Origin of the sequence: Virgibacillus aidingensis, assembly GCF_010994035.1 — a bacterium.
Taxonomy (GTDB): domain Bacteria; phylum Bacillota; class Bacilli; order Bacillales; family Amphibacillaceae; genus Virgibacillus_N.
The window spans coordinates 1-98931 of record NZ_WIXN01000013.1 but is presented as its reverse complement, the minus strand read 5'-3'; the positions used below and the strand labels follow the sequence as shown (position 1 = coordinate 98931).

General features: G+C 40.1%; 101 protein-coding genes, 2 pseudogenes and 1 other annotated feature. Of the genes and pseudogenes, 29 read left to right on the top strand and 74 right to left on the bottom strand.

What is annotated here, in order from left to right; all coding sequences use genetic code 11:
- Together GHD25_RS19815 and GHD25_RS12455 are read left to right on the top strand one after the other, a co-directional pair.
- Positions 1-194, top strand: a pseudogene (locus tag GHD25_RS19815) (hypothetical protein); the annotation flags it as partial.
- 188 nt (positions 195-382) lie between these two features.
- Complete coding sequence (locus GHD25_RS12455) at positions 383-616, top strand: hypothetical protein (protein WP_164217313.1); 234 nt, start codon at positions 383-385, stop codon at positions 614-616.
- A gap of 135 nt (positions 617-751) precedes the next feature.
- On the opposite strand, the gene GHD25_RS12450 is transcribed toward GHD25_RS12455, so the two are convergent.
- From GHD25_RS12450 to GHD25_RS12440, 3 genes are all read right to left on the bottom strand, one after another.
- Positions 752-1132, bottom strand: coding sequence for a hypothetical protein (locus tag GHD25_RS12450; RefSeq protein WP_164217311.1), 381 nt, complete (start codon positions 1130-1132; stop codon positions 752-754).
- Positions 1133-1557: 425 nt separating this feature from the next.
- On the bottom strand, positions 1558-2829 hold the full coding sequence (locus GHD25_RS12445) for an IS110 family RNA-guided transposase (protein WP_164217309.1): 1272 nt from the start codon (positions 2827-2829) through the stop codon (positions 1558-1560).
- A 605-nt stretch (positions 2830-3434) separates the two neighbouring features.
- Entirely contained in the window at positions 3435-3665 is a 231-nt protein-coding gene (locus tag GHD25_RS12440; protein WP_164217307.1) for a DUF4872 domain-containing protein, read from the bottom strand.
- A 108-nt stretch (positions 3666-3773) separates the two neighbouring features.
- On the opposite strand from GHD25_RS12440, the gene GHD25_RS12435 reads away from it, so the two are divergent.
- The 7 genes from GHD25_RS12435 to GHD25_RS12410 all read left to right on the top strand — a co-directional run bounded on the left by GHD25_RS12435 (position 3774) and on the right by GHD25_RS12410 (position 8883).
- A complete protein-coding gene (locus GHD25_RS12435; RefSeq protein WP_346426790.1) occupies positions 3774-4352 on the top strand; it encodes a TetR/AcrR family transcriptional regulator in 579 nt (192 codons plus the stop codon).
- A gap of 81 nt (positions 4353-4433) precedes the next feature.
- Positions 4434-5378, top strand: a complete 945-nt coding sequence (locus tag GHD25_RS12430) for an ATP-binding cassette domain-containing protein (protein ID WP_164217305.1) — start codon at positions 4434-4436, stop codon at positions 5376-5378.
- Positions 5375-6151 carry an ABC transporter permease gene (locus GHD25_RS12425; RefSeq protein WP_164217303.1) on the top strand — a complete coding sequence of 259 codons (777 nt, stop codon included), beginning with the start codon at positions 5375-5377 and terminating at the stop codon, positions 6149-6151. Before GHD25_RS12430 ends, GHD25_RS12425 begins: the two co-directional genes overlap by 4 nt.
- Positions 6152-6279: 128 nt before the next feature.
- Positions 6280-6411, top strand: a complete 132-nt coding sequence (locus tag GHD25_RS20340; RefSeq protein WP_346426789.1) for a hypothetical protein — start codon at positions 6280-6282, stop codon at positions 6409-6411.
- A gap of 46 nt (positions 6412-6457) precedes the next feature.
- Positions 6458-6808 carry a dihydrofolate reductase family protein gene (locus tag GHD25_RS12420; protein WP_462943700.1) on the top strand — a complete coding sequence of 117 codons (351 nt, stop codon included), beginning with the start codon at positions 6458-6460 and terminating at the stop codon, positions 6806-6808.
- A gap of 132 nt (positions 6809-6940) precedes the next feature.
- On the top strand, positions 6941-8218 hold the full coding sequence (locus GHD25_RS12415; RefSeq protein ID WP_164217302.1) for a condensation domain-containing protein: 1278 nt from the start codon (positions 6941-6943) through the stop codon (positions 8216-8218).
- Positions 8215-8883 (top strand): DUF6320 domain-containing protein, encoded by a 669-nt coding sequence (locus tag GHD25_RS12410; RefSeq protein ID WP_164217300.1) that lies wholly within the window; start codon positions 8215-8217, stop codon positions 8881-8883. The genes GHD25_RS12415 and GHD25_RS12410 overlap by 4 nt, the downstream gene beginning before the upstream one ends.
- 95 nt (positions 8884-8978) lie before the next feature.
- Here GHD25_RS12410 and GHD25_RS12405 read toward each other — a convergent pair whose 3' ends face one another.
- The gene (locus GHD25_RS12405) at positions 8979-9563 is read right to left on the bottom strand and encodes a nuclease-related domain-containing protein (protein ID WP_164217298.1); all 585 of its coding nucleotides are present in this window, start codon (positions 9561-9563) and stop codon (positions 8979-8981) included.
- Positions 9564-10247: 684 nt separating this feature from the next.
- Positions 10248-11519, bottom strand: a complete 1272-nt coding sequence (gene tyrS / locus GHD25_RS12400; protein ID WP_164217356.1) for a tyrosine--tRNA ligase — start codon at positions 11517-11519, stop codon at positions 10248-10250.
- Between the two features lie 62 nt (positions 11520-11581).
- Positions 11582-11806 (bottom strand) — a binding site (T-box leader).
- 137 nt (positions 11807-11943) lie between these two features.
- Here tyrS and GHD25_RS12395 point away from each other — a divergent pair.
- Positions 11944-14910, top strand: coding sequence for a transglycosylase domain-containing protein (locus GHD25_RS12395; RefSeq protein WP_164217296.1), 2967 nt, complete (start codon positions 11944-11946; stop codon positions 14908-14910).
- A gap of 761 nt (positions 14911-15671) precedes the next feature.
- Here the strand turns inward: GHD25_RS12395 and GHD25_RS12390 are convergent.
- Together GHD25_RS12390 and GHD25_RS12385 are read right to left on the bottom strand one after the other, a co-directional pair.
- Positions 15672-15965, bottom strand: a complete 294-nt coding sequence (locus GHD25_RS12390) for a hypothetical protein (protein WP_164217294.1) — start codon at positions 15963-15965, stop codon at positions 15672-15674.
- Positions 15966-16053: 88 nt separating this feature from the next.
- Entirely contained in the window at positions 16054-16572 is a 519-nt protein-coding gene (locus GHD25_RS12385) for a hypothetical protein (RefSeq protein ID WP_164217292.1), read from the bottom strand.
- A gap of 191 nt (positions 16573-16763) precedes the next feature.
- Here GHD25_RS12385 and GHD25_RS12380 point away from each other — a divergent pair, with 191 nt between their 5' ends.
- The 3 genes from GHD25_RS12380 to GHD25_RS12370 are packed head-to-tail and all read left to right on the top strand — an operon-like array spanning position 16764 to position 19222.
- Positions 16764-17417 (top strand): GNAT family N-acetyltransferase, encoded by a 654-nt coding sequence (locus tag GHD25_RS12380; RefSeq protein WP_164217290.1) that lies wholly within the window; start codon positions 16764-16766, stop codon positions 17415-17417.
- Complete coding sequence (locus tag GHD25_RS12375; RefSeq protein WP_164217288.1) at positions 17418-18068, top strand: acetoin utilization AcuB family protein; 651 nt, start codon at positions 17418-17420, stop codon at positions 18066-18068.
- Complete coding sequence (locus GHD25_RS12370) at positions 18065-19222, top strand: acetoin utilization protein AcuC (protein ID WP_164217286.1); 1158 nt, start codon at positions 18065-18067, stop codon at positions 19220-19222. The genes GHD25_RS12375 and GHD25_RS12370 overlap by 4 nt, the downstream gene beginning before the upstream one ends.
- A gap of 174 nt (positions 19223-19396) precedes the next feature.
- Here the strand turns inward: GHD25_RS12370 and motS are convergent, their stop codons facing one another.
- The 11 genes from motS to GHD25_RS12315 all read right to left on the bottom strand — a co-directional run bounded on the left by motS (position 19397) and on the right by GHD25_RS12315 (position 31553).
- Positions 19397-20185, bottom strand: coding sequence for a flagellar motor protein MotS (motS, locus tag GHD25_RS12365; protein ID WP_164217284.1), 789 nt, complete (start codon positions 20183-20185; stop codon positions 19397-19399).
- Entirely contained in the window at positions 20166-20999 is an 834-nt protein-coding gene (gene motP, locus GHD25_RS12360; protein WP_164217282.1) for a flagellar motor protein MotP, read from the bottom strand. The genes motS and motP overlap by 20 nt, the downstream gene beginning before the upstream one ends.
- A gap of 124 nt (positions 21000-21123) precedes the next feature.
- Positions 21124-22119, bottom strand: a complete 996-nt coding sequence (ccpA, locus tag GHD25_RS12355; RefSeq protein WP_164217279.1) for a catabolite control protein A — start codon at positions 22117-22119, stop codon at positions 21124-21126.
- A 189-nt stretch (positions 22120-22308) separates the two neighbouring features.
- Positions 22309-23394, bottom strand: a complete 1086-nt coding sequence (locus tag GHD25_RS12350; RefSeq protein ID WP_164217277.1) for a bifunctional 3-deoxy-7-phosphoheptulonate synthase/chorismate mutase — start codon at positions 23392-23394, stop codon at positions 22309-22311.
- A 484-nt stretch (positions 23395-23878) separates the two neighbouring features.
- Positions 23879-24310, bottom strand: coding sequence for a YtxH domain-containing protein (locus GHD25_RS12345; RefSeq protein ID WP_164217275.1), 432 nt, complete (start codon positions 24308-24310; stop codon positions 23879-23881).
- A gap of 19 nt (positions 24311-24329) precedes the next feature.
- On the bottom strand, positions 24330-24734 hold the full coding sequence (locus GHD25_RS12340) for a DUF948 domain-containing protein (protein WP_164217273.1): 405 nt from the start codon (positions 24732-24734) through the stop codon (positions 24330-24332).
- A 507-nt stretch (positions 24735-25241) separates the two neighbouring features.
- Complete coding sequence (gene murC, locus GHD25_RS12335) at positions 25242-26540, bottom strand: UDP-N-acetylmuramate--L-alanine ligase (RefSeq protein WP_164217271.1); 1299 nt, start codon at positions 26538-26540, stop codon at positions 25242-25244.
- A 684-nt stretch (positions 26541-27224) separates the two neighbouring features.
- On the bottom strand, positions 27225-29561 hold the full coding sequence (locus GHD25_RS12330) for a DNA translocase FtsK (protein ID WP_164217355.1): 2337 nt from the start codon (positions 29559-29561) through the stop codon (positions 27225-27227).
- A gap of 214 nt (positions 29562-29775) precedes the next feature.
- The gene (gene ytpR / locus GHD25_RS12325; protein WP_164217269.1) at positions 29776-30378 is read right to left on the bottom strand and encodes a YtpR family tRNA-binding protein; all 603 of its coding nucleotides are present in this window, start codon (positions 30376-30378) and stop codon (positions 29776-29778) included.
- 14 nt (positions 30379-30392) lie between these two features.
- Complete coding sequence (locus GHD25_RS12320; RefSeq protein WP_164217267.1) at positions 30393-31199, bottom strand: DUF1444 domain-containing protein; 807 nt, start codon at positions 31197-31199, stop codon at positions 30393-30395.
- A gap of 36 nt (positions 31200-31235) precedes the next feature.
- On the bottom strand, positions 31236-31553 hold the full coding sequence (locus GHD25_RS12315; protein ID WP_164217265.1) for a thioredoxin family protein: 318 nt from the start codon (positions 31551-31553) through the stop codon (positions 31236-31238).
- A gap of 197 nt (positions 31554-31750) precedes the next feature.
- On the opposite strand from GHD25_RS12315, the gene GHD25_RS12310 reads away from it, so the two are divergent.
- Complete coding sequence (locus GHD25_RS12310) at positions 31751-32191, top strand: YtoQ family protein (protein WP_164217263.1); 441 nt, start codon at positions 31751-31753, stop codon at positions 32189-32191.
- A gap of 20 nt (positions 32192-32211) precedes the next feature.
- On the opposite strand, the gene GHD25_RS12305 is transcribed toward GHD25_RS12310, so the two are convergent.
- Together GHD25_RS12305 and GHD25_RS12300 are read right to left on the bottom strand one after the other, a co-directional pair.
- On the bottom strand, positions 32212-32727 hold the full coding sequence (locus GHD25_RS12305) for a DUF84 family protein (protein WP_164217261.1): 516 nt from the start codon (positions 32725-32727) through the stop codon (positions 32212-32214).
- Between the two features lie 25 nt (positions 32728-32752).
- A complete protein-coding gene (locus GHD25_RS12300; protein WP_164217259.1) occupies positions 32753-33817 on the bottom strand; it encodes a M42 family metallopeptidase in 1065 nt (354 codons plus the stop codon).
- A gap of 164 nt (positions 33818-33981) precedes the next feature.
- Here GHD25_RS12300 and GHD25_RS12295 point away from each other — a divergent pair, with 164 nt between their 5' ends.
- On the top strand, positions 33982-34296 hold the full coding sequence (locus GHD25_RS12295) for a PepSY domain-containing protein (RefSeq protein WP_164217257.1): 315 nt from the start codon (positions 33982-33984) through the stop codon (positions 34294-34296).
- Positions 34297-34462: 166 nt separating this feature from the next.
- Here the strand turns inward: GHD25_RS12295 and GHD25_RS12290 are convergent, their stop codons facing one another.
- The 3 genes from GHD25_RS12290 to GHD25_RS12280 all read right to left on the bottom strand — a co-directional run bounded on the left by GHD25_RS12290 (position 34463) and on the right by GHD25_RS12280 (position 37116).
- Positions 34463-34672 carry a DUF4177 domain-containing protein gene (locus tag GHD25_RS12290; RefSeq protein ID WP_164217255.1) on the bottom strand — a complete coding sequence of 70 codons (210 nt, stop codon included), beginning with the start codon at positions 34670-34672 and terminating at the stop codon, positions 34463-34465.
- Positions 34673-34810: 138 nt separating this feature from the next.
- Complete coding sequence (locus GHD25_RS12285; RefSeq protein ID WP_164217253.1) at positions 34811-35983, bottom strand: hydroxymethylglutaryl-CoA synthase; 1173 nt, start codon at positions 35981-35983, stop codon at positions 34811-34813.
- Between the two features lie 269 nt (positions 35984-36252).
- Positions 36253-37116: a YtnP family quorum-quenching lactonase gene (locus GHD25_RS12280; RefSeq protein WP_164217251.1), complete on the bottom strand. Its 864-nt coding sequence runs from the start codon at positions 37114-37116 to the stop codon at positions 36253-36255.
- 263 nt (positions 37117-37379) lie between these two features.
- On the opposite strand from GHD25_RS12280, the gene GHD25_RS12275 reads away from it, so the two are divergent.
- From GHD25_RS12275 to GHD25_RS12265, 3 genes are all read left to right on the top strand, one after another.
- A complete protein-coding gene (locus tag GHD25_RS12275) occupies positions 37380-38360 on the top strand; it encodes a bile acid:sodium symporter family protein (protein ID WP_164217249.1) in 981 nt (326 codons plus the stop codon).
- A 318-nt stretch (positions 38361-38678) separates the two neighbouring features.
- Positions 38679-39836: a YeiH family protein gene (locus GHD25_RS12270; protein ID WP_164217247.1), complete on the top strand. Its 1158-nt coding sequence runs from the start codon at positions 38679-38681 to the stop codon at positions 39834-39836.
- 78 nt (positions 39837-39914) lie between these two features.
- On the top strand, positions 39915-41090 hold the full coding sequence (locus GHD25_RS12265) for a M20 family metallopeptidase (protein ID WP_276207827.1): 1176 nt from the start codon (positions 39915-39917) through the stop codon (positions 41088-41090).
- 256 nt (positions 41091-41346) lie between these two features.
- Here the strand turns inward: GHD25_RS12265 and trmB are convergent, their stop codons facing one another.
- Positions 41347-41982, bottom strand: coding sequence for a tRNA (guanosine(46)-N7)-methyltransferase TrmB (gene trmB / locus GHD25_RS12260; RefSeq protein WP_164217245.1), 636 nt, complete (start codon positions 41980-41982; stop codon positions 41347-41349).
- A 76-nt stretch (positions 41983-42058) separates the two neighbouring features.
- Between trmB and GHD25_RS12255 the strand changes: the two genes are divergently transcribed.
- Positions 42059-42346 (top strand): YtzH-like family protein, encoded by a 288-nt coding sequence (locus GHD25_RS12255; protein ID WP_164217243.1) that lies wholly within the window; start codon positions 42059-42061, stop codon positions 42344-42346.
- Positions 42347-42376: 30 nt separating this feature from the next.
- Here GHD25_RS12255 and GHD25_RS12250 read toward each other — a convergent pair whose 3' ends face one another.
- From GHD25_RS12250 to GHD25_RS12225, 6 genes are all read right to left on the bottom strand, one after another.
- Positions 42377-43195 carry a phosphotransferase family protein gene (locus GHD25_RS12250; protein WP_164217241.1) on the bottom strand — a complete coding sequence of 273 codons (819 nt, stop codon included), beginning with the start codon at positions 43193-43195 and terminating at the stop codon, positions 42377-42379.
- A 231-nt stretch (positions 43196-43426) separates the two neighbouring features.
- Positions 43427-44365: a diacylglycerol/lipid kinase family protein gene (locus GHD25_RS12245; RefSeq protein WP_164217239.1), complete on the bottom strand. Its 939-nt coding sequence runs from the start codon at positions 44363-44365 to the stop codon at positions 43427-43429.
- A gap of 119 nt (positions 44366-44484) precedes the next feature.
- Positions 44485-45408, bottom strand: a complete 924-nt coding sequence (locus GHD25_RS12240; RefSeq protein WP_346426787.1) for an NERD domain-containing protein — start codon at positions 45406-45408, stop codon at positions 44485-44487.
- Positions 45383-45961: an RNA 2',3'-cyclic phosphodiesterase gene (gene thpR, locus GHD25_RS12235; protein ID WP_164217237.1), complete on the bottom strand. Its 579-nt coding sequence runs from the start codon at positions 45959-45961 to the stop codon at positions 45383-45385. The genes GHD25_RS12240 and thpR overlap by 26 nt, the downstream gene beginning before the upstream one ends.
- Before the next feature lie 15 nt (positions 45962-45976).
- Positions 45977-46693, bottom strand: a complete 717-nt coding sequence (locus GHD25_RS12230; protein WP_164217235.1) for a pseudouridine synthase — start codon at positions 46691-46693, stop codon at positions 45977-45979.
- A 12-nt stretch (positions 46694-46705) separates the two neighbouring features.
- Positions 46706-48325 carry a putative polysaccharide biosynthesis protein gene (locus GHD25_RS12225; protein WP_164217233.1) on the bottom strand — a complete coding sequence of 540 codons (1620 nt, stop codon included), beginning with the start codon at positions 48323-48325 and terminating at the stop codon, positions 46706-46708.
- Positions 48326-49679: 1354 nt separating this feature from the next.
- Between GHD25_RS12225 and GHD25_RS12220 the strand changes: the two genes are divergently transcribed.
- Both GHD25_RS12220 and GHD25_RS12215 read left to right on the top strand, forming a co-directional pair.
- On the top strand, positions 49680-50942 hold the full coding sequence (locus GHD25_RS12220) for a BaiN/RdsA family NAD(P)/FAD-dependent oxidoreductase (protein ID WP_164217231.1): 1263 nt from the start codon (positions 49680-49682) through the stop codon (positions 50940-50942).
- Positions 50927-51295: a hypothetical protein gene (locus GHD25_RS12215; protein ID WP_164217129.1), complete on the top strand. Its 369-nt coding sequence runs from the start codon at positions 50927-50929 to the stop codon at positions 51293-51295. The genes GHD25_RS12220 and GHD25_RS12215 overlap by 16 nt, the downstream gene beginning before the upstream one ends.
- 59 nt (positions 51296-51354) lie before the next feature.
- Here GHD25_RS12215 and GHD25_RS12210 read toward each other — a convergent pair whose 3' ends face one another.
- From GHD25_RS12210 to GHD25_RS12190, 5 genes are all read right to left on the bottom strand, one after another.
- Positions 51355-51696, bottom strand: coding sequence for a helix-turn-helix domain-containing protein (locus tag GHD25_RS12210; RefSeq protein ID WP_164217229.1), 342 nt, complete (start codon positions 51694-51696; stop codon positions 51355-51357).
- Positions 51697-52122: 426 nt separating this feature from the next.
- Positions 52123-53589 (bottom strand): D-alanyl-D-alanine carboxypeptidase/D-alanyl-D-alanine endopeptidase, encoded by a 1467-nt coding sequence (gene dacB / locus GHD25_RS12205; RefSeq protein ID WP_462943709.1) that lies wholly within the window; start codon positions 53587-53589, stop codon positions 52123-52125.
- Between the two features lie 102 nt (positions 53590-53691).
- Entirely contained in the window at positions 53692-54630 is a 939-nt protein-coding gene (locus tag GHD25_RS12200) for an MBL fold metallo-hydrolase (RefSeq protein WP_164217227.1), read from the bottom strand.
- A gap of 7 nt (positions 54631-54637) precedes the next feature.
- Positions 54638-55825, bottom strand: a complete 1188-nt coding sequence (locus tag GHD25_RS12195; protein WP_164217225.1) for a CaiB/BaiF CoA transferase family protein — start codon at positions 55823-55825, stop codon at positions 54638-54640.
- Positions 55826-56073: 248 nt separating this feature from the next.
- Positions 56074-57663 (bottom strand): long-chain-fatty-acid--CoA ligase, encoded by a 1590-nt coding sequence (locus GHD25_RS12190; RefSeq protein WP_164217223.1) that lies wholly within the window; start codon positions 57661-57663, stop codon positions 56074-56076.
- Between the two features lie 185 nt (positions 57664-57848).
- On the opposite strand from GHD25_RS12190, the gene GHD25_RS12185 reads away from it, so the two are divergent.
- Together GHD25_RS12185 and GHD25_RS12180 are read left to right on the top strand one after the other, a co-directional pair.
- A complete protein-coding gene (locus tag GHD25_RS12185) occupies positions 57849-59099 on the top strand; it encodes a DNA polymerase IV (protein ID WP_164217221.1) in 1251 nt (416 codons plus the stop codon).
- A 196-nt stretch (positions 59100-59295) separates the two neighbouring features.
- Positions 59296-59970 carry a peptidylprolyl isomerase gene (locus GHD25_RS12180; protein ID WP_164217219.1) on the top strand — a complete coding sequence of 225 codons (675 nt, stop codon included), beginning with the start codon at positions 59296-59298 and terminating at the stop codon, positions 59968-59970.
- 115 nt (positions 59971-60085) lie between these two features.
- Here the strand turns inward: GHD25_RS12180 and GHD25_RS12175 are convergent, their stop codons facing one another.
- From GHD25_RS12175 to GHD25_RS12120, 12 genes are all read right to left on the bottom strand, one after another.
- Positions 60086-60385: a TIGR04104 family putative zinc finger protein gene (locus tag GHD25_RS12175; RefSeq protein ID WP_164217217.1), complete on the bottom strand. Its 300-nt coding sequence runs from the start codon at positions 60383-60385 to the stop codon at positions 60086-60088.
- A gap of 23 nt (positions 60386-60408) precedes the next feature.
- Positions 60409-61365, bottom strand: coding sequence for an LLM class oxidoreductase (locus GHD25_RS12170; RefSeq protein WP_164217215.1), 957 nt, complete (start codon positions 61363-61365; stop codon positions 60409-60411).
- A 180-nt stretch (positions 61366-61545) separates the two neighbouring features.
- Entirely contained in the window at positions 61546-62319 is a 774-nt protein-coding gene (locus GHD25_RS12165; protein WP_164217213.1) for a class I SAM-dependent methyltransferase, read from the bottom strand.
- Positions 62320-62436: 117 nt separating this feature from the next.
- Positions 62437-63204 (bottom strand): class I SAM-dependent methyltransferase, encoded by a 768-nt coding sequence (locus tag GHD25_RS12160; RefSeq protein ID WP_164217211.1) that lies wholly within the window; start codon positions 63202-63204, stop codon positions 62437-62439.
- A gap of 39 nt (positions 63205-63243) precedes the next feature.
- Complete coding sequence (locus tag GHD25_RS12155) at positions 63244-64146, bottom strand: DNA-3-methyladenine glycosylase family protein (RefSeq protein ID WP_164217209.1); 903 nt, start codon at positions 64144-64146, stop codon at positions 63244-63246.
- A gap of 405 nt (positions 64147-64551) precedes the next feature.
- Complete coding sequence (locus GHD25_RS12150; RefSeq protein WP_164217207.1) at positions 64552-65463, bottom strand: ABC transporter substrate-binding protein; 912 nt, start codon at positions 65461-65463, stop codon at positions 64552-64554.
- A gap of 26 nt (positions 65464-65489) precedes the next feature.
- Positions 65490-66236, bottom strand: a complete 747-nt coding sequence (locus GHD25_RS12145) for an ABC transporter permease (RefSeq protein ID WP_164217205.1) — start codon at positions 66234-66236, stop codon at positions 65490-65492.
- An 8-nt stretch (positions 66237-66244) separates the two neighbouring features.
- Positions 66245-67216 (bottom strand): ABC transporter ATP-binding protein, encoded by a 972-nt coding sequence (locus GHD25_RS12140; protein WP_164217203.1) that lies wholly within the window; start codon positions 67214-67216, stop codon positions 66245-66247.
- A 23-nt stretch (positions 67217-67239) separates the two neighbouring features.
- Complete coding sequence (locus tag GHD25_RS12135) at positions 67240-67890, bottom strand: ABC transporter permease (RefSeq protein WP_205601356.1); 651 nt, start codon at positions 67888-67890, stop codon at positions 67240-67242.
- 50 nt (positions 67891-67940) lie between these two features.
- Positions 67941-69386 (bottom strand): FAD-binding oxidoreductase, encoded by a 1446-nt coding sequence (locus GHD25_RS12130; protein ID WP_164217201.1) that lies wholly within the window; start codon positions 69384-69386, stop codon positions 67941-67943.
- Between the two features lie 38 nt (positions 69387-69424).
- Positions 69425-70858, bottom strand: coding sequence for an FGGY-family carbohydrate kinase (locus GHD25_RS12125; RefSeq protein WP_164217199.1), 1434 nt, complete (start codon positions 70856-70858; stop codon positions 69425-69427).
- 23 nt (positions 70859-70881) lie between these two features.
- Positions 70882-71658: an SDR family NAD(P)-dependent oxidoreductase gene (locus tag GHD25_RS12120; protein ID WP_164217197.1), complete on the bottom strand. Its 777-nt coding sequence runs from the start codon at positions 71656-71658 to the stop codon at positions 70882-70884.
- A 277-nt stretch (positions 71659-71935) separates the two neighbouring features.
- Here GHD25_RS12120 and GHD25_RS12115 point away from each other — a divergent pair, with 277 nt between their 5' ends.
- Positions 71936-72505 carry a glycerol-3-phosphate responsive antiterminator gene (locus GHD25_RS12115; protein ID WP_164217195.1) on the top strand — a complete coding sequence of 190 codons (570 nt, stop codon included), beginning with the start codon at positions 71936-71938 and terminating at the stop codon, positions 72503-72505.
- A 182-nt stretch (positions 72506-72687) separates the two neighbouring features.
- Here GHD25_RS12115 and GHD25_RS12110 read toward each other — a convergent pair whose 3' ends face one another.
- The 12 genes from GHD25_RS12110 to yhfZ form a co-directional block, all read right to left on the bottom strand.
- Complete coding sequence (locus tag GHD25_RS12110; protein WP_164217193.1) at positions 72688-72930, bottom strand: hypothetical protein; 243 nt, start codon at positions 72928-72930, stop codon at positions 72688-72690.
- Between the two features lie 173 nt (positions 72931-73103).
- Positions 73104-73490, bottom strand: coding sequence for an ectoine synthase (locus tag GHD25_RS12105; protein WP_164217191.1), 387 nt, complete (start codon positions 73488-73490; stop codon positions 73104-73106).
- 51 nt (positions 73491-73541) lie between these two features.
- Positions 73542-74789, bottom strand: coding sequence for a diaminobutyrate--2-oxoglutarate transaminase (ectB, locus tag GHD25_RS12100; protein ID WP_164217345.1), 1248 nt, complete (start codon positions 74787-74789; stop codon positions 73542-73544).
- A 46-nt stretch (positions 74790-74835) separates the two neighbouring features.
- Positions 74836-75357 (bottom strand): diaminobutyrate acetyltransferase, encoded by a 522-nt coding sequence (ectA, locus tag GHD25_RS12095; protein ID WP_164217189.1) that lies wholly within the window; start codon positions 75355-75357, stop codon positions 74836-74838.
- A gap of 385 nt (positions 75358-75742) precedes the next feature.
- Positions 75743-76945 carry a phosphopentomutase gene (locus GHD25_RS12090; RefSeq protein WP_164217187.1) on the bottom strand — a complete coding sequence of 401 codons (1203 nt, stop codon included), beginning with the start codon at positions 76943-76945 and terminating at the stop codon, positions 75743-75745.
- A 3-nt stretch (positions 76946-76948) separates the two neighbouring features.
- Positions 76949-78109, bottom strand: a complete 1161-nt coding sequence (locus tag GHD25_RS12085) for an alanine racemase (protein WP_164217185.1) — start codon at positions 78107-78109, stop codon at positions 76949-76951.
- Positions 78110-78124: 15 nt separating this feature from the next.
- Positions 78125-79270, bottom strand: a complete 1146-nt coding sequence (locus GHD25_RS12080; RefSeq protein ID WP_164217183.1) for an aminotransferase class V-fold PLP-dependent enzyme — start codon at positions 79268-79270, stop codon at positions 78125-78127.
- The gene (locus GHD25_RS12075; protein WP_164217181.1) at positions 79257-80186 is read right to left on the bottom strand and encodes a phosphotriesterase family protein; all 930 of its coding nucleotides are present in this window, start codon (positions 80184-80186) and stop codon (positions 79257-79259) included. Before GHD25_RS12075 ends, GHD25_RS12080 begins: the two co-directional genes overlap by 14 nt.
- Before the next feature lie 19 nt (positions 80187-80205).
- Complete coding sequence (locus GHD25_RS12070; protein ID WP_164217179.1) at positions 80206-81498, bottom strand: YhfT family protein; 1293 nt, start codon at positions 81496-81498, stop codon at positions 80206-80208.
- 21 nt (positions 81499-81519) lie between these two features.
- A complete protein-coding gene (locus tag GHD25_RS12065) occupies positions 81520-81876 on the bottom strand; it encodes a DUF2620 domain-containing protein (RefSeq protein ID WP_164217177.1) in 357 nt (118 codons plus the stop codon).
- Entirely contained in the window at positions 81876-82253 is a 378-nt protein-coding gene (locus GHD25_RS12060; RefSeq protein ID WP_164217176.1) for a PRD domain-containing protein, read from the bottom strand. The genes GHD25_RS12065 and GHD25_RS12060 overlap by 1 nt, the downstream gene beginning before the upstream one ends.
- Positions 82254-82386: 133 nt before the next feature.
- Positions 82387-83319: a GntR family transcriptional regulator YhfZ gene (gene yhfZ / locus GHD25_RS12055; RefSeq protein ID WP_164217174.1), complete on the bottom strand. Its 933-nt coding sequence runs from the start codon at positions 83317-83319 to the stop codon at positions 82387-82389.
- A 161-nt stretch (positions 83320-83480) separates the two neighbouring features.
- Here yhfZ and GHD25_RS12050 point away from each other — a divergent pair, with 161 nt between their 5' ends.
- Positions 83481-84767, top strand: a complete 1287-nt coding sequence (locus GHD25_RS12050) for a serine hydrolase (protein WP_164217172.1) — start codon at positions 83481-83483, stop codon at positions 84765-84767.
- A gap of 165 nt (positions 84768-84932) precedes the next feature.
- On the opposite strand, the gene yidC is transcribed toward GHD25_RS12050, so the two are convergent.
- Together yidC and GHD25_RS12040 are read right to left on the bottom strand one after the other, a co-directional pair.
- Entirely contained in the window at positions 84933-85739 is an 807-nt protein-coding gene (gene yidC, locus GHD25_RS12045; RefSeq protein WP_164217170.1) for a membrane protein insertase YidC, read from the bottom strand.
- Complete coding sequence (locus GHD25_RS12040) at positions 85694-86065, bottom strand: hypothetical protein (protein WP_164217168.1); 372 nt, start codon at positions 86063-86065, stop codon at positions 85694-85696. The genes yidC and GHD25_RS12040 overlap by 46 nt, the downstream gene beginning before the upstream one ends.
- 343 nt (positions 86066-86408) lie before the next feature.
- Between GHD25_RS12040 and GHD25_RS12035 the strand changes: the two genes are divergently transcribed.
- Positions 86409-86855, top strand: coding sequence for an Hsp20/alpha crystallin family protein (locus GHD25_RS12035; RefSeq protein ID WP_164217166.1), 447 nt, complete (start codon positions 86409-86411; stop codon positions 86853-86855).
- Positions 86856-86903: 48 nt separating this feature from the next.
- Here GHD25_RS12035 and GHD25_RS12030 read toward each other — a convergent pair whose 3' ends face one another.
- From GHD25_RS12030 to GHD25_RS11980, 11 genes are all read right to left on the bottom strand, one after another.
- The gene (locus GHD25_RS12030) at positions 86904-87617 is read right to left on the bottom strand and encodes a class I SAM-dependent methyltransferase (RefSeq protein WP_164217164.1); all 714 of its coding nucleotides are present in this window, start codon (positions 87615-87617) and stop codon (positions 86904-86906) included.
- Positions 87618-87764: 147 nt separating this feature from the next.
- Positions 87765-90296, bottom strand: a complete 2532-nt coding sequence (locus GHD25_RS12025; protein WP_164217162.1) for an FIMAH domain-containing protein — start codon at positions 90294-90296, stop codon at positions 87765-87767.
- Positions 90297-91253: 957 nt separating this feature from the next.
- Positions 91254-91865: an FMN-binding negative transcriptional regulator gene (locus GHD25_RS12020; protein WP_164217160.1), complete on the bottom strand. Its 612-nt coding sequence runs from the start codon at positions 91863-91865 to the stop codon at positions 91254-91256.
- Positions 91866-91921: 56 nt separating this feature from the next.
- Positions 91922-92419, bottom strand: a complete 498-nt coding sequence (locus GHD25_RS12015; protein ID WP_164217158.1) for a GNAT family N-acetyltransferase — start codon at positions 92417-92419, stop codon at positions 91922-91924.
- Between the two features lie 13 nt (positions 92420-92432).
- Positions 92433-92636, bottom strand: a complete 204-nt coding sequence (locus GHD25_RS12010) for a hypothetical protein (RefSeq protein WP_164217156.1) — start codon at positions 92634-92636, stop codon at positions 92433-92435.
- A 126-nt stretch (positions 92637-92762) separates the two neighbouring features.
- Positions 92763-93185, bottom strand: coding sequence for a FosM family fosfomycin resistance protein (gene fosM / locus GHD25_RS12005; protein WP_164217154.1), 423 nt, complete (start codon positions 93183-93185; stop codon positions 92763-92765).
- 65 nt (positions 93186-93250) lie between these two features.
- The gene (locus tag GHD25_RS12000; RefSeq protein WP_164217152.1) at positions 93251-94561 is read right to left on the bottom strand and encodes an acyl-CoA thioester hydrolase/BAAT C-terminal domain-containing protein; all 1311 of its coding nucleotides are present in this window, start codon (positions 94559-94561) and stop codon (positions 93251-93253) included.
- A 231-nt stretch (positions 94562-94792) separates the two neighbouring features.
- Complete coding sequence (locus GHD25_RS11995) at positions 94793-95137, bottom strand: hypothetical protein (RefSeq protein WP_164217150.1); 345 nt, start codon at positions 95135-95137, stop codon at positions 94793-94795.
- Positions 95138-95259: 122 nt separating this feature from the next.
- Complete coding sequence (locus GHD25_RS11990; protein WP_164217148.1) at positions 95260-95772, bottom strand: GrpB family protein; 513 nt, start codon at positions 95770-95772, stop codon at positions 95260-95262.
- Positions 95773-95782: 10 nt separating this feature from the next.
- Positions 95783-95962, bottom strand: coding sequence for a hypothetical protein (locus GHD25_RS11985; RefSeq protein ID WP_164217146.1), 180 nt, complete (start codon positions 95960-95962; stop codon positions 95783-95785).
- A 216-nt stretch (positions 95963-96178) separates the two neighbouring features.
- Entirely contained in the window at positions 96179-96424 is a 246-nt protein-coding gene (locus GHD25_RS11980; protein WP_164217144.1) for a YppG family protein, read from the bottom strand.
- A 270-nt stretch (positions 96425-96694) separates the two neighbouring features.
- Here GHD25_RS11980 and GHD25_RS11975 point away from each other — a divergent pair, with 270 nt between their 5' ends.
- The 3 genes and pseudogenes from GHD25_RS11975 (at position 96695) to GHD25_RS11965 (ending at position 97683) form a co-directional block, all read left to right on the top strand.
- Positions 96695-96802, top strand: coding sequence for a YjcZ family sporulation protein (locus tag GHD25_RS11975; RefSeq protein WP_164217142.1), 108 nt, complete (start codon positions 96695-96697; stop codon positions 96800-96802).
- Positions 96803-96984: 182 nt separating this feature from the next.
- Positions 96985-97062: pseudogene (locus tag GHD25_RS20185) on the top strand (YjcZ family sporulation protein); the annotation flags it as partial.
- Between the two features lie 189 nt (positions 97063-97251).
- Complete coding sequence (locus tag GHD25_RS11965; protein WP_164217138.1) at positions 97252-97683, top strand: DUF2512 family protein; 432 nt, start codon at positions 97252-97254, stop codon at positions 97681-97683.
- A gap of 48 nt (positions 97684-97731) precedes the next feature.
- On the opposite strand, the gene GHD25_RS11960 is transcribed toward GHD25_RS11965, so the two are convergent.
- Together GHD25_RS11960 and GHD25_RS11955 are read right to left on the bottom strand one after the other, a co-directional pair.
- Positions 97732-98406: a DUF1129 family protein gene (locus GHD25_RS11960; RefSeq protein WP_164217135.1), complete on the bottom strand. Its 675-nt coding sequence runs from the start codon at positions 98404-98406 to the stop codon at positions 97732-97734.
- Positions 98406-98732 (bottom strand): PadR family transcriptional regulator, encoded by a 327-nt coding sequence (locus tag GHD25_RS11955; RefSeq protein ID WP_164217133.1) that lies wholly within the window; start codon positions 98730-98732, stop codon positions 98406-98408. Before GHD25_RS11955 ends, GHD25_RS11960 begins: the two co-directional genes overlap by 1 nt.
- Between the last annotated feature and the right edge of the window lie 199 nt (positions 98733-98931).

Below are 98931 nucleotides of genomic sequence, written 5' to 3'. Positions count from 1 at the left end.
TCGTGGAGAAACGAATAAAGGACATCTTAACGTCTGATGAATTGGAGCAGGTTCATAAACTTAATAAATCAATAATGGGGGCTACTTCAAAGAAAGAAATACAAGATTATAAAGGTGAGATTGATCAGATAATAGAAAAAGCAAAGAATCGTTATTTTCGTGAAAAAGAAATCGAAGCAAAGGTTCAAAAATAAAATAACAAAGTGGATAGTTATGTCGAAAAAGAATATCATTTTTTGATCAACATATTGGTCTAACAATTTTAGGGTATTCGGATTATCGTGTGGAAAATGATGTTTCCATTACCCCCTACTTGTTTCACTAACACTTCCGAGATAGTATAATAAGATTAAAGTTATTTAATTCGAAGGGGAGTTTCACTTTGAATAATACAAATCCTATAAAAAAGAAATGGCTTGTATTGATTGCTGCACTGATTATATTATCCTTATCTCTACAAGACTTTGATGTTTCGCAATTGGAAAAATTAACCTTTAAAGATGTTATGCCGATAATCGTTCTTACAGCTATTATTTTTTTATTTAAAACAAGTATACTTTCTGTTATTTTTATCAGCATACAAAAAGGAGTGAAGAGATTAACCAAAAAGGACTAGCAGATTCTTTTTATTTTTCCAGCCAGTTAATTCCACAAATAAGCTTCCACACGAAAATTTGAATACCCCAATTTTAAACTTAATAGTGGAAAAGGTTTAGGGGAATCTATACGGTTATACCGACTCCCCTGCAACTTACGTCCACATGTTTTCCAAATTGTGCGTAAACCAGGTGAGGAAAGTGTGATCTTCCTCAATATTTAAAAGGGCTTCAAACATTTGTGTATTGTGAAATTCATGCTTGCATAATGCTCGAAGAAAGTCTTTCATGTCTAGTTTAATTTGATTATCTAGCGTATCACTTTCTATATCGTAATGATCCCATATATATCTTTTAACTTTTTCTGCAATCAATTCATCTTCGTCATCAATTTCAAATATTACTTTCTTTCCATTGACTACAATCTTTTTCATAACGGATTCAGGATTATAGATCCCATCTGTGATTTCTTTGGTTTCTTGCCTTATTCCCCAGTTCTCCGCTAATTCACGCCAATGAAAACCCCTAAATTCCATCTTGCAACCTCCCTCTATATAGTTAGTTTTTCTACGAAATGCTCTTGTTTTCTTAGAATTACTCCAAATTTCAATAGTTTACTTAGGAATAATGTGTTATTTACTGGTGTAATAAGGTTTTCATTACATTTATTTACTTATAAATGTCCATCCTATCGACCAAAGTGGTTATATTTGGTAAATATTCTGTATAACCGTGCGTATCATCTCCACGCAGCTTATGGTCGCTCACCCTCCCATGTATCACGGGATTTATGTCCATACATTCCTTCGTCCTGCGTATCCACAAGGTGGAGGTCGGATAAGCTCCCTTGCTGGGTCAATGCCCGAATGGAATAAATAAGCCCCGACTCTGCACTATTGGTATTTGTCGTATTCAGAAATCAAGTACATTTTAATAGAATTGCTAAATTGTTTTAAATGGTTTAAGCAGCCTGCAATGCTTCTAATTCAGGTAATCCCTGTAATAATTTACTTCCATCAAATTCACATTGTTTTTGACCAATGATAAAGAAAACACGTAATAGCTTTCCACATAATGCGATTAATGATTGTTGCTTTTTTAACGGCCTATTTGGCCTTGTTGTGTAATACTCATGCAATGCTTTATGACAAACTAATGGACGAACGGCCAGATAAAGTGACTTTCTTAATCGTTTTCTTCCACGCTTGTCAATCCTTGTTTGCCCTTTATATTTGCCGGAGCTATGCTCCCTGAGCGATAATCCAGCCATATTCACAAGTTGCTTGGGATGACTATATTTATTGATATCCCCAACTTCTGCGAAAAAGGTTGCCACTGTAGTAACCCCAACGCCTTTGATATCAATCATTTCCTTTGCACCAGGAATTTCTTGAACCAAATCTTCTAATTCTTGATCAAGCTCTTCCAGCTGCTGTTGATAAAGTTCAAATTGATCCAAAAGACTGTGTAATTCCTTCTTGGCAAAACGCAAGCCTATTTCAATCCCAATACTTTTATTGGCTGCCTCTACAAGTCGTGTAGCCCTTTTGATGCCAACACCACTTTTGACAAATTGTTTCCATTTCACAAGCACTTCCTCCGAAGTCATTGCCTTAATATCGGATGGGAATGGAAACAAACGCAATGTGCTTATGGCTGCCTTTCCTTTCCAGTCCTTAAATACATCCAAAAATTCCGGAAAGTAGCGCTGTATATTGTTTTGGATACGCCCCTCGATGATAATCAGCTGTTTGGATAATTGATCTCTTAATTTGACGCCTTCTCTCAATTCGGCATAAATGCCTTCTAAGAGATTTGGAACGGAGTATCGACCATCCTTCACAAGCTGTGCAATCACGCGGGCATCTTTCGTATCGTTTTTTGTTGGTGAATTATCATCAAGCTCTTTACTCTTTTTGACGTGCATTGGATTAACTAAAACAAAGTCATAGTCCTTGGCTATCAAAAAGTAAGCGAGGCTTAACCAGTAGTGCCCAGTGGGTTCAACACCGAAAATGACATGCGTTTTATCGTTTTCCTGTTGATGCTTTTTTGCCCAATCAAGCAACTTTTCAAATCCATGTATGCGATTTTCAAAGAACAATCTTTTTCCAAATTCAATGCCTCGATCATCTTGTGCTCGGGCTACGTGTTTGTCCTTAGCTATGTCGATACCTACAATCAATGTTGATGGTGAAATTTGCGAGATTTTCTTGTTTTGGGTATAATTCATTTTGAGTCCTCTCCTTGGTATTTTTTAAATTCGAGATCAACGCGCGTTGATACTCTGTACTATACCAAGAGGGCTCTTTTCTTTGCAAACCCCAAATTAGTTTATAAACAGGAATGCTCCCTTCACAAATAAGTAAAGCTAAATATCAATATTACAACATTTTTCCAATAGAACTTCATCCGAATACCTTCTATTTACAGTGACCATATAAAACTCGCATAAGCGAAATAGTTAATTACAACTCATAATATAACACAAGTAATTTTTTTATTTTGGAATAATTACTATATAACTCCAGTTATACAAATGGATGAGTAAAGAAAGAGGAAAATTCCCTTTTAAATCCTTCGGGTGTTAGAAAGACTTTCACTTCGTAACAGGGCGGGAATTTCGTTTTAACATATACCTACATTTCCTCCCCCGTAATGAATGTGTAGCAATAATACCAAAAACAATAAGGGTAATCGGAAAATAGTGGAAAAGGACTCAAAAGTACCCTCCACTATAACCTTAGTCAGTGTTGAAAAAGTCTGTCTATAGGTTTCCTCTTCAAAGATGAATCAGCAGTTCCATTGCTGCCTGTTTTTCTTGTTGGGAGATTTGCATCAATAAGTGGGAGGCTTCAATAACTTTTCAGTCTCATTTTTTCCTGCCTGATCAATTGAAATGGAAACTTCCCTCCGTAATAATGCAACCTCCGTGTAAATCCGATACACCTTTTCAACCCTTGTATCGTCAACGATATCTAAACATTCCAATAAAAAATCCTTGTATAAATTTCGCAACAACGAACCTTTTGTTCCTGCTCGTTCCATCAGCAGAGTTGTCAAAGTCATTACATCCCGCAATAAAATAAATTGCCCCTTGCTAATATACAGTAATCATAGTACAATAAATTTGTAACCAAAAAACTATAAAGGTTTTTTTAGTTTTTGGATTGCGAGGTGGCTACAATAAAAAATCGGATTATTGAAGGATTTGTAAAGGAAATGGAAATTAAAGGGATGAAATTTACAATGGATGATCTTGTCCGTCGTATCGGGATTAGTAAACGTACATTGTATGAGAATTTTTCATCTAAGGCAGAAATTTTAGAGGTATTGATTGACGAGACATTTGCTGAAGTAGATGATAAAACACAAAGGATTTTACAAGATACGGAATTATCCACCCCACAGAAAATAAAAGGAGTAATCACTGCTGTACCAAGTCATAGGGTTCTTTACGATAAAAATATTTTTGAGCAAATAAAACGTTTCTATCCTGATCAGTGGGAAAAGTTTGCAGAAATATTTGATAATGATTGGGAGGAACTTCGTGTTTTAATTCACCAGGGAATTCAGGAAGGGATCATTGCCAATTTAGATGAGAAGCTAATCGTAAAAATGACGATGGAAGCGGTCCAATCTGTTCATGACCAGGAATTCTATATAAAAAACAATATCTCGTTGACCGATGCTGTTTCTCAAATAGCTGATATTATTCTATTTGGAATCCTTTCAACTGAAAAAAACAGAGGTTGAATTATTAGCCTCTTTTTTTATGTAAACTAGAAAAACCAAAATAGTTTATTGTGTTTATGTTTTAAAAAGGAGTGTGTACTTTTGGACGAAACAGTTATTACAGTTGAAAATGTAAAGAAGAGATATAAAGATCATGATGTGTTAAAAGGGATAAACTTCAGGGTGAAACGAGGATCCGTATTTGCTTTACTTGGTTCAAATGGGGCTGGTAAGACAACAACCGTTAGAATCCTTGCCACATTACTCAAACCTGACAGTGGAAAAGTGCAAATTTCTAATTTTGACATTGTTGATCAAGCAGATGATGTACGTGGAGAAATCAGCCTAACAGGCCAATATGCAGCAGTAGATGAGCTTATGACAGGGAGGGAAAATCTGCGTTTGATTGGAAAGCTGTATCATCTTCTGGATGAGAACTCAAAAGCTGATGAGTTGCTTGAACGTTTCCAACTTACTGATGCTGCAAATCGGCGCGTGGCAACTTATTCAGGTGGCATGCGCAGGAGGCTTGATATAGCGATGGGCCTTGTCGGCAACCCATCTATTATATTTCTGGATGAACCTACTACTGGTTTGGATCCTCAGAGTCGGATAGCGATGTGGAAATTTATCAAGGAACTAACATTGACAGGGGTTACAGTGTTTCTGACTACGCAATATTTGGAGGAAGCCGAACAGTTAGCAGATCAAATTGCGATTCTTGATGAAGGGAAAATTGTCGCAGAAGGAACAGCCGAAGAATTGAAAAAGCTTTTGCCACATGAATTTATCGAATTAGGATTTAATAACGAAGACGAACTGCATCAAGCTCATAGAGTTCTTGAAGATTACTATACAAAAATAAGCGAGAAAGATATGATTCTTGCAATAGCTATCGATGGTGATGTGAAAGAACTTACACATATTTTAAACACTCTCGAAAGGTCAGATATTTCTGCTGCTTCTTTTGAACAAAGGTTGTCATCACTGGAAGACGTCTTTCTCACTATTATTGATAAAAATAAAGAAAAGGAGGAATCCCAATGAAGCTCGCTTCAAAAGTGAAATATAAGTGGAGTGACACTGTCGTGATGAGCAAGCGCTCCTTGGTTCATACTTCACGAAATTTTGATGCGTTTATAACTACACTCGTACTTCCAATCATCATGATGCTTTTATTCGTTTATGTATTTGGCGGAGCAATCGATACAGGATCGGTGGAATATATAAACTATGTGGTGCCTGGTATTACCCTGCTGTGCATCGGTTATACGGCTTCGACTACTGCGGTTAGTGTAAATAATGATATGACCAAAGGGATTATTGATCGCTTCCGTTCCATGCCTATAGCTAAATCATCGGTTTTGACGGGGCATGTGTTTGCATCTGTAGTGCGTAATGTCCTGACAACTACGCTCGTTGTGTTAGTAGCTTTTTTGATGGGTTTTCAGACGAATGCGACAGCAGTGGAATGGCTATTGGTTGTGGGAATATTGTTGTTGTATACGCTTGCCATGACTTGGCTGTCGGTTGTCTTTGGTCTGCTTGCAAATAGTGCAGAAGGTGCAGGAGCTTTCAGTTTTTTTGTATTGTTTTTGCCATATCTCAGTTCTGCATTTGTGCCAACAGAGACTATGCCCAGTGTGGTGCGTATGTTTGCTGAGAATCAGCCAATGACACCGATCAACGAAACAATACGCGCGTTTCTTATGGATACCCCGGTTGGAAATAATGCGGTGATAGCAATTTTATGGTGTGTGAGCATCATATTTCTTTCTTATCTCTTTGCGCTGTTTGTTTATAAGCGCAAAGCGGTTTAGCAAAAATTTCTCAAAGGAAATGATACGCTCGGCTTGTTAAATAATTAATCAGGTTAGTATCAAAGCGTAATTATTATGAGAGCTGAACGTATATTCTACAATCGAGTATAAAGAAGGGGGAGGAAATAATGAGCAAAAAACGAAATTTGGTTTTATTTATCGCTTCGAGTTTAGACGGATATATTGCTACAAAAAATGAGTCTCTTGAGTGGCTATACAATGTCGAAGGTGAAGGTGATAACGGTTTTTCGGAGTTTTGAAAAGGTTGATACGGTTTTACTTGGTAAAAGGTCTTACGATTGGGTAATGAAACAAGATATAGAGGAATTCCCATATAAAAACAAAGAGAGCTATGTGTTTACGAGGTCTTCTATTGAAGATACTGAACATGTGAAATTTGTTAATGATGATATAGCTAATTTTACGAATGACCTTAAAAATCAAGAAGGAAGAAATATTTGGATTGTTGGTGGAGGAGAATTACTACAATCTTTTATAAATGAAAAATTAGTAGATGAACTCATCATAACAGTTGCCCCAACTATAATCGGAAAAGGAATTCCTTTATTTAGAGAGGGAGAATATCAAATAGACCTTACTTTAAAGGGAATGAGAAACTTCAATCAGTTTGTCGAATTACATTATGAGATAAGGTAAAAGAAAGTAATATGTCCCTAACAGGTAGCGTAAGTAAATGCTGAATTAAATTCAGCACTTTTCGCTTTTGAAGTATCATAACTCAAGAGTTTTGAGACTCGACTCGTGTTTAAAATAGAAAGAAGGTACGTAATGAGCAGATGGTATAAAATCGATAATGCAGGGAAAGTATTTCACGCAGTAACAAAAGCTTCTAACTCGTCGGTGTATCGTGTTTCGATGATAATGAAGGCACCTGTAAATGCGGTATTGTTACAGAAGGCATTGGATACAGTAATAAAACGATTCCCGACATTAGCTGTTAAGGTACGTAAAGGGCTATTTTGGGATTTTATGGTAGATAATGAAGAAAAGTTGAGTATTCAGAAGGAAACAACCTATCCCTGTCATCCAATTAACCCGAGGGAAAATAATGGGTACTTGTTTAGGGTCTTATACTTCAAGCAAAGAATATCTGTTGAAATTTTTCATTCTCTCACAGACGGGACTGGTGCAGTTGAATTTTTGAAAACATTAATTTATCAATATCTAACATTACAGGGAGAAAAGTTGGTTATTGACGGTGATGTACTATTTCCTGATGAAGTCCCAAATAAGTATGAAATAGAGGATAGTTTTGAAAAGTATTTTCACGAGTCTAACCACTATCATCTACACGATAAAGTACCCCGTTCCTTTCAGATTAAAGGAACACCTTTTGACCCTGCAGGAGTAAATGTTATTCATGGCGTAATTAGCGCTTCTGCTGTCAATCGTTTTGCAAAACGACTAGGTGCGTCTATTACTGAATTTATTACTGCTGTGCTAATTCATGCCATTTATTCTGAAACGATGAAATATGGATTATATAAAGAAAATATTACGATTGCACTACCTGCTAATCTACGTCGGCAGTTTCCTTCTGTAACGTTAAGAAACTTTTTTGCGGTTGTCAATGTAGGGATGCATGTCACCGATAAAATGACATTAGAGGATATTATTAAAACAGTATCCAACCAATTAAGAAGTAAGACAGAAAGAGAAACTTTACAGGCTGAGATCAATCGCCATGTACATCTACAAAACAGTTTAACAACAAGAATGGTACCACTATTCTTAAAATATCAGGCAATGCGGTATGGGTTTCAGCATTTTGGTGAAATGGCAAAAACAATCACTCTTTCTAATTTAGGAAACATTAAACTACCTGATTGCATGAACCGTTATATAAAAAGAATGGAAGTTGTGCTGTATCCAACTAAAAATAGTCCGATTAATTGTGGTGTTTGTTCCCTTAATGATCAAATGACTATTACTTTTGCGCGTTCAATTGTAGAAACGGAAATTATTAAATCATTCTTCAGTCAGCTTACTCGTTTAACTGGTCTTGATGTGGAAGTTTACTCGAATTACTGGGGGGAGGCTAGGTGAATCATTGCATGAATTGTGGGGTATGGGTTGAACATTTGACATGTCCCTTATGTCATCGTAAAGTAGCTAATCCAACTTTTACCACAGAGGTAAAATGGTATCCAGATTATCACAGCTTAAAACAAAAAAAAGGAAATTCGTTTGTCTCAAGATTAGTGATATTTGTATCTATTGTCATTGTAAGTACATGTTTACTTATAAATATTTTCGTCACTCCTGACTTCCTTTGGGTGTTTTATGTAGCAGCAACCGTATTGTATCTTTTAGTTACCAGCAACCATACAATCAATTCCTCGGCTCATACAGGCGCGAAAATTTTTGGTCAGGTGATTAGTTTATCTGGCTTACTAATAGTGGTTGACGTTCTGTCAGGGTTTAGGCGCTGGTCAGTAAATTTTGTCGTTCCTTTTCTGATTATCACGGCTACTCTTTTGATCACGATAATTATCTTGAAGAAACGAATGCGTTGGCAAGAGTATGTAGGGTTTATAGTAGCATTGATTGTTTTGGGCTTCCTTCCAGTTGGATTGTATATCACTGGGATTGCTACCATTTTATGGCCATGTGCAATAACGACTCTATATGCACTGCTTACCCTTTTGGGGATGCTTTTATTTTCAGATAAAACGTTTAAGGAGGAGTTGGTTCGCCGTTTTCATATATAAGCTAATTTCTCCCGATATTGAGGGTATGGGAGCGATTGTGGAAAAGCAGTAAAATTTGATCAATTAGAATAGACAATTTCACACAATTATCCGATTTATGGAGCTATGAACATTAATTGATTTATAAGGTTTTCCACACGATAATCCGAATACCCGTTTAAATAACGTTTGATCTGATTTGGGTAAATAATAGGTTGGTTAAGTTGTGCTTGATATAAAGTAAACTCAGAATGAATAAAAACTACTGAAGGACTAATCGGGAGATTGCAGCCATGTTTGAAGAGCAGCTTTCGAAGGAGAGATTCCTTTCTATCTAACTGGTGTAAAGGATTAGTAATTTCGGATTGGGGTATCTTGGATATTTTATAAAATTTACCTGATTCCTCATCGTAATAATAGTCCCCGTCAAGATTTTTAACTTCAAACAGGTGGATGGTTTCCGAGGTAATAATAAGTGTATCAATTTGGAAAGTAGAGTTATTTGAGTTCAGCAGCAGGTCATTTAATATATAGCATTCGCATTGGAGCTTCTCTGTTAATGAATCAAATAATATTTCTCCTTCATAGCCTTTTTTGAGAGCATAGTAATACTGCTTGTCCTTGCTGGATAAACGCATACGGATATCTAAATACTCTAAGACTTCCAATTCATAAGGTTTTTTTCGTTCTTTGTATTGCATTCACATATTCCTTTCTTTTTTAAATTGACTGGCTTCTTATCTTATAAAGTAAATTCCTTACTAGCATCTAGAAATCAGTCTTTAATTAAAACAATTATACTTCAAGCAATCTATAATTGAAAACGATTATTTTAATTTTTTACTAGAATAAGAATACTGCACTTTTTGAAGCTATGTTTAAAATATACAAAAAAGAGAGGAAAAATGAATTTTAATGAATTAGCCTGACCTTCCCCACAACTTGCGCTTATTGGCCAGCTCCGGTATATTCTCAGATTTCAATACGGGCACAAGTGCGGCATCTGGGGCTGTGCGTAAATGCTCGCCCCACCGAAAAACATCTGGGACTGCGCGTAAATGCTCGTCCCACCAAAAAGCATTAATCTAACCCCTCTTGGTTGTTTTTACTGACGTACTGGTGCTGACCCCAGAAGTTAGAGTGAAAATCTGACTTTTTCCGGGGTCTCACCTAGGTCTATCCTCCGGCAGCACTATATCGCACAAAGTAAATGTGTATGCATGTTCAAGGAGTTTACGTATATTTCCGGAGCTGACAGGACGAGTTGTCCGCCAATTTAACACATTTTGACCCGGCCTCACTATATTTTAAAAAAGAAATAGTGGGCAAAGTTCACCCGTCGATGACCTTACCCACTAATCTTAGTATGTTTTTAAGTTCACATCTTATTGATAACGAATCAGTGTATATTTCTTTTTCCCTCGCCGAATAATGGTAAATTTATCTTCCAGGCGATCTTTTCCATCCACTGTATATTTCAAATCCTGGACCCGTTCTCCATTGATATAAATGGCCCCGTTGGAGATATCCTCTCTTGCCTGTCTTTTGGAAGAAGAGATGGAAGCGTTCACCAGGAGATCAATTAAACCGATCTCTTCCTTCCCTGTTTCATAGGATGGCACATCCTTAAAACCCTGTTCAATTTCACTAGCAGACAATGACTTTAAATCACCGCTGAACAAGGAAGCAGAAATATTTTTCGCCTGCTTAAGGGCTTCTTCGCTGTGGACTTCCTTTGTCATTTCTTCAGCAAGACGTTTTTGTGCAGCTCGTTTTTCCGGACGGGTTTTCACTTCGGTCTCCAATTCCTGAATTTCTTCTTCGGAAATAAAGGTGAAATAACGCAAAAATTTAATGACATCACGATCATCCGTATTCAGCCAGAACTGGTAAAATTCATACGGGCTGGTTTTTTCTGGGTCTAGCCACACTGCTCCGCCGGCTGTTTTGCCAAACTTCGTGCCATCCGCTTTCGTAATCAGCGGCACGGTAAGCCCAAATACATTCGTTTCTTCATCCAGGTTTTCTCTGGAACGGCGGATGTACTCCATTCCTGCAGTAATGTTTCCCCACTGGTCGCTGCCGCCGATCTGCAGTGTACAGTCTTCCTGTTCGTATAACTTCAGAAAATCTATGGATTGCAAAATCATGTAACTGAATTCGGTGTACGTGATCCCCTGTTCAATTCTGGCTGAAACGGACTCTTTAGCAAGCATGTAATTAATGCCGAAATGCTTCCCTGCATCCCGCAGAAAATCAATCACTGACATTTTGGAAAGCCAGTCATAGTTATTTCTCGATGCAACCGGTATTTCATCTTCGTCTGATTCAACCAGCTTCGAGATTTGTTCCCGGATTTTTTCCGTGAACCCGTGCACGACTTTACTTTCATTCAACGCTCTTTCTGAGGTACGGCCGCTCGGGTCTCCAATCATTCCCGTTCCCCCGCCTACAAGTGCAATTGGTTTATGTCCCGCCTTCTGAAATCGTTTAAGCATGGTAATCGGCAATAAGTGACCAATATGCAGACTGTCGGCCGTCGGGTCAAACCCGCAATATAATGTCACCTGGCTTTCTTCCAAGTGTTTTTTCAATCCTTCCCTGTCTGTTATTTGATGAACCAGGCCTCTTGTTTCCAAATCCTCTAAAATATCCAATCTCTTCACACTCCAATAAATTTAGTATTGCTGCTTAAAATTAAAAAAACCCCTCCCTCTCAGAAAGGGACGAGTTATACGCGGTACCACCCTTGTTGCAAAATTCATTGCCACTTCGGATTGTTAACGATGTTTCCACCGTCTCGTGCGGTCATAAATTTCAAAATAACCACCAGCGAGATAGCTCCGGATACGTAATTCGCCTGCAAATATGTCTGGCTTTCACCTGCCGCCAGCTCTCTGAAACAGGGATTTGCATAACTACTATTATCCATCTCAGCTTTGAATTCATGCTTCCGTTTGGAAGATTTATTTATCTATTCATAACATATTTCGAAAAACAAAGCAAGATCCAGCCAAAATTTTTATACACTATAAACCTATCTATGCTATAATAGAAAAGCAATTATAGGAGGTTTTTGACATGGATTTAAAGCAATTTTACCATAAATCCAGCCAAAAAGTGAAGGAACTGTGGAAAACAGGTAAACTTCAGCGTTCTTCCAGGATTACATACGACGTGTTCTGGAATGTTATTCTGTTTTTCCTAATCGTTGGCTTTATTGGCATGTTTTTTGCCGGAGGACTCGGCGCAGGCTACTTTGCTTCCCTTGTAAAGGATGAGCCAGTTCGTCCATATGAAGTGATGGCAGATGACATCTACAACTATGAAGAAACTTCAAAATTATATTTTGCCGGGGAAATTTATATCGGCAATGTACAGGCCGATCTGTTCAGAGAGGAAACAACACTGGATGATATTTCTCCGGTATTGATCGATGCGGTTATCGCTACCGAGGATGAATATTTCAACGAACATGATGGCATCGTGCCAAGTGCCATTTTACGTGCCATGGTGCAGGAAGCAACGAATTCTGATACGAGAACCGGCGGCAGCACCTTGACACAGCAGTTAATTAAAAACCAAATACTTACAGATGAAGTTTCTTTTGAGCGGAAAGCAAAGGAAATTCTCCTCGCACTGCGGCTTGAACGTTTCTTTGAAAAGGATGAAATTCTCGAAGCTTATCTAAATATTGTTCCTTATGGCAGAAATGCATCCGGAGATAATATTGCAGGAATTCAAACTGCAGCGCAGGGCATATTTGGCATTGATGCAGATGAAGTAAACCTTGCCCAGGCTGCTTATCTTGCCGGCCTTCCGCAAAGTCCGTCCGCCTATACCCCTTTTACGAATCAAGGGGAATTAAAAGATGAAGATGGGATTCAGCCCGGCATTAACCGCATGAAATCCGTATTAAACCGTATGCTTGATGCTGATTATATTACCCGGGATGAATACGATGAAGCGATTGAATATGATATAGCTGCTGATTTTACAGAGGGAACAGAATCACCAGTTGAATCATATCCTTATCTGACCTATGAACTGCAGGAAAGAGCTAAAGATATTTTGAAATTACATCTGGCAGAGCAGGACGGACATACGGAAGAAGACTTACAGGAAGATGGGGATTTGAATCAGGAATATGATGAGTTGGCCAGAAGGGACTTACGGGTTGGCGGCTATGATATCCACTCCACCATTGATAAGGAGATTTATGACGCCATGCAAACCGTTGCTGAGGAATATCAGTATTATGGGCCGGATCGCACGTTTACCGTTGAAGACGCCGAGACAGGAGAAGAATACGAAACAACGGATCCTCTTCAGACTGCTGCCATGCTGATAGAGAACAATACAGGGAGAATTATCAGCTTTGTCGGCGGACGCGGTCATAGTGAGGATGAGGAATTAAATTATGCAACAAAAGCTGTGAGATCACCCGGCAGTACGATAAAACCCTTACTCGACTATGGACCCGCAATGGAAGAAGGTGCTGTGCAGCCGGGAACGCCAATTGCTGATTATGATAGAAACTATCCTGGATGGACAAATCTGGGCAACTATGGCGGAGGCCACTATGGCATTGTTTCTGCAAGAACAGCACTTGCTAATTCCTATAATATTCCGGCAGCAGAGGTTTATTTAAACATTATGGATAAAAGACCGACAGAAGAATATCTGGAAAAAATGGGAATTACTACGCTCAGTAAGATGGATCATGAGATACGTTCTATATCTATCGGTGCTATGGATCACGGAGTTACCGTTGAAGAAAATGTAAATGCCTTTGCTACGTTGGGAAACAATGGTCAGTTTGCTGACGGATATATGATCGAGAAAATCACCACAGAGGACGGGGATGTCATTTATGAACATGAGACAGAAGCTGTAGATGTGTTTTCTCCGCAAACAAACTATTTAACGCTTGATCTGATGCGCAGTGTAATAAGCCAGGGAACTGCTCAATATCTAAATTCACAATTGAGATACGGCGGTGTGGATTGGGCAGGAAAAACCGGTACTTCTCAGGACTACTGGGACGGTTGGTTTATTGCAACAAATCCAAATGTGACATTTGGGACCTGGATGGGTTATGACAGGAATTATTCCATTTACGAAACTGGCTCAGGTTTATCCTACAGCCAGATGAACATGAAACTCTGGGCAGAATTGATCAATGCAGCAACGGATATTAATCCCGACTTACTTGCGCCTTCTGACAGATTTACACGACCGGACGGTGTTGTCCAGCGCAGCTATTGTGCCATTTCCGGCATGCTTCCATCAGAATTATGTGAGCAGGCGGGTTTGGTTAAGTCTGATCTTTTTAATGCTAAATACGTGCCGACTGAAACAGATGACAGCCTGATTTCCGGCAATATCGTCATGGTGGATGGAAATGCTGTTGTTGCAGGACCGGATACACCTGGTGAATTTGTGGAAGGAGATGGCCTTGCCTTTAACCCTGATTTTCTGGAACGGATGGGCTGGGATGAATTGAGCGATTTGACACAGCTTTATCCACGTACTGAAACAGAAAAATGGGAGAAAATAAGTGTTTCTACTTCCAATACAGGGGCAAGCAGCTCCATTGAAGATACCGGCAGTGCTCCGTCTGCACCGTCCGTTTCTGCCTCTGATACATCATTAACCTGGGATCGTACTACAGGTCAAAACATTGTCGGATACCGGGTATTCCGGGCAAGTGAGCCCGGCGGAAGCTTTTCCCGGATTGGAAGCACTACCGATACGGACTATTCCATCAGTTCAGATGGTGTCTACCATGTGAAAGCAGTAGACTATTTTGGCCGGGAATCATCTGCTTCCAGTGAAGTGATCGTTGGTGATACAGATGAAGATTCCGACAGCGATGACGAGAATGGAAATGGCGATGGTGATGGGAACGGCAATGACAGTGAAAATGATAACGACTCCGAGGAAGATGAGGATGAAAACGGGAACGGTGATGATGAGGAAGACGATGAAGAGGATGACGAGGATAGTGAAGCGGATGAAGAAGATGAGGAAAATGACGACAGTTAATAGTTAAGGATATAACAAAACGCTTGGGCGTGGTACCGTCTCCAAGCGTTTTGTTATTGCGATTTTAAATATAAATACCTTCTTACATTCATCGGTGGCATGAAATAATAAACCCAGGAGAGTGATTCTCATTTCATACACTTATTGACCCTATGAAGCATTGAACAACATAGAAACCTCCCGCTAAATCAATCATATAGGTCTGATTGAACTGTTTTCCACTAATCCCACAAGGAAATAAGCTTCTTTCCAAAGAGGTGGTGCATCAATGGTTTTAGGTTATTTTAAATGGTAGAAGTGAATTCCGAACTCTCCATTCACTGTAACAGTGTTTTTGTAACATAAATAACTAAGAAAGTAAGGTAAATATGAACAATTAGTAATAACATATTCTTAATGAAAAATTCACTTTATGATAACTAAGCAATAAAGATTTCCCATACATATAGTTCAACATACGAGAAAAGCTTGATGCAAGCAAAAAATTCTGCATTTGATCCATGTCTTTATGATAAAATTGTAAATATTAGACTAAATAATTAATAAAGGAGGCATTCCCTTTGATTGCTAAGTTCAATATCTTTGATAATGATTTAATCGCCCAGCAAAGGCATGCTATAAATAATACTAAATTCCATAAAAAGGGTAGAATGATGCAGATTATTTTATCATTTGTATTCGCTTTATTTATTTTAATAGTTGCTGGGTATTCAATAAATTTTGTTGTTTTTGGGTTTGTTTTGTGTTTAATTCTTGTCCCTCTAATATGGAAATCTTACGAGTATGGGCTTATAAAGCGGTATAAAAAAGATATTGTTAAACAGCACAAACACAAAATCTATATCGTCTATATCACCAAGCAACAACGCAATAATAGCAAAAGCACCTGCAGCTGCCATTGCACCAAGACCATATAAAATAGCTAGGTGGATTAAATAAATGGCTCCTAATACGAGAGCTACACCTACGGCTACCGCGATTGCATCCCTGACAGGGGTCAAGTCAATATCCAGCGTAATTACCACTGTGACAGCATGTTTACCATAATTTACCAATTGTTAAAGTGTAAAATTCTTTCCGATTGCCAGGCTTGGTTCCTAATGCAAATTAAAAAAACAGAGCATATCACCCTGTTTAAAAACTTTATTTTATGCTTTTTTCTAATTGGCTGTGTATTTTTTTAAGTTCATCGTAATATTGGTCTGGATCATCAGCATTTTCAAATCCATCGGTGACTTTTATCCCATCATCTACTAACTGCTGTAATTTGTCTGGCACTTCTCCAGCGTCATTATAGTATTTTAGATAGTTAGTTGATGTCACAACTAATTGATATTTGAAATTCTCCGTTGTATATTTATCTTTCATTCCGGTTTCGCCGTTAAAATGCTTTACCCTTTTTGAAACATATTCTTCAAATGAACTATATTCAGGAACTACTACTCCCATTTCTGTATCTTTTTTGGCTGTCTTTTTTATATCAAGGTCATTATTATTTTCTTTCATTGGTTTATCCTCTTTAATATAATTACTTTGCTCGACCATAGCTGTTTTTTCCTCATTCAAATTGATAAAAGCACTTAAAAACATTACTGCTATAAAAGAAAAATACGCTACTAAGCCAGTTATAAAGAACCACTTTATGCTTTTCTTTAATTTCATAAAACCGCTCCTAAAAAAACAGCTTACATGAATAGTATTACTTACTATTTACAAATGCAAGCATTAAAAAAATCGAATCCTTCTAATCCAGACAACTATTTACACTTTTATTGAAGTAAGACTAAAATTACAAAGCAAAATCCTGTATAATACAATGTAAGCGATTAAAATTTTTGTAGGCGGTGAAATGGATGGAGCATAAGAAAAGCTATCATGCGCAAACACGTGAAGCTTCCGGTGAAACAGTTACCATAGAGGGTCCTCTTATTTCAGAGGAATTAAAAAAATATCATTTTCATGAATTATTAACAGCATTTCGCCCTGCTGACAAACAATTTGAGGCACTTTTAAACATTGCGGATTTTCCTGAAGGCAGAATAATTATTGCCAGAACAGAAGATATGATTGTCGGCTATGTTACATATCTGTATCCCGATCCAATGGAAAGATGGTCGGAATTCAACATGAAAGACTTGATCATGCTTGGAGCCATCGAGGTAATTCCTGATTACCGGGGAGCAGGCATAGCTTCCGGTTTGTTAAAAGTCTCCATGATGGATGACTATATGGAAAATTACATTGTCATTTCCACGGAATATTACTGGCATTGGGACCTGGATAGAACTTCGTTAAGCATTTGGGACTACCGAAAAATGATGGAAAAAATGATGGCAGCAGGCGGACTGGTTCCTGCCCCTACAGATGACCCGGAAATTATTTCCCATCCAGCCAACTGTTTAATGGTGCGGATCGGCAAAAATGTGCCGGAGTCCTCGGTCAAAGCATTTGATAAACTGCGATTTTTACAGAGACATCAGTATCGAATTACGCGGGAGGGATTATAAATGCTTGTCGAAGAAATTATGAAAACAGATGTAGTGACTTTGCCTCCAAGTGCAACGATAAAAGAAGCACTTGCATTGCTGCAGAAATACCGCATCAGACATATACCGATTGTAGAGGCGGACTTTTCCATCGTTGGCATTGTTTCAGACCGTGATGTGCGAGATGCCAGTCCGTCCATATTCGATAAAGAAGTTAATTCCCATGAAATGGAATATGAACTTCGCTCTATTATGAGCTCACCCGTGATTACAATTCATCCGCTTGATTTCGTCGAGGAGATAGCACGTATTTTTTACGAAGAAGAAATTGCTGCACTGCCTGTGATACGGGATAATAAATTGGTCGGTATAGTAACCGAAAAAGATATGTTATATACACTCATCCAACTAACCGGCACCCATGTACAAAGCTCCCATATTGAAGTAAAAGTACCTCACCGGCCCGGTATTTTGCCTGAGGTTACGGCTATTTTTGGTAAACGTAAAACGAATATTGTGTCAGTACTTGTGTATCCTTATAAGTCAGATCCCGATTATAAAATACTTGTATTCCGCGTTCAAACAATGAATCCGTTGCCAATTATTCAAGACTTGAGAGAAGCGGGGTATGAATTAATGTGGCCAAATAATATACCGGAGCCAAAACTATGAAATGCAATGCTTCATTCGTATTTTCCGATGCATTCCTGAAATATCATTTTCATGAAGACCATCCATTCAATCAAAAGCGGGTGGTGCTTTCCAAGGAATTATTGGAGGAGACAAATAAACTTACAAAAGAGCAGATTATAGCACCCCGCATGGCAACGGAAGAAGAACTTGCTCTTTTTCATGACCGTTCTTATATTGAGGCAGTTAAAAAAGCAAGCGACGGACGGCTGACGGATGCAGATGGGTATGAATATGGGCTTGGAACCGAAGATACACCTATATTTGAGAATATGCATGAAGCATCCAGTTACCTGGTAGGCGGCACTTTAACAGCCGTTGATGCTGTTTTGGGCGGTAAAAGTGATCATGCACTGAATCTTGGTGGTGGTTTGCACCACGGCTTTAAACGAAAAGCTGCAGGGTTTTGCATATATAATGATGGTGCCGTGGCAATTAAATACATTCGGGAAAAGTACAATTTGCGTGTCTTGTATGTGGATACAGATGCGCATCATGGGGACGGGGTTCAATGGGCCTTTTACGATGACCCTGAGGTTTGTACATTTTCCATTCATGAAACAGGAAGATACCTTTTTCCGGGTACAGGTAATGTAAATGAACGCGGGATAAAGGAAGGTCATGGTTATTCCTTTAATCTGCCGATTGATGCGTTTACTGAGGACGAATCTTTTCTTCAAGTATATGAAGCCGCTTTCAGGGAGATTACGGAATTTTTCCGTCCTGACGTGATCGTGACACAAAATGGAGCTGATTCCCATTTCTATGATCCATTAACACATTTATCTGCATCGATGAAAATTTATGAACGTATCCCTTTCCTGTCGCATGAACTGGCTCATCAGTATTGTGGCGGCAAATGGATTGCACTGGGCGGCGGCGGTTATGATATTTGGCGGGTTGTTCCAAGAGCCTGGTCACAAATTTGGAATGTGATGTCTTCCGGCGAAGTGGCATACGGAGATATTCCTTCCGGCTGGCTTGAAAAATGGCAGCCAAAATCTCCTGTGGAATTGCCCAAATTTTGGCATGATCCGGAGGAAAGCAGACCGACGATCCCAAGAAAAGTGGAAATAACAGAAAAGAATGAGAAGCTGCTTTTGAATTTATTAAAATATACGAAACCGGTGAAATAACTGGGTGGGATGTCATTTCCCGCCCTTAGGGTTTTTAAAAAAAGCCTTAAAAATTTTACACATACTGCCAAATTCCAAAATTGATATTTCCGGAGGCAGCTTTTGGTGTACATAGAGTACTGCTCGTCTGGTCATTAGATAGTAAAAATGAAACAGGAGAACCATTCCCCTGTTTCATTCTTCACTGTCTTCCATGATTACGATTTCCACTCGTCTGTTTCGGCTCCAGTTTTGTGGTGAATCATTTGGTGCCGCCGGTCTTGTATCAGCATATCCTGCTGAAGTAAAACGTGATTCATCAAATTCATTTTCTTCGATCAAATAGCGGATCACGCTGCTGGCCCGTGCTCCGGATAATTCCCAATTAGAAGGATACCTGAAATTGGATATCGGCCTGCTGTCCGTATGCCCTTCAACTTTTACACTGTTCGGGATATCATGCAGCAAGGAGCCAATTCGATCTAAAAACGGCATTCCCGAATCAAGTATCTCCGCTTCTGCTGAATCAAACAGGATACTTTCCTGCAAAACCAGCACAACACCTTGTTCGGTCCTATTCGCAGTTATTACATTATTTAAGTTGTTTTCATCCAGATAGGCTTCAACTTCTTCCAATAAACTGCTCAATGAATCTTTATTATCTTCATCAACTTCTTCCGTTTCATCGCGGTCTGTATTATCCCTTAACTGGGTCGGTGTTTCAAATTCGTTTGTGTTCTTTCCCTGTTCTTCAGTGCTAGTATGTTCTGTCGGATTTTCAGCAGGTACAGCGGAAGGATAAAAATCCAGAATCATCCTGTTTTGAAAAGACTCGGCGATTGCCTCAAATTTAACAAGATCAATCTGTGACATGGAAAATAAAAGAATGAAAAAAACCAAAATAAGCGTAACCATATCTGAATAGGTAACCATCCATTTAGGTGCACCGCTGTTTTTCCGTTTTTTAATTTCCCTGCGCTTCATGTATGCTCTCCTCCACGAAAACAGTTTTTTCATCCTCTTCCTGTTTCTCCTTCACCTCGCCGGAAAGAAAAGCACCTAATTTTTCTTCTAAAATTCTTGGATTTTGTCCTGACTGAACACCGATAACCCCTTCTATAATTACCTGCTTAATAAAGACTTCTTCTTCCGTTTTGCTTTCCAGTTTGCTTGCCATTGGAGAAAAAACCAAATTAGCCAGCACCGTTCCGTATAATGTGGTGAGTAACGCCACCGCCATGCTCGGTCCGAGGGCAGCCGGGTCTTCCAGACTATTCAGCATCATAACAAGACCGACCAATGTTCCGATCATCCCCCAGGCCGGAGCATATTCGGCAGCTTTTTCAATCAGGGCTCTTCCTCTGTAATGGCGATCTTCCATCGCCGTAATTTCCGCATTCATAATGTCATGAATAACTTCGGGTTCAATCCCATCAACAGCAAGCAGAATGCCTTTGCGAATAAAAGGATCATCCACTTCCTCAAGTTCATTTTCCAATGCAAGGAGACCTTCTCTTCTCGCCCGTTCAGATAACCGAATAAATAAATCAATTAATTCGGGGAGGCGCTGGTCATTCTTATGAAATGCCTCATTCATCACTTTTCTCGTCAGTTTAATTTGCTCCATTTTAAAATTAATTAACATGGAAGCAATCAATCCACCGATAACAATAAAAACCGATGAAATATCCAGAAACTGTGCAGCTCCTTCAGACCCGCCTTTAGAGCCAATTGCAAGCATAATCATTATAAAACCAAACGTAATGCCGATAGGAGTTAATATATCCCGTTTTCTCATAATCCCGCTCCTTAGAAAACTTGGCTTATCATAAATTCTTATGATGAAAGCCATTTGCATTTATGCAGAAAAAAATAGTCTGCATAAAATGAAATTAATTCTGCTCCTTATATCGGCATATTATTTAATTTGTTGAATGTCTTTTTTCAATTCTATGAGGAAGGATTACTTTTTGCTCCTCCACTTCTTCTTTGTTCATAAATTTGGTCAGCAGGCGCATTGCTACCGCGCCAATATCATACATAGGCTGTACTACAGTAGATAATGTAGGACGGACCATGGTAGCCAGTCTTGTATTGTCGAATCCGACTACTTCCAGGTCTTCCGGCACACGATATCCTTTATCCTGGGCCCCATGGATGACACCGAGTGCCATTTCATCCGAGGCAACAAATACTGCTGTAGGTTTTTCATTCATTTCCAGCAGCTGCTGTACTGCTTCAGCACCGGAATCATAGGAATAATCTCCCCGAATGATATAACTTTCACTGACAGAGCCGCTCAGTTCCTTTAAAGCACGAGTATAGCCCTTATATTTAAGCTCATTAATATGTCCATCATCCTGCCCGCAAATAAAAGCCGGCTGTTTATTCCCGCCATCAATTAAAAATTTCGTTGCCTCATATGCCGCTTGTTCATAATCAATATTTACAGACGGCACTACAGCATTGTCATCGTAAGTTGCAGCTAAAACAACCGGAACCGGTGCGGATTGAAATTGCTGGACATGCTCCTCCGAGATATGTCCCCCCATAAAAATAAGCCCGTCCACCTGTTTTTCCAGCATGCTGTCAATTAGCTGGAGCTCTTTATTCTTATTCTGATCCGAGTTGCTTAAAATGATATTATATTTATACATGGTGGCAATATCTTCAATTCCCCTTGCCAGCTCCGCATAAAAGATGCTGGAAATATCCGGGATGATCGCACCGACTGTCGTGGTTTTCTTGCTTGCCAGCCCTCTTGCCACCGCATTCGGACGATAGCCAAGCTGTTCAATAACGCCTAATACTTTTTTTCTTGTTGTTGGTTTTACATTCGGGTTTCCATTCACAACCCTTGAAACTGTTGCCATGGATACATTTGCTTCTCTTGCTACATCATATATTGTTATGTTCACTTTTACCAGCCTCCAACTATATCTATAAATCGACCTCTATTTTCTTTATCATACTCCACAATGAAAAAAATTACAAAAAGAAACCTGTTTTTAATGCTGAAAAAAACTTCAAAAAATAAAGGCTGCCAAACTTATGATGGCAGCCTTTATTTCTTAGGGTTTGAGATAAAATACTTTTCACTGTATTAATTAACGGGTTTCCACTGCTTTCATACGATGATCCATGGCAAGGAGCTCATCCATAAAGTCATTAAACGTTGGAATATCCATTTGCTGTGCAGAATCGGACAGGGCAACAGCAGGATCCGGATGTACTTCTGCCATGACGCCATCGGCACCAATGGCAATGGCTGCTTTAGCCGTAGGCAATAACAAGTCTCTTCTTCCGGTTGAATGTGTTACATCCACCATCACCGGTAAGTGTGTTTCTTTCTTCAATACAGGCACCGCAGAAATATCCAGCGTATTTCTTGTCGCTTTCTCATACGTTCTGATGCCTCTTTCACAAAGAATGATATTTCCGTTTCCGCGGGAAATGATATATTCGGCAGCATTTATAAATTCAGAAATAGTTGCGGAGAGGCCACGTTTTAACAATACTGGCTTATCAACGTCACCCGCTGCTTTTAAGAGTTCAAAGTTTTGCATATTTCTCGCACCGATTTGGATCACATCCACATAATCCAATGCCTCTTCGATATGCGCGGGATTAATGATCTCACTGACTACTGCAAGATCATGCTTATCCGCTGCCTTCCTTAAAATCTGCAGTCCTTCAACACCTAGTCCCTGGAAGTCATATGGTGAGGTTCTTGGCTTAAACGCCCCGCCGCGCAATAATTTTAAACCTTTATTTTTAACCGCTTCTGCAACCTGTTCCACTTGCTCGTAGCTTTCAACCGCACATGGGCCCATCACATATTGGGTGTTTCCATTTCCTACTTTTGCACCTTTGATATCAATAATGGTATTATCCGGCTTTTTCTTTCTGGAAACAAGCAGTGCTTTTCGGTGGTCATCTTCCTGCAATTCAAGTCCTGCCTTAAAGATCTCTTTAAATATATGTTGAATCGTGGCATCCTCAAACGGTCCATCATTCTGGGCAGTAATTTTATTCAGCATATCTCTTTCCCGGACGGGATCAAACCGTTTTGTGCCCTGTTTTGATTTTATTTCACCAATTTGCTGAACAAGTGTAGCGCGTTTGTTAATCAAGGATAACATATCCGCATTCACGTCATCCAGCTGTTTTCGCAATTCGTTAATATTTGCCATAGCTCATCTCTCCCTCAACTCAGTTAAAATTTTATAATTAGTCACCATTATAGCTAATTATGTTTTCTTTGTCGATAATAAAATTAAGTTTTTTTATGAAAGCAAAAATATCCTTTCAAGATGCCTGCTTTTTTTATCTAAAAAATGAGCACAATGAATTTTCTGAAAAATATTCAATTCCGGTCCCGGATATTGGAAATCTCTTCCACTATGTAAAAATGAGACTGGGACAAAACAATTTTAGTAAACAGAAACCCGAACATCCTTATACTTTGCACTTAAAACCCGCTCAGGAAATATACTACGCTTTCCGCGGGCGGCTGGTAAGCCTCCTCGTGCTAATGCACTGTGGGGTCTTACCGATGCCTTTGCTCCCGCAGGAGTCTACGTATATTTCCGGAGCTAATATAGTGGATTGTTCGTCTTTTCTATGATTACTTAGTGTTCTGTCCCAGCCTCATTTGAATAACAAATTACATGCTTTTTATTGCGTTTTTTGCGCTGCTTCTCCTGTTTTTTCCACTTCTTCCACTGCTTCCTTTGCTTCATTTGCAGCCTTGTCCACTGCACTTTCACTTCTTCTGCGCTTTTCTTCAATCTTTCCTTTTACAGACTCAGTAAATCCTTTTGTCTTTTCTGTGGCATTTTTCGTAAGTTCTGAGCTTGTATCCATTGCTTTTTTCTTTAGTTCTGCACCAGTAGTGTAGGCTTTATCTTTCCAGACAGTACCTTTTTCCTGTGCCTGGCTGCCTAATTCAATCGCACGGTCCTTGACTTGGCTCGCGCCCTGGTTAATGTCGCCCCGCAATTCTTTCCCTGTTTTCGGAGCAAATAATAATGCAGCCGCTGCACCAACCATTCCTCCAATTAATGTACCAATAATAAAATCCTTTGTGTTTATGTTGTTGTCTGCCATCTCCAATTCCTCCTCTTGATTATTTTTTCTTTTTCTTCCATAAATCAATAATTGCTGATCCCCATTTTACTGCTTGAGAAACCTTTTCCGGATCTTCGGATGCTGTTTTTGATATACTGTTTGATAATTGCTGCAGTGAATGGTTAAAGTTTTTCACTGAATTCCCCATGCTTTTCGCGCCATCAAATAACCCGTCCACTTTTGCGGATTTTTGATTTAAATCTTCAGCTAATTGGTTCGTTTTGTTAAGCAGCTGTGTTGCCTCGTCAGTAACACCTTCCATCTGCTTCTCAATACCATCCAATGTTTCCGTGACATTGCTCATCGTCTTTTGAACTTGTTTAAATGTAGTGACCGCATACACGACCAGTACCACAAAAGCAACTACTGCGATGAATGCTGCAATATACAACATGATTTCCATTTCTGCTCTCACTCCCTTTACTGTATCTGAATAAGAATGTACGGTGTCGTCGTGGCCAGGGTCTTTAATAAAGGCTGATCTGATAGAATAACAGGTGTCCTCATAACCTGGATGCGATAACTATAAATGTTAGGTACCATTCCTGATGCCGGTCGCTCCATCTCATTAAAAGCCTTCGATTACATAAGTTTTACCCTTTCTCTATTCTATTGAAACAAATTTAAAGGTAAAAAAGCAAGCATACCTATCTTTTATATATTAACCATTCGACAAATATGTATGAATTCCTTCTATTATTGGAAGCTTGGTTATCGTGAATGTGATTCTTAAAAGCGTATTTTGCTGTCCCGGCAGTCCCTATGCTTTGCATTGCAGACTTAAATGGCATAAATCTTAAGTAATAGACTCTTATACACCTTATGCAAAAAATTTCAGCGGACAAAAAAATTCTATATCCTTAAATAAAAAACAGTATAGCAAACCTTGAAAGATTTACTATACTATCGTTCAGGCAGTTACCGTATTTTCGTATGCTTCCTGAAATTTTTGGATATCTCCTGCCCCCATAAATATGAGTACACTGTCCTCGTGTGACTCCAATACTCTTGTGTCCGCTAATTCCAGGATGGAGCATCCCTCAATCAAATCCTGCAAATCATGTATAGTCAGCACACCAGTTTCTTCCCTGGCGGAGCCGAAAATATCGCATAAATATACGTCATCTGCCTCATTTAAACTATCAGCAAATTCCTGTAAAAACATTTTTGTTCTTGTAAATGTATGCGGCTGAAAAATAGCTACGACCGGTTTATCAGGATACTTTTTGCGTGCGGATTCAATGGTAGCTGAAATTTCCCTTGGGTGATGCGCATAATCATCAATAACAATTTGATTATTGATTTTCTTTTCGGTAAACCGGCGCTTAACCCCTTTAAAGGTACTTAATTTCTTAATGTCTTCCACGTTCATATCCTCGTAATGGCAAATTGCAATGACTGCCAATGCATTTAAAATGTTATGGTCGCCATACATCGGAATCGCAAATGTATCATAATATGTGTTTCTGACAAACACATCAAATTCCGTGCCTTCCTTAGTCTCCTGCACATTTTGTGCCTGAAAATCATTGGAAGCATTAAATCCGTAATATACAATAGGCACCTTTGTCTGAATATGCTGCAGTTCCTCGTCATCCCCGCAGGCAATAATTCCCTTTTTCACCCTGTCAGCCATTGATTGAAATGCATCAAATACATCATCAATGCTTGTAAAATAATCCGGGTGATCGAAATCAATATTTGTCATGATGGCGTAATCCGGTTCATACTGCAAAAAATGCCTGCGGTATTCACAAGCCTCAAAAACAAAATACCGGCTATCTACGTGCCCTTTTCCGGTCCCGTCCCCAATTAAGTAGGAAACAGGGAATGCTTCGTGTAAAACATGAGATAAAAGACCTGTAGTAGATGTCTTTCCATGGGCACCGGTAACAGCAATACTTGTATATTGTTTTAGCCATTCACCCAAAAATTCATGATAACGATAAAATATTACTCCCAGTTCTTTCGCTTTTTTTATTTCGATATGATCATCAGCAAAAGCATTGCCTGCAATAACGGTATAATCCCCGTGTATATTATTTTCAGAAAAAGGGAGAATCGGAATACCTTTGTCTTCCAGAGACTTCTGTGTAAAAAAACGTTTTTCCACATCTGAGCCCTGCACATTTTCTCCTGAATCATGCAGGATCTGTGCCAAAGAAGCCATTCCTGTCCCTTTTATACCAATAAAATGGTAAGTTGTCATAAAAAGAACCTCCAAAATATGCTGTAAGGAAACCTGTTCCATATTTGATACATGTCAACGGCTGCGGTCTTCCAATTAATCGAATTTTATCTATACGTATTTTCGTTTAAATTATAAATTGCATGTTTCCCTTAGTTATTTTAAACCACAATTACTAATATAGCCTGAAAGTCATATGTCTGTTCACACCTATTTTCACATTATATCAAAATATGTGCTGGATGAAAATATATTTTCGCTTTTCCATAAATGACTAATTAACCGCAGACCAGCCATCCAAACTTTAAAGTGGATTGCCATTCACATGCCGCCCAAGCAAAAGTATCTCCTATTTATTCTCCCGTTGCCCACTTTCCATTTATTCATGAAATAGAAATAGCCGGGGGACATTACTTACGGAAATTAACTTATTGATAAAAACTCAGCATTACTGGCTATACATGCCAATCAACCTTTAATTGCATGCAGGTCTGTCGATGAATGCAGCTTCCTTCTTTGATTATACCGTGTAAAGCAGGGATGGTTACGTTAAATAATCAGTATTCATTGCCTTAAGTGCACGTTGCTTTTACCACATTCTATACATTAGTGGGCATAGATGTTCATCCGCCACTTGTTCTTCACCCTTTTTTCCATTTAAATTCAGCTGGCATAGAATACCGTCATTTCAATCGGAGATATGCACTAATAATTTTCTTCCAATTGGGCCTGTGTAACAAGTACTTCCCTCGGTTTGCTGCCATTTTGGCCGGAGATAATACCTTTGCTTTCCAATGTATCGATGAGTCGCGCTGCACGATTATAGCCAATTTTATAGTGACGCTGCAGTAATGAGGTGCTTGCACTTTGCTGTTTTAAGACAAATGTTATCGCATCCTGCAGGAGTTCATCTTCTGTTTCCTCCATGGAAACTTCCTTCAACAGTGATTCCTGTTCAAATAAGTAATCCGGTTCTGCAAGTGTTCTCGCATAACTGGTGAGACGCTCAATTTCCTCGTCGGAAACAAACGGTCCCTGCAGTCTAATACTTTTACCCGTACCATTTTCAATAAACAGCATATCCCCTTTGCCCAGCAGCTTCTCGGCACCGGATGTGTCTAAAATGGTACGTGAATCCACCTGGGAGGAGACACTGAAGGCAATCCTTGTCGGTATATTTGCTTTAATCAGTCCGGTGATCACATCCACCGATGGACGCTGTGTAGCCAAAAGTAAATGAATGCCGCATGCTCTTGCTTTTTGGGCAATTCGGCTTATGGCATCCTCCACATCCTGTGGTGCAACCATCATAAGATCAGCAAGCTCATCAATGACGATGACTATAAACGGCATCTTTTCATCCTGTCTTTCTTGTCCTAATATCTTTTGATTAAACCTTTCAATGTCACGGACTCCTTCTTCCACAAATTTTTCATAGCGCTCTTCCATCTCCCGAACTGCCCATTTCAATGCCTGGGTCGCTGCTTTTACATCTGTAATGACAGGAGAAACAAGATGCGGAATACCATTGTATGGAGCAAGCTCTACCATTTTCGGGTCAATCAAAAGGAATTTCACATCTTCATAATTTGCTTTGTACAAAAGACTAACCAGGATAGTGTTTATGCAAACACTTTTTCCTGAGCCTGTAGCACCGGCAATCAGTCCATGAGGCATTTTTTGGATATTTGTTATAAGCGGTGTTCCTTCAATGTTTAAACCCAGCGCAATCGTAAGCGGTGAAATGCTGTTTTTAAAGGCATCCGTTTCAAAAATCCCCTGCAGGCCAACCTTTTGTGCTTTTTTATTTGGGATTTCAATCCCGATGGTCCGCTTTCCGGGTATGGGCGCTTCAATCCGGATATCCTTTGCTGCCATATTCAATTTTAGATCATCACTTAGATTCTTTACTTTACTGACTTTCACGCCGAGTTCAGGCTGAACTTCAAAACGGGTTACTGTTGGACCTTGCACAGCATTCACTACACGTGCTTTCACATTAAAGTGCTTCAAAGTTTGCTCCAGCAGTTCTCTTTGCTGGCGAATCCAACGATGATCTCCATTTGAAGATTCCTGTTTATCATCAAGCAAGTGAAACGGGATGCGATCGTTTGTCTTGGTTTCGGAAACGGTTGTTTTTTGCAGCTGTGCCCGCTCCAGCTGTTTCTTTTTATCCGCCGGTGTCATCATGACATTGAATGGAACTTTATTGGATCCCTGCTGATTGCGATGTTTTTTCCGGCTGTACTTACGGTATGTATCGCTTTTTTTACTGGATTGCTGATGGATTGTTTTTTTCTGTGAATTTTGCTGATCTACTTGCGGGTCCTGCTGTTGAAATTCTATATTCTCCTCAACGGGGATCTCACTTTTTTTCTGGTCATCTGTTTTTTCCCGCTTTGCTGCAGCATTTTTACCGGGGTGCTGTATATCGGCTGCTGGTGAATTGTCAGTAACAGCATCTTCTGTTACTATCTGCCCTTTTGTTCCTTTTGCAGATTCCCCGGCCATCAGCTGTCCGCTCATCTTTTCATTACGATTATTCTCACCTGTAATGATTCCAGCAGCAGTTTGATGAATCCCTTCTTCTGTAATTTCTGCAAAGGCTGTCTCTTCATCTTTTAAGGATTCCATTCTCTTCTCCCTTTTTCGCTTATATGCCGGCACATCTTCAATTTCCTTATTTTTCCTGCGCGGCTGGTACCCATAAATCGGGGATGGAACCTCGGTCGGTGTAAATGGCTCGTCCTTATTCTTTTTATATACTTTATTTGTGTTTCTCTGTTCCGATTTCATTGTATTTATCGGCTGAATCCTTGCATCTGGCTTTCTGCGTTCATAGGCAGGCCTTTCTGCATTGGTTTTACGTTCTGTTTGTTGATCAGGGATGACAGGAAAACGAAAAGGTTTTTCCTTTGGGTATTGATAGGTCATTTTAGCCTTTATATTCGGATTTCTATTTTCCTGTCTTATTTCCTGCTGTTCATCCGCTTCATGATCTGAAAAAAGCTTCCCTAATTTCTTTTTCCAATTACCCCACATGTTTTTCACTCATTTCTTTTCTTGCAATTACTTCTAGTTTAGCATTATTAGCGTTGTTTTGCCGAAACATTTTAGAGAAAAAGCGATAAGCTGAAAAGTACGCCGGCTTCACACAGTTTATAGATAATTACCGGCAACCCGATGACAGCCAAAAAGAATGACAACCCATTTTCATAAAGATTGTCATTCATTATTTCACGATCTCATGTCCATGCTAAAACTCGAATGGTTCTCCTGTCTGATACGTATCATCAAGCACATAGATGCCTTTTTCCTTTGACGCATTTGGCAAACCCAATTCTTTTTGTGAACATATCATACCATTCGAAGGCACCCCGCGCAATTCTGTCGGTTTAATTTTCATTCCGCTTGGCATCATCGCACCGACCTTGGCAACAACAACCTTCTGGCCCTGATCTACATTCGGTGCGCCGCAGACTATTTGAAGCAGCTCCTCTCCAACATCAACCTGACATACACTTAATTTATCGGCATTTTCGTGGCCTGTTTTCTCCTTTACGTAACCGACAACAAATTTCGGACTAAGATCAACATTTAATTCATCTTTAACGCCATTCTCTTCAAAAACCTGTTTGATTTTATTTACCATTTCCTTATTCAAAGGAATTTTTCCGGCAGAATCCAAAGTAAAATAGCGGGAAGCATTGAAAATATTATACCCGGTAATATTGCCTTCGAGATCTGTTATTTTCACAACATCCCCATGTTTTTCATTTTTTATATGTTCGCGGTCTCCCTCATGGATCGGGAATATAAGCACATCTCCAATTCCCTTGTAATTATAAAATACGTCCATCACAATCATCCCCTCTATTTCTTTTCCGGTCTGTTTTTTGCAAGAATAAAAATAGGCTCCAGATGTTTATCTTCATAAATAAACGACAGTGAGGTAATCGGAATACGGCCTTCTGCAAAAAATTTCATTGTCATTTGAGCCAAAATGTCATACCCGGTTTTATTCTGGATATCAGCAATAATGAGTACATCCTGATGCGGAACGGCAACAGCCAATTCTCCTTTGGCATTTAGTTTCATTTCTTCCAGAAATGCCTCATTTAAAATATGGCTTGCATCATAGCCATCCTGTTTCGCAACAAAATAAAAATCATTTTCCGCTACAGTATCCTTTTTATAATCTATTTCCAGGGAGCGCAAGTTGAATGCAGCAACCTCATCAATCCTTTCCTTTGTCCAGCCTTCCTTTTCCAGCAGACTTTCATCAATAAGCCGGTAGGACTTGCCTAAATCAAGGGCATAGTAAATTCGGGTTTCTGCCGTATGATCTTTATATACCATTTTTTCGCCGGATTTGGTTTCGGTCGGAAAGGAAGTGGCGCGGATGACCGGAAAAATATGTTTCTCTTTGCCGGACAGGTGATGCTCTTCATTCATGATGCGCAGTGCTTCTTCCACATGCTCCGTTAAATCATCAATGGCCACCTTGCCCCGCTCGTCATATTTGGAAACAACATTGGGAAGTGTAATGGTGATTCCCTGCTTCGAATCCTTCCATTCCACACGAAACGTATCTTTATCCCTGTTATAGGAAGTTCGGTAATTTTCGTTGCTGAAACGCTCTTTAAGTATATTTTTTAATTTTACTGTCGTCATTTTCATATTTTTGCCTCCTCATTCTCAAGCATCCAGAATCTGTTATACGGGAAGCTCACTTAGAAACTGGGTAATTTCTTCCTTGGTCTTTCTATCTTTACTGACAAACCTTCCTACTTCCTCCCCTTGGTGAAAAACGAGAAAGCTTGGTATGCCGAATACGTCATATTCCCGGCAGATGTCCATAAATTCATCCCGATCCACTTGTACAAAAGTATAATCGGAAAACGCCTCTTCCATTTCTGGTAAGGCAGGCTCAATAAACGTACAATCCGGGCACCAGCCTGCGGTAAAATACATGACAACTTTATTTTCCTTTGTTTTTTCCACAAATTGTTCCTTTGACTGTAAATGTTCCATCGTTTTTTTCTTCCCTCCCGATTTTTATAACAATGTTAATTGTGTTATGCGATTTTGCTGGTAAAAACGATACGGTATCGCCCTGTTTTTGTATATTATCTCATAAGTGCAGTCCATGTCATAGCAAATGCTTTAAAATAGCATAGATATTGTTTACTATAATAGATAGAGGTATAAAAAACAATGGAGGGATATGGATGGATTTAACGGTTTATTTAGCAGGCCAAATTCACGATGACTGGCGTGAAGATGTTAAAAAAATTGCCAAGGAGAAGGATTTGCCATTAAAATTTGTTGCACCCCAGACAAATCATGATCGGTCAGATGATGTTGGGGATGCCATCTTAGGTAAGCAGCCGGATAATGTGCACCGGGATGATGCAGCATCCAGTATTAATAACTTTCGTACCCAGGTATTAATGCAAAAATCAGATGTTGTCCTGGCTTTATTCGGGGAAAAATACAAGCAGTGGAATACCGCAATGGATGCCAGTGCCGCTATTACAATGGGAAAGCCTACGATTATTGTCCGTGACCAATCACTTGTTCATCCATTAAAAGAACTGTCCAATAAAGCAAATGTTACTGTGGAGACAGTCGAACAGGCACTGGATGTTATTGCTTATATTTACGAATAATTACATGAAAAGCAGCGGGTTTACCGCTGCTTTTTTCCTGTCCAATATTCCATCTGACCTCTTAATAACCAGACAACATGTTCAAACATCCCCTCCCGGGAAACGCGGTCATTGGTAAAAATACCAACAGCCCCTTCCCTGCTGCGGACATTTTTCTTTTTTGCATAGCTGTCCATAACATCCCCCAGCTCTAAGCCGCGCTGCAATTGATCAACAATTTCCGGAGGCAGTAAAATTCTCGCCCCGCTTGCTGTAAAAAGGTCTTTATCAGGAGTCGCCAATGCTCCCCAATTGCACAAATAAACCTGTTCATTCACATACATGACACCGCCTTCCAGACCAATTCCTATGGAGGAAGGATATTGTTCCGTGCATTTCATTGCACGATTTATTGCTCCCTCTCTTGTCTCTTCATCAAAAAAAGGCTGTGCTGAAACGTCTGATGAAACCTGAATACCAAAGATTTCTTTATCGGAAAATACAGCTTGAACTGCCTTTATTTTTGCCGGGTTTATGGAACCAACCTTAACATTCATGATCAACCATCCATTTCTGCTGCTGTTATGCCTGTCTGATTTGTTCTACTGTATTTTGATCCGTTTGCTTTACAAGTTTTACAAGCAATTCTTTTGCTGCTGCATAATCATCCACATGAATAATCGATGCAGAAGTATGGATATAGCGTGAGCAAATACCAACAACTGCAGAAGGCACACCATCATTGGAAATATGAACACGTCCTGCATCTGTGCCTCCTTGGGAAATAAAGAATTGATACGGAATGTTATTGGATTCCGCTGTATCCAGAATAAATTCCCTCATCCCTCTGTGCGTGATCATTGTACGGTCAAAAATCCTGAGCAATGCCCCTTTTCCAATATGGCCGAATTCTTTTTCATCACCTTTTGCATCATTGGCCGGAGAGGCATCCAGCGCATAAAAAATATCCGGTTGAATCATATTTGCTGCAACCTGCGCGCCCCGAAGACCGACTTCCTCTTGCACCGTGGCACCCGAATACAGTTGATTTGGCACTGTTTCATGCTGCAGTTCTTTTAATAATTCTATGGATAATCCGCAACCATATCGATTATCCCAAGCTTTTGCCAGAATTTTTTTCTCATTGGCCATTGGTGTAAAAGGTGTTAAGGGAACAATTTGCTGTCCGGGCTTTACGCCGATTTTTTCGGCATCTTCTTTATCGTCTGCTCCGATATCAATCAGCATATTTTTTATTTCCATCGGCTTTTTCCGTTGTTCGGGTGTTAAATTATGCGGCGGGATAGAGCCGATCACGCCAACTACAGGCCCATTATCCGTCATTACCTGTACACGCTGTGCAAGCAATACCTGATTCCACCAGCCGCCAAGTGTTTGGAAGCGAATCATGCCATTTTTTGTGATTTGGGTAACCATAAAACCAACTTCATCCATATGACCGGCAACCATTACTTTCGGCCCTTCCCCGTTTTTCACGCCGAAAATACCTCCGAGATTATCCTGAATGATCTCATCAGCGTATTTTTCCAGTTCCTTTCTCATAAAATCTTTTACCAGCTGTTCATTTCCCGGAGCTCCCTGCAGCTCCGTCAAGTTTTTAAATAAATCCTTCGTTTCCTGGTGCATGTAATCCCTCCGAATTTCTATGTATTTCTTTAAGTATAACGGAAAGTTATTATTTTTTTCCACTGTCCCATTGTTTGTTTATTTGATTTTCTATTTTAATTGCTTTCCTGTATACTATGGGGTAAGTATAAATAAATTTAACACTTACAAGAGGTGAAAGAAAAATGGGTGTCAAAAGAGTAGCTCTTGCTGCAGGGATAGGAGTTATAGTTGGATACATAGCCGGCCAGCAAATGGAAAACATGCAAAAGATCACCCCGGAAAAAGCATTGAAAAGAGCAAAAGAAACATATAAGAAAAGCGGACCGATCAGCGGATCATGGATTTACATGAAGCCGGAAGAAGTAGAAAAGAACGGCTTGTTGTATGATGCATATAAAGGCGGCGTTACCCGCAATATTGATGGGACAAATAAACAATATGAGTTTTATGTGGATGTAGAAACAGGCACGGTTATTGATTCGATCGAGACGAATTAAGTTGTTAATTTGATGGATAGATTGTTCCATAATTTGAAAATAGGATTCTGCACGTTCTAATCAGAAGATGCTGTACAGCAAACTATAATCGAATTAATTAAAAGATAGAGCGTGTTTTGAGTAAACAATTCATAACACGCTCTAAATTTAGCCGGATATTTTAATTTTATTCATCAGCAACTTTTCTTTTAAAAATCATCTGATTGAACTCGACTTTAACATTTCCTCCTGCCCATGATCCTCCAACCTGAGGAATTATATTCACAAGCTCCCAGCCGGCGTTGCCAAATTCATTCAGCGTATTTTCAAATTGTTCGCGATCTGCTGATGTAATCCCTAAAGTCCATGTCTCTACTGCATATTCCCACTTAGTCATTTAAACACTTCCTGCATTAATGATTTTGTATTAAGTCTATACAACCTGTTATTATGGCATACCCTAATTATCTGCATTAATCTAAAAAAGATAAAAACTTAAACCCCGGAAAAACATCCCGCTTTCCCGGAGTCTATCTTAATTAACTTTATTAATATACTGACGCTTATTATTCTCCAATCCTGCCAGGCAAATTGCCGCCGGGTCTTTTTCGATGTCCAGTTCAATAGTGGAGCCATCCACAGGCAATGTTTCCTCAAAAATTTGTTCATACTCCTCTACTGACACTTCCTGCCTTGCTTCAAACAGCTTTGTATGGTGCTCCATTTGTAAATGCTCCCGGTAACCAGGCTGCAAAATACCTGTAAAGAATTCGCCAACTGCACCCGAGCCATAACTGAAAAGACCAATCCGTGAACCGGCTTTTAGATTTTGCTTGTTTTCAAGTAATGATAATAAGCTTAAATACAACGAGCCGGTATAGATGTTTCCGACAACCCGGTTATAGCGTGCACTATGCTGGTAATTATCAAATAAACGTTCTTTATCTTCCTCGCTGCCTTCGTCAAAAATAGTTCTTAATGCTTTCAGACCCATCTTGGTGTATGGCAGGTGAAAGCACAGGGCTTCAAAATCCTTAATGCTGTGGCCTGTTTTTTCTTTATAGTTTGCCCATACTTGGGAGAAAAATGCAATATACTGCTCATTGGAAAATTTTCCATCTACGAATGCTTTATCCGAATATATCGGTCTCCAGAAATCCATAATATCACTTGTCATATACGTACTGGTGTCCTCAAGAGCCATAATTTGCGGATCCTTGCTGACGAGCAGTGCTACTGCTCCGGCTCCCTGTGTTGATTCTCCGCCCGTATTAAGGCCGTATCTGGCAATATCTGAAGCAAGCACCAGCACTTTACTGTCAGGATTTAAAGCAATATGTCCTTTTGCCATCTGAATACCTGCTGTGGCGCCGTAGCATGCCTGTTTTACTTCTACTGTTCTCGCACGGGGATTAATCCCGAGTAAATGATGAACATAAACACCGGCTGATTTTGAATTGTCAATGCCGGATTCCGTACCAAAAATAACAAAATCTATTGCCTGTTTATCTTTCTCGGATAGCATATTAAGCGCGGCATTTGCAGCCAGTGTTACCGAATCCTGGGTGACTGGCGGCAGTGCCATTTTTTCCTGGCCGATCCCTATGGTGAACTTATCCGGATCTATATTTCTTGCTGCTGCTAATTTTTTCATATCCAAGTATAAATGCGGTGCGTAAAATCCTATTTTATCTATTCCTATTTTCAAAATGATTCTCCTTCCAGAAACATCGAGCTTTGCAACATTGCTCCTACTAGTGAAATAATGAACAAGTCACAGCACTTTTTTTCATCAATACGTAAATAATAATATATCACGCAAAGAAAAACAATAATTTAATCACTGTTAATAATTGAGAATAAGAATCAAACAATTTATTGAGCAGCTTGCTAAATATTTTTTAGTATGTATGGAACAAAATAGAGCACCCGAAAATAGTTTCGGGTACTCGAAAAAATAAACGAATTGATCTTATGCTATTTATCCCCATACGCATAACGCCGCCGCTTTAACTCTTCTATTTTCTCTCCTTCTCCATTAAATTTTATTGCACGATAATAAGCATCGTGATAAAACGTGTACCAGGCCTGTTTTTGATACCCATAGTCCATCCATTTTTCCTTTTGGTGTACAGATGTAACAGGATAATCATCATAGGCAAGTGCCCATAATTTATTTTGGTGAGCGTGAGTTGGCATTATATCCGCCATATGAATAAAACAGTCTTCGCCGTCTTCAAAAATGATAATACAATGCCCGTCACTATGTCCGCTAGTATGGACCATCTTTAAGCTTTCCGTAATTTTTATCTCCTGTTCAAATGTTTCCACCTGACTGACAATTGGCTCCCAGTTCATCTTCCAATATGTATTTCTTGACCGGATATTCGGCTTTATCATTTCATGCCATTCGACAGCAGAAGTGAAAATTTTCGCATTTTCAAAAACAGGGGCATATTCACCCTGTTCGTCTTTTTTCGTCAAACCGCATGCATGGTCGAAATGCAAATGTGTCATCAGCACCGCATCAATATCCCGTACAGTAAGTCCAAGTTCTTCTAAAGATGTATCCACTGAAGACTCTTCCTTGACACCAAAATTACGCAATTGCTTGTCCGTTAATTTATCGTTGCCCATTCCGGTATCGATGAGATAATTTTTCCCGTCCAGCTGCAGCAATATCGGATCTGTTCTTAGTTCAATTTGATTTTTATCATTGTACGGATACTTTTTTCCCCATAACGGTTTTGGAACTACACCAAACATAGCACCACCATCAAGAAAATTTACGCCGCCGTTCAGCCATGTTAATTTTGCTCTGCCGACCTGTAATGATTCCATTTTTTCTCCTCCTTGCAATAAGTCAATCCAGCACCAAATTAATTTTATCATAACAGATGTATAAGGATACAGTAGTCCGAAAGACTATGCTCAGTTAAAATCAAATGAATTCCAGCTTGCCCTCTATATAGAACATTTACCCAACATACAGGGTTTATTTTATATTTATACTTTTTCTGTAAATACACTTGTACTATCAAAAATTTTCTATATAATCAGATTTAAGCTGTTAATTTATAATACATGAAAAAGGAGGAAATGAAATGCAGAAGCTGGCAAATTTTAGTCAATTTGCAGGAAATACATTTGCCGTTTGGGTCCTTTTGTTTGCTCTCATTGCTTATTATTCACCGGAAACTTTTACTTGGATTGCCCCCTACATATCCATACTGCTTGGTGTGGTAATGTTTGGGATGGGATTGACATTGACTGCCGAAGACTTTAAGGAAGTTTTCAAAAGACCAAAAGATGTAGCTATAGGTGCAGGGGCACAATTTATAATTATGCCTCTCATCGCTTACGTACTTGCTATAGGATTTCAGCTTCCCCCGGAAGTGGCGGTGGGAGTGATTCTTGTTGGCTGCTGTCCTGGCGGCACTGCTTCTAATGTCATGACATATCTCGCCAGAGGAGACACCCCTTTATCGGTTAGTGTCACCGCAGCGTCTACAATTTTAGCACCGATTATGACACCTTTATTGGTGTGGATTTTGGCCAGCCAGTGGCTCCCGGTTTCTGCAGGTGCCCTCTTTTGGGATATCGTGCAGGTAGTGATTATTCCGATCGTCTTGGGAATTACACTAAGAGCATTTTTCAGTAAACAGGTGGAAAAAAGCGTCCAGGTTCTTCCTTTAGTATCCGTTATTGCTATTGTCGCCATTGTTGCTGCAGTAGTTGGAGGAAATCAGGAAAATATAGCTGCAACCGGCCTTTTGATTTTTGCGGTTGTCATTTTGCACAATATACTCGGCTTAGCTTTAGGCTACTTAACTGCTAAAATATTTGGATTGGAGTTCAAAAAGCAAAAAGCCCTATCCATGGAAGTCGGGCTGCAGAACTCAGGGCTGGGTGCTACATTGGCAACAGCTCACTTTGCTCCTATTGCTGCTGTTCCAAGTGCCATTTTCAGTGTTTGGCATAATATTTCCGGACCCATACTCGCTACCTATTGGAGAAGAAAAGCACTCAAAGAAAAAAACAGCATTGACCAAGACAAAAGGGAGCAGAGCCAAATAGTAAATTAATTTCAAGAAGAGTCAACTTATTATAAAAGCAGGAAGTATAACAGTTATCCAGATGTATCCTCAAAAAGCAGCTTTAAAAAGAGCTGCTTTTTCAAGTGTTCCCGCAAATATTTTTACATAGTGCAGAATGTCTGCTGTTGCCCGATTTATTGATCTTTCACAAGTATACTTGACTTTTCTGGGTTGCTTAAGGTTTTCTTTATGCGTAAAAGTTTCTATTTTGGTAGGATAGATACAGCTATTATATTGCTATTGCGTTAAAATAAAATCAGATGATTGTTGCTTACTCTTATAATTTATAAAGTGAGGATGAAAAACTTGATCAACACGAACAAATGGCATTCCATATTAAAATTATTGCCGGGGGTTATTCTTTGCCTGGCTGTTATGTTCATCGGCATATACGGGGCCGAGTTTATTGGATTTGTAATGATTAAAGCCGGGCTTTTGTCCCCGGAAAGTGAAACACCGGTTTCCGGTATCTTTGTCGCTATTATTATAGGAATTATTATTCGAAATACAATAAATCTTTCAGAAGGTTTTTCCAAAGGGATTTCATTTTCCGTAAGATATGCATTGCGTGCCGGTATTATCCTGCTCGGGCTCCGGTTAAGCTTGGTTGAGGCATTGAAACTGGGAGCGTTCGGGATACCGCTTATTGTTGCATGTATTGCTGCCGGTTTATTTATCACCTTGTATTTAACGCATAAAATGAAACAATCCAACCGTTTAGGTACATTAATTGCCACTGGAACAGGAATATGCGGAGTAACTGCTATTATGGCAACATCGCCTGTTATCAAGGCAAAAGAAGATGAAATTTCCTATGCCGTGGCTAATATTACTATTTTCGGGTTAACCGGCATGATGCTGTATCCGTTCCTTGCCAACTTTTTATTTGCAGACGATCCGATTAAAGCAGGTATGTTTCTGGGGACAGCCATTCATGATACCGCCCAGGTGACAGGTGCAGCATTAATATATGACCAGTTCTTTCAAACTGAAGCTGTCGTCGATGTAGCGACCGTTACAAAATTAACGAGAAACTTATTTATTATTGCTATTATTCCTCTTGTTTCCTACTTATTTTTCAAAAATAAGCGCGGCAAAAATAAAGAAACAGCCGGAGAAGAAAATCAATTGCCAAAGTGGTATTCTTTTATTCCGTTGTTTGTCATTGGCTTTTTGCTCCTTTCCCTGTTGCGTACTATCGGGGATGTTACCCTGGAAAATACAGACGCAGCCTTTGGTCTTTTCGGCCAGGACACCTGGACAGGAATTTACAGCAATGCCAGTTCATTCGGCACTACCTACCTTCTTGGTATGGCAATGGCAGGTGTAGGCTTGTCAACCAATTTTGCGGCCTTTAAGGGGATCGGGATTAAACCATTTTATATTGGATTTACAGCTGCAGTTTCGGTCGGAATTGTGAGTATCGTGCTGATTTCGCTGTTTGGACATTTCGTTACGATATGACAGATTAGGTAAATCCGTTCTCTGCTGTGTACAAATAAATGTTATAATAGTTGGAAAAGTACATAGGGGGAGTTTGTTTTGCTCGATAATATATTTCAGGCCATTGATCAGCATTATGATGAAATGGTGGAAATCCGCAGGTATTTGCATCAATATCCGGAGCTTTCATTCCATGAGACGAAAACTGCGGCATATATCGATGATTTTTATAAGGAACTGGGGATACCGTATAAAACCAAAGTTGGGGGAAATGGTGTTGTTGCCAAATTAGAAGGCGGCAAACCGGGAAAAACCATAGCTTTACGGGCTGATTTTGACGGATTGCCGATTCAGGATGAAAAAGACGTTCCCTATAAATCCAAAGTGGATGGTGTCATGCATGCTTGTGGACATGACGGTCATACCGCCACCCTTCTGACGCTTGCTAAAGTAATGAAGGGGTATAAAGACAAATTGCCAGGCACCATTATATTTTTGCATCAGCATGCAGAGGAATATGCTCCGGGCGGCGCAAAACCCATGATTGAAGCTGGTGCTATTGAAGAAGCGGATGCTGTATTTGGGACCCATTTATGGGCAACTACACCGGTTGGGACCATTGAAACAGCCAAAGCTGAATTCATGGCGGGGGCAGACCGGTTTGAAATTAAAATACAGGGAAAAGGCGGCCACGGCGCATATCCCCATGAAACAAATGATGCCATCGTCATTGGATCCCAGCTTGTGACACAACTGCAGCAAATTGTCAGCAGGAGATTGGATCCTCTCGAAACAGCCGTTGTCACTGTAGGCAGATTTGAGGCAGGCCAGGCCTTTAATATCATTGCTGATTCAGCAAACATCGTTGGGACCGTACGTTACTTTAATACAGAAGTACAGGATAAAATTATTGAAGAAATGGAAAAAATCCTTCAAGGTATAACATCAGCAAATGATGCCAGTTATACATTGAATTATGTAAAAGGGTACCCGCCACTCATTAATCATAAAGACGAAGCAGAAATGGTTTTGGAAGTGTGTAAAAATATAAAGGAAGTAAATGACACTGTAGAAGTCAAGCCCGTCATGGGCGGAGAGGATTTCGCCTATTATATGATGGAAAAACCAGGCACCTTTTTCTTCACTGGCGCCCATAAAGAAGGCTGTGATTACCCGCATCACCACCCGAAGTTTGATATTGATGAAAGGGCGCTCCCCATCGCTGCAAAGGCTTTGATACAGGCATATATTGCTTATCAGGAGAAAACAAAATAATTTTGGATATCAAAAAGGCTGTGACAAAACAATTTTAGCAAACAGAAACCCGAACAACCTTATGTTCCGCTCCGAAATATGGCGGATTGTTCGTCTTTCAATGCTTGCTCGGAGTTCTGTCCCAGCCTTTTCCATTACACTTCAGGGGTGGCTTTTTTGCAGCCTAAACCTGTATATAACACAATACATACACTCTCAGTGCTTTGTTTTTCATTATTTTTCATTTTCAAATACATGTCTTTTCTTACATGCATACTTATAACTTCACCCGGCACCGGTAAATTGGCTGACCTTTTGCCGAAAACCGTTTCTCATATTCTGTCATGACATTATCCGGATCGTTCACTTCATGCAAATCCAGATTCACTTCCTCAAGCTGCATCCCATACCGGGAAAAACTGACCAGCGAATACTCAAAGAAACCCTGATTATCAGTTTTTAGTACTATTTCCCCTGCTGAGTCAAGCACCTGTTCATATTGCTTTAAAAACGGATGATACGTCAGCCTTCTTTTTTCATGGCGTTTTTTTGGCCATGGATCGGAAAAGTTCAAATAAAGCTGCGCTATTTCATCTTTCGCAAAAATCTCAAGTAGATCTGCTGCATTTACGTGTAATAGCTTTATATTCGGCAATTCTGCATCCTTCACTTTTTGAGCAGCCCGGACAATAATTGTTTTGGCTACTTCAATACCTATGAAATTAATATTTGGAAATTTCCTTGCCATCCCGACAATAAACTGTCCTTTTCCTGTGCCGATTTCCAAATGGACCGGGTTATTATTGCCAAACACTTCCTTCCAGATCCCTCTCTTTTCCAATGGCTCAGGTACAATAATGTCCGTATGACTCTCTATAAATTCATCAGCCCACGGCTTATTCCGTTGACGCATGTTTATAACGCTCCTTGCTCAAAATTTACTGTATACAATAAGTAAAAATAACAAAACTATTTGTGAGGTGAATTTTATGGGCCTAACTGTTAATGACCAATTAACCCTGTTGCTCGACCTATTGGATGAACACGCGGGAGATAGCACGGCAACTTCAAGTGAATACAAGCAAATTGCCCGACTGGTTGCTTCTATGCTTGATAACCAGAGCATCCAGGATGATCATTTGCTGCAGGTTTTGCCGCAAATACAGCAATATGGCATTCAAGGTGAAAATGCTTCAAATATTTCAGCTCATATTTCAGATAACAAACAAAATATTAATAGCTGGATCAGTGCCATCGGCCAGTATGAGCTAAAATAAAATATTTCTATACAGATTATTTAGATCATACTAAGATAAAATGAAGTCTTCAATATGCATATTCAATTCCTGCAGATCCCTAAGCCTTTCGGTTACCTTAACCGGTTCGTTGCGCTCACTGTGCCAGCTGATATAACGAAGTGTATCCAATATTAAATACCAGTACATTCGTTCATATAGGTTTTTATCATTTGTCACACCATATTTTGCTAACCAATTATCCCATTCCTCTGTCGGGATATACCATTTTAATACCATACCGTAATCAATGACTGGATCAGCAATCCTTGCGTTGTCCCAGTCAACGAGATACAGATTATTTTCATTTGTCATAAGAAGATTATTATGGTTCAAATCTCCATGGCAAACAACCGGCGTTTGTTCATCGGTTACCTGTAAAAGCTCCTCCAAATATTGCAAGGCGGTCCGGACTTCGGGGTAGAGCTTGACCAGGTCTATGCTATCCAGCCGTCTCTTTACCATTTGGAATTGAGCATCAGCAGATAATGGGGATTTGCCCAGTCTCATCAGCATATGTAGGAGCTCCTGGGAATCGTGGATTTTTCGGATTAACTCCGCTACTTTTTGATCTCCCATTTCATTGTGTTTTAATTCTCTGCCTTCCACCCATTCCTGTGCTGTAATGACATCTCCGTTTTCCATCCGTTTCGTCCAGATTAGTTTAGGTACAATCTCTTCCGCGGAAAGAACAGCCAGAAAAGGAGAGGAGTTTCGTTTCAGAAAAAGACGCTCTTCATTTCTTATTGCAAAATACGCATCACCGGTCAGGCCGCCTGCCGGTGATACATCCCATTCATTTCCTAAAACTCGCTTCAGCCAGTCCACCATAGATCATTCACATCTTTTCAATTTAGAGGTTCAATATTTTATTTTATAGTGACAGAAGGGAAATTACAATAGTTTTTTCATAGGTAAGAAAGCATAAAAATTCCTTGCCGCATAAGTTACATAAGGAGAACCATGCATCGATCCACCGCCCAGAAAATTCACTTTGTTGGACGAGGTATTCTAAGTAAGCATATACATATTCGAAAGAATCCTTTGCGAGGCCGGGTTTTTCTAAGAAACTCCCTGCTTTTCGCTTTCTGCCATTCCCAATAAGGAAATCCCTTTTTTCTCTTTTGTTATTTTACACGAATAACAAGTGCCTGTCTGCCCATCCACCTGGTAATCCATTTCTCTGTTGGAAATTATTTCAAGGGTTGATGTTTCAAAAAGTTCTACTTCGCTATATTTAATATGCTTCCCAGTAAAAACTGTCATAAATAAGGCCAAAACTTTCCTTTTTGATATAGATTGAATTACAAGTACAGAGAACTTATTTGGCTGGATTTTGGATGTGGGATTGATTTTCATTCCGCCCCCATAATATGGATGATTTGTAATAGTAACCATCCAGCAATCCTTCAGCTCTGTCACTTCCCCATTATTTTTCAGTTCTATTTCCATTGGTTTAAACATAATTAATACTTGAATAAGTGCGAAGACATAACTTAACTTACCAATGTTGAAAAAGTTCAATATACGTTTGTATAAGGAATAATTTGCTTTTTTTGCAATCAATGCATCAAACCCGAATCCCATACTATTCACAAATATCCGCTTTTTCTCATCTTCCATACGATATTCGCCTGGAAAGTATGGAGTGTATACTGTCCCATCCACTACCCTTTCCAGTATCTGCAGCGGTTTCTCCCTTAATCCGATTCCACGGGCAAAGTCATTTCCTGATCCCCCGGGTATAAAGGCAATCAGCATATCCCGATGACCAGCCCCATTAATCACTTCATGCAAAGTGCCATCCCCGCCAACCACAATAATTGCATTAATTTCCTGCAAACTCGGCAAAGACCGAACAATTTCCTCCGCATGACCTTCGTATTCCGTATAATAATATGCCTTTTCTATCTTCTGATAAAGGTCTGTCTTTTGCAGCTTTGAAAAAATCCGTTTCGCTCTGCCGTTTCCTGCCTTTATGTTTACAATAAAAATATACATAACATCTATTCCTTCTCTGCGAATCCGGAAAACTTCGATTCCTTCTCCCGGACCCGTCTAATAGCAGCGATATAGCCTAAAAACTTCCTTGCCGCTTACTTAAGGAAACTATCCTATTCTTAACAGCCAAACTCATCTGTATCCTCTTCCCACTCCGGCCGCTTTACGGATGTGGTCCGGCAAAATTTCAGCAATGCTTCAGCTGTTTTTAATTGATAACTTTTTAACGGAGAATCCAGCTGCCTTTTTTCCTGAAACCATGTCTCATACTGCTGCCTTCCGATTACCTTTGTTTGATATGGTTCACGGGCGAAAACAATTGGATTGACCCTGGATAGAATGGTTTTTTTAATGGGGAAATCATGCTGTTCGGCATGTAAGATACTTTGTATTATTTTTTCGGTTCGCTTCAAGGCAATGGAGGGATTCAATATTTTCCGCTGATTCTGCGATGTTTCGATCAGCCATGTTCGCTCATTTCCTGCCATAATGCTGGCACCCTCTTCTGCTTCCAGCAGATAAATAATTTCCACACCAATTGGACTGATGATGACGATCTCCCCATCAACAGGGGCATTTTTTATTGAAAAAATCGGATAATACATTATTAGATACGTATCCGGAAACCGCTGCAGAAAATACTTTAAAACAGGGTCGGCATAATAGGATGTATCTATAAAAGAGGTATCCGTTACCGTTGAGGTGGCCCATTTTAATTGAAAGGGAAGCAGCTTATCCAGAAAGTACTGTTTTAATTCTTGTTCAGTCTCAGGCAGTATTTCTTGTTCTTCCTGTTCTTCCCCAGTTTCACGGATATGGTTATCTTTTTTGCTAAACATTGATTTAATGCGGGACAAGGCTGACTGCTGTTCATTCTTTGATTCTATAAATTCCATTTCATTTTCCGGATTCTCCCATATGCTGTAGAGTTTGTTCCATTGATCTTTTTTCAGCCGGATATATTGACTCGGATATCGGTAGACATCCCATTCATACCGGGAAATATAATCCTGTAGTTTAATGAGCTGTGCGATTGCTGCCACCTCCCTGTAATGGATATATGGAAACAGCTTCGTATTTTGGATTTTTTTGCGGATGTATACGAAACAAAACAATATTTTTTACATGCCACTTTTGCATTTCCAGCTTTTTTCCTTGTATAACCTCGTTTATATTTTCTATTTCCTTACCATTCCATTTTTTGGCTAACGTGATATGTGGACGGTAATCACGTTTTTCCTTTTCATATCCGGCATCCAAGCAATGTTCCTCCACTTTTTCCTGCAGCTGTTTGAGTTGTTCAGTTTTCTCTACACCTGCCCATAGCACCCTCGGTTTCTTTGGATTTCCAAATGTGCCAAGCCCCCCTGTCTCTAAAGTAAAAGGGGCAGACTGCTCCATATTCTGTAATTGATGCTGTAATAAGCTTACTTCATTATCGGCAACCGGACCTAAAAACTTAAGCGTAATGTGAAGATCCCTCTTATGCGGCCATTGTTTATAAGGCAATTCCCTTTTCAATTCCTGCTGCAGCTTGGAAAAATAGTTCTGAAGCATCTCCGGCAAGTGAATGGCAATAAAATAATGAGACGACATATATACCCGCCTTCCCTATTTTTTTAATGTCTCCAGGCTGCTCTGTTCCTCCTCTGTCAGCCTGCGGTAAGTACCTATCGGAAGACGTTCATCCAGCGTAATCCCTCCCATGGATAACCGCTTTAGGTAGACTACTTTTTTTCCGACAGCCTGAAACATCCGCTTAATCTGATGAAATTTTCCTTCGGTAATCGTGATTTCCACCTCTGAATCTTCTCCGCTTTTTAAAATACGGAGCCCGGCGGGTTTAGTCTGATAACCGTCATCAAGTACGACGCCCTTTTTAAAACAATCTATATCCGTTTCCGTCACTGTGCCATTTATTTTTGCAAAGTATGTTTTTTCTATCTCTTTTTTTGGCGAAGTAAGCTCATGCGCTAATTCACCGTCATTAGTGAGCAAAAGCAGACCTTCCGTATCCTTGTCCAGCCTGCCGACACAAAATGGATCAAAATGCTTTTCCGCAGTGTCCAGGAGGTCAATCACGGTTTCATCCTTTGCATCCGCAGTAGCTGAAACGACACCGGGCGGCTTATGCAGCATAAGATAAATATATTTTTCATAATGTATTATCTTCTCATCAAGCTTGACCACATCAGCAGCAGGATCTACCTGGAAGCTTCCATCCCTGATGATCTTATTATTGACAGTGATTCTTTTTTTCTTCAGCATGGTTTTAACATCTTTTCTGCTGCCATAACCTGCATTGGAAACAAGTTTATCCAAGCGCATCTTCACCCACTCCTATCTTCCGAAAATACGATCCAATACTTTGATTCTGCTTCCCAGCACCCGCTCCAGCAATGTGGAATGATAAGCGAACCATAAATAAATGAACGCACCGCCAAGGACACCGATAGTTAGCATAATAATTGCTCCCCATCGCGTTTCTTCATAAGGAATAAACAAGCCGAAAACAAGTTTTAATATCAAAACGGCAGCTGACATTATCACAACAAATATACCAACGAGCATGGTACGTTTAAAGATCTTTTTATAAGAAAAATCAATCGCAGCTTTAATCCGCCATAAATTTAGTACAACAGAGGTTACAGCAGCAAGCGCAGTTCCAAAAATAGCTCCTTTTGCCCCGAACATATGGATGAGCTGAATATTCAGCAAAACTTTTAAAAGTAATCCTGCTGCCAAACTGTAGACAGCATACCGCTGCTCATTAATCCCCTGCAGTACTGCAGAAGAGACAGTAAACAATGCAAAAAACAAAGCAACGGGTGCATACCAGGCAAGCAAATTTCCGGTTATTTCTAAATTTTCCATGCCGTATAATGCCCCGTAAGCTTCGTGGGACAGCAATGATAAGCCAACCACGGCCGGAATAATCAGCACCAGGATCGCCTGAAATGCCTGGTTAATTTGCTTTGCCACAAGTGTTTTATCATTTGCAAAAAATGATTTTGTCAAAGCAGGCATAGCTGCGATGGATAATCCAGTAGCCAATGTGACTGGAATAATTGCAAGCTTATGACCGTAAAAATTAATCGTTGCAAATGCTTCAGCCCAAATTTCCTCTTGCCCGATCGCAACCATGGCCCTTTCAAATGTGAATTGATCCGTTAATTGATACAACGGAATAGCAAGGCCGACAAATACAAATGGTCCGGCATAGCGAAACAGTTCTTTAAATAAATCCCCGGTTGGCATGTCATGGGTATATGTCTGTTGCTGTCTCTGCCTGTTAATATACGGCCTGCGTTTCCTCCAGTAAGTATATAATACCGCACAGGACGCCAAAGCTCCGAGAAACGCCGCGAACGTGGAAAATCCGACCGCGGCTGTTACTGTACCGCTTAAAAGACGAATAATTACAAACGATCCACCTAATACAAAGGCAATCCGTACAATCTGCTCAATAACCTGGGATACCGATGTGGGTCCAAATGACTGATGTCCCTGAAAAAACCCCCGGGCAATACTCATGGCAGGAATTACAAGCAGTGCGACACTGACCGTCCGAATGACAAATGTAACATCCGCCACCGTAATGCTATCCGGGTCATCACTGGTAATCATTTGACCGGCTAGAAACTCTGCACTAAAAAAAAGAGCCAAGAATGCCAGCACACCAGTAATACTCATTAATGCCAGCCCGGCTTTAAACATGCGCATACCGGTTTCATAATCACCGAGGGAGTTGTACTTGGATACAAATTTCGATACAGCCATCGGTACGCCAATGGTTGATAAACTGATAAATATACTGTATGGCGTATAGCCTAATTGGAATAATGCACCTCCGGCCGGACCCACAAGATGATGAAAAGGAATGACATAAATCATCCCCAGAAATTTTGATAAAAATGACGCACCTGTCAAAAGCATGGTGCCTCTCATAATATTCGACATTATTTCACCCGCAATTTTCTATTTATACGTTTGTTTGGTTAAGTATGCCTGTATGTAAAAATAGCTTCAGCCTGGAAAAACCCGCATTCGCCCGCCTTTTAGTTTAAATAAACTAATGGTCCTTGTGATCCACCTAAACCTTTTATGTATACGATTCACGCCATTTACAAGATGACTGAAAACTGCAGTTCCTCGTTCCGCAGGACTAGAGTTCCTCGTCCCGCCAAAGGCGTTTGGGACTGCGGGAACAGGGGTTCCTCGTCCCACCAAAAGCGTTTGGGACTGCGGGACAGAGGTTCCTCGTCCCACCAAAAGCGTTTGGGACTGCGGGACAGGGGTTCCTCGTCCCACCAAAAGCGTTTGCTCGCTCAGGAGAGCGATTTTCTAAGAGCTTACATGCGTTAGTTTTACTTATACTTAAGACTTTTAGCTTTTCAAATCGACTTTTTAGCCCTGAATTTTACTTCTAACATGAAAAAACAAATACCTTGTCTTATTTTATCACATCTTATTTAAATACAACACGTGAAACACCAGGACGGTTCTTTTGTTGCCATTAAGGATCAGGCAGCATGCGTATTCGTTCACTCATCGCGCTTCCTGGCAACGAATGAAGAGATTTTTACGGCATTTCGTTCACTCATCAGCTTTATCTGGCAACGAATAAGAAGATTTTTACGTCATTCGTCCACTCATCAGCATGATCTGGCAATGAACGAGTGGATTTTTACCTCATTCATCCACTCATCAGCATGATCTGGCAAGGAATGAGAGGATTTTTACCTCATTCGTCCACTCATCACGCCTTTCTGGCAACGAACGAGTGGATTTTTACCTCATTCATCCACTCATCACGTTTATCTGGCAACGAATGAGAGGATTTTTACCTCAATCGTCCACTCATCACGCCTTTCTGGCAACGAATGAGGAGATTTTTACGTTATTCGTCCACTCATCACGCCTATCTGACAACGAATGAGGAGATTCTTACGTCATTCGTCCACTCATCCCAGCTATCTGCCAACGAACGAGAGGATTTTTACATTATTCGTTCACTCATCCCAGCTATCTGGCAACGAGCGAGGAGATTTTTACGGCATTCGTCCACTCATCCCAGCTTTCTGGCAACGAACGAAAGGATTCTTACGGCATTCGTCCACTCATCAGCATTACCTGGCAACGAATAAGAAGATTTTTACCTCAATCGTCCACTCATCACGCCTTTCTGGCAACTTACATACCATACATTTTCCCTTCAGAAAAAGAAATAACCAATAATTCCACTTCTTAATAGCCTTGCTTATAAGGAAATGATAAGATACAGGAACAATAAGTTTTACAGGAGGAAGAGTCCATGGAATATGATGTCGTTGTCATTGGCGGGGGACCATCCGGATTAATGGCAGCCATTGCTGCAGCAGAGCATGGTGCGAACACATTGCTATTGGAAAAAGGAAAAAAGCTTGGCAAAAAGCTTGCCATATCCGGAGGCGGCAGGTGCAACGTGACAAACCGTCTTCCCGAGGACGAAATTATCAAGCACATACCTGGAAATGGCCGGTTTTTATACAGTGCTTTTTCCGTGTTCAATAATGAAGATATTATTGCCTTTTTTGAAGATTTAGGTGTAGAGCTGAAGGAAGAAGACCACGGACGCATGTTTCCTGTTTCCAATTCGGCAAAATCTGTCGTTGATGCGTTGATACACAGGCTGGATCAACTTCTGGTAACAGTGCAAATGAATACAAAGGTGGAAGCTGTGCACTATAACCAACATGTTCATACTGTGATACTTTCCACTAAAGAAAAAATAAACACAAAAGCAATTGTCATTGCAGCAGGGGGAAAAGCTGTGCCGCATACTGGATCTACCGGGGATGGCTACGCATGGGCCAAAAAAGCAGGCCATACCATTACCGAGTTATACCCAACCGAAGTGCCGCTCATTTCAAAGGAGAAGTTTATTCAAAGAAAAGATTTACAGGGACTCTCTTTACGCGATGTGGCACTGTCAGTAATCAATCAAAAAAATAAACCTATCATCACCCACCGCATGGATATGATCTTTACCCATTTCGGGGTCTCCGGGCCAGCTGTATTGCGATGCTCCCAGTTTGCCGTAAAAGAGTTCATGAAAGGGAAAGAAGAAGTAAAAATGATGCTGGATATCTTGCCGGATGAAAAGGAAGATGCCTTAATCACTCGAATTCAGGAAATTGTCTACCGCCAGCCTAAAAAATCATTGAAAAATCTGCTGAAAGGCCTCGTGCCTGAACGAATGCTTTTATATATCCTCCAAATAAATGATGTAGAGGAGGAACAAAAGGCTGGTACTGTTTCCAGGGAAACCATACGTTCCATCGCCGGCAGCTTAAAAAGGTTTACCTTCCATGTTCGCGGTTCCCAGCCAATAGAAAAGGCATTTGTAACCGGCGGCGGTGTGTCAATTAAAGAAATTGTACCAAATACAATGCAATCCAAAATAATGCCGCGGCTGTACTTTTGTGGTGAAATCCTTGACATTCACGGCTATACAGGGGGATACAATATTACGTCAGCTTTAGTAACCGGAAGATTGGCCGGTACTAACGCAGCATCGAAATGGAACACCGGATAATTCATTCTGCTTTCCCGCTGGCAGATGATACCTCACATGTTTCCCTATTTTTGCAGCAAGCTATGACTGTCCGAGCTTTTAAATTTGGATCATGGAAAGGATGGCGTTGTATGCAGAAAAATGGAGTGTGGATACCTCTCATTGCATCTGTCGGTGTCGGAGCAGCTACGTTTTATACGATGACGAGTAACAACCGGAATTTAGGGCAAACCATGCAGCAAATGATCCCGTTGGTCGCCCAAATGAGCGGCAATAACGGCGGTGGGCAACAGCAGGCTCAGATGAATAACAATAACGCTGGAGCACAACAACATTCCCAGTCTCAACAGCTTGGACCATACGGTATGAGCTAACAGCAACTGTCACGGCATTCGCTTTTATGAGCGGATGCCTTTGTTCATTTATCACAACGTCAATCTTTATCCTTTTGCTCATTTTGCCATTTAGCAAATTCGATGACTTTCTTTAATTCCTGCAGCTCATCCTTTTCCACTCCGGACTTCTTTAATTCTTTGATAAATTCTATCCACTCTGGATCAGACAGCACCTGACTTTCAGATTGCATGTCAATCAGCATGCCAATGTCCACTTCCAGGACCTCTGCTATTTTTTCCAAAATATGAATGGAAGGGTTCTGATTCAAATTTCGTTCAATATTGCTTAAATATGATTTTGAAATGTTTGCCCGCTGCGCACACTCTGATAAGGTGAGCCCTTTTTGTTCCCGGATTTTTTTTATATTTTTCCCTATCATAATTTATACCTCGTTTTTTAATTTTCTAATGGCTTCGGACACTGCTGAACCGACGAGAAAATCCAAAAAGAAATTTAAGTCTTTATTATTTTTTCCCGAAAACACTTAATTCATGAAAACTTTTCTAAAATTCCATACGGATTTTACTGCTTTATTATTAGCGGGATATAATCAATGGCTGTTCATTGATTGTCGCAGGCACGGCTGCCCAAGTGGAGCATAACTAATACTCATTCAATTCATTATAGAGAACGAAATTATTAAGAAATCTATACCTCCAACTGAAATTCACTACTAGTTTAGTTCTTAATAATGAACATGTCAATAGGCAAATGAGGAATAATGACATATTTTTTTAAAATAAAAATGTGCCAGTAAAAAGGACTCTTCAGCCAAAATGGCCAGAAAAGTCCTGATTGTCCCTTTTTATCCATAATTTGTAATGATCTCCACGATCCTGTCTTCCAGTTCCTTTCCTTCATCCTCTAAATCATCCAGTAAATTATTAATCATTATGGAGAAAATTAATTTCTTGCCTTTGCTTGTTTCCAAATAACCCGACAGCGTTGTTACACCGTTGATGGTCCCTGTTTTCGCCTGCACATTTAGCCCGTGCATTCTTTCATGCAATGTACCGCCAATCATGCGTTCTTGCTTGCCGGCATGAGGCAGGGAATTAAGAAATATGCTGAACCACTCTTCGTTTTGAGCCGCATACAAAAGATTGGAAATTTCATTGGCGGGGATGAGATTATTATGCGAAATACCGGAGCCATCCTTTAATGACATGGTGTCTGTATCCATATCGAATTTTGGCAGTACCTCTTCCATCACATCCAGCCCTTTTTCCCAGCTTCCCTCACCGTAAACCTGTTTCCCCATTTCCTTTACTAAAACTTCACCTATTCCATTATTGCTTAATTTCATAAAAGGTATGAGCAGTTTTTCCAGCGGGGTGGAAGAATGCTCCAGGAGTATCTCTGTATCCTTGGGTGCTGCTTCTGCATATATATCCCCACCTATAGTTATGCCGTTTCTTCCAAGTGCCTGCCGAAAAAGAGCCAAGGCATATCCAGTCGGGTCCCACACACTCATTCGCTCCTCCACCTGTTCTGAGCCGGCAGGAATCGTGCCTTCTACCATGATGGTATTTTCCGCATGCCGGCGGGTAACCGTAATTTCCTCTTCTCCTCCATTCGAACCGGTGACTGCTTCGTTTATAACGGTGACATAATCTGTCTCAGGCCGTATATATACATTGGGCGGCTGTCCCTCTGCTCCAGGTTCGATTTCTATAATGACAGACCCTGAATCATAATCATAGTCTGCGGAGGCTGTTAATGCTGATACCTGGGATCCGTAATGATACTGCTCATCACTCCATATCATATCAGTGGACAAACGCACATCATCATACCAGCTGTCATCACCGATAACATTTCCTTCAATTGTAGTTATTCCAAGCATTTTCAGCTTTTCGGCAAAGGTATCAAAATCTTCGGGCAGCAGTGTCGGATCACCTTTTCCGACTAGATAAAGGTTGCCTTGAAGAGTGTTTCCCTTTTGCTTTCCGTCAGTATGAATTTCCGTTTTAAATGAATAGCCCTCTCCCAGCACCTCCAGAGCAGCCGCTGCTGTCAATAGCTTCATATTGGAAGCCGGGTGCAGCCTTGTGTTCGCGAAATGCTCATACAGTCTCTCATTTGTTCCTGCATCCCTGATACTTACCCCGATTAGTGCGCCCTGCAATAAAGATTCACTATTAATAAATGTATCCAATTGATCTTTCAATAAGTCCCTCTCCTCTGTTTGATTTGCTTCTATTAATTGAGGAAAAAGTGCAGTGAACAGGATAAATAGAAGAAAAAAGCATGGATGGATTCGTTTAAAAATAGAACATACCTCCTTGCATAAGACCTTTTTCAGTATGTCCACAAAAAGGGTTCCCATTCGTACCATCGGAACATTGATTTCCATCCAGTTTTTCTCTGTCTTTTATCTGTGATATATGTAGCCTTTTTCACTCATTTCCCGCTTACATTCCCCTTGATAGCGTAAATATTCCAAATGTGCGAGTGTTTCTCCGATGGCAAAACGCGTTTCATGTACGGTCAATGTTTTTCGGAACATTTTTTGACAGACATCATAAACAGTCCCTCCTTCATTCAACAACTCCAGCGTAACATTAAGTCTGTCATCATGATGCGCCTGGATCTCCCGGATCCGATCATTTGCCCCGTAAAAAGGTCTCCCATGAGAAGGAACAACAATCTCAGCATCAAGTTCACTCAGTCTGTCCAAAGAATTCAAATAGGATTTCAGCGGATTAGGATCGCCGTGAAACCAATAGGAAATATTTGGTGTGATCTTAGGTAATATTTGGTCCGCAGAAAGAAGTAAATTATTTTCCCTATTATAAAAAACAACCATCCCATCCGAATGACCTGGTGCAGAAAAAATCTCATATTCATTATTTCCAAGTACAAGGGTCTCCTTTTCCTGCAAATAATGATTCACCGTCGGATATGGCGTAACCCGGGGAATAAACTCCATCGTATTATTTTTCATCCTTTTTGAAATATCTTCCGGAACCCCTGCCTGTCGATAATTTTGTTCCAGTCCCTCTATTGCCTCTTTTTCCCAGGATAACTTTCCATTCTTTTCATCTGTTTCCGACATCCACACATGGGCACCGGTCTTTTTCTGCAGCGCACCGGCATATCCGAAATGATCTGGATGATAATGGGTTAGAATAATATCCGTAACTTCTTTTCCCGCCAATTCTTTTTTCCACCGCTCCATCGTTTCCTGGTTATGCAGCCCGGTATCAATTATTTTCCAGCCATTTTCGCCTTCAGCCAAGAAGCAATTAACATGGTTTAAACGAAACGGAAGGTTTAATCTTATTTGTTTCAGTCCAAATTTTTCCAACAAGCTGTATTCACTTCCTTTCCAGCTCTCCAAATACATTCTTATCACTCATCGCTTTGATTTTATCCTCGTTCCATCCAAGGTTTTTCAAAATTTCAATGGTATGTTCACCGCGTTTTGCACCAATATGCTTATATTTCTGCTGGTATTCCGAAAACCTAAATGGGGAACTGATTTGACGCTGCATGTCTCCGTCGGACTTCGGAACTTCTGTAATCATATTCCTGGCCTGGATCTGCGAATGGTTTACTGCCTCCGAAAAGCTGAGCACCGGCTCCACACATGCATCCACATCTTGAAAAACAGTCGTCCATTCATCATAGTTTTTTGTCAGGAAGACTTCTTTGATTGCTGCTTTGAAGGCAGCAATATGCTCAGGGCTGTTACTTAAAGCCGCTTCTTTCATATGTTTCAGATCAAGTGCTTCACAGAGGCTGAGACGGAACTGGGGTTCCAGACTGCCGACGGAAAAAAATCTGCCATCCTTCGTTTCATAATAATCATAATGAGTTTGTCCATTTAAAAATGCCCTTTCTGCTTCCGGCTGGACACCTTTCGTTATGTAACCGGGGCCAAACATGGCGTTAAGTGCAAAAGCTGCGTCTGTCATGCTCAGATCGATGTATTGTCCCTCACCTGTCTGCTGCCGGTGGATAACTGCTGTTAAAATTGCAATCACACTATGTAAAGAACCGCCTGCCAAATCGGCGATCTGAATACCCATAGGAACCGGCTTTTCCTGTTTTCTGCCGGAATAGCCGTTGATCCCTGCAATGGAAAGATAATTATTATCATGACCCGGACGATCTCTGTAAGGTCCGGTCTGCCCATATCCGGACAGGGAGCAATAAATGATATTCGGATTCACCCGCTTTAACGTTTCATAATCAAGACCAAGCCGCTCCATGACTCCAGGCCTGAACTGTTCCAGCACCACATCGTACTCCTGAATAAGCTCTTTTACAACCTCTATTGCTTCTTTCTTTTTTAAATCCAGGGTAATTGATTTTTTCGATCGGTTTAAATGCTGATGTGCCGCGGAGGATTCCCCGTCCTTTGGATCCATTTCCCTGATCAAGTCGGGTAGATTCGGGGCCTCCACCCGCAATATTTCCGCACCCAGATCAGCCAGCATCATCGTAGCATATGGACCGGGAAGCAGCTTCGAAAAATCAAGTACTTTTATATGCTGTAACATATCCTCTCTTCCTCCCCCTTTTTCATAATGTCTTTTAGAAATCTTCACTGCAAAACTTCACCTAATTGCCCTCTGAAACATCTATTGAAAACAATATCGGGCCAATTTTCCGCAAAAACTGCTTCCATGGCCTGTGCCGGGCCTTTTTTTCACAACTATCAGCAATTTCCTGGACATACTAAAAAAAAACGATACCGGGAAATTAAATGCTCCGCTTTCCCGGTATGGATTTTATTTCTTCCCGATTACTAATTTACTTTTTTAGTACCTTCCCAATGCATTTCCCTCAAACGGAATTTCTGCAGTTTTCCTGTAGCGGTTTTCGGGAGCGCTTTCACAAATTCCACTGCTTTTGGCGCTTTAAAATGTGCCATATTTTCACGGCAGTAATCTATGATAGCCTGTTCCGTAACCCCGGCATTGTCTTTCCGTACTATAATCGCTTTTGGCACCTCTCCCCATTTTTCATCAGGGATGGCGATAACTGCTGCTTCCAATACATCCGGGTGTTTATACAATACACCCTCTACCTCGGTGGATGAAATATTTTCCCCGCCTGAGATGATCATATCTTTCACACGATCCCGAATCTCTATATAACCGTCCGGATGCGTTACTGCCAGGTCACCTGTGTAGAACCAGCCGTCTTTCATGGCTTCTGCCGTTTTTTCCCGGTCTTTGTAGTACCCTTCCATGACTACATTGCCGCGGGTAACAATCTCTCCCAGTTCTTTTCCGTTCCATGCCACTTCCTGCCCGTCCTGCTGAACCACTTTCGTCTCGCCGTTAAATGCCAGTTCAATTCCCTGTCTTGCTTTAATCATTGCCTGCCCATCCGCTGATTTTTCATCAAATTCCTTTTTCCATTCATTATATAAAATAAAGGGTGAGGTTTCCGTTAAGCCGTATACATGTGTCATATTCAGACCGAGAATATCCTGTGCTTTCTGAATCAATGCTGCTGCCGGAGGAGCTCCTGCAGTCGCCATGCGGGGTCTTGTTTTTATTTCTGTCTCCTTTGCTTTCGGATCATTGATCAGCATATTGACCACGGTTGGCGCTCCGCATAACAGGCTGATTTTTTTATCCTCAAATAAATCGAGAATCAGCGGCGGATCCACTTTTCTTAAACAAACATGTGTCGCCCCGGCTGCAGTAATTGCCCAGACACCGCCCCATCCATTGGCGTGAAACATTGGCAGCGTGTGCAGATAAACATCATCATGCTCCACTCTTAAATGATACATAAAGTTCGCAGCATTAAGATAATTCCCGCGATGGGTAAGCATGACTCCTTTTGGTTTGGATGTTGTTCCGCTCGTGTAATTCAATGTGAGCAACTGGTTTTCATCGATTTCCACTTCCGGTGGGGAATGATGCGGGACACGCTCCAGGAATGCTTCATAATCCAATCCTTTTACTGCAGACTCATACCCTTCCACGGCAACAACAATGATTTCTTCCAGAGATAGGTGGTCTTCCACTTCTTTAATGGGCTCTGTAAATTGTTCGTCCACTATTAGCATTTTCGCATCGCTGTGATTGATGATATACTCCATATCTTCTGCAGAAATCCGGTAATTTAAAGGCACCATTACCGCACCAAGCTGACAGATTCCGTAAAAACTCTCCAGCATATAATGTGTATTCGGGAGCATAACCGCCACATGATCCCCTTTCCGTATACCTGCTTCATGCAAAGCAACAGAAAGTCTGTCTGCCCGCTCTCCAAACTCCTCGTATGTAAATTCCTTTTCTCCATCAATGACCGCCTTTTTCTGCGGGTAATATTTGACTGCCCGCCGCTTCCAGTCCAGTGGGGTCAATGGTGAAAACATATGCCTCATCTCCTTCAAAGTTGTATAACAATTACAATAAATGATAATATACTTATTTTTATCTTACAAGCAGAAAAAATTGTCTTTGAAAATTCAATCATTCAGAAATTGTATTTATTACCATTGCTAAAGTCCTATTTTCTGCATATAATAGGAACAAACGTTCCTGTTAGGTGGTGATTTTCATGGATTATTCTTCTTATCCAAGAAATGATGTACTTTGTATTGATATGCGTTCCTTTTATGCAAGTGTAGAAGCTGTAAAATTAGGGCTGGATCCAATGAAAACCATGCTGGCGGTGGTTGGTGATCCGAATAGATCAGGGAGTATTGTGCTGGCAGCCTCCCCGGAATTAAAAAGAAAGCATGGCATCAGCAATGTGAGCCGTTTTTTTGAGCTACCGGATGACCCGGACATTCATATTGTTCCGGCACATATGGCTGATTATTTGCGGGTGTCGATGGAAATCACGAGGCTGATTAACCAATATGTTCCAAAGGAAGCCATTCACCAGTATTCCGTGGATGAAGTCTGGGTGACGGTCAATGGGCTGCAAAGATTATTCGGAGATCGCTGGGAGATTGCACGAAAAATAAAAACAGATATTCTCGACAGCTTCGGGATCACCTCGTCGATCGGGATCGGTGATAATAAATTTCTGGCTAAAGTGGTAATGGATCTGCACGCAAAAAAAGCAGGCATTGCCGAATGCAAATATGAAGATGTCGAAGAAAAACTTTGGCCTTTTCCTGTGGAGGATATTTGGGGAATTGGCGGCAGAATGAAACGGAACCTGAACCGGATGGGAATTGTTACACTCGGACAGCTGGCAGGATTCAGCCTGGAGCAACTTAAAAAACGTTTCGGAGTGATGGGAGAACAGTTGTATTGGCATGCATGGGGCATTGATTTAAGCCCTATTTACGGCGACTTTACCAAAACCGAACAAAAAGGCTTTGGCCACGGCATTTCATTGCTGCGTGACTACACAAAGGAAGAGGTGTCGGTTTGTATCCTCGATCTTTGTGAGGAAGTGTGCCGCAGAGCCAGAACAGCCAATCAGGTTGGTAAAACCATTCATCTTGGCATTGGCTACGGGAAAGAAACAGGCGGCGGTTTTTCCCGTTCCCGCTCCGTGTCCATCCCCACCAATGTTACAATGGATATGTATGAGGTATGCATGCAGCTGTTTCATGAATTTTATGATGGGAAAAGCAATATCCGCCGCGTCTATGTTACTCTGGATAATCTATTTGATAAAGGGGAAACACAATTGAACCTGTTTGAGGACCGCGCCAAAAAAACGGATATCGGCTATGTCATGGATGCTATCCGGGCCAAGCACGGATCTACGGCTATTCTGCGGGCAACAAGTTATACCAGCGCCGGCATTACGCTTGACCGGAGCAAGAAAATCGGCGGACATTTTGCGTAATTTGGACGTCTGCCTTGTCTTTCAATTTCAAAGAAGAGCAGAACGCAGATTGATTTTGTGAATTTCGGCATTTTATTTGTGAACTTCTAACCAAAAAAACAGTTTCAAAAAAGGGGACTTTCTCCCGTTTTCCACCAGGAAAAGACATGCTATACTAAATGCGGTCATATTTTTAGAAAGCAAGGAGAGGAAAAATGTGCGGGCAAAATACAAAACCTTATTAATTATTTCAATCAGCCTTTTATTCCTGCTGGCAGCCTGCGGACAGGATGACGGGGAGCAGGCGGATGAAACGGCAGAACAGCCGGAGGAAGAAACCAACGAACAATCCAATTACCCGGAAGACGTAGAAGAAAATCCGGTGGTAACCATTACGATGGAAAATGATGAACAAATAACGGCCGAACTTTATCCGGAAATTGCACCGAATACGGTAGCCAACTTTGTATCCCTTGTGGAAGACGGATTTTATGACGGATTGATCTTTCACAGGGTCATTCCGGGCTTCATGATCCAAGGCGGAGATCCGGAAGGCAACGGAACCGGCAATCCAGGCTATGCCATCCCGGGTGAGTTCAGTTCCAATGGCTTTGAAAATGATTTGGAGCATGACCGCGGCGTTCTGTCGATGGCGAGATCACAGGACCCTGATTCAGCCGGGTCCCAGTTTTTCATTATGACGGAACTATCCCCGCATCTTGATGGCGATTACGCGGCATTTGGGGAAGTAACGGAAGGGATGGAAGTGGCTGATGAGATCGTCTCGGCAGAGCGGGACGATATGGACAGGCCGCTTGAAGACCAGCAAATGAAGGAAGTAACCGTAGACACAAAAGGGTATGATTATCCGGAGCCGGAGAAAGTGGATTAAAAAGGCACCTTGTGCAGTAACACGCTATTAATTATAACGACATAATTAGCAGCGTGTTTTTTCATTATGATTCAAGAAAATTACAAAAAAATGTTTGGATTGCCCTCCAAATAATTTACCATAAATGTTCCTCCTGGCTGGATAATTCAACGAGAAACGGATAAATAAGCATAATTCCCATCCCCGCTGCCAGGTAAAGGCCTAAAGCAGTAAAAATATTTACATCAAAAAAGAAAGGAATAAAAATAAGGAATGGGATAATCATGGTAAGCAGTGCACTCCGCTTCCTCGCTCTGGAGGTAACGTATTGCTTCTGACTACAGTGCGGACACGGCATGGCCGTATCTAAAGTAAATGATTTCTTCACCGTTTGTTTCCATGTCCACTTCTGATTACAACTTTGACAAACAGGCATTATTTCCACCTTCTTTCCTTCGTTTATCTGACACTTGATAATGCAGGAAAATGCGGAACGACTTCCTCCCCGAGCTCCTGAATCATCTCATCCACTGGGCGTTTGGCTGCTTTAAAATTAAATGCCACATGGTTTACACCGATTTTTCTCAGGTCATCCAAATAGGATATTAAATAATTACGCCCGCTCCGGAATCCAAGCTGCATGTATGTTGGCTCTTCATTTGGATCTTCTGCTAAATCCAAAGACAGGGACTGGGCAAAAGGTTTGAAGCCGTTAGTGAAAGAACGCCACTCCTTCATCCGCAGTGCCTGCAAGTCTATATTTCTTTGGTAAAAAAACCAGCCATCCCCGTATTGTGCAATCCAGGCAGGTGTCTGGGATGCATTTCCTGTAATCAATACCGGTATATCCCCAATGGACGGCTTGGGAAGTAAATCGGCATCTTGCAAATTGGTCGTTGTGGAGCTGATTTTCGGAAACGGCTCCTTCCACGTTTGTCTCATCACATAAAGCGTCTCACGGAATAGCTGTGCGCGCTTGTCTCTGTCCGTGGAAAAAGCGGAAAATTCAATTGGCCGATCGCCTGCAGCAAGACCGAGAATCAGTCTGTTGCCGGAAATCCGATCAAGAGAAGCCGCTGCTTTTGCAGTATGTAACGGATGGCGCAGCGGTGTAACAATACTTCCGGTCCCTAAAGCGATTCTTTTTGTATGGGCCGCTATATATCCAAGAAAAACCCATGGATCATACATCTGTCCTGCGTCGCCAAATCCGGGGTCATAAAGCGGAACATCCCTGACAAATAGAGAAGCAAAACCCGCTTCTTCTGCCTGTTTTGTAAGTTTCAGCTGCTTCTCCACATCCATTTCCGGGATACTTCCTTCATAAGATTCCAGGGGGAAAAACAATCCCAATGAAAGATAATTCTCTTTAAACATGTAGGTATAGCCTTGATGTGCATTAAATTTATTGGACATTGAAATCACCTGAAATAAGAACAGTACTCATAAATACCTCTCCCAAACCAATATGCAAACCTTTCAAATATATATTATTTTAATTATAACACAGGAAGAAATTGTTTTTTCTTACACTTCAATGGACAGAACCGGAAGTTTACATGCTCCGAAGCCGACAAATACACAGGAAAACTTTTTCTATACCGGATTACACTCCTTATTAACAACAGCCTCATACGTAATCATTTGACTTTCTTCCGTCGGATATACTCCATATTCATAATCCGCGGAAATGACAATATCCTGAAACCCCAGTTGTTCCAATATCAGTTTAAATTCTTCCACACCATACCAGCGCAGCGGAAATTGCTCCAGTTCTGTCTGTACCAGCTTGCCATTGTCCCATTTTTCATATCGATGATGAGACATAGTGTACTGGTTGATATAATCTACTTCCACTTTTTTCGTTTCCAGAGTAATCATTTCCCCATCTCCGAGTTCCCATGTCCTCGTTGATATATTCTCCATCGATAAGTCAGTTTGCAACGACAGGTCCAAAACCAGTTTTCCACCTTCAGCAAGATGATAATAAAAGTTTTTCAATGCCTTGATGGAATCCTCTCTCCTGTGCAAAAGCAGGAAAGTTCCAGTCGGCACAATAATAGCTTCATATTTTTTATCAGATAGGAAAGATTCCATATGATCCTGAAATAAATCCGGGTTCAGTCCTCTTGTTTCACAGTTCCTGCGGCATATTTTTAGCATATCCTCTGAAACGTCGAAGCCTTCCACTCTCAGCCCTTTTTCGAGTAAAGGAATAAGCATCCTGCCCGTCCCGACTCCCGGCTCCAGAATAGTACCCGTACAGGAAGCCAGTTTCCCGCTGTAAAATTCGACATCCCCGAAAGACCGGCCAATATATTTATCGAGGTCATATACTTCTGAAGAAAGTTTGCTGTAATAACTAAACATGTATTCATCCCCATTTGTTTTTTCATCTATTATCCATTTTCTTTATGAAAAAATGATATCAGAAATAAAATGAATGTTAATATCTCTTGCTCCCTTTTTTTGTTAAACTTTAAATCTTTATTTTCCTTCTTTTGCTTCAGCAACAATCAACCTAAGCGCCCCTTCAAAAAAAGGCTGTGTACGATATTTGCCATACTTCCTGTCCCATTCGCCTGATTCCAGTTCCTCTTTCAGCAATTGCACACCATGCAGCTCCTCTTCTTCTGATACAAAACCCCAGGCAGATTGATTATTTCTTATTTCTTTATCCAGGAAAGCTTCAGGACGGCCATAGAAAGCTTCCTGAAATCCATCAGCACAGTCGATAGGTATGGGAATCGTAATGATCTCACAGTTTCCTCCCAATACATCCATAATAAATTTTACAGAAGGATATCTTTCCTTCTCTGCCTGCACAACTTCAGGAAAATAGTTTACATTCCAAAAGATGTCCAACGCATCGGGATCAAACGTCATAACAATGACTCTACCTTTACTGACTCTCAGCAATTCCTGCAAGCCTTTTTCCATATCCCCCCAGTGATGAATGGTAATCATTGCCATGGAGGCATCAAAAGAATCATCATCGAAGGGCAGGTTCTCTGCAGTTCCAATGACTGCCGGAGCTTTATTCTTTTGTGCCCGCTGTAAACGCATCGTTTTAGAAGGTTCCACTGAAATAACATATTTATCCTTGGGCTCATAGGAACCGGTTCCCGCTCCGACATTCAGGACAGTCTGTGCCTCTCCAATAGCTTTTTCGACATAGGCTGCAATTCTTTGATCCGTTTTTCTGTAACTTCCGTATGTTTGCCCGTCCTTATCATAATTAAATTGTGCAGACATTCGCAGCTTCTCCTTCAAAGAATATATTTTATATTAATGTTATCCATTCGACATCCAGAGATAAAAGACCGCATACGCCTCCCAGCCGCTCAAATGAGCAGCCATCTCCTCAATTTCTTCTATTTCAGGTTTTCTATCCCAGCCAAGCTGTGATTTCAGTGCATTATGCAGACCGACATCTGCCACAGGAAATGCATCAGGATGCCGAAAGCATTTCATTCGCACATATTCCGCGGACCAATGCCCTATTCCCCGAATAGCCATCAGTTCTTTTTTTAATGAGAGCGGATCCAAATGCTGTAATTTTTCCTTTGATAGTGCCCCATCCCTGATCATTTTTGCCATATCGATAATATATTCCGCTTTTCTTATACTGAATTGCAGCTCCCTGAGTGCTTCAGGGTCTAAATCGGCAATTTTCTCTGCACGCGGAAATAACCAATATTTTGTTCCTTTATATGTAATATGCGCGCCATAAGTATCAATAAATCGGCGCTTGACTTTATATGCAAAAGTAAGATTAATCTGCTGGCCGATTACCGCCCAGGATAATGCTTCAAATAAATCGGGAATGCCTACAATCCGCATCCCATAATGTTTATGAACTAAAGGCCGCAACAATGGATCCTTTTCGGCAAGCTGATAGAAAGGAAGAATGTCCGTATCCATATCAAACCAATCATTCACAAACTGTGCTGCTTGGTTTTTACCCCGCAAAGACGGAATTGATTCGGGAAACGAAACTTTTACACCCTCGGACCCTTCCTCTATCCTGCCCAATACAGCACCTTCATTTGTCGGGATCAGGATAAGCACATGCTCATTAACCAGTTCATAAATTATCTCCTTATCCCTTTTCTTCAGCCAATTCAGACATGAACTAAATTGAAAGGGCTGCCGCGCTTTTACTGTAATATAATTTTTATGATCCTGCCAGTCCATTGCATCACCTTCTTGAATTACTCAAAAAATTAATGTCCCCGTTTATCGATCACTTCATTTATGTATGGCGTCCATATATATTTTTATTGAGTTTGGAAGGGAAAATCCGCTACCAGACCATTTCCTTTCCTGGATTGATTCAAATTCATATATAGTTAACCTGTACAAATCATAATAAGTTTTTGATTGGGTTTTCCATTGAGACAAACTCCTCCCATTCTTTTATTTATATTGTACAATTGTATACCCCTTTTGCTCTCCTTCCCCTATTTCATCCTCATTGTACCATAAATATCAATATTCTGAATTAAAATGTAAAAATAGGGTATTGATCTAATAAAAAATGGGGCAAACAAAATTTTGCCTGCCCCAGGAAATGTTAAACACTTTATGATTAATAACCTGTTACTCTAAAAACCCGTTCTCTTCCAGGTATTCTCTAGCCACATCATTGACAGATCTCTCTTCTATATCTACCTGGTAATTTAACTCACGCATAATTTCACTGTCCAGTTCATCCGTCAGCGGCTGCAGCAATTCCCGGATTTCCGGATAGTTTTCGTACGTGTTTTCCGTCATGGAGAGTGCCGCATTATACGATGGGAAAAATTCTTCCGGGTCTTCGAGATTGACCAGGTTTAATTCCCGGATACGGCTGTCCGTTTCAAACCCCATTGCTACATCCACTTCGTCATTCTCCAAAGCGTCATACTGCAGGCCGTAGCTCATTTCTGATATATTATCGCTGCCAAATTCAAAACCATATGTTTCTTCTACCCCTGGAAGTCCGTCATCACGATTTCCAAATTCCGCATCAGTGCCAAAGCGTAATTCACCCGGGTTCTCGTTCACGTAGTCTGCCAGGTCGGCGATGCTGACAATCCCCAATTCTTCTGCTCTATCTTCTTTCATGGCAATGGTATACGTGTTATTTACCTCCATGAGGTTGGTCCAATAAATCCCATTTCGTTCCTGGTCCAGTTCATTTACTGTCTCATAAGCTTCTTGTTTGTCTGCTATCGGCTCCTCGCCCATATAAGTGACAAGTCCTGTTCCCGTATAATCAAACGTGATATCCACCTGCTCATTTTCCAGTGCCTGCCGCAAAGCCGTACTTCCGAGATTACTCCGTTCTTCCACATTAAATCCATTTTCCTCAAGAATAATGGTTCCCATTTGTGCAAGCAGGAATTGTTCCGTAAAGTTCTTTGCTCCAAATGTAATTTCCTTACTTTCTCCATCATCTGAACCGCCGCACGCAGTTAATGTTGCAGCAATTAAAAGTACTGTAATTAAACTAATTATTCTTTTCTTCATCTTGCTGAATCTCTCCTTATCCATATTTAATCTGTAACTGCTTTTGTTGCAAGCCTGTTTCCTTTAGGCACAAGCACATACTGAAGCCCCCGGAAAATGAAATCGACTAACACAGCCAACAGAGTTACCGGTATTGCACCTGAAATTAATGTTTGATTATCGTACAGCTGAATACCAGTGAAAATCCATACCCCTAATCCCCCGCCTCCAATTAAATAAGCGAGTGCTGCAGTACCTATATTTAATACAACAGCCGTTCTTATACCGGCAAGGATGGAGGAGGATGCGTTTGGCAGCTCAACTCGAAACAGTATTTGCAATGGGGTCATCCCCATACCTTTTGCTGCGTCTTTCATTTCCGGCTGCACAGAATCCAATCCTGCAATCGTGTTTTGCAGAACCGGAAGTAAAGAATAAACATATAGTGCCACTATTGCCGTTGGCATTCCTATCCCCAAAAAACTCATGGCCAGCGCCAAAACGGCTAAACTGGGTATTGTTTGGCCCAGATTTGCAATATTAACAATCAGCCATTCAGATTTACGAAACCACGGTCTGGTGATTAAAATACCAAGTGGCAGAGAAGTCAATATCGCCAAACCTGCCGAAATAACCGTGAGCTGTATGTGCGCCGTCAGCAGCCCTTTAAATGTCTCCGGTTCATTAAATATTTTATCAAACATATTTTCGCTGATTGCCCACCAGAAAAAAGCAATTACCAGTGCCCACAGGGTAATCCGAACAATATACGCAATAATTTTCTTTGAATTCATCACTCTTGCTAAGCTCCTCTTACTTCCCGGTTAATAAACGTTTCAATGAGATCAAATGTCAGGCTGCCGTGGGCTTCACCCTGATCATCCGTTATCAATAACTCATCCGCTTCCTTATTCAGCAGCATGGAGAGTGCTACACGAAGAGAGGTATCGATGGTAATTTCTTTTGTATCCTGTATGTCTTCCTCTTTACTTTTCAGTCCTAATGCTTCAACAAGATCATTTACTGTATAAAGCGACATGCTTCTTAACACACGGTCTTTGCCAATGAATTCCGAAACGAAATCATTTTTGGGACGGTGCAGCATTTCTGTTGGTGAGGCATATTGCATAATTTGTCCCTGCCTGAGCAGGGAAATTTTATCGCCCATTTTTACAGCTTCATCAATATCATGACTGACAAAAAGAATGGTTTTCTTTACTTCTTTTTGGATTGTCAGAAATTCATCCTGAACTTTTTCCCTGATAATTGGATCAAGCGCACCGAATGGCTCATCCATCAACATGACCGGCGGGTCGGAAGCCATAGCTCTCGCAACTCCAATGCGCTGCTGCTGCCCGCCTGATAATTCGTGCGGATACCTTTTTCGATACTCATCCGGGTTTAATCCGATTAAATCCATCAAATAGTTAAATCGATCCCGTTTTTTCTTTCGGTCCCAGCCAAGTAAATCCGGTACAATCATCGTATTTTTCTCAATGGTCATATTGGGAAATAGACCATTACTTTGGATAACATATCCGATGTTCCGGCGCATTTTAATTTTATCCATTTCTTTCACATTTTGACCATTCACATTTATTTCCCCGTCAGTAATGGTTTCAAGCTGGTTAACCATACGAAGCAGAGTCGTTTTACCGCAGCCGGAGGGACCGAGCAGAATAACAAATTCTCCTTCATTTACCGACATGGTGATGTCATCGACTGCTTTCACTTCTCCTCCATAAATCTTTGTTACATTTTTAAAATCGATCACTATTTATCACCTGCTTTCATCAATTATTTAACCCCTGGCGATGTAACTCTTTTTTGAATAAATTTTAAAATAAAATCCGCAACCAGTGCCAACAGCGATACAAATACAGCACCGGCAAGAACCATATTGCTGTTCCCGCGGCTTATGCCAGAATTAATAAGAACACCGAGTCCGCCGGATCCAATAAATGCAGCAATTGCTCCGATGCCGATATTTAATACTGTAGCCGTACGGATACCGGCCATAATGAGCGGCATCCCATTAGGTATTTCCACCCTGGTGAGCCGCTGAAAAGTAGTCATGCCAATCCCTTTTGCCGCATCTCTTATATTTGGATCCACATTTTGAATAGCTGTATACGTGTTTCTAATAATGGGCAGTTGCGAATACAAAACCAATGCGATTAAAGCCGGAAGAAAGCCAATCCCCTGATTAATGATGGAGAGAATTGGAATCATGATTCCAAATAAAGCAATACTTGGTATGGTCAAAATGATGGATGCCACCTGCAATACGGTTTCCGCCAGATACTTATTTGTAGTCAGATAAATTCCAAGCGGAACACCAATGAGTATGGCAATAACAATTGCCAGACTGACCAGTTGAAGATGCTCCATTGTATAGGCAAAAATATTATCCCAGTCATTCTGGACATAGTTAAAAAAATCGATCATTCTATTACCACCTCCTTCATTTCAAAGTACCTTGGCAATAAATTTTGTTCTTATTGATCTTCTCCCGGATAGATTGTTCCCTTATTCATAATCCCATTTGGGTCAAATGCTTTTTTTAACGTTTCCAGGATGTAATAGGATGATCCGTATTCATCTTTAATCCACGGGGTGCGATGTTTTCCTACCCCATGGTGATGCACCATGGAGCCTCCTGCCTTTAGTGTTTCCTCTACAATTATTTTATTTATAGGGTAATGATATTTACTTATCTCTTCCTCCGGTTGAATATTAACAAGATCATAATAATACACAAAATACATGTTCGTTCCATTCATATAACTGTGGGATGAGTGCCCTCCCAGCATGGTTATATCAGGTATTTCCTGTCTTATTCGCTTAATGCAGTTTTCATAAATTTCATTAATATTGCTCCAGGTTCCGGAAACCTCCGTAGTAAAACCAATATTATTCGTTTCTTTTATTTCTTTTCGCTCTTCTTCCACTTTGGCGGGATCCCAATTCAGATTTTCAAACCAGTTCTGTATCTTATTGCTGTCCACCTTTTCGGAAGGGTTATGCTCTGTGACAATTTCTTCAATTGCTTCCCCTGTTGCCTGAACAATTGATTTCGGCCCTTCTGCCATAAAAATCAGTACACATTTGCCCTTCGAAAAATCAAAATGATCTGCGGCGTCTTCCGGGTCATAGAGTCTTGCAACAGAAGGTTTATAACCTTTTACCATCACTTCCCGAAGTATTTCAAATCCGGTTTTCATATCTTCCAGCAGGTATCCGTAATATTGATTATTTTCCGGCTGATACTGAAATAACTTTACGGTTACTTCCGTGATATAACTTAGTGCCCCTTCATTCCCGATAATTACATGGCGGATATCCGGCCCTGCAGCCCGTCTAGGGACATTTTTAATTTTTGTGATGTTTCCATTTGGAAATACAGCTTCAAGCCCGACTACCATATCTTCAATCCCGCCATACAATGTGGAAAGCTGTCCAATGCTGCGTGTTGCGACTAATCCGCCCATTTGGGCAAGCGGTTTTGACTGTGGTGAATGCCCAGTCGTCAGTCCCTGTTCCCGAAGTTTATTTTCCAATTCCTCCAGTGGCACACCACATTGGACTGTGGCAAGCATATTATACGGATCAATGGAAACAATTTCATTCATCTCTGAACCATCAATGACCAGAGAATTTTCAACTATCGTTTCCAGCCCGCCTTCTGTGGCGGAACCCCCGGTTTTTGGCACTGCGTTAATTCCATTTTTATTCATGTAAGAAAGGAGATTGGAAATTTCCTCTGCTTGCTTCACTTTCACAACCGCTGCAGGAATCGGCTGTGTGTATACTCCGTGAATCGTTTCATATTTGCGGAAACGATCAACACTATTATCCTTCAGCACCTGTTCGTCTGTAATGATTTGTTCTTCAGCTAAAATACTTTTTAAATCCTGAACGATTTGTTCTCTTGATAGTCCCATTTCACAAAGCTCCTTTAATCATAATTTTTATATAATATTTATAAAGAATACATCTTCTTTAATAAACCATCCGTATAATTTGTTGCCTGACTGTAAACTTCACTGTTTAATTTATGATAAAAAACATGTTTATCCTTATCGGGTAAAAAACTGTCTTTCACGCGAACCATGTTTTCAACCGCCTCGGAATAGGTTCCATATTCTTTCAGTGCAACAGCTGTATTAATGGCAGCTCCAAGGCTTGCCGATCCGTTTATTTCATTCCGTATTGCCGGGACACCGAAGACATCAGCCATCAATTGCATCATGATATCCCCATTTGACCCACCGCCCGAAATAATAATTTCTTTCACTTCCATATTTCTTTCACCAAACAGCGAATCCAAATGATTTTTCATCGTCATGGCGATTCCTTCCAATATGGAATGATAAATATGTGCTCTCCGATGCCTTTCATCAAAACCGATCATCATGCCTTTTCGGAATGGTTTATCCGCTGGCGCCAGCCAATCCAGTATGGTAATGAGTCCATCGCTCCCGGGAGGTACTTTTTGTTCGGCTTCCCTGTTCAGAAATTCCTCCGGGGACATTTGCTTTGCCTCAGCTTGTTTTATTAGAACATCCCCGAAAAGTTCCCTGAACCAGCTGACTGTCCACATGCCGCGGCGTATTCCATTACTTTCGAGTAAGTATTTTCCGGGCACAGATGCAAAGTTTGTCCAAAAATTTTCCGGATTTTTTATGTTCCTTTCACTTGGAACCATACCTGCTATATAAGTTCCCAGGGAAATTAATGCCCTGTCTTCTTCAAGCAGCCCTGCTCCAAGTGCTTCTACCGCTTTGTCATTCGCTGTACCCACCACAGGAATATCGAAAGGAATACCCGTCATTTTTGAAGCTTGATCAGTGATATACCCCAATATACTGCCGGGCGGCTGAAGTTCAAATAACATTTCCCGCGGTATATTAACATGTTCGAGGATGGAAGGATCTTCACTCCAATTCCATGTATCCGTATCTATAGGCCACATCCCCTGGTAGTTGGCAGATGTGTCCTTAAATTCCCCGGTCAGCCGGTGTGTAATATAACCGGAAGATGCTGTAACGTAAGCTGTTTCTTTGTTCGTATGTTCATAAGGTTTGGAAACACGCTCATCCATCCAGCTGATGACAGGGGCAGCAAGTTCCCCCTTTTTATTTAATAAACAGCGGCAGAATCGGATCGTGCAAAGACCCACTCCAATGATATTATTCTTTTCACCTGGAAAATCGGCCAATGCCTGTTCACATGCTTTGATCAGGGAATACCATAAATCATCATCCGGATGTTCGACTATTCCCGCTTGTGGTGTATGCAAGGACTTAAGGTTTTGTTTACCTTCGCTGACAACATTGCCAAATAAATCATAAATGACCACTTTGGTACTTTGAGAACCTCCATCAATCCCGACGATATATTTTTCCTGTTTCATAACCTGCCGCCTCCTCAACATTACTACCGGACAAGATATCCTCCATCAACCGCCAGAATATGTCCGTTTACATAGTCTGCTGCCCGGCTTGCCAAAAACACCACTGCTCCCATTAAATCAACTGGGTCACCCCAGCGGTTGGCAGGTGTATGGTTCAGTATTTTCTCGTTTGCAACGGGATCATTTCTTGTTTCTTTTGTCAGCTCTGTTGCATAATAACCGGGCGCAATTCCATTAACCTGTATGTTATAACTGCCCAGTTCATCAGCAAATGATTTTGTCAACCCGGCTAAGCCGTGTTTGCTTGCTGCATATGCTGGTGAACCCAGCCCGCCAAGGTAGGAAAACATGGAACAAATATTAATTATCTTCCCCTCCCGTCGTTCCATCATCCATTTGGCCGCCTCGTGGCTTACTTCAAAAGCAGCGGTTAAATTCACCTGCAGCATGGGATCCCACTTGCCCCTGTCAAATTCTTTGAACGCTGCAATTTTATTCATTCCTGCACTATTGACCAAAATGTCTACCGTTCCAAAGTGTTCCAGGCATTTTTCTATAATGAGTTTTGGTGTTCCTTCATTTGTAATATCAACCTGTAAAAACTCCATCCGTGCACCTTCATTTTCAATTAATTGCCGTGTCGTCCCATCATCCGCCGTTAAACTGGGTATAAACAAGTTTGCCCCCGCTTTTGCCAGTGCCAGGGAAAAAGCCCGGCCCAAGCCTGAATTGCCGCCGGTAACGATGGCAGTTTTTCCTTTCAATGAAAAATAATCCATAGAGAAGCCTGTTATGTCCATATTCTCACCTCTCAGTTTAGTTATTCTCAGTTTCCCTTATATTATTTAGACAAAATAAAAGAGAGAAAAGCATACTTCCCCCAAGGGGAAGTTACTTTTCTCTCGGCTCTAGTAACTTTAATTTCAATTTATGCAACTGTTATATAGTATATGGTTCTATTTCCATTATGTCAAATTGAAGAAGCAAACTGCTGAATTGAAGCGCTTTTCTTTACTACTTATCAGGTTGTTGTATAATAAGTAATTGAGTGACTTTACATAATTAAGGAGCTTTTTAATGAGTAAAAATAGAATAATAAAAACGTTGGAGGATAATCCGGTAATCGCTTCGGTAAAGGATAGTCAGGGATTAAATGAAGCGATGGAGAGTGAATGTAATATTATTTTTGTCCTTCACAGCACAATTATTAATGTAGGCCAAATTGTAAACAAAATAAAGGAGAAAGGTAAGCTGGCCTTCGTTCATGTAGATCTCCTTGAAGGGGCTTCGAATGAGGAAGTAGCACTACAGTTTCTGAATGAAAATACTAAGGCAGACGGAATTCTCAGCACAAAAGCCCACATGGTGCATGCAGCGCAGAAATATGGATTTTATACTATCCACCGATTTTTCCTGATAGATTCATTTTCCTTCCATAACATTGATAAACAAATCGCTCAATCACAACCACATTTCATTGAGATCCTCCCCGGAGGCATGCCTGAAGCAATAGGCTGGGTTAAAGATAAAGTAAACTTACCGATTATCGCAAGCGGACTTGTATGCGAGAAAGAAATTGTTGTATCTGCACTGCAGGCTGGAGCAGTTGCCATTTCTTCAACAAATAGTGAAGTGTGGTATATGTGAATCTCATCACAAAATAAGTAAAGGCTTATGAATTAAGATATCTTTAATTTCTTAAATAGAATGAAGCTTGCCCTTGTTGAAAAGAAGAAAAGAGACGACTCCCAAAAGAAGGCGGATACCTGCATCGGATCCAAAATGGAGACGAAACGGCCTTCCCTTGGAGACAGTCTCTTTCCTGACTTTTACGGATTCATCATTTCCTGCTCACACTGCTGGCAGAGCTGCTGAATCTGCTGTAACTGCTGTGCCGCATTTTGTTCCATTTGCGCCATTTGCTGTGCACCCATGCTTCCTGCTTGCTGCTGGGCTCCTGGCTGCTGGGTCTGCTGCTGCAGCTGCTGTGCATTTTGCTGCTCCTGCTGTGCCAGCTGCTGCGCAATTTGACTGATTTGCTGAAGTGTTTGCTGTGCTTGCTGTTGTGACATACGAACCTCTCCTTTTTTAAGTTTCGGTCGTATTTTGTGCCAGTTTTTTAATTTCATACTACTTTTTTTTAATTTGTTCAACTTTCCCCATTGTAAATGAATCTTAACTGCTTCACCTCACAAAAAACACCTGGCACAGGATCACTCCCATACCAGGTAAATATCAAAATCAATTATTCTGTTAAAAGGGGGTAATACCCTTCTTCATTATGGGTTTCTGTTCCCACCAGGGGGGGATTAAATACACAAACCATTCGCATTTGCGTGCGTGCACGAAGGTAGTGTTTATCATGATCATCCAAGAGATACATTGTTCCAGGCTTGATCTGGTAAACATCACCGGTTGATACCTTTTCAATTTCCCCTTCGCCTTCAATGCAGTAAACCGCTTCGATATGGTTTTTATACCAGAAGAAATTTTCTGTGCCTGCTTTGATGATAGTATCGTTCATGCTGAAGCCTACACCGTCTTTTTTCAAAATAAAACGGCGGCTCTCCCAGTTCTCGGATTTTGTATGATCTTCAGTTCCAATTAAATCTTCCAGTGATTTTACAATCATCTATATTTTCCCCTCTCTGTCTGATCCTGTATATCTTACTGTGTGAATATCTTATTTTCCAAGTACGTATTTTATGCTATCTTCCAAAAGCTGAAGTCCTTTTTCCAGGCCATCCTGATCAATTATCAGCGGTGGCAGGAATTTGACCACTTCGTCATCCGGACCGGAAGTTTCCACAATCAGGCCGCGATTAAATGCTTCAGCACAAATTTCACTTGCCAATCCTTCTTTTTCCACTGCGATTCCCTGCATTAAACCTCTGCCTCTGGCTTCTCCATTTAGTTCCGGATATTTTTCAATCAGCATCTCTATTGCTTTATGCAGTAATTTACCTTTTTCTTTTACTTCATTAGCAAAATCATCGTTCTCCCAATTTTTCAATGCTTCTGTGGCAGCAATAAATGCCAGGTTATTTCCGCGGAATGTTCCGTTGTGCTCACCTGGTCCCCATTGGTCATGTTCCGGTTTAATAAGCGTAATTGCCATAGGGAGACCAATACCTCCAATAGACTTGGAAAGACAAACGATATCTGGATCAATTCCTGCAGGTTCGAAACTGAAGAAAGTACCGGTACGTCCATTTCCAGCCTGCACATCATCAATAATTAGAAGGATATCCCAGCGTTTGCACAGTTCCTCCACTTTTTTCAGCCATTCCATGCGTGCAGCGTTAATGCCGCCTTCCCCTTGAACAGTTTCCAAAATAATCGCTGCAGGCAGTGCTACCCCGCTTCCACTGTCTTCCAAGAACCGCTCGAGGTATGCGATGGAATCAGCATCTTCCACATATCTATCAAATGGCATGGAAACTGAGTGATGAAGCGGCACTCCAGCACCATGTCGTTTAAAAGAGTTTCCTGTAACGGATAGTGACCCAATCGTCATTCCGTGAAATGCATTGGTAAAACTGATTACTGTTTCGCGTCCAGTCACTTTTCTGGCGATTTTCAGCGCACTTTCCACTGTATTTGTACCAGTTGGCCCAGGGAACATAATTTTATAATCAAGATTTCGCGGTGTAAGAATTACGTCCTTGAAGCGTTCAAGAAATTCTTTTCTCGGGTTTGTTCCCATATCAAGGCTATGAATAATGCCATCATTTTTAATATATTCAATTAACTTTTGCTGCATTACATCGTCATTATGTCCATAATTCAATGTACCTGCTCCGGCAAAAAAGTCGATGTATTCTTTTCCATCTGTATCCCATAGCTTGTAGCCTTTCGATTTTTCAAAAACCGTCGGCCAGCCCCTGCTGTAGCTTCTTACTTCAGATTCCAGCTCTTCAAACGTTTTCATTTTCGTATCGTTCAATACTGCCGTTGTCAACTAAATCATCCTTTGATTATTTATTTTCTTTCTTAATCGGCCCAATCTTAAACAGTAATTCGTCTTCATGCTCTTCCCCTTCATCCGGAAAGTCATTTGATGTAAAGTAATCACTGATATCACAATTGGTGTCAAGCTTTTTCGCAAGACCTTTAAATAATGACTGGGACGGTTTATTTGATGGAGATACCGTAGCTTCTACGTATTGAACTTCCTCTTCTGTACGATGCAGCAATTGACGAAGCATCTTGGTTGCCAATCCTTTGCCGCGCTCGGAGGCATTGACAGCTACCTGCCAAATGAACAAGGAATCCGGACTATTAGGATTGATAAACCCGGAAATGAAGCCAACAGTCTTCCCTTCTCTTTCCGCCACAATCGATGTTTCGGAAAAGATTTCACACCACATGATATAACTGTAAGAAGAATTTAAATCAAGTACCTTTGTACCTTTAATCAGCTCCCATACAGCTGCACCATCTTCCTTTGTCGGCTTACGAAAATGAAAATCTGTTTCTATATCAGTTGTTAATGTCATTTCACCAATGCCACTTGTATTGATGCTCTCACCTCCTGGAATGAAATTGTTTTATTTTAGTTACTATATAAGATTAACATACGCAGAATTAACGTCAAAAAGCATAAAGCGGTGAATAACGTGATTATTCCCGATGAGATGGAATGAGCACCAAATGATTGCCATTGTCTATTAAAAGCTGTGAAATATAAAAAAATAAACCGGTTTTTACGACTTTTACTAAAAACCGGAAAAAAAGCAGGTTATTTAATGGAAGGAATAACTGTCTTTTCATAAATGAATTTTTGGGGGAATGTAGATAAACGTGTGTTTTACAATTTAAGCAAGATTAGAATCGTAAAAAATCGGACACATCCAAGCTTGTATCCGATTTCCACTCAATATTCTATTTTTCCAGCAAATCCACAAGAAAGCTCTCCCCCTCTGCTGTTTTTGGCAAATCAAAAAAGTCACAGAAGGTTGCGCCGACATCTGCCATTGTTTCCCGCAGTCCAATATACGTTTTACCCACTTTATTTCCTATCGCTATAATTGGTACATATTCACGTGTATGATTTGAATGGCCGATGGTAGGATCATTTCCGTGATCAGCCATAATAATAAGTAAATCATCCTCTTGCATTGCGGGTACAAAGGTATTTCTAAGCCAATGATCTGTTTCATTTAAAAGCTCACAATACCAATCTACGTCTTCCGAATGTCCAGCAAGGTCTGTTTCCTGTACATTTATTAAAAATGCAGCCTCATCTTTTTCTTGTGTATAAGCTTCCATTACTTTAGATAATAATTCAGTTGTATTTACAACGGGGTCAGTTGGCCCAGCACCGTGAAGGACGTCAGCTGTTTTTCCCATGCGATAAACCTTCAGATTATGATCCGCTGCTATCATGGGAAATTGTCTATCCATTTCTACACCATAACCCATATGGAAAACTTCATATCCCTCGCCATACACATTTGCTTTTGGTGTATCAACCCCATATTGACCTGCTTGCTTTTCCTTTACACAGGATAAAATGTGCTCAATGGATGTATAAGGTCCTCCAAAAGCAATAACTCTTGTTGTATCTACATGATGCCGCACAACTTTACCTAACTCTTTTACTTCCGAGAAAGGCATCTTTTTAAAATCTGCTGTTACATTAATAATATTCCCCAGGGAAGATTCCAAGTTATCCGCTACTACTGCTGCACCATTGACTAAAAGAACAGGGAACTCATCAAACGGGTAATCCACATCGTATCCGTTACTTTCCAGTATTTTTTTCATACCATAATGAATATCTTTCATTAATCGTTTATTGGATTTTTTTGGGCAGCTTCCTGCTATTTCCTGATGCCCAAGGTAAGTATCTGCTCCATGATGGGCCAATTTAGAATAACCATAAGCGTTGTTGGGAGGAGATTCATCATCAATAAGGGCACCCAGCCCCGAATTATATAGGAAAGGGATTTGCAGTTTACCCTGATTCATTTCCCTGATATGCTTATACGTATTGGCCTTACAGTCGGACGGGACATATTCCTTACAATCAGACATTGCACCAATTCCAAAGCTGTCGATCACGAGTAGTGTCATTTTTGACATCTGTCACCACTTCCTTTCAAGATGGATGACTTTTGGATCTCCGGATTGAATTCCTTGCACCAATGCTACATGTGCCCTTGTTACGAAAATCTGTGTGCGAAAAGCAAAGATTGCTGTGTCCCCGATTTCTATGGAAAAATTGGAAGGGCGTTCTATCATCCCGTAATAATCTATTACTTCAGGGTTATTTTGCTGGGCATTTGTATAACGGTCAAGTATATTTCCTTTTGAATGGCCAACCAAGCAACCTTCCATTTTAGATCGTCCATAATATCCGCCCGCAATAACCTGATAATTGCCATTGGATTCATGGGAAATTTCCGAAACATAAATGATGGCCGGTTTCTCAGGTAAATCTTTATATACATGAATAGGCGTCGTTCCTGTTAAGCCATGCCCCGGTTCGGAATGGGTGACTCCCTTATTACGCAGAAAGGGAATCGTCTCCGTACTTGTTCCACTGGGACCATTCACCTGCTTAACAAAAATTCCTTTAGCCTCAAGAATTTTAACTGCATACAACAACGTGTCCATATTGGCTGTCGGTACCATTTTTGTCTTATTCTCAGCCAATTGAAGATTTGGAAAGGAGGTTACCCCAACAATACTAATCCCGGGAAGATCTCGAATATGATCTATATTTGCAGCAAGCTTTTCTATAGGTATGCCCCCTTCCTGCCCTTGATAAATTTTATCATTTGGCCCAGTTACTTTTAACAGGATATCCTGCTTAACTCCCACACTTTCTGCTGCCAAGGATAATTGCTTAGCCCGCTCAAAGGAAAAAATAGTTACCACTTCCGGCTTCCAGCTCAGAACTTCATACCACTGATTTTTCCCTGGCTGAACAAGATGTCCAATGTTTCCTATTGTAATTCCATGATCAGCGAGAACTTTTCCTTCATCAAAATCAACAGCAACTGCTTTCTTTATGCCATTGGCAGCTATTATTTCCGCAACCTTGGGGATTCTGCCAAGCTGTTTTGTCATAAAGTAGAGTTCCATGTCATTCTGTTGTGCCGCAGATGCAAGTTTTCGAGTATTTTTTTTTAGATTATCCACATCGATGACATACGTGTTTGGGGGGATAGCTCCTGATTGATGAAGGGACAGCCCTGTATGAATTAACGCTGGATTTCTTCTTTTCGTTACATTCAGAAACATGGATTCAGCCTCCTATTATGTCAGTTTTTCATTGTCTTTGATGGAATGTATAGCTTTATCCAGTATATTTACTACTGCGGACGCTCCTGCTTTCATTGGATTGATACGGATTCCGTATTTCTTAAGCCAGGGCTCTGCCTCAATAAAACTCCCCGAAACCCGATAAATCATCGGAATAATTTCGTATTTTGATTCAGCACCAACAGGATGCGTTGCCGCCCCTAAACGGTTACTCTGCTTAATAACCTCCTGGGCAATTGGCTCGCTCAGTTCAACAATGACATTTTTCGACTGCGCATTCGTCATATAGGCAACCTCAATCCCCGAAACAGCACCTTCATTCAATTCTTTGCAAAGTGCTTCAACCTGTTCATTCTGCGTTGCAAGAGACACTGGTGCAAATGTCATCATACGCAGAAGCTCCATCGCTTCAAATCCCTGTACTTGCCCTCCACCGGAATAATTTCTTTCCTGCAGGCGTTTAATACCCTCATCTTTACCAACAATAACCCCGATTCCCTCCGGACCAAGTAATTTAAACCCGGAAAACGTGGAATAATCGGCTCCATATTCCACACCGATTCCATAGGTTTTCATCGCACAATAATTATCATCCACGACAACTGGCAAATCCGGCCGTATTGATTTTACCGTCTGAATTAACGTGTTTATATCATAGGTATCTGTAGGCTGCTGTCTTGCATGCTGAATATAAAACACCTTACACTCCTGGTCTTCCTTCAGGGCAGCTTCAACAGCCTTCATATCATTAAAATCAACCACTTCTGTTTTCATTCCGAGGGTGCGGAAAGTCTCCTTCGTTGTCGTGTATACAGGAGCCGAGTGAATGAACATCGACTCCCCTGCTTCCATTAACGTACTTAATATAATCCGAATGGCACCGGTACCGGCACCGCGAACGAGTGCAGCATTATCCGCACCGAAAAAATCTGCCAAAACACGTTCTGCTCTTTCGGTCTGCTCCGGTTTTTTAAAACGGGGCGCCACACCAAGATCACCCAACGACAGAAATTCATCTCCGGTAAAATGTCTGCTCATATAACCCACAAGCTTAAACTGTAATTGCTGTGCTTCTCCTATTGAAAATTGCGGTAAAACCGAGTCTGCATATTTTAACCTCGATGGATCATAACTCATCATTATAACGCTCCTTTACTGCAAATGCATTTGCCGGATTATGAATCAATAAATCGTTAATAATTTCATCAGTAACACCCTTAAACTTTAATTGAGGAATAAAGTCACGCAGCACAAGGTCGTATCCCGGACCACGATGTTTTTTCCAATGAGATTTTCTCGTTAAATCCGCAGAAAGCAAAATTTGCTGATGAAACCCGCGTTCAATAAAATCAAGCAAAAATTCCACACGCTCTCCATCGGGACGGTAATTATTCTTCCCAATCGTGTCAAATCCTATATATACTCCCGATTTTAGGACGGATAACACTTCGTCCTTATTTGAATTTAAATCCTGATGTCCAATAATAATCTGGTCTTTTGGCAAGCCCAGGTCAAAAAACATCTCGACCTGGGTTACTCCCATTGTGCCTAATGTAGTGTGGGTGGATACGGGTAAGCCTGTTTCAAGAGCAGCTTTTCCTGCACCTATAATCAATTCTTTTTCAATCGGTTTTATTTCATCCAGGCTTGTTCCAACTTCTCCTATCACACCCGGTAAAATCCCGGTATCCAGAATTCCCTCATTGCTTTCATTTATAAAATGAGCAGCAAATTGATCACGATCCCACCCCCTAGCAAATTCAGGAATAAATGGATCTTTGTAAAATCCGGTACAGGTTATAATGTGAATCCCTGTTTTTTCACTCAAACGCTTTAATCTTTGTACATCTCTGCCCATCCCGTTGTTTGTTAATTCCACCATGGACTGGCCGCCTGCATTTTTAAAGTGATTTAACTCTCCCAGTACTCCTTTTTCATCATCCAAGATGGTATCAGGATCATTTTTGATTCTGGAAAGATCGATCGAAAGGTGTTCATGTGCTGCACAAATACCTAGTTCTTTTTCTGTAATTTTTCCTGTTACTGTTTGAATCATTAAGGTCACTCCCTAGATGTTATTCAGGTATTGTCATAATGCCCATAAGCACTAGAATATTTGCAATAACACCAACCGCAATCGCACCTACCGGCCCAACAGCCATACGCACTATCGGTCTACCGGCCACTTCATTTAATAGATAAAATCCTGCAATGAAGAAGAACCCAAAACCGGGTGCAATCATATTGGATGCATTTGCGCCACCAATAAGTAATGCAACTTCCAAAAGCTTCGTCATCGCATTACGAATATTTTCTCCGGAATTACGTACACCAGGATATTTATCGAGAAATTTCGCAATGGAGCTTAGAAGCATGACTTCCAGGAATATAACTGCTGCCCCGATAATCAGTGCTATCCATACATTCGGTGAAAAAAATCCTACTACAAAAATCAATGTAAAACCTACCGGACTGTATACCCCAGTCGCTATGGCAGTACTTGCAACTAATGGGATAAAACCAATGGCTCTTGCAGCAGCAGCTATTCCTGCATCTGTCTGACTGCCTTCAGCAAGTAAATTCAGGGAAATAGGGTCACCGGCCATGAGTGACAAATTGGTTGCACCTGCAATAAGCCCACCAATTACCATAAAGAATGCAACATTTTTCCTGATAGATTTGACCTTTTCACTGAATATAGATGCAAAATCTACAGAAGATCCTCCCTCTGCTTTTTCTTTCATTGCATAAGCAAACAGGAAGATCATCCCCGCGATCAGCGCCATCCCTTCTTGGTTTATTTCAATAACATTACCGCCAATGGACAATAAACCAGCTTCATTCACAAATACCGCCAACTGCCTCACCAATGCGGCAACAATAAATGTCAGAATACCTTTTTTAACACTAAACTGCATTGCAACTGCCAAAGCAGGGAAAGCCATAAATGTTACCACAACTGGAGTACCAACTTCACCCATTGGTTCAAGAAAATTAACAGGTAAGTATTCAAATAAATTCACAAAACCTTCAAGACCAACCAATAAAGCCCAGCCATATAAGCCACCTACCACAGCAGCCACAGGAGTACCCCATTTGTTTTTCGGTGTAAGCAACCCAATTATATCCGTACCCAATAAGATACTATGGATTAAAATAATACTGGCTGTTAAAGTAAATGGAATACCAAACCCGATTACTAATCCAAAACTCATGGCAAACGCTGTTAAACCAAGTTCTCTACGTTTTATTCGACCTTCAAGATGCTCCCCAACGATTGGTCGCAGCCCATCATTAAATACAGCAATATTCATGTTGGCCAATACTGCAGCTACGGCACCAATTAAAATGACAAATAACATTTCCATTGATGACACTCCTCACCTATTTTACTTATTTTTTATTGCCTTAAGAATCATTGGCACTGCAGTCTCCATATGATCGCCTGTAAATCCAAATGCTACTTTTCCATCATTCACCGCCCCGATTATATTTTCTCCTTTCGGCTTTCTGCCGGGCATCGAAACTGTTTCACACTTATCTTTGCCAATAATCGCTATCGCCATCGCCAGGGCACCACCACCTCCTGTGTGACAAGCTCCAAGATAGTAATCGGCCTGTCCGGTTTTGATCGCTATCGATGCCTCCACATCAGACTTAATCACTGTTTCAATCGAGGGATCAATCTCCTTTACCAAAGATTCAATAGCCTTTTTCTCTACCTGTCCGCCAATAACAATTTTCATTACGCTTTTCCTCCTTTATTTAATTGAATGACATTTGTATAATGCATTGCCAAAAAATCTCTTTCTTCACTAGGAAGTGCTTTTCCCCACTCTTTTTCAATCATATCTATTTGTTTTACTGCCTTGGTAAAGTAAGAGGAAGCTTTTACTTCCTTCATTATTTCTTCGCTCGGACCTTCCAGATCTTCCTCTTTATCCATTCTGGTCAGTGCAGTTGGCAGATGCGTAAACAACATCTCCGCCTGTTCAATTTTATCAGCTTTCAATTCATCCAATAAATGGCGAAATGCTGTTTCTGTTACTTTGCTTGCGCATTGTGAGATGACATCTCCTTTCAATAACATATCAAGTCTCCGTTTTAGTTCTTTTACATCCAAAGCTATTACCTCCTGGCAAATAAAATACAGTATTTTGTATATTCGTCGTGCAAAATGGTGATACCTATTAGATGATGAAACTTCTATTATTATGTTATATACTCACAGTAAAATGAAAGGATTTACGATTTCGTCAATACTGCGGAAACATTTCTTTATTTACCACTTTCTCTTGGATGTCGAGAATTTTATCCTTATCAAGTTTCAGCAGATATTCCTTTACTTCTGTTCGTTCTTTTTCTATTAAAATAACGGAAGTAGATGCTTTATCAGCTATCTCTTTTGCCTTAACTGATTGAAACTCTCCTAATCTGAAAGCTTCCCTGGCTCTGTGTTCATCTGCATTCCATACAGCTGCATCCAGATCCCCATTAAGAAGCATCTCAAATAACTGCATATAGTTGACAGGTATTAATTCAACTTCTATTTTTTCACACTCCAGCAAGGTTATTCTGGATTGATCTGTGGAAGTGTAATCAATTCCGACTCGCATACCTTCCGTTATCCTGCTGTGTTTCTCATTTGCAAAAAATATTTGATGGCCAGTTACATAAGATTGTTCCCCGAAGTTTAATACAATTTCCAGATTTACACTATTTTTTAATTCTTCCTCGGCAGCCAGCTGCGACATAACCACAAAATCATAACGTCGTGATTTTAATGCGTCAAGTCTCTGTTTCGATCCCCTCATGTAAGCCAAATCAATACGATCCAACAGATCCTCAGACACTTTCATAATGCCTGTTGCAAAGCCTTCATATTTAGCTGAATATGGCAATGGCATAGCACCAATTAATGCACCTACTCCTGCTACTTCCTTCAATAAATGAATGTCTTTTTTAATCAGGAAAGTACCCAAATGCCCCCTGGATTCCAGTTTGATCGCATGGACCTCGCTGAGTACTTTTAAAGCTCCTTGCACCGTTCCATTACCTACAACCATTTCTTTTGCCAGATCACTGACTCTTGGAATTCTTGACCCTTCCTTAAAATCAATCAATTTTTTTGCTATCTCTTTTGCTGCAAGTCCATTTTTTGAAAATAAACTGTCCCAAATTCTGCTCATTTTATCTCCTTAAAATACAAAATATTGTATACTGTAATTATAGCGCTTACAAATTTGTTTTTCAATAGATTTTAGTACTTTTTCATCATGATATTTTTTGATTACTGCTGTACGGTGAAAATATCAGCTTGGACAAATAAGAAAGGAGAGTTTATAAGAAAATGAAAAAATTATTTCTATTGTCTTTCTGTATCATATTCGCTGTAAGTTTGGTAACTGCTAGTACCGTATTAGCAAAAGGAGGCCCGCCGAAAAAACTTAGTCATGGCAGTCCGCAAAGCGTTGGAATGGACGAGGAAAGAATAGATTCCATTGATGAATTAGTTAAAGAAGCAATTACTGATGGAATTACTCCTGGTGCAGTTGTTTTGATTGCCAAAGATAATAAGATTATTAAAGAAGACGCTTATGGCTATGCTTCCAAATATGATATGGGGAAGCTTCTGTACAATCCGAAAAAAATGACGATCAAGACTGTATTTGATTTGGCCTCCGTAACAAAGGTAATGGCAACCACACAGGGGATTATGAAACTCGTAAGTGATGGGGATATCTCTGTTGAAGATAAAGTTGTAGATTATATTCCCGGATTTGGTAATCATGGAAAAGGAGATATCACTATTGAGCATCTGCTGACTCATACATCCGGTTTGACACCGTGGCAGCCTGCCTATTTGCATGCAACGAATTCGAGTGAAGTCCTCGAATATATAAACGATATGGAATTGGAATATGAAACTGGAACTGACAGGCGCTACAGTGACTTTAGTTTTATGATGCTGGGATTCGTTATTGAAGAAGTATCCGGTCAAAGACTTGATGATTATTTGGAAGAAAATATATATGACCCGTTAAAAATGAAGGATACAATGTTTAATGCAAGTGATAAAATAAACAAAAGAATTGCATCCACTTCCTGGGGAAACGGCTATGAATATAAAATGATCGATGATCCGAATTTTGGCTATTATGTCGAGGAAGACGCAGATGATTTTGAAGGCTGGAGGGATTATACGCTTAACGGAGAAGTAAATGATGGAAACAGTTATTATGCCAACAACGGAATTGCTGGACATGCAGGACTCTTTTCCAACGCACGAGATTTGGCAGTGCTTGGACAAGCCATGCTGAACAATGGTCAGTATGGAAATATATCATTATATGATGAAGAAACGGTTCAAACCTTTACAGATATACAGCATTCCGGACAAGGTTTCGGGTGGGAACGAAATCAATCATGGTATATGGGAAATGCCCATTCCGGTGAAGCTTACGGGCATACCGGATTTACCGGAACCCAAGTCATTTTTGATCCTGTATATAATTTACAAATAATTGTTCTAACTAATAAACTGAACGTTGGCCCATTGGAGAGCGGGTCGTACCCTGGTACTGGAAATTTGTCCAGTGATATTGCGGAGACAGTTTATGAGGCTATGAATAAGTAATCGGTTTTATCAGAATTTAAGTTGGGAATATTCCACAACTATCTGGCAGATTCGGTGGTACTTTTGTAAAGGCAGTCGAGAAAAAACTTATATGTGCTATCTCTTTATAACAAACTTAACCAGGGAGACTATAATATAGAAATCTCCCTGGTTATTAAAAACCGTTCAGGATGCTTCGGAAGTTCTTTTTTTATGTGCTAGATATATTTTTTTGGATATGAGTGTCTGGCCGATAATGAATAGTCCCCCGACTGCCCAATACAACGGCAATGCTGCTGGTGCATTCAGAGAGATAATACCTATCATAATCGGTGACATTAGTCCGAGTACAGCAAATTGTTTTTTCTGTTGTGGATCAAGACCGATTTGCGAAACTTGGAACTGGATAAAATAGGTAATCACTGCTAAGATGGCCAGCAAAATATCAGTTTGTCCTAGGTCAAACCATAAAAATTGATGTTCCGCTATTTCCGGTGTCCGAAGAATTGCATAGTAAAAAGCGATTAAAATCGGCATTTGGATAAGAAGCGGCAAACATCCGGCAAACGAAGCAAGCGGATTAAAATTATTTTTTTGATATACTTGCATTAATTCCTGCTGCATTTTCATTTGTGATTCCCGGTCATTTGTGCCTTTGTATTTTTTCTGGATTTCATCCATCTCCGGTTTGATTTCTTTCATTTTATCCTGCATATCCAGACTGTTTCTTGTTTGCTTCAGCATAAAAGGCATGACAGCAAGGCGAATAATGAATGTAATCATGATAATTGACAACCCGTAGCTGCCATTCAAAATGCCTGCCAATCCCTTAATCAAAAGGGAAAAATTATAAACAAAGTAGTGATTAAAAAAGCCTTCCGTATCGGCATTTATGGGTTCATCAAGTGACCCGCAGCCTGCCAGGAAAATAACAAGCATCAGCCCGATCAGGCTATATTTATTTGAGAAAGTGAATACAGATTTCCATCCCATCTTTGTCCTCCTCTTTTTTTACCGTAATTTTGCAAAAAAGAGAAGACGTGATTGTCAGTGTTGTCATCATCCGGTGCTTCGATACGTTTAGTTTTCCTCACAATCCAATCCATAATTTCTGTTGCTTCTCCGATTGAATCGAGAATGGGGGCTGTCTGAATCTTGGCGGCATGGCATTTTCTAATAGCTACATGTGTATTCCCGATAAATCTATTGAGACCAAACTGGGTAAATTTAATCGTGCCAATCCCTGACAAGAAAATGCTGAAATAGAAATACATAGATGAAGAATCTGCAAATAGTTCAGTCAGCAATTCAACCATCATCTGCATTCACCTCCTTTTACTAAAAAAATACTGTATGATAAAAATATTACTACAAATTAATGAAATTAGTAAAGGGAATGCTTTTACACTTTATTCACTGAAGTACAAGAAACTGAAGCAGGTAAAGCAGAGCTATTCTTGCTAATTAGCGTCGGAATTCGTACAATGGCAACCAGCCAAGCTCTTTTCCTCTGCATCCCTTCAATTAAACAATTAATGGAACATTCCGCACAATAAAATAAACCTTTATAAAATCATAACATTTAGTACTATTTCGCCCACTACACATTTACCTCATTTGCATATTTTATCGTATAAGCAACATAAATAAGAGGTGAGGTCTATGGCATCGAATAAAGATAATCTTCCATGGTCAAACAAATCAGGATTTCATGATTTATTCAACCATATGGATTCGTTTTTAAATGAATCCATCCGCAACTTCGATTCCTTTTTTAATTTAAAATCATTTGATGTAAACATGTATGAAACAAATGAGGATATTATTGTTGAAGCATACTTGCCGGGGATAAAAAGGGATCAGATTGAACTGGAAATCATCGGGAACCGGCTTCGGATTGCTGCAGAGGATATGACTATTTTAGAGGAGAAAAATGATAAAACGAAATATAATGACAGGAGGCAGTCCTTTCAAAAAACGGAACGGCTGATTACCCTGCCATTCCACGTTTCCGAAAAAGAAACGAAGGCTTCCTTCCATAAGGATACGCTAAAAGTTTCCATTCCAAAACGAAACTCCGGGAGAAAGTTTATCGATATTGACACTTGAAAAGAATAAGCCAGAATTCCATTTGAATAGGGATTCTGGCTTAATTTCTTATTTATTACAAATGAAAGCACGAAATCCCAATGTATTTTCATATGATTTCATCATTTCCTCGTGATCTTTCATTATATCGAAATAGACTGGATCCATCGGTTCGGAAAGCGAGTAATCAGGTACCGTGTCTATATCTTCCGGATCAAACTGCACTTCTGGCTTTTCTGCTTTTACAGTTTTAAATCCGGCATGACTGAATGCCTGATTCCATTCTTCCTCCGTACGAAAGTATGCATTTTCATATAACCCTTTTAAAGGCTCAAGTTCTTTATCACGTATTTTGCTTTCCATTGCCATCTCAATGGCAATTAATTTTCCATTTGGCTTTAAAACCCGTGCGATCTCAGGAATAGACTTGGCTATATCTGTAAAAAGCAAAACTGACTCGGACAAAACAATGTCAAAGGAGCCGCCGGCAAATGGCAATTCCTCCACTGTTCCTTCCACAGCCTTAAGCGGCACTTCTCCCGCTAAAAACCGTTCGTTTGCTTTTTCTACCATGATTGCATTATTGTCCAATGCGGTTAAATGGCAGCCGTATTCCCTGGCAATATAGGCAGAAGTCTGCCCTGTGCCGCAGCCCGCATCAAGAATTTTTGTTGATTCATTGAGATTTTCATTAGCCAACAGGTCTTTTGTCAGTTTCAGACCTCCAGGATGTGCTCCTCCCACGCCAAGCACTGCCAGGCAATCAAGATAGGAATAATTCATCTGCATCCCACTTTCTTTATAAACTATGACAGTTTATGATTAGAGGGAGCATATGGTCACAATACTGCCAATGAAGTTTTGACTTTCTTCACTGCTAAAATAAAAAACCCGGCAGCATAAACTGCCGGATTTTTTGTCAACTTTTAATTAGAGCTGCTGCCACTTAGTAATGATAGACTGTGTATCTGTTTTTAAAATTTTATACGCTTTATCAGAAATCAGCTCATCATTATAATATGCATCAAGCAATTGATCAAAACCGCCCATATGCCTGACCACCTTGTCACCTTTACCCTGATTTGCAAACTGGCTAACTGCTTCTAAATGCATTTGCAATGACCTGATGACCTGTTCATTCACTTCCCCTTCTTCTTCATAACGCTCGGCCCGTTCCTGCATCCCGTCAATAGTCGTCAGGATTGTTTCTTCACCGGGATATATTGCATTGGAAAGCAGCCTGAATAAGTTTTCCGGATGACCGCGAAATCCTGCTTCCAGTCCCAGCAATGTAACACCGGGATCGTGCCCTTTGATAATGACAGGCTGTCCCTGTGCAACTTGACTGTTCCTCCAAAAGCCCGCTCTAAAGAAATTCTGTTCAGAATAGGAAGCTACAACTCTATCATCTTCCAAATTGGTATACCACACAGGCTGATAGACAAAACCAAAATCATGGCTTGCATAACCTCCAGTTAAAGAGGTATCTTTATACTCAACTGTAACAATGCCATTGCTGTTTCTGCTCCCGCTATTTACGTTAACATCAGCTAACCCAAGCTCGACTGCTGCATTGGAAGCTTGAGCGCCGATCGCAATATACTTGCCTCCATTTTCAATAAATTCCTCAATATGCTGCTTATACACATCACTGTCATGAATTGAACGGCCATTTGCAATCAAAACATCATATTCGCCCAGTCCATGCTCAACTATATCTTCAGTTTCTATGTCATCCGGCTGAAAACCAAGCCTTTGAAGTGCCGTACGAGTTCCATGCATACCGGAGTCATTTAAAAGAGCAACATTTACTTCATCTAATAGGCTGGACTCATTTGGAATTGCTTTCGTTTCCAGTGTAATACCCAATGTTTCCTGAACCAAGTCGCTTAGAAGTTCTCTGTCTTCTGCATCCACATAAAAGTTCCCATTTTGAGCTTTATATACCTGAAAACCATTATCTATCAATTTATTAACTAATGCGACAGATTCCACGGAACTATTGGAGATTTCATATGGACCTTCTCCAGCCAGATTGCCTTCGAGTTCGACACTTTCCACTTCACTTGCTTCCACCTCAACACTGGAATAAGCGGGTATTGCATCAAAGCCCCATAACTCCGGCAAACTCCATCCTGATATATCATACATTGCAGTAACTTGGTCACTAATATCTTCCCCATCCCAAAGCAATGTGTTTGCCAAACCTGCTCTTGCTTGTCTCATATTTACTATAAATGTTCCTTCTTCATATTGCTTACCATCTGCTGTAAATGCGTTTTGTGCTTCCAGAACCTTAATTCCGCTTTTTCGCAGATGGTTAACTGTCTTAACTGTGACAGAAGGATCTCTATCATTGACAGGCAATAAATACGCTTCAGGGAAAAATCCATCTTCATAATTAGGATGATCGTTTTCCATACCGCGTTTGAATACCTCTATTTGATCAAGAAGCATTCCAGCTTTGTTTTCAGTTGCAAATTTCAAAGCGCCCATTACAGCATGGTAATGCCAGTCAACCCCATCAACACTGTTTGTTGGTGCCTCCAAGGTTGCAACATATGTTCCATGGTACATCGTATATCCTGGAGTAAATATCGGCGGATAATCATCCCACCCATCTTCAGCATCACGGTAAGGGATATGGGTGCCTGTCATGTTTCTGTACATATCTGTTTCAAAATCATCTTTATTGCTCACCAATTCATCTTCCATTGCCTCCGCCTGATCTAACGCCCATTTAATATACAAGTCATGTTCGATATTAGGGTTATGCGGTGCTGTTGTGGGTTCAATCAGGCCAGGCGCATCAGCCGACCGGACAACATACCCGTGTAAGTCCAGATGAACTAGCGGAAGCCAGTCAACAATTAAATCAATATTTACATCCGTCTCCGGCTGGGCAATAGTAACAAAATCACGGTTAAGATCATAGCCATTGCTGTTTTGTCTCGTTCCCAATATGCGCCCGTCCGGGTTTGCCACTACATTAAAAACCAATATATTTTCTTCAAGAATTTGTTCTGTTGTTTCGTCATTATCATAAGCAAATCTATCAATTAGTTTTAATACGGCATCAGTACCGACATATTCATTGCCATGAACGGAGCCATTAATCATGAACGGTACTTTAACATCAGGATTTTCTTCCACAAATTCTTGCGCTTCTTCCGGATCTTCAATCATTAAATCCCGTAATTCCTCAGACTCTTCAATAGCTTCACCCTGATCTCCATCGATAATGGTAACAGCATAAATATCACGTCCCTGTACCGATTGACCGATAACTTCTACAGATACACGATCACTTTCTTCCTCATGCTGTTCTAATATGGATCCTATGTCTTCGTAAGGAACAGGTTCATAGATTGTATCTGCAAGCATTGGTTTAATTCCGACAACGAAAGAAAACATGACTACGGTGAATAAAATAGCAAAAGGTAATCTAAAATGATTCCTCATTATTATCTACTCCTTTATTTTTGATCACGTCCGGTAGCGGATTCTTGGAGAAGGAAAAATACAAATCTATTATTTAAAGCGCTTTCATAATTGAATAAGCAAGTCACCTCCAAGATTTATATTTAAGTTACTTCTATATGCAAAAACATATGATGTAAATAATAGATTTAAGCTATGCTGCAGCATTTTGTCGGTTTTTATCTATTATTAAAACAGTACACAGGATATCAAAAGATTACAATAGGGAATAATACACAAAATACCCCTGCTCTAAAATAGCTAATTTTCTCATTTATAGCTTAGTAGTATCTTCTTATTGATTGTTGTTCATGTTAATAAATTCCCATATCATTTAATGGAAAAATGTTATACATTTACAGGTATTACCTGACATAATATTTACGGTCAATCCAGCAAACCTTTCATATATAAGGCTTTTCATAGTTAAAGTGCCCTTATCCATAAATAATTGCCGAGCGCTGTTAAATTTTATACTAAATGGCTCAATATCCCAATACTACAATCGTCGTGTATATGGTATAAAAGAACTGTTTTATGGAAAAAGAGGTATTTAGGTATATGAAAAAACAACATTAATAGCTTACTTCAAAGTTCACCTTTTCGTATATGGCTATTAGTACCTGCCCAGGCATCAATTATATTATCCAGCGTTCCGTAGGGGTTACATTATATGTAAAAGCAAATGAATTAAAAATGACATCGAAAGAAGACAGGTTTTAGCTGAATAACACAGTTAATGGAATATACTTCCTGGATATTAAGCTTTAAATATGCAGGTGGTGAGAAAATAACGGGGAAGAGATGAAGCCTTCTTACGGTGAGAGGCTTCACTCAAGTGAGCTGGTTGTAGACATAAGTGCAGTAAAAAAGTCATAAATCCTCAATTATTTCCGCTGCTTTCCAACAGCAATTAGTTATTTTCAGCCAATAAGAACTTCACAATTTATCCTTCATCTCATCCGCTACCTTATTGGCATTTAAATCATTTTCCTCATACAATTTATCGATGATATTTTGGTAGTCTTCTCTTGTACGATTTTGACTCAGCTTATATGCAGCCTGTACCTCATTGATTTTAATTTTAAAACCAACGACTCCTCTTATTTGTTTCAACGTTTGAGGAGAAAGGTTTTCCCATAATGCAGCATTTTCGCGGTCGCTTTCATATTTTTCCAAAAGTAATATGAGGTCTTCCTTCAGTTCTTCTTCACTCATTATCTCTGCTCTGCCGTAAACGTGAACTGATTGATAATTCCATGTAGGTACATCCTCCTCTTTATACCAGGAGGAAGATATATAGGCGTGCGGTCCCTGGAACATCACAAGTACCTCGTTACGCCCGTTCCCAAACGTTTTCCATTGCGGGTTTGCTTTAGCGATATGTCCGGTTATATAATAATCTCTATTAAGCTTACGCAGCATTACAGGGGTATGCGTTGCAATCGGTTTCCCTTCTTCTGCAGTCACAACAGTGCCGAAACCATGCTGCTGAATAAATTGTTGGATTTTCTCCATATCTGTTTCTTTGTAATGTCTGGGTATAAACACTATGCTGCCCCTTTCCCGAGTCGGTGTTTGTTCAAAATAAAAATAACCCTGCCATTTCATTCTTTCAATTTAAGATTTTTATACATATTACACCACTGTACACCTGCATGCTGAGAGTCCGATCTTCCATGATTTTCAAAGCCCAGCTTTTCATAAAAAATGACTAATTCCTCCCTGCAGGTTAAAGTAATAGCCTCTCTTTCATTTTCTTTTGCGAGTGCTGTCAGTTTTTCAATAAGCATGCGTGCTATTCCCCGGTTTCTCTCATTTTTTGAAGTGACAACACCCAATATGCTTTGTATTCCGCCTTTATCGGGGTTTTTGGTTATTCGTTTAAAGAGGTCATCGGTTATATATGGCTGCTGAATTACCGGACCATTGATAAATCCTGCAATGTCTCCTTTTAATTCTGCCACCAGGAAGGTGTCCGGTATTATGTTTATTCTATCAATAAAGACATCTTTTGTGGCAGCTTCTGCTTCTATAAAACTTTCTTTTTCGATTTCCAGAATCTGATCTAAATCTTCAGGCTGTACATTTCTTACTTTAAACATAGTATCTCTCCCGTTAAATCCTGCTTTCTTTTTTTATCTTCCTATTTCTGATGATGCCCCAGATGACCAGCCCGACCAGGAAGAGAAACAAAACTGAGAAGACAATGCCATTTCCCGTTTCATGGTTTGTAAAATTGCGGTAGGCATACATTGCCATGGAAATGGAACTAAAACATAAAGCAATAAGAATAAGCGGATGAATCTTCACTTTTTCCAATATATTCACTTCTTCCTATAACTGAAAAATGTATGGAACCCTGTTTTCTAAATATAGTTACACTTACAACTGTTCATCTACTTGTGTTAAAAAATATCTTTAATTTTGAGCCCTGCCTGCTGTATTTTAATCAAAAAACTCCATATGTCCTTTTTCTTCTTTATAATAGGCCAGCCTTTCCTGCAAAGTGCCTGTATGAAATTCAAACTTATGACCGTCCGGATCTGTAAAGTAAATGGATTTCTTATCTCTATCATCTCTTGGCCTTCCAGATAGTATATTTACTTTTAGTTCTTTTAGCTTTACGTACAGGCTATCAAAATCCGCTTCATCGATGGAAAAAGCGATATGTGTATAAGAATGCTTTATTTCATTTCGCGGGATACCTTTTTCTTCATTAAGGGCAATCCACATTCCGTTTAAGTCAAAATAAGCAGTACTCCTGCCTTTCACCAGCAATTTTGCATCGAATACGTTTTTATAAAATTCTATGGAGGTCTCCAAATCAGAAACAGAAAACAAAAAATGATTTAGCCCCTTTATAGTCATCTTTTCACCTCAAATCGATAATCTTTTTCCCATGATCATTTGTATTTCCACTTAACATGAACTTCTTATTTATCCCATGTATTTCTTGCATTGCCTGTATTTTCTTCAAGAAATTGCAGTATCCGGTCCCAGGAATCCTTTGCTGCTTTTGCATTTGCTGTCTTCGAACCGCCAAATGTCATCGTCATCCCCCCTCCCACGTTCATAAAAACCCTGGCAGGCATGTTTATGAAACTATAGGGGAAAGATAAAAAGTGACCGGCATTTTCATAATAAAGGTACCGATTTCGTTGTGTTGCATTTGTGCTTTTCAGCTTGTCTTCCATCATTTTAACATACCTGCCTGATGGCCATAATTGATCATCTTCTCCGGATATAAACATAACCGGCACATGAATATTTTCAACAGGAATTCTTGCTTCAGTTATTCCTTTCCGGTACTTTAGCGTATTGTCCCAAATTGATAAATAAGAGATTGGTTTTTTTAATATCCAGTTCTTTAGTATAGAGAACATAGTGGAGAAGCGATATGTAAACTTAATATATGGCAAGGCTTTCCGATTAAACGTCCATGATGAAACAGGAGCAAAAATGCCATTTTTCATTCCCGCTGTTATATAGGCACTAGGGGCACCTGCTATTATTGATTGGTAGTAATCAAACGTCGCTCCTAAAAGAAGGGCGAGTTCCCCGCCTCTCGAATAGCCGATCAAGCTTACATTCCCATTTACATATGGATGATCTTTCAGCCACATCGTAGCTTTTTGAAAGTATTCTAAAGGAATATTCTCAAGGTCTTTCGGTACTCCTTCTGCACCAAAATAACACAGCGCAAACGCTGTATACCCTTTAGATGCCAATAAAGCCGCTGCATGCTCCTCCATCCCGCCATCTGAACCACTTAATATCATGACCGCAGGGTACCTGCCGTTCCGTTTCGGATGAAATAGCGTCCCTTTTACTTGCGCATGTTGAACAGTTTCCTTTATTACACCATCTGTATAAAAATATCGATTAATTGTTACCGAATCATGTTCTTTCCCATCTGCTTTCAAAACCAGATTGATAGAAACCTTATCAGAGCTGCTCTTTACATAATAATCTCCCCATTTTGACTCAGCATGCTCCATAGACCAGAATAAGCCGGAACTATCCGCTTGATTATAAGTACCTTTAATTGGTTTTTGCGAAGATACATTCACCATACCTTCGTGATCAGCAATAAATGTAGCATAAGAGCAAAATTTCTTTTCTTCTTCATCATACGTTGTTGCATGTATGGTCACCTCGCTATTCTTTAAACATCCGATTACTTTTATAGTCAATTCCTCATCAATATATGATTCAATTGAACTAATCTGGAATTTAGGTGCCACATGATCCCCTCATTTTTTTCTATATTTATTGTTAACAGACTGCGGTTTAACATTTTTGTTAAATCAAATATGTAAGGCTCTATATAGCTGCGGTATCCATCCGTCAAACCTTCTGGTAATAAAATTAATGACCTATGCCTCACAAGTTTTCTTATCCCTTTCACATATTCCATATTGTAAAAACACCTTCTTCCTTAGCAAATGCGTCTCTTAATTAATATCTTTTTATACCTATTTACTTGAGGAGAGAGGAATTTTAAGTTGGAATAACCCGATAATAAGAAAAATAAAAGCGGCAAGTTCGATGATTTTTGGAATTACCGAGATCCAGGCAGTCAGTTGTGCTATTGTCATATCAAGACTCAATTCTATATTTCCCGATATGACCCCGTCTACATAATTGCCTATTAAAGGCGTTGCCGCAAATGTATAGATTTTATGTATAATCAATAAGACAAAAAAATAAACCCCGGCTTTAAATGAATACTTTCTGCTAATCCTCAGACCAATTAATAATAATATGAGAATTATAACAGAAATTATTATCCCAAGTATTCCGCCTGAGTTTTCTAACAAATTAAACACCACCTTTATTGAATGAATCAATGTAAACCCTGTGATTCACTTTGTCATCTATAATTATGAAAAAACAATTAGATTAATAGAATCACCCCTCCCCTGTCTTCACAAAGGAAAGGTTAATTTTTATACCATTGCAATGCTTTAGCCTCAATCTCTTTTACCAATGCTTCCTTGCCATTTATGTATGACTCCATATCATAGGGAAACTGTTTTGCCAAATTGTCTTTCAAGTCTCCATATTTTTGTTTCTCATTGGCATGTGCTCTTAAGTAATCCCGGAAAGCCAGATGCCGTTCTATATGATAACTTCCCTCTTGAAAAATGTGTACATGATGTGTTCGCCGGTCTTTGCCTTTTATAAAAAACCGTCTTCCGGGAATTCCATTTTCCCCTTTTGGTTCATATCCGAGCACCTGCATTTCCTCATTGTATTGATCAACCACCTCTATATTTTTCACAACAGGCATCATATCTATAATCGGCTTTGCTTTCAACCCGGAAACTGAAGTACTGCCAATGTGATGAATTTCTGCAATTTCCTGTTGAAATATATGTTGAATCTTTACAGCTTCCTCTCTAAATTGTAAGCACCAGTTTTTACGATGCGGACAAACCTCTACTCTTCTCAAAAAAGCACCTCTATTCTTCTTTTTGTGCAGCCCTTCTGAGGTAGACAGCAATAACAGTCCCAATTAAACCGCCAAGAAACATACCAAACATATTCGCCCAGTCTATACCTTCGTTTCTGAACCACCCCACTGCCAAGAGAGCGAAAATGACACCGCCGGTCCAACTCAGAAAAAATGTAAAACTACCCAATTTATACCTCCCTTTATTCTAATTGAATCGAAAAATATGATCTTTTATAAACTAATATATGTTAAATCAATTTTAACATATTTCCGCTTGACTCTAACAAATACTTGCAATTTTACAAAATAAATAAAAAATGGATCAAATCACGACCTGATTTGATCCTAATTTTAAAAAAGACTTCCGGGCAAGTAAATATACACTTTTGCATCAATCTTATTCTCACCTGAAAAACCTGGTAATCATTGGGCTGACCTGACCATAGATTTTACTTACATGCCCAACAGTATTTGAAATTTTATCAAAATCCCACTCCCCATTTTCGTTCTGAAGCATGGACAGTAAATTCTGCCTCGTCTGATTCGGTTGTTGTGTTATTCGTTGCTGAGGTATTCTTTGAGGCTGCCGAGGAGGCGGTCCAAAAGGTGAACGAGGCGGCATAGGCGGTCTTTGTCTTACTGGAAACATCCTATCACCTCCTTGAATTGTGCTTGGTATATCCTATTCACCCAAACAAATTTCGAAAAGGTATCTGCCCTTAGAAAATGCAGTTTCTGAGATTTAATTAAATAAAATTTCCTTTAGAAATGGAATCATTTATGTCTTATCCACTGTGAAAATTTCCGGTAAAATATAAAAATCTTTAACGCCCATTTTTTCTTATATGGGGAGATACCCATGTCAATATACGGCAAATGACATATATTATTAACAAAAGGAGATGGAGGTGTTAGCTTAATGAGTGGTGGTACTGCTGGCTATGGTGGGGGATTCGCCTTCGTCGTAGTGTTATTTATATTACTAATCATCGTAGGTTCTGCTTACGGTGGATATGGATATTATTAAAAAACTTCGCTTGCATGCTTTATGGAGAAAGTCTGAGTATTGCAAGAGTATGAGCTTAAAACCTTGTATTTATACAGATAAAAAAGTTTTACACTTTTAATCTGTATAAAACTAATCCAATAACAGGAGGTATCATTATGTCTTATTGCGGATATGGCTATGGATATGGCGGTGGCTACGGTGGTGGCTACGGCGGAGGCTTTGCCCTCATTGTCGTTCTGTTTATCCTGCTTATCATCGTTGGAGCAGCATGGTTCTAAAATTAAACCTGAACCGTTTCGGTACAGCACCGGAACGGTTTTTTTGTGGCAATATCTTAGTAATTTAGTTTAAAAAGAAAAGCGGGCTGTTGTAAAATTTACCGTCCTTCCTGTTTATGTATATTTTTTGCCATGATTCACATCCTACAGATAGGAAAACAATATACTTTGAAAGGACATATCCTATTTATGAAACATGTCGAAGCAATACTTATAAAATTTCTATCTACTCTAATTGCGCTTTCTCTGTTATTTTTGCTGTTTAATATGCCCAGCTACTTGGATATTGTAATCATAAGCATCGCCGTCACTGGGATCGGATATCTGTTAGGCGATTTGTATATCCTGCGCAAGTTTGGAAATGGCATCGCTTTTTTTGCTGATTTTGGTTTATCTGCCGTCACTATTTGGCTGCTCAGTTTATTCCTTATCGGTCCTGGTTTTCCTGCACTAACCATGGCCCTGCTCGCAGCTGTTTTTATTGCTGTTGCAGAGTCCCTGTTCCATATATACATGAATGCTTACGTCCTTGATCCGCGACACAAACCCTTTAATTATACCGAAAATAAGCTACAGACCGAGTTTTCCGATGAAGATGATTTTCGCAACTTAAAAAAATAAGCAAAGTCTCCCAGATTAACCAGGGAGACTTTTTGTATGCTGCCAGTACTATATAGACTTTCTCGTCATTCGTGCTGCGAAATAAAGAATCAGTCCAAGCAATGCTGTTATATAAACGGGAACTTCCATCACCGGGCCAATATCTGGAATGATAAAAATCAGCAAGACAAAAACACCAATAACAATCATTCCGAATAACCAATACACAAGAAATTCTGCTGCTTTATTTATCTCTCTAAAACAACTCCAGCGAAAATATTGAATGATCGCATATAGAAATAAAAAAGCAATTGGAATGGATAAAACTGTTTTAATAAGTAAACTTCCGAGCAGGATTTCCTGACTAAGTGAATGTAGGTTGAAAATAAAATAATCGATTATCGTAAATAAAGCAGAGAAAATACTGACCGATGCAAAAAAATATAAAATGGCCATGGAGAATAGCTTCATTCTTTCCTTCGTCACCATTTTCGGAAGTTCACCGATGATTTGGTCAGCATATTGCTTCGGATTATCGCCAAATACATCGTTGGCCATCCTGCCCTCCAATTGTGCTTCCAATAAGTGATCAAGCAGCTCAGATAAGATTTCTTCTGTTTCCTGTTCAGATTTATCATAAGATAAACGTATATAAACAAGCATATCTTCGTAAAATTTAAGGTTCTGCTTTTCCAGTTGTTTACGCTTCACATTATTCAATTGAATTAATTCCTTTGCATCCATCATGTTTCCTCCTTTGTTAACAGCCGATCGACCGGAACTTTAATTCCTTCCCAGTTTGATTTGAAGTCCTCTAATGCCGCTATCCCTTCATCCGTAATGAAATAATATTTTCTGTTCGGGCCGCTCGGTGACTTTTTCATTTCTCCCTTAATCAATTTTTCTTTTTGTAAACGTAGTAAAACCGGGTAAATCGACCCTTCACTGACCTCCAGCCCATAATCCTGCAGTTTCATGGAGAGTTCATAGCCATAAATCGTCTGATTTTCTATAATCGCCAGTATACATCCTTCCAAAATACCTTTTAATAATTGGCTTCTTAGTGACAAGACTTCCACCTACCTTGTATAACCATATAGCATACAAAAAAATAAATACCTTGCTATACGATAAAGTCTAACAACAAACAGACTATCTTGCAATACCAAATAGGTTTAGGCTGAAATTAATATTGAAATTTAGTTAGAGTAAAATGTTTGTGGGAGAACATATACCCCATTCCTGGTGTTGGAATCGTAAGATTTCAAC

Coding starts and splice junctions, on each gene's coding strand:
- GHD25_RS12030 (WP_164217164.1), bottom strand. CDS start 87,617: ATGAATTATTCCTATCTTGATTGCCTGGCAGTGCTTGGCGTGGGAGGA.
- ectA (WP_164217189.1), bottom strand. CDS start 75,357: ATGACATTAACAACTGATATAGAAACAGATTTTCATTTTCGTAAGCCG.
- GHD25_RS12230 (WP_164217235.1), bottom strand. CDS start 46,693: ATGCGCTTGGATAAACTTGTTTCCAATGCAGGTTATGGCAGCAGAAAA.
- GHD25_RS12320 (WP_164217267.1), bottom strand. CDS start 31,199: ATGAAAATGACGACAGTAAAATTAAAAAATATACTTAAAGAGCGTTTC.
- GHD25_RS11960 (WP_164217135.1), bottom strand. CDS start 98,406: ATGGATGCAAAGGAATTAATTCAATTGAATAATGTGAAGCGTAAACAA.
- GHD25_RS12135 (WP_205601356.1), bottom strand. CDS start 67,890: ATGATCGATTTTTTTAACTATGTCCAGAATGACTGGGATAATATTTTT.
- fosM (WP_164217154.1), bottom strand. CDS start 93,185: ATGACTATAAAGGGGCTAAATCATTTTTTGTTTTCTGTTTCTGATTTG.
- GHD25_RS12395 (WP_164217296.1), top strand. CDS start 11,944: ATGGATTTAAAGCAATTTTACCATAAATCCAGCCAAAAAGTGAAGGAA.
- GHD25_RS12035 (WP_164217166.1), top strand. CDS start 86,409: ATGGCATCGAATAAAGATAATCTTCCATGGTCAAACAAATCAGGATTT.
- GHD25_RS12310 (WP_164217263.1), top strand. CDS start 31,751: ATGGATTTAACGGTTTATTTAGCAGGCCAAATTCACGATGACTGGCGT.
- GHD25_RS12300 (WP_164217259.1), bottom strand. CDS start 33,817: ATGCACCAGGAAACGAAGGATTTATTTAAAAACTTGACGGAGCTGCAG.
- GHD25_RS11975 (WP_164217142.1), top strand. CDS start 96,695: ATGAGTGGTGGTACTGCTGGCTATGGTGGGGGATTCGCCTTCGTCGTA.
- motS (WP_164217284.1), bottom strand. CDS start 20,185: ATGAAGCGCAGGGAAATTAAAAAACGGAAAAACAGCGGTGCACCTAAA.
- ectB (WP_164217345.1), bottom strand. CDS start 74,789: ATGAAAACGTTTGAAGAGCTGGAATCTGAAGTAAGAAGCTACAGCAGG.
- GHD25_RS12145 (WP_164217205.1), bottom strand. CDS start 66,236: ATGAATTCAAAGAAAATTATTGCGTATATTGTTCGGATTACCCTGTGG.
- GHD25_RS12050 (WP_164217172.1), top strand. CDS start 83,481: ATGAAAAAATTATTTCTATTGTCTTTCTGTATCATATTCGCTGTAAGT.
- trmB (WP_164217245.1), bottom strand. CDS start 41,982: ATGCGTCAACGGAATAAGCCGTGGGCTGATGAATTTATAGAGAGTCAT.
- GHD25_RS12125 (WP_164217199.1), bottom strand. CDS start 70,858: ATGAAACAGGAAAAATATATCGTCGGGATTGATGGAGGTTCTCAAAGT.
- GHD25_RS12175 (WP_164217217.1), bottom strand. CDS start 60,385: ATGCCTGTTTGTCAAAGTTGTAATCAGAAGTGGACATGGAAACAAACG.
- GHD25_RS12160 (WP_164217211.1), bottom strand. CDS start 63,204: ATGTCTGCACAATTTAATTATGATAAGGACGGGCAAACATACGGAAGT.
- GHD25_RS12025 (WP_164217162.1), bottom strand. CDS start 90,296: ATGAGGAATCATTTTAGATTACCTTTTGCTATTTTATTCACCGTAGTC.
- GHD25_RS12305 (WP_164217261.1), bottom strand. CDS start 32,727: ATGAATGTTAAGGTTGGTTCCATAAACCCGGCAAAAATAAAGGCAGTT.
- GHD25_RS12420 (WP_462943700.1), top strand. CDS start 6,458: ATGAAACAAGATATAGAGGAATTCCCATATAAAAACAAAGAGAGCTAT.
- GHD25_RS12255 (WP_164217243.1), top strand. CDS start 42,059: ATGGGCCTAACTGTTAATGACCAATTAACCCTGTTGCTCGACCTATTG.
- GHD25_RS12110 (WP_164217193.1), bottom strand. CDS start 72,930: ATGTCACAACAGCAAGCACAGCAAACACTTCAGCAAATCAGTCAAATT.
- GHD25_RS12380 (WP_164217290.1), top strand. CDS start 16,764: ATGGAGCATAAGAAAAGCTATCATGCGCAAACACGTGAAGCTTCCGGT.
- GHD25_RS12245 (WP_164217239.1), bottom strand. CDS start 44,365: ATGTATATTTTTATTGTAAACATAAAGGCAGGAAACGGCAGAGCGAAA.
- GHD25_RS12280 (WP_164217251.1), bottom strand. CDS start 37,116: ATGGAATCATTACAGGTCGGCAGAGCAAAATTAACATGGCTGAACGGC.
- GHD25_RS12440 (WP_164217307.1), bottom strand. CDS start 3,665: ATGACTTTGACAACTCTGCTGATGGAACGAGCAGGAACAAAAGGTTCG.
- GHD25_RS12405 (WP_164217298.1), bottom strand. CDS start 9,563: ATGCAATACAAAGAACGAAAAAAACCTTATGAATTGGAAGTCTTAGAG.
- GHD25_RS12015 (WP_164217158.1), bottom strand. CDS start 92,419: ATGTTTAAAGTAAGAAATGTACAGCCTGAAGATTTAGATCAGATTCTG.
- GHD25_RS12295 (WP_164217257.1), top strand. CDS start 33,982: ATGGGTGTCAAAAGAGTAGCTCTTGCTGCAGGGATAGGAGTTATAGTT.
- GHD25_RS12250 (WP_164217241.1), bottom strand. CDS start 43,195: ATGGTGGACTGGCTGAAGCGAGTTTTAGGAAATGAATGGGATGTATCA.
- GHD25_RS12450 (WP_164217311.1), bottom strand. CDS start 1,132: ATGGAATTTAGGGGTTTTCATTGGCGTGAATTAGCGGAGAACTGGGGA.
- GHD25_RS12370 (WP_164217286.1), top strand. CDS start 18,065: ATGAAATGCAATGCTTCATTCGTATTTTCCGATGCATTCCTGAAATAT.
- GHD25_RS11980 (WP_164217144.1), bottom strand. CDS start 96,424: ATGTTTCCAGTAAGACAAAGACCGCCTATGCCGCCTCGTTCACCTTTT.
- GHD25_RS12375 (WP_164217288.1), top strand. CDS start 17,418: ATGCTTGTCGAAGAAATTATGAAAACAGATGTAGTGACTTTGCCTCCA.
- GHD25_RS12415 (WP_164217302.1), top strand. CDS start 6,941: ATGAGCAGATGGTATAAAATCGATAATGCAGGGAAAGTATTTCACGCA.
- GHD25_RS12170 (WP_164217215.1), bottom strand. CDS start 61,365: ATGTCCAATAAATTTAATGCACATCAAGGCTATACCTACATGTTTAAA.
- GHD25_RS12190 (WP_164217223.1), bottom strand. CDS start 57,663: ATGTTTTCACCATTGACCCCACTGGACTGGAAGCGGCGGGCAGTCAAA.
- thpR (WP_164217237.1), bottom strand. CDS start 45,961: ATGTCGTCTCATTATTTTATTGCCATTCACTTGCCGGAGATGCTTCAG.
- yhfZ (WP_164217174.1), bottom strand. CDS start 83,319: ATGAGCAGAATTTGGGACAGTTTATTTTCAAAAAATGGACTTGCAGCA.
- GHD25_RS12215 (WP_164217129.1), top strand. CDS start 50,927: ATGGAACACCGGATAATTCATTCTGCTTTCCCGCTGGCAGATGATACC.
- GHD25_RS12210 (WP_164217229.1), bottom strand. CDS start 51,696: ATGATAGGGAAAAATATAAAAAAAATCCGGGAACAAAAAGGGCTCACC.
- GHD25_RS12275 (WP_164217249.1), top strand. CDS start 37,380: ATGCAGAAGCTGGCAAATTTTAGTCAATTTGCAGGAAATACATTTGCC.
- GHD25_RS12155 (WP_164217209.1), bottom strand. CDS start 64,146: ATGGACTGGCAGGATCATAAAAATTATATTACAGTAAAAGCGCGGCAG.
- murC (WP_164217271.1), bottom strand. CDS start 26,540: ATGACAACTTACCATTTTATTGGTATAAAAGGGACAGGAATGGCTTCT.
- GHD25_RS12225 (WP_164217233.1), bottom strand. CDS start 48,325: ATGTCGAATATTATGAGAGGCACCATGCTTTTGACAGGTGCGTCATTT.
- GHD25_RS12105 (WP_164217191.1), bottom strand. CDS start 73,490: ATGATTGTAAAATCACTGGAAGATTTAATTGGAACTGAAGATCATACA.
- GHD25_RS12090 (WP_164217187.1), bottom strand. CDS start 76,945: ATGTCAAAAATGACACTACTCGTGATCGACAGCTTTGGAATTGGTGCA.
- GHD25_RS12220 (WP_164217231.1), top strand. CDS start 49,680: ATGGAATATGATGTCGTTGTCATTGGCGGGGGACCATCCGGATTAATG.
- GHD25_RS12080 (WP_164217183.1), bottom strand. CDS start 79,270: ATGATGAGTTATGATCCATCGAGGTTAAAATATGCAGACTCGGTTTTA.
- GHD25_RS12130 (WP_164217201.1), bottom strand. CDS start 69,386: ATGGGACTATCAAGAGAACAAATCGTTCAGGATTTAAAAAGTATTTTA.
- GHD25_RS12150 (WP_164217207.1), bottom strand. CDS start 65,463: ATGAAGAAAAGAATAATTAGTTTAATTACAGTACTTTTAATTGCTGCA.
- GHD25_RS12070 (WP_164217179.1), bottom strand. CDS start 81,498: ATGGAAATGTTATTTGTCATTTTAATTGGTGCCGTAGCTGCAGTATTG.
- GHD25_RS12065 (WP_164217177.1), bottom strand. CDS start 81,876: ATGAAAATTGTTATTGGCGGACAGGTAGAGAAAAAGGCTATTGAATCT.
- ytpR (WP_164217269.1), bottom strand. CDS start 30,378: ATGGACGTATTTTATAATTACAAGGGAATTGGAGATGTGCTTATATTC.
- GHD25_RS12315 (WP_164217265.1), bottom strand. CDS start 31,553: ATGGAACATTTACAGTCAAAGGAACAATTTGTGGAAAAAACAAAGGAA.
- GHD25_RS12330 (WP_164217355.1), bottom strand. CDS start 29,561: ATGTGGGGTAATTGGAAAAAGAAATTAGGGAAGCTTTTTTCAGATCAT.
- GHD25_RS12340 (WP_164217273.1), bottom strand. CDS start 24,734: ATGGAAATCATGTTGTATATTGCAGCATTCATCGCAGTAGTTGCTTTT.
- GHD25_RS12345 (WP_164217275.1), bottom strand. CDS start 24,310: ATGGCAGACAACAACATAAACACAAAGGATTTTATTATTGGTACATTA.
- GHD25_RS11965 (WP_164217138.1), top strand. CDS start 97,252: ATGAAACATGTCGAAGCAATACTTATAAAATTTCTATCTACTCTAATT.
- GHD25_RS20340 (WP_346426789.1), top strand. CDS start 6,280: ATGAGCAAAAAACGAAATTTGGTTTTATTTATCGCTTCGAGTTTAGAC.
- yidC (WP_164217170.1), bottom strand. CDS start 85,739: ATGGGATGGAAATCTGTATTCACTTTCTCAAATAAATATAGCCTGATC.
- GHD25_RS12120 (WP_164217197.1), bottom strand. CDS start 71,658: ATGGACATAACAGGCTTCTCTATGGATTATTTTTCATTGAAAGGAAAA.
- GHD25_RS12115 (WP_164217195.1), top strand. CDS start 71,936: ATGAGTAAAAATAGAATAATAAAAACGTTGGAGGATAATCCGGTAATC.
- GHD25_RS12075 (WP_164217181.1), bottom strand. CDS start 80,186: ATGATTCAAACAGTAACAGGAAAAATTACAGAAAAAGAACTAGGTATT.
- GHD25_RS12195 (WP_164217225.1), bottom strand. CDS start 55,825: ATGTTACAGCATATAAAAGTACTTGATTTTTCGAAGCTGCTTCCCGGT.
- GHD25_RS12165 (WP_164217213.1), bottom strand. CDS start 62,319: ATGTTTAGTTATTACAGCAAACTTTCTTCAGAAGTATATGACCTCGAT.
- GHD25_RS12085 (WP_164217185.1), bottom strand. CDS start 78,109: ATGTTTCTGAATGTAACGAAAAGAAGAAATCCAGCGTTAATTCATACA.
- GHD25_RS12385 (WP_164217292.1), bottom strand. CDS start 16,572: ATGAAATTAAAGAAAAGCATAAAGTGGTTCTTTATAACTGGCTTAGTA.
- GHD25_RS12185 (WP_164217221.1), top strand. CDS start 57,849: ATGGATTATTCTTCTTATCCAAGAAATGATGTACTTTGTATTGATATG.
- GHD25_RS12425 (WP_164217303.1), top strand. CDS start 5,375: ATGAAGCTCGCTTCAAAAGTGAAATATAAGTGGAGTGACACTGTCGTG.
- GHD25_RS12350 (WP_164217277.1), bottom strand. CDS start 23,394: ATGGCAAATATTAACGAATTGCGAAAACAGCTGGATGACGTGAATGCG.
- GHD25_RS12445 (WP_164217309.1), bottom strand. CDS start 2,829: ATGAATTATACCCAAAACAAGAAAATCTCGCAAATTTCACCATCAACA.
- motP (WP_164217282.1), bottom strand. CDS start 20,999: ATGAGAAAACGGGATATATTAACTCCTATCGGCATTACGTTTGGTTTT.
- GHD25_RS12040 (WP_164217168.1), bottom strand. CDS start 86,065: ATGATGGTTGAATTGCTGACTGAACTATTTGCAGATTCTTCATCTATG.
- GHD25_RS12290 (WP_164217255.1), bottom strand. CDS start 34,672: ATGACTAAGTGGGAATATGCAGTAGAGACATGGACTTTAGGGATTACA.